The 112,533-nt window shown below is 74.1% G+C and carries 97 protein-coding genes (1 of these 97 running past the window's edge); 43 read left to right on the forward strand and 54 right to left on the reverse strand.

From position 1 onward, the window contains the following. On the reverse strand, window positions 1-202 hold the 5' portion of the coding sequence (locus IMZ35_RS20085; RefSeq protein WP_199442682.1) for a TolB family protein. 782 nt of this gene lie to the left of the window's left edge; only the first 202 of its 984 coding nucleotides appear in the window; it begins with the start codon at window positions 200-202; the stop codon falls past the left edge of the window. A 205-nt stretch (window positions 203-407) separates the two neighbouring features. Between IMZ35_RS20085 and IMZ35_RS20090 the strand changes: the two genes are divergently transcribed. From IMZ35_RS20090 to IMZ35_RS20125, 8 genes are all read left to right on the forward strand, one after another. Beyond that, entirely contained in the window at window positions 408-1,388 is a 981-nt protein-coding gene (locus IMZ35_RS20090; RefSeq protein WP_199442683.1) for a glycosyltransferase family 2 protein, read from the forward strand. Continuing rightward, window positions 1,381-2,259 carry a DUF6492 family protein gene (locus IMZ35_RS20095; protein WP_199442684.1) on the forward strand — a complete coding sequence of 293 codons (879 nt, stop codon included), beginning with the start codon at window positions 1,381-1,383 and terminating at the stop codon, window positions 2,257-2,259. The genes IMZ35_RS20090 and IMZ35_RS20095 overlap by 8 nt, the downstream gene beginning before the upstream one ends. A 2-nt stretch (window positions 2,260-2,261) precedes the next feature. Then, the gene (locus IMZ35_RS20100) at window positions 2,262-3,350 is read left to right on the forward strand and encodes a glycosyltransferase (RefSeq protein WP_307868452.1); all 1,089 of its coding nucleotides are present in this window, start codon (window positions 2,262-2,264) and stop codon (window positions 3,348-3,350) included. Beyond that, window positions 3,347-4,807 (forward strand): lipopolysaccharide biosynthesis protein, encoded by a 1,461-nt coding sequence (locus IMZ35_RS20105; protein WP_199442686.1) that lies wholly within the window; start codon window positions 3,347-3,349, stop codon window positions 4,805-4,807. The genes IMZ35_RS20100 and IMZ35_RS20105 overlap by 4 nt, the downstream gene beginning before the upstream one ends. Beyond that, the gene (locus IMZ35_RS20110; protein WP_199442687.1) at window positions 4,804-6,021 is read left to right on the forward strand and encodes a rhamnosyltransferase WsaF family glycosyltransferase; all 1,218 of its coding nucleotides are present in this window, start codon (window positions 4,804-4,806) and stop codon (window positions 6,019-6,021) included. The genes IMZ35_RS20105 and IMZ35_RS20110 overlap by 4 nt, the downstream gene beginning before the upstream one ends. Window positions 6,022-6,135: 114 nt before the next feature. Then, window positions 6,136-7,032, forward strand: a complete 897-nt coding sequence (locus tag IMZ35_RS20115) for a hypothetical protein (protein ID WP_199442688.1) — start codon at window positions 6,136-6,138, stop codon at window positions 7,030-7,032. A 9-nt stretch (window positions 7,033-7,041) separates the two neighbouring features. Further along, window positions 7,042-8,370 (forward strand): O-antigen ligase family protein, encoded by a 1,329-nt coding sequence (locus IMZ35_RS20120; RefSeq protein ID WP_199442689.1) that lies wholly within the window; start codon window positions 7,042-7,044, stop codon window positions 8,368-8,370. Window positions 8,371-8,379: 9 nt separating this feature from the next. After that, window positions 8,380-9,717 carry a hypothetical protein gene (locus tag IMZ35_RS20125; RefSeq protein WP_199442690.1) on the forward strand — a complete coding sequence of 446 codons (1,338 nt, stop codon included), beginning with the start codon at window positions 8,380-8,382 and terminating at the stop codon, window positions 9,715-9,717. Window positions 9,718-9,753: 36 nt separating this feature from the next. Here IMZ35_RS20125 and IMZ35_RS20130 read toward each other — a convergent pair whose 3' ends face one another. From IMZ35_RS20130 to IMZ35_RS20180, 11 genes are all read right to left on the reverse strand, one after another. Next, window positions 9,754-10,314 (reverse strand): acyltransferase, encoded by a 561-nt coding sequence (locus tag IMZ35_RS20130; protein ID WP_199442691.1) that lies wholly within the window; start codon window positions 10,312-10,314, stop codon window positions 9,754-9,756. Beyond that, window positions 10,311-11,411, reverse strand: coding sequence for a DegT/DnrJ/EryC1/StrS family aminotransferase (locus IMZ35_RS20135; protein ID WP_199442692.1), 1,101 nt, complete (start codon window positions 11,409-11,411; stop codon window positions 10,311-10,313). The genes IMZ35_RS20130 and IMZ35_RS20135 overlap by 4 nt, the downstream gene beginning before the upstream one ends. Beyond that, window positions 11,408-12,070 (reverse strand): NeuD/PglB/VioB family sugar acetyltransferase, encoded by a 663-nt coding sequence (locus IMZ35_RS20140; protein ID WP_199442693.1) that lies wholly within the window; start codon window positions 12,068-12,070, stop codon window positions 11,408-11,410. The genes IMZ35_RS20135 and IMZ35_RS20140 overlap by 4 nt, the downstream gene beginning before the upstream one ends. Before the next feature lie 14 nt (window positions 12,071-12,084). Then, window positions 12,085-16,947, reverse strand: a complete 4,863-nt coding sequence (locus IMZ35_RS20145) for a DUF4082 domain-containing protein (protein WP_199442694.1) — start codon at window positions 16,945-16,947, stop codon at window positions 12,085-12,087. Window positions 16,948-17,301: 354 nt separating this feature from the next. Next, entirely contained in the window at window positions 17,302-18,432 is a 1,131-nt protein-coding gene (locus IMZ35_RS20150; protein WP_199442901.1) for a DegT/DnrJ/EryC1/StrS family aminotransferase, read from the reverse strand. An 8-nt stretch (window positions 18,433-18,440) separates the two neighbouring features. Continuing rightward, window positions 18,441-19,439: an SDR family NAD(P)-dependent oxidoreductase gene (locus IMZ35_RS20155; RefSeq protein ID WP_199442695.1), complete on the reverse strand. Its 999-nt coding sequence runs from the start codon at window positions 19,437-19,439 to the stop codon at window positions 18,441-18,443. Window positions 19,440-19,468: 29 nt separating this feature from the next. Continuing rightward, complete coding sequence (locus IMZ35_RS20160; protein WP_199442696.1) at window positions 19,469-20,545, reverse strand: Gfo/Idh/MocA family protein; 1,077 nt, start codon at window positions 20,543-20,545, stop codon at window positions 19,469-19,471. Between the two features lie 11 nt (window positions 20,546-20,556). Then, the gene (locus IMZ35_RS20165) at window positions 20,557-22,062 is read right to left on the reverse strand and encodes a sugar transferase (RefSeq protein ID WP_199442697.1); all 1,506 of its coding nucleotides are present in this window, start codon (window positions 22,060-22,062) and stop codon (window positions 20,557-20,559) included. 640 nt (window positions 22,063-22,702) lie between these two features. Further along, on the reverse strand, window positions 22,703-23,506 hold the full coding sequence (locus IMZ35_RS20170; protein WP_199442698.1) for an MBL fold metallo-hydrolase: 804 nt from the start codon (window positions 23,504-23,506) through the stop codon (window positions 22,703-22,705). Between the two features lie 59 nt (window positions 23,507-23,565). Continuing rightward, entirely contained in the window at window positions 23,566-25,461 is a 1,896-nt protein-coding gene (locus IMZ35_RS20175; protein WP_199442699.1) for an ABC transporter ATP-binding protein, read from the reverse strand. A gap of 57 nt (window positions 25,462-25,518) precedes the next feature. Further along, window positions 25,519-25,749: an RNA-binding S4 domain-containing protein gene (locus IMZ35_RS20180; RefSeq protein ID WP_199442700.1), complete on the reverse strand. Its 231-nt coding sequence runs from the start codon at window positions 25,747-25,749 to the stop codon at window positions 25,519-25,521. Between the two features lie 83 nt (window positions 25,750-25,832). Here IMZ35_RS20180 and IMZ35_RS20185 point away from each other — a divergent pair, with 83 nt between their 5' ends. Next, complete coding sequence (locus IMZ35_RS20185) at window positions 25,833-26,027, forward strand: hypothetical protein (RefSeq protein ID WP_199442701.1); 195 nt, start codon at window positions 25,833-25,835, stop codon at window positions 26,025-26,027. Between the two features lie 107 nt (window positions 26,028-26,134). Here the strand turns inward: IMZ35_RS20185 and IMZ35_RS20190 are convergent, their stop codons facing one another. The 4 genes from IMZ35_RS20190 to IMZ35_RS20205 form a co-directional block, all read right to left on the reverse strand. Continuing rightward, window positions 26,135-26,344 (reverse strand): hypothetical protein, encoded by a 210-nt coding sequence (locus IMZ35_RS20190; protein WP_199442702.1) that lies wholly within the window; start codon window positions 26,342-26,344, stop codon window positions 26,135-26,137. 253 nt (window positions 26,345-26,597) lie between these two features. Then, entirely contained in the window at window positions 26,598-27,254 is a 657-nt protein-coding gene (locus IMZ35_RS20195; protein WP_199442703.1) for an SLATT domain-containing protein, read from the reverse strand. After that, window positions 27,251-28,486 carry a hypothetical protein gene (locus IMZ35_RS20200; RefSeq protein WP_199442704.1) on the reverse strand — a complete coding sequence of 412 codons (1,236 nt, stop codon included), beginning with the start codon at window positions 28,484-28,486 and terminating at the stop codon, window positions 27,251-27,253. The genes IMZ35_RS20195 and IMZ35_RS20200 overlap by 4 nt, the downstream gene beginning before the upstream one ends. Window positions 28,487-28,531: 45 nt before the next feature. Further along, a complete protein-coding gene (locus IMZ35_RS20205; protein WP_229372784.1) occupies window positions 28,532-28,786 on the reverse strand; it encodes an Rv3202a family protein in 255 nt (84 codons plus the stop codon). A gap of 205 nt (window positions 28,787-28,991) precedes the next feature. Between IMZ35_RS20205 and IMZ35_RS20210 the strand changes: the two genes are divergently transcribed. Next, entirely contained in the window at window positions 28,992-30,443 is a 1,452-nt protein-coding gene (locus tag IMZ35_RS20210) for an SDR family NAD(P)-dependent oxidoreductase (RefSeq protein ID WP_199442705.1), read from the forward strand. Between the two features lie 38 nt (window positions 30,444-30,481). Further along, complete coding sequence (locus IMZ35_RS20215) at window positions 30,482-33,964, forward strand: TM0106 family RecB-like putative nuclease (RefSeq protein WP_199442706.1); 3,483 nt, start codon at window positions 30,482-30,484, stop codon at window positions 33,962-33,964. Between the two features lie 65 nt (window positions 33,965-34,029). Here the strand turns inward: IMZ35_RS20215 and IMZ35_RS20220 are convergent, their stop codons facing one another. Next, window positions 34,030-34,884, reverse strand: a complete 855-nt coding sequence (locus IMZ35_RS20220) for an SCO6745 family protein (RefSeq protein ID WP_199442707.1) — start codon at window positions 34,882-34,884, stop codon at window positions 34,030-34,032. A 249-nt stretch (window positions 34,885-35,133) separates the two neighbouring features. Here IMZ35_RS20220 and IMZ35_RS20225 point away from each other — a divergent pair, with 249 nt between their 5' ends. Further along, window positions 35,134-35,862 (forward strand): LPXTG cell wall anchor domain-containing protein, encoded by a 729-nt coding sequence (locus IMZ35_RS20225; RefSeq protein WP_199442708.1) that lies wholly within the window; start codon window positions 35,134-35,136, stop codon window positions 35,860-35,862. 74 nt (window positions 35,863-35,936) lie between these two features. On the opposite strand, the gene IMZ35_RS20230 is transcribed toward IMZ35_RS20225, so the two are convergent. Next, a complete protein-coding gene (locus tag IMZ35_RS20230; RefSeq protein WP_199442709.1) occupies window positions 35,937-36,482 on the reverse strand; it encodes an HSP18 transcriptional regulator in 546 nt (181 codons plus the stop codon). Between the two features lie 103 nt (window positions 36,483-36,585). Here IMZ35_RS20230 and IMZ35_RS20235 point away from each other — a divergent pair, with 103 nt between their 5' ends. The 3 genes from IMZ35_RS20235 (at window position 36,586) to IMZ35_RS20245 (ending at window position 38,526) form a co-directional block, all read left to right on the forward strand. After that, window positions 36,586-37,029, forward strand: a complete 444-nt coding sequence (locus IMZ35_RS20235) for an Hsp20/alpha crystallin family protein (RefSeq protein WP_199442903.1) — start codon at window positions 36,586-36,588, stop codon at window positions 37,027-37,029. A 141-nt stretch (window positions 37,030-37,170) separates the two neighbouring features. Continuing rightward, entirely contained in the window at window positions 37,171-37,821 is a 651-nt protein-coding gene (locus IMZ35_RS20240; RefSeq protein ID WP_199442710.1) for a superoxide dismutase family protein, read from the forward strand. Between the two features lie 99 nt (window positions 37,822-37,920). Beyond that, entirely contained in the window at window positions 37,921-38,526 is a 606-nt protein-coding gene (locus IMZ35_RS20245) for a hypothetical protein (protein ID WP_199442711.1), read from the forward strand. A 2-nt stretch (window positions 38,527-38,528) separates the two neighbouring features. On the opposite strand, the gene mmuM is transcribed toward IMZ35_RS20245, so the two are convergent. Further along, window positions 38,529-39,443 (reverse strand): homocysteine S-methyltransferase, encoded by a 915-nt coding sequence (gene mmuM, locus IMZ35_RS20250; protein WP_307868459.1) that lies wholly within the window; start codon window positions 39,441-39,443, stop codon window positions 38,529-38,531. Between the two features lie 5 nt (window positions 39,444-39,448). Next, complete coding sequence (locus tag IMZ35_RS20255; RefSeq protein ID WP_307868461.1) at window positions 39,449-40,255, reverse strand: SDR family NAD(P)-dependent oxidoreductase; 807 nt, start codon at window positions 40,253-40,255, stop codon at window positions 39,449-39,451. Window positions 40,256-40,747: 492 nt separating this feature from the next. Between IMZ35_RS20255 and gltB the strand changes: the two genes are divergently transcribed. Then, window positions 40,748-45,292 (forward strand): glutamate synthase large subunit, encoded by a 4,545-nt coding sequence (gene gltB / locus IMZ35_RS20260; RefSeq protein WP_199442712.1) that lies wholly within the window; start codon window positions 40,748-40,750, stop codon window positions 45,290-45,292. Further along, window positions 45,285-46,736, forward strand: a complete 1,452-nt coding sequence (locus tag IMZ35_RS20265; RefSeq protein WP_199442713.1) for a glutamate synthase subunit beta — start codon at window positions 45,285-45,287, stop codon at window positions 46,734-46,736. The genes gltB and IMZ35_RS20265 overlap by 8 nt, the downstream gene beginning before the upstream one ends. 45 nt (window positions 46,737-46,781) lie before the next feature. Here IMZ35_RS20265 and IMZ35_RS20270 read toward each other — a convergent pair whose 3' ends face one another. Then, window positions 46,782-48,119: a hypothetical protein gene (locus IMZ35_RS20270; protein WP_199442714.1), complete on the reverse strand. Its 1,338-nt coding sequence runs from the start codon at window positions 48,117-48,119 to the stop codon at window positions 46,782-46,784. Window positions 48,120-48,138: 19 nt separating this feature from the next. Continuing rightward, window positions 48,139-49,386, reverse strand: a complete 1,248-nt coding sequence (locus IMZ35_RS20275; protein WP_199442715.1) for an MFS transporter — start codon at window positions 49,384-49,386, stop codon at window positions 48,139-48,141. Between the two features lie 196 nt (window positions 49,387-49,582). On the opposite strand from IMZ35_RS20275, the gene IMZ35_RS20280 reads away from it, so the two are divergent. Continuing rightward, window positions 49,583-51,112 carry a substrate-binding and VWA domain-containing protein gene (locus IMZ35_RS20280; RefSeq protein ID WP_199442716.1) on the forward strand — a complete coding sequence of 510 codons (1,530 nt, stop codon included), beginning with the start codon at window positions 49,583-49,585 and terminating at the stop codon, window positions 51,110-51,112. A 69-nt stretch (window positions 51,113-51,181) separates the two neighbouring features. On the opposite strand, the gene IMZ35_RS20285 is transcribed toward IMZ35_RS20280, so the two are convergent. Then, the gene (locus IMZ35_RS20285; RefSeq protein WP_199442717.1) at window positions 51,182-51,916 is read right to left on the reverse strand and encodes a class I SAM-dependent methyltransferase; all 735 of its coding nucleotides are present in this window, start codon (window positions 51,914-51,916) and stop codon (window positions 51,182-51,184) included. Window positions 51,917-51,996: 80 nt separating this feature from the next. Between IMZ35_RS20285 and IMZ35_RS20290 the strand changes: the two genes are divergently transcribed. Beyond that, window positions 51,997-56,082: an alpha-(1->3)-arabinofuranosyltransferase gene (locus IMZ35_RS20290; protein ID WP_199442718.1), complete on the forward strand. Its 4,086-nt coding sequence runs from the start codon at window positions 51,997-51,999 to the stop codon at window positions 56,080-56,082. Here IMZ35_RS20290 and IMZ35_RS20295 read toward each other — a convergent pair. Beyond that, the gene (locus IMZ35_RS20295; protein ID WP_307868464.1) at window positions 56,007-57,278 is read right to left on the reverse strand and encodes a lipopolysaccharide biosynthesis protein; all 1,272 of its coding nucleotides are present in this window, start codon (window positions 57,276-57,278) and stop codon (window positions 56,007-56,009) included. The genes IMZ35_RS20290 and IMZ35_RS20295 overlap by 76 nt on opposite strands. Before the next feature lie 59 nt (window positions 57,279-57,337). Between IMZ35_RS20295 and IMZ35_RS20300 the strand changes: the two genes are divergently transcribed. Genes IMZ35_RS20300 through IMZ35_RS20310 form a run of 3 tightly spaced genes read left to right on the forward strand, consistent with a single transcriptional unit; the run spans window position 57,338 to window position 60,282 of the window. Then, entirely contained in the window at window positions 57,338-59,041 is a 1,704-nt protein-coding gene (locus IMZ35_RS20300; RefSeq protein ID WP_199442719.1) for an MmpA family trehalose lipid delivery protein, read from the forward strand. 4 nt (window positions 59,042-59,045) lie between these two features. Then, window positions 59,046-59,201: a hypothetical protein gene (locus IMZ35_RS20305; protein WP_199442720.1), complete on the forward strand. Its 156-nt coding sequence runs from the start codon at window positions 59,046-59,048 to the stop codon at window positions 59,199-59,201. A 4-nt stretch (window positions 59,202-59,205) separates the two neighbouring features. Beyond that, window positions 59,206-60,282 (forward strand): hypothetical protein, encoded by a 1,077-nt coding sequence (locus IMZ35_RS20310; RefSeq protein ID WP_199442721.1) that lies wholly within the window; start codon window positions 59,206-59,208, stop codon window positions 60,280-60,282. On the opposite strand, the gene IMZ35_RS20315 is transcribed toward IMZ35_RS20310, so the two are convergent. After that, on the reverse strand, window positions 60,211-61,389 hold the full coding sequence (locus tag IMZ35_RS20315) for a glycosyltransferase family 4 protein (RefSeq protein WP_199442722.1): 1,179 nt from the start codon (window positions 61,387-61,389) through the stop codon (window positions 60,211-60,213). The genes IMZ35_RS20310 and IMZ35_RS20315 overlap by 72 nt on opposite strands. Before the next feature lie 137 nt (window positions 61,390-61,526). Here IMZ35_RS20315 and IMZ35_RS20320 point away from each other — a divergent pair, with 137 nt between their 5' ends. After that, a complete protein-coding gene (locus IMZ35_RS20320; RefSeq protein ID WP_199442723.1) occupies window positions 61,527-62,234 on the forward strand; it encodes a class I SAM-dependent methyltransferase in 708 nt (235 codons plus the stop codon). A gap of 4 nt (window positions 62,235-62,238) precedes the next feature. Here the strand turns inward: IMZ35_RS20320 and pgfA are convergent, their stop codons facing one another. Then, the gene (pgfA, locus tag IMZ35_RS20325; protein ID WP_199442724.1) at window positions 62,239-63,240 is read right to left on the reverse strand and encodes a cell envelope lipid trafficking protein PgfA; all 1,002 of its coding nucleotides are present in this window, start codon (window positions 63,238-63,240) and stop codon (window positions 62,239-62,241) included. Window positions 63,241-63,509: 269 nt separating this feature from the next. Between pgfA and IMZ35_RS20330 the strand changes: the two genes are divergently transcribed. The 3 genes from IMZ35_RS20330 (at window position 63,510) to IMZ35_RS20340 (ending at window position 66,163) form a co-directional block, all read left to right on the forward strand. Then, complete coding sequence (locus tag IMZ35_RS20330) at window positions 63,510-64,568, forward strand: amidase family protein (RefSeq protein ID WP_199442725.1); 1,059 nt, start codon at window positions 63,510-63,512, stop codon at window positions 64,566-64,568. 52 nt (window positions 64,569-64,620) lie between these two features. Beyond that, complete coding sequence (locus IMZ35_RS20335; protein ID WP_199442726.1) at window positions 64,621-65,310, forward strand: hypothetical protein; 690 nt, start codon at window positions 64,621-64,623, stop codon at window positions 65,308-65,310. 163 nt (window positions 65,311-65,473) lie between these two features. Next, on the forward strand, window positions 65,474-66,163 hold the full coding sequence (locus IMZ35_RS20340) for a DUF4232 domain-containing protein (protein WP_199442727.1): 690 nt from the start codon (window positions 65,474-65,476) through the stop codon (window positions 66,161-66,163). A gap of 55 nt (window positions 66,164-66,218) precedes the next feature. On the opposite strand, the gene IMZ35_RS20345 is transcribed toward IMZ35_RS20340, so the two are convergent. From IMZ35_RS20345 to IMZ35_RS20355, 3 genes are all read right to left on the reverse strand, one after another. Next, entirely contained in the window at window positions 66,219-68,783 is a 2,565-nt protein-coding gene (locus IMZ35_RS20345; RefSeq protein WP_199442728.1) for a glycoside hydrolase family 9 protein, read from the reverse strand. A 196-nt stretch (window positions 68,784-68,979) separates the two neighbouring features. Further along, a complete protein-coding gene (locus tag IMZ35_RS20350; protein ID WP_307868466.1) occupies window positions 68,980-70,305 on the reverse strand; it encodes a M14 family zinc carboxypeptidase in 1,326 nt (441 codons plus the stop codon). Between the two features lie 454 nt (window positions 70,306-70,759). Further along, on the reverse strand, window positions 70,760-73,522 hold the full coding sequence (locus IMZ35_RS20355; RefSeq protein ID WP_199442729.1) for a helix-turn-helix transcriptional regulator: 2,763 nt from the start codon (window positions 73,520-73,522) through the stop codon (window positions 70,760-70,762). Between the two features lie 202 nt (window positions 73,523-73,724). Between IMZ35_RS20355 and IMZ35_RS20360 the strand changes: the two genes are divergently transcribed. From IMZ35_RS20360 to ppk2, 3 genes are all read left to right on the forward strand, one after another. After that, the gene (locus IMZ35_RS20360; RefSeq protein ID WP_199442730.1) at window positions 73,725-74,396 is read left to right on the forward strand and encodes an esterase/lipase family protein; all 672 of its coding nucleotides are present in this window, start codon (window positions 73,725-73,727) and stop codon (window positions 74,394-74,396) included. A gap of 126 nt (window positions 74,397-74,522) precedes the next feature. Further along, window positions 74,523-74,909, forward strand: a complete 387-nt coding sequence (locus IMZ35_RS20365) for a hypothetical protein (protein WP_199442731.1) — start codon at window positions 74,523-74,525, stop codon at window positions 74,907-74,909. A gap of 88 nt (window positions 74,910-74,997) precedes the next feature. Beyond that, window positions 74,998-75,966 carry a polyphosphate kinase 2 gene (gene ppk2, locus IMZ35_RS20370; RefSeq protein WP_307868468.1) on the forward strand — a complete coding sequence of 323 codons (969 nt, stop codon included), beginning with the start codon at window positions 74,998-75,000 and terminating at the stop codon, window positions 75,964-75,966. Window positions 75,967-75,982: 16 nt separating this feature from the next. Here the strand turns inward: ppk2 and IMZ35_RS20375 are convergent, their stop codons facing one another. Continuing rightward, window positions 75,983-76,435 carry a MarR family winged helix-turn-helix transcriptional regulator gene (locus tag IMZ35_RS20375; RefSeq protein ID WP_307868470.1) on the reverse strand — a complete coding sequence of 151 codons (453 nt, stop codon included), beginning with the start codon at window positions 76,433-76,435 and terminating at the stop codon, window positions 75,983-75,985. Window positions 76,436-76,604: 169 nt separating this feature from the next. On the opposite strand from IMZ35_RS20375, the gene IMZ35_RS20380 reads away from it, so the two are divergent. After that, window positions 76,605-78,683, forward strand: coding sequence for an MMPL family transporter (locus IMZ35_RS20380; RefSeq protein ID WP_307868473.1), 2,079 nt, complete (start codon window positions 76,605-76,607; stop codon window positions 78,681-78,683). Here the strand turns inward: IMZ35_RS20380 and IMZ35_RS20385 are convergent. The 9 genes from IMZ35_RS20385 to IMZ35_RS20425 form a co-directional block, all read right to left on the reverse strand. Then, a complete protein-coding gene (locus IMZ35_RS20385; protein WP_199442733.1) occupies window positions 78,631-79,581 on the reverse strand; it encodes a GlxA family transcriptional regulator in 951 nt (316 codons plus the stop codon). The two genes, IMZ35_RS20380 and IMZ35_RS20385, sit on opposite strands and share 53 nt — an antisense overlap. Window positions 79,582-79,784: 203 nt before the next feature. After that, the gene (gene pcaC / locus IMZ35_RS20390) at window positions 79,785-80,156 is read right to left on the reverse strand and encodes a 4-carboxymuconolactone decarboxylase (protein WP_307868474.1); all 372 of its coding nucleotides are present in this window, start codon (window positions 80,154-80,156) and stop codon (window positions 79,785-79,787) included. Then, on the reverse strand, window positions 80,153-80,926 hold the full coding sequence (pcaD, locus tag IMZ35_RS20395) for a 3-oxoadipate enol-lactonase (RefSeq protein ID WP_199442734.1): 774 nt from the start codon (window positions 80,924-80,926) through the stop codon (window positions 80,153-80,155). Before pcaD ends, pcaC begins: the two co-directional genes overlap by 4 nt. Then, a complete protein-coding gene (pcaB, locus tag IMZ35_RS20400; protein WP_199442735.1) occupies window positions 80,923-82,272 on the reverse strand; it encodes a 3-carboxy-cis,cis-muconate cycloisomerase in 1,350 nt (449 codons plus the stop codon). Before pcaB ends, pcaD begins: the two co-directional genes overlap by 4 nt. Beyond that, window positions 82,265-82,807 carry a protocatechuate 3,4-dioxygenase subunit alpha gene (pcaG, locus tag IMZ35_RS20405; protein WP_199442736.1) on the reverse strand — a complete coding sequence of 181 codons (543 nt, stop codon included), beginning with the start codon at window positions 82,805-82,807 and terminating at the stop codon, window positions 82,265-82,267. The genes pcaB and pcaG overlap by 8 nt, the downstream gene beginning before the upstream one ends. Continuing rightward, window positions 82,804-83,556: a protocatechuate 3,4-dioxygenase subunit beta gene (pcaH, locus tag IMZ35_RS20410; protein ID WP_199442737.1), complete on the reverse strand. Its 753-nt coding sequence runs from the start codon at window positions 83,554-83,556 to the stop codon at window positions 82,804-82,806. Before pcaH ends, pcaG begins: the two co-directional genes overlap by 4 nt. A 56-nt stretch (window positions 83,557-83,612) precedes the next feature. Further along, window positions 83,613-84,791 (reverse strand): thiolase family protein, encoded by a 1,179-nt coding sequence (locus IMZ35_RS20415; protein ID WP_199442738.1) that lies wholly within the window; start codon window positions 84,789-84,791, stop codon window positions 83,613-83,615. Further along, entirely contained in the window at window positions 84,788-85,540 is a 753-nt protein-coding gene (locus IMZ35_RS20420) for a CoA-transferase subunit beta (RefSeq protein WP_199442739.1), read from the reverse strand. The genes IMZ35_RS20415 and IMZ35_RS20420 overlap by 4 nt, the downstream gene beginning before the upstream one ends. Further along, window positions 85,537-86,340, reverse strand: a complete 804-nt coding sequence (locus IMZ35_RS20425; protein WP_199442740.1) for a CoA transferase subunit A — start codon at window positions 86,338-86,340, stop codon at window positions 85,537-85,539. The genes IMZ35_RS20420 and IMZ35_RS20425 overlap by 4 nt, the downstream gene beginning before the upstream one ends. A 112-nt stretch (window positions 86,341-86,452) precedes the next feature. On the opposite strand from IMZ35_RS20425, the gene IMZ35_RS20430 reads away from it, so the two are divergent. Beyond that, the gene (locus tag IMZ35_RS20430; protein WP_438816888.1) at window positions 86,453-87,226 is read left to right on the forward strand and encodes an IclR family transcriptional regulator; all 774 of its coding nucleotides are present in this window, start codon (window positions 86,453-86,455) and stop codon (window positions 87,224-87,226) included. A 132-nt stretch (window positions 87,227-87,358) separates the two neighbouring features. Next, window positions 87,359-87,847, forward strand: coding sequence for a hypothetical protein (locus IMZ35_RS20435; RefSeq protein ID WP_199442742.1), 489 nt, complete (start codon window positions 87,359-87,361; stop codon window positions 87,845-87,847). A 144-nt stretch (window positions 87,848-87,991) separates the two neighbouring features. On the opposite strand, the gene IMZ35_RS31810 is transcribed toward IMZ35_RS20435, so the two are convergent. From IMZ35_RS31810 to IMZ35_RS20460, 5 genes are all read right to left on the reverse strand, one after another. Then, window positions 87,992-88,981: a zinc-dependent alcohol dehydrogenase family protein gene (locus tag IMZ35_RS31810; protein WP_199442743.1), complete on the reverse strand. Its 990-nt coding sequence runs from the start codon at window positions 88,979-88,981 to the stop codon at window positions 87,992-87,994. Then, window positions 88,978-89,799, reverse strand: coding sequence for a carbohydrate ABC transporter permease (locus IMZ35_RS20445; protein WP_307868477.1), 822 nt, complete (start codon window positions 89,797-89,799; stop codon window positions 88,978-88,980). The genes IMZ35_RS31810 and IMZ35_RS20445 overlap by 4 nt, the downstream gene beginning before the upstream one ends. Continuing rightward, window positions 89,796-90,761, reverse strand: coding sequence for a carbohydrate ABC transporter permease (locus IMZ35_RS20450; protein ID WP_199442744.1), 966 nt, complete (start codon window positions 90,759-90,761; stop codon window positions 89,796-89,798). Before IMZ35_RS20450 ends, IMZ35_RS20445 begins: the two co-directional genes overlap by 4 nt. Before the next feature lie 46 nt (window positions 90,762-90,807). Then, entirely contained in the window at window positions 90,808-92,163 is a 1,356-nt protein-coding gene (locus IMZ35_RS20455) for an ABC transporter substrate-binding protein (protein ID WP_229372786.1), read from the reverse strand. A gap of 117 nt (window positions 92,164-92,280) precedes the next feature. Beyond that, window positions 92,281-93,042, reverse strand: coding sequence for a DeoR/GlpR family DNA-binding transcription regulator (locus IMZ35_RS20460; RefSeq protein WP_199442746.1), 762 nt, complete (start codon window positions 93,040-93,042; stop codon window positions 92,281-92,283). A gap of 348 nt (window positions 93,043-93,390) precedes the next feature. Between IMZ35_RS20460 and IMZ35_RS20465 the strand changes: the two genes are divergently transcribed. After that, the gene (locus IMZ35_RS20465) at window positions 93,391-94,137 is read left to right on the forward strand and encodes a class I SAM-dependent methyltransferase (RefSeq protein WP_199442747.1); all 747 of its coding nucleotides are present in this window, start codon (window positions 93,391-93,393) and stop codon (window positions 94,135-94,137) included. Between the two features lie 307 nt (window positions 94,138-94,444). Here IMZ35_RS20465 and IMZ35_RS20470 read toward each other — a convergent pair whose 3' ends face one another. Both IMZ35_RS20470 and IMZ35_RS20475 read right to left on the reverse strand, forming a co-directional pair. Then, entirely contained in the window at window positions 94,445-95,446 is a 1,002-nt protein-coding gene (locus IMZ35_RS20470) for a DUF5914 domain-containing protein (RefSeq protein ID WP_199442748.1), read from the reverse strand. Window positions 95,447-95,470: 24 nt separating this feature from the next. Further along, a complete protein-coding gene (locus IMZ35_RS20475) occupies window positions 95,471-96,418 on the reverse strand; it encodes a phytoene/squalene synthase family protein (RefSeq protein WP_199442749.1) in 948 nt (315 codons plus the stop codon). A 146-nt stretch (window positions 96,419-96,564) separates the two neighbouring features. On the opposite strand from IMZ35_RS20475, the gene IMZ35_RS20480 reads away from it, so the two are divergent. Beyond that, window positions 96,565-97,683 (forward strand): polyprenyl synthetase family protein, encoded by a 1,119-nt coding sequence (locus IMZ35_RS20480; RefSeq protein WP_199442750.1) that lies wholly within the window; start codon window positions 96,565-96,567, stop codon window positions 97,681-97,683. Between the two features lie 40 nt (window positions 97,684-97,723). Continuing rightward, complete coding sequence (gene crtI, locus IMZ35_RS20485) at window positions 97,724-99,199, forward strand: phytoene desaturase family protein (RefSeq protein ID WP_199442751.1); 1,476 nt, start codon at window positions 97,724-97,726, stop codon at window positions 99,197-99,199. A gap of 17 nt (window positions 99,200-99,216) precedes the next feature. Here crtI and IMZ35_RS20490 read toward each other — a convergent pair whose 3' ends face one another. After that, window positions 99,217-99,408: a hypothetical protein gene (locus IMZ35_RS20490; protein ID WP_199442752.1), complete on the reverse strand. Its 192-nt coding sequence runs from the start codon at window positions 99,406-99,408 to the stop codon at window positions 99,217-99,219. A gap of 323 nt (window positions 99,409-99,731) precedes the next feature. On the opposite strand from IMZ35_RS20490, the gene IMZ35_RS20495 reads away from it, so the two are divergent. Further along, the gene (locus IMZ35_RS20495; protein WP_199442753.1) at window positions 99,732-100,703 is read left to right on the forward strand and encodes a Ppx/GppA phosphatase family protein; all 972 of its coding nucleotides are present in this window, start codon (window positions 99,732-99,734) and stop codon (window positions 100,701-100,703) included. A gap of 36 nt (window positions 100,704-100,739) precedes the next feature. On the opposite strand, the gene IMZ35_RS20500 is transcribed toward IMZ35_RS20495, so the two are convergent. Then, window positions 100,740-101,912: a PP2C family protein-serine/threonine phosphatase gene (locus tag IMZ35_RS20500; protein ID WP_199442754.1), complete on the reverse strand. Its 1,173-nt coding sequence runs from the start codon at window positions 101,910-101,912 to the stop codon at window positions 100,740-100,742. 80 nt (window positions 101,913-101,992) lie between these two features. Here IMZ35_RS20500 and IMZ35_RS20505 point away from each other — a divergent pair, with 80 nt between their 5' ends. Together IMZ35_RS20505 and IMZ35_RS20510 are read left to right on the forward strand one after the other, a co-directional pair. Continuing rightward, complete coding sequence (locus IMZ35_RS20505) at window positions 101,993-102,460, forward strand: MarR family winged helix-turn-helix transcriptional regulator (protein WP_199442755.1); 468 nt, start codon at window positions 101,993-101,995, stop codon at window positions 102,458-102,460. A gap of 112 nt (window positions 102,461-102,572) precedes the next feature. Then, on the forward strand, window positions 102,573-102,887 hold the full coding sequence (locus IMZ35_RS20510) for an STAS domain-containing protein (protein ID WP_199442756.1): 315 nt from the start codon (window positions 102,573-102,575) through the stop codon (window positions 102,885-102,887). Window positions 102,888-103,002: 115 nt separating this feature from the next. Here the strand turns inward: IMZ35_RS20510 and IMZ35_RS20515 are convergent, their stop codons facing one another. Continuing rightward, on the reverse strand, window positions 103,003-103,464 hold the full coding sequence (locus IMZ35_RS20515; protein ID WP_199442757.1) for an Lrp/AsnC family transcriptional regulator: 462 nt from the start codon (window positions 103,462-103,464) through the stop codon (window positions 103,003-103,005). A 109-nt stretch (window positions 103,465-103,573) separates the two neighbouring features. Here IMZ35_RS20515 and IMZ35_RS20520 point away from each other — a divergent pair, with 109 nt between their 5' ends. Further along, window positions 103,574-104,635, forward strand: a complete 1,062-nt coding sequence (locus IMZ35_RS20520; protein WP_229372788.1) for a Glu/Leu/Phe/Val dehydrogenase dimerization domain-containing protein — start codon at window positions 103,574-103,576, stop codon at window positions 104,633-104,635. Here the strand turns inward: IMZ35_RS20520 and IMZ35_RS20525 are convergent. From IMZ35_RS20525 to pdhA, 4 genes are all read right to left on the reverse strand, one after another. Continuing rightward, the gene (locus IMZ35_RS20525; protein WP_199442758.1) at window positions 104,625-105,269 is read right to left on the reverse strand and encodes a TVP38/TMEM64 family protein; all 645 of its coding nucleotides are present in this window, start codon (window positions 105,267-105,269) and stop codon (window positions 104,625-104,627) included. The genes IMZ35_RS20520 and IMZ35_RS20525 overlap by 11 nt on opposite strands. A 78-nt stretch (window positions 105,270-105,347) precedes the next feature. After that, the gene (locus tag IMZ35_RS20530) at window positions 105,348-106,565 is read right to left on the reverse strand and encodes a dihydrolipoamide acetyltransferase family protein (protein WP_199442759.1); all 1,218 of its coding nucleotides are present in this window, start codon (window positions 106,563-106,565) and stop codon (window positions 105,348-105,350) included. After that, complete coding sequence (locus IMZ35_RS20535; RefSeq protein WP_199442913.1) at window positions 106,558-107,547, reverse strand: alpha-ketoacid dehydrogenase subunit beta; 990 nt, start codon at window positions 107,545-107,547, stop codon at window positions 106,558-106,560. The genes IMZ35_RS20530 and IMZ35_RS20535 overlap by 8 nt, the downstream gene beginning before the upstream one ends. An 8-nt stretch (window positions 107,548-107,555) precedes the next feature. Beyond that, window positions 107,556-108,659: a pyruvate dehydrogenase (acetyl-transferring) E1 component subunit alpha gene (gene pdhA / locus IMZ35_RS20540; protein WP_307868482.1), complete on the reverse strand. Its 1,104-nt coding sequence runs from the start codon at window positions 108,657-108,659 to the stop codon at window positions 107,556-107,558. Between the two features lie 120 nt (window positions 108,660-108,779). On the opposite strand from pdhA, the gene IMZ35_RS20545 reads away from it, so the two are divergent. Both IMZ35_RS20545 and IMZ35_RS20550 read left to right on the forward strand, forming a co-directional pair. Then, the gene (locus tag IMZ35_RS20545; protein ID WP_199442760.1) at window positions 108,780-109,265 is read left to right on the forward strand and encodes an Lrp/AsnC family transcriptional regulator; all 486 of its coding nucleotides are present in this window, start codon (window positions 108,780-108,782) and stop codon (window positions 109,263-109,265) included. Between the two features lie 76 nt (window positions 109,266-109,341). Further along, the gene (locus tag IMZ35_RS20550) at window positions 109,342-109,554 is read left to right on the forward strand and encodes a DUF3072 domain-containing protein (protein ID WP_307868485.1); all 213 of its coding nucleotides are present in this window, start codon (window positions 109,342-109,344) and stop codon (window positions 109,552-109,554) included. Window positions 109,555-109,621: 67 nt separating this feature from the next. Here the strand turns inward: IMZ35_RS20550 and IMZ35_RS20555 are convergent, their stop codons facing one another. After that, the gene (locus IMZ35_RS20555; RefSeq protein WP_307868487.1) at window positions 109,622-110,032 is read right to left on the reverse strand and encodes a DUF5313 family protein; all 411 of its coding nucleotides are present in this window, start codon (window positions 110,030-110,032) and stop codon (window positions 109,622-109,624) included. Window positions 110,033-110,095: 63 nt separating this feature from the next. Here IMZ35_RS20555 and IMZ35_RS20560 point away from each other — a divergent pair, with 63 nt between their 5' ends. Next, entirely contained in the window at window positions 110,096-110,584 is a 489-nt protein-coding gene (locus tag IMZ35_RS20560; RefSeq protein WP_199442761.1) for a MarR family winged helix-turn-helix transcriptional regulator, read from the forward strand. A gap of 155 nt (window positions 110,585-110,739) precedes the next feature. Continuing rightward, on the forward strand, window positions 110,740-112,425 hold the full coding sequence (locus tag IMZ35_RS20565) for a protein kinase domain-containing protein (RefSeq protein ID WP_199442762.1): 1,686 nt from the start codon (window positions 110,740-110,742) through the stop codon (window positions 112,423-112,425). The last annotated feature ends 108 nt before the right edge of the window (window positions 112,426-112,533 follow it).

Raw genomic sequence — 112,533 nt, forward strand, 5'->3', positions numbered from 1 at the left:
CCAGCGCGGCCTTCTCCACCCTGGACCGGCCGTCGTCCTGCTCGACGAACAGGAGGTCGCCGGTGACCGCCGCGGTCACCGGCGCGGCGGCCGAGCGGGCCGAGACGGCCACCGACGCGACGTAGCCGCCACCCGCCAGCACGACCAGCGCGATCACCACGACGCCCACCACCGTCCGGTGCGCCAGCAACCAGGCCCTCACCCGATCCCTCCCTCCCTCCGACCACGACACCTGACTCATCGTGACCAGCGACGTCGTCGTTATCGGTGCAGAGCGCGCCGCAGCGGACAGTTCCCCCACGTCCGACACGCGCTGTAACGGGTTCTGCGCTGCTGCGATGTCCCTCGTGAACACCGTCCCGCACCGCACGTCGACCCGCACCGCACGTCGAGGAGGTGGACCCCCGGTGACCACTGGATCGCGCGGTGCTGGAGCGCTCGCGGCGTCGACGTGCGAGGACGGCACGACGGACTGCACCGTCGTGATCGTCACCCATCAGAGCGAACGCCACCTGCCCCGGCTGCTGGCCGACCTGCGTGCCGCGTCGGCACGGCTGCGGCTGCGGATCGTGCTGGTGGACAACGCCTCCACCGACGGCACGGCACGCGCCGCCGCGGCGTCCGGCGCGATCACGCTGCTCTCGGAGGACAACCTGGGTTACGCCGGAGGGCTGAACCTCGCGTGGCCGCACGTCGCCCCCGGCGCTCCCGTGCTCGTGCTCAACCCCGACGTGACGCTGACGCCCGACGCCGTCGAGCACCTGCTGACCGCCGCGGCGCGACCGGGGGTCGGCGTCGCCGTGCCGATGCTGCGCGACGAGGACGGCACCACGACCCGGTCGCTGCGCCGCGAGCCGTCGGTCCCCCGCGCGCTGGTCGACGCCCTGCTGGGGCGGCACGCGCGCGGACTGCCCGGCGCGCTGAGCGAGACGGTGTGGCACGAGGCCGCCTACCGGTCACCCGGCACGCCGGACTGGGCGTGCGGCGCCGCGCTGATGATCACGCAGGAGTGCCTGCGCCGCGTGGGTCCGTGGGACGCCGGGCGCTTCTTCCTCTACTCCGAGGAGACCGACTTCTTCCGCGGGGTGCGCGAATCGGGCCTGCGCGTCGCGTACGAACCGCGCGCGGTGGTGACCCACGCCGGCGGCGGATCGGGCTCGTCTCCGGCGCTCGTCGCCCTGATGGCGGTGAACCGCGTGCGCTACGCCAGGAAGCACCGCGGCGGGGTCGCCGCGGCGGCCCACTGGTGCGCGGTCGTGCTGCACGAGGCGCTGCGCTGCCGCGACGCGGGCCACCGCGCCGCGCTGCGCGCCCTGCTGAGCCGTTCGGCCAGGCGCGCGCTCCCCGGCACGCACCGCAGCACGACCGAGGAGGACGCACGTGGATGACCTGGTCGTGCTGACGCCCAGCTACGCCCCGGACGCGGAGCTGTTCGGCGACCTGCACCGCTCGGTGCTGGCCAACACGGCGGACGACGTCGTGCACCACGTCGTCGTCCCGCCGGCGGACCGCGCGCTGTTCGCGGCCCACGAGGGCGAGCGCTGTCGCGTGTGGACGTACCCCGAGCTGCTCCCGCGCCGCTTCCTCGGCGTGCCGCGCGCGGGCGTGTGGGTCAACGCCGGGCGCCCCTGGCCGCCGGTGCGCGGCTGGGTGCTCCAGCAGGCGGTGAAGATCGCCGCGGCGGAGCGGTTCGACGCGCGCGCCGTGCTGCTCGCCGACTCCGACGTCGTGCTGGTGCGTCCCACCACGGCGGACAGCTTCACCTCCGCAGGACGGCTCGGGCTGTTCCGGGCCGACGGCGCGGTGCACGCCGGGATGCCGAGGCACGTGCGCTGGCACGCCGTCGCCAGGAAGCTGCTGGGCGTGCCCGGCGAGGCGCGGCCACCGCTGCACGACTACGTGAGCCCCTTCAACGTGTGGGAGCCCGAGGTCGTGCGCGCGCTGCGTCGCCGCGTCGAGCAGGTGACCGGCCGGGACTGGCTGGACGTGTTCTGCTCCCGGCTCCACGTCTCGGAGTTCGTCCTCTACGGCGTCTTCGTCGACGAGGTGCTCGGCGGGCCGGCGCGGCACTGTCCGTCGGACACCATGTTCTGCCACACCTACTGGGACACCACGCCGCTCGACCACGACACCGCGGTGGAGTTCGCGGGAGCCGTCGCACCGGACGCGCTGGCCGTGATGATCTCCGCGAAGTCCGGGACACCGACCGGGGTCCGGCGCAGCGCCGCGGCCCGCGCGGGCTCACGAGGGGGAGAATGACGGTGCGCACCGAGATCCGCGGCGGACGTGCGGGGGTGGGGACCCGGCGGGGTCTGCCGACCGTCGACGTCGTCGTCCCCTGCTACAACTACGCGCACTTCCTGCGCCGCTGCGTCGCCAGCGTGCTGGAGCAGCCGGGTGTGGACGTCCGGGTGCTGGTCGTCGACGACCGGTCGAGCGACGACACCCCCCTGGTGGTGCGGGAGCTGTCCGCCGACCCGCGCGTGCACGGCCGCAGGCACGAGGTCAACCGGGGGCACATCGCCACCTACAACGAGGGCCTGCTGGAGTGGGCCGAGGCCGACTGCACGGTGCTGCTGTCCGCGGACGACCTCCTCGCGCCCGGCGCGCTGGCCCGCGCCGCGACGGTCCTGCGCGACAACCCGGACGTGGGCCTGGTCTACGGCCGCGGCGTCTACTACACCGACCACGACCGCCTGCCCCGCACGCTGAACGTGCCCCTGGGCACGTCCGTGTGGAGCGGGCGGGAGTGGATCGAGGGGCGCTGCCGCTCCGGCCACAACGTGATCTCCTCGCCGGAGGTCGTCGTGCGCACCTCCGTGCAGCAGCGGGTGGGCGGCTACCGGCCCGACCTGCCGCACGCCGGTGACCTGGAGATGTGGCTGCGGTTCGCCGCCGTCTCCGACGTCGCCCACGTGCGCGGTCGTCCGGCGGCCTACTACCGCGTGCACGAGAACAGCATGCTGCGCACGCGGTTCAACACCGCGCTGGTCGACCTGGAGCAGCGTCGCGACGTGTTCGCCCGCTTCTTCGCCGACCACCCCGGCCTGCCGGACGCGGCCCTGATGCACACCGCGGCCAAGCGCGCGCTCGCGAAGGAGGCGCTGTGGCGCGTCTGCCGCGCCTACGACCGCGACGACCTCGCCGAGCACCCGCACGAGGAGATGACGGAGTTCGCGCTGTCGACCTACAGCGGCGCGCGACGCCTCCCCGAGCACGCCGCGCTGGAGCGCCGCAAGCGCCTCGGAGCCGAGTTCTGCCACCGCACCCAGATCTTCGCCGGGTCGCAGGTCGTGAAGCGCGCCGAGAACTGGCTGTGGTGGCAGAGCTGGAAGCTGCGCGGGGTATGACCGTCGAGGAGACGCCGGCCACCGGCGCGGAACCGGCCTCCACCGGCCGCGTCGGCTCGGCGATCCGGTGGAGCGCGGTCAACAGTCTCCTCGGCCGGGTGTGCCAGGTCGGCGTCAGCGTGGCGCTGGCGCGGCTGATCGCGCCCGAGCAGTTCGGCGTGTTCGCCGTGGCGCTGGTGGTGCTCAACATCGTGCTGAGCGTCAGCGAGATGGGCGTCAGCGTCGCCCTGGTGCGCGAGCGCGGCGACATCAGCGCGATGGCGCCGACCGTGACCACGCTGTCGATCGCCTCGGGGAGCGCGCTGGCGCTGATCTGCGTCGTCGGCGCACCCTGGTTCTCCGGCGCGCTGAACACGCCGGAGGCGGCGGGCGTCATCCAGCTCATGTCCGTGGCGCTGGTGATCGCCGGGGTGTCCGCCGTGCCGGGCGCGCTGCTCCAGCGCGGTTTCCGCCAGGACCACAAGTTCGCCGCCGACACCGCCGGGTTCGTCGTCGGCACGGTCGTCGCGATCGGCGCGGCCGTCGCCGGGTTCGGCGCGTGGAGCCTGGCCTGGTCCCGGATCGCGACGAACCTCGTCTCCGCGGTGGTCGTGTTCGCCTACACCGGGGAGCGCTACCGGCCGGGGTTCGACGCGGCTCGGGCCAGGGCTCTGCTGGGGTTCGGCCTGCCGCTCGCCGGTTCGAGCCTGCTGGTGTTCGGCGTGATGAACGTCGACTACATCGTGGTGGGCAGCGCGCTGGGCACCGTGCAGCTCGGCTTCTACCTGCTCGCGTTCAACCTCTCCAGCTGGCCGGTGGGGGCGTTCTCGGCGCCGGTGCGCAGCGTGTCGCTGGCGGCCTTCTCGCAGGTGCGCGACGACCCCGACCGCTTCCAGCGCAGCTTCACCCGCGCGCTGGGGGTGCTGGCGCTGTTCACCGTCCCGGCCTGCGTGCTGCTCGCGGCGCTGAGCGATCCGCTCGTCCGGGCCGTCTACGGCGAGCGGTGGGCACCGACGGCGCAGGTCCTCGCGCTGCTGGTGCTGCTGGGGGCGTTCCGCGTCGCGCTGGAGCTGGGCTACGACTTCCTGGCGAGCGCGGGACGCGGCCGCGCCGTCCTGGTGATCCACGTGGTCTGGCTGGCCGCGCTGGTGCCGCTGCTGGCGCTGGGCGCGCACCTCGACGGCATCCGGGGCGTGGCGGCGGCGCACGTGGTGGTCGCGCTCGTGGTGATCGTCCCGGCGTACCTGCTCGCCCTGCGCCCCCACGGCCTGCGGGCCGGCGCGCTGGGTGCCGCGGTCGCGCGTCCCGCGCTGGGCGGGGTCGTCATGGTGGTCGTCGCGCTGGCCGTGCGGCGCCTCGTGGACGGAACGGTCGCGCAACTGCTGCTGGGCGGTGTCCTGGCCACCGCGGCCTACGCCGCCGTCGTGTTCCCGCTGCGCCACGAGGCGCTGCGCCTGCTGCGGAGGTCACCGGCGTGAGCCCGTCCCGATCCGTGGGCCGTCGCGTCCACCAGGTCGCGCGGATCGTCCGCGAGCGGGGTGTCCGCGGCCTCGGCGCCCGCGCCCTGTCGGCCGCCGCGCGCCGCCTCGGGGCCGACGGCGACGAACTGCCCGTGCGGGAGCGCGACGTGCTCGCGGCCGACCTGAGCGCACCGCGACCGGTCGTGGTGCCACCGGTCCCCGCCGACGGACGGCTGACCGTCAACTGGGTCACCACTCCCCCGTCGCGCGGGTCGGGCGGGCACACCACGATGCTGCGGCTGGTCGAGCACCTGGAGTCGCTCGGCCACACGTGCCGGCTGTACCTGTACGACACCTACGGCAACCGCGCCGAGGACGTCGCCGGGTCGGTGCGGGCGGCGTTCCCCGGCTTCCGCGGGCCGATCCTGGACGCGACCGACGGCATGGCCGACGCGCACGCGGTGTTCGCCACCGCGTGGATGACGGCCTACCCCGCCCACAACGACCCGTGCGCGGGGAAGCGGTTCTACCTCGTGCAGGACTACGAGCCCTGGTTCTTCCCGCTGGGCGGGACGTCCGCGCTGGCCGGCAACACCTACGACATGGGCTTCCACGGCTTCACCGCGGGCCGGTTCCTCACCGAGAAGCTGCGCGAGGACCACGGCATGTCCTCCGACTGGTTCGACTTCGGCTGCGACACCGAGCGCTACCACCTCACCGGCGGCGCGCGTCGCGACGGCGTCGTGTTCTACGCCAGGCGCAGGGCGCCCCGGCGGGCGTTCGAGCTGGGGCTCATGGCGCTGCGCCTGTTCTCCGAGGCGCACCCGGAGCTGACCGTGCACGTGTACGGCGAGCGGGTGGGCGACCTCGGCCCGCGCTTCGTCGACCACGGCCTGCTGTCGCCGGACGAGCTGAACTCCCTCTACAACCGCTGCTTCGCCGGGCTCGGCCTGTCGATGACGAACGTGTCGCTGGTGCCGCACGAGATGCTCGCGGCCGGGTGCGTGCCGGTGGTCAACGACGCCGAGCACAACCGGATCGTGCTCGACGCCGAGCACGTCCGCTACGCCCGCGCGACACCGCACGACCTGGCACGGGCGCTGAGCGAGGTCGTGACGAACCCCTCCGCCGCCGAGGTGGCGGCCGCCGCGGCGGCGAGCGTGCGGACGAGGTCGTGGGCCGCGGCCGGGCACGAGCTGGAGAAGGTCCTGCGCAGGGAACTGGGCGTGTGATCCGCGCCGTCCGCCGACTGCGCTGAGCGACCGGCGGGGCCCACGTGCGGTAACGACGCCGATCGGGTCGCGATGTCTCCGTTGAGCGCACCACCGTCGAATCGAGGACGTGACATGGACTTCTGGAGCACCGTGCGGATGCTGCAGAAGAGGTGGTACGTCGTCGTGCCCGCGCTGCTGCTGTCCGTCGCGCTCACCCTGTTCACCTACTCCTCGATCCCCACGCGCTACAGCTCGACCGGCTCGATGCTGCTGACGACCCCCTCCACCGGGGGCAGGTTCACCGAGAGCGGCCCGCTGGACGAGGTCGTCCGGGTCAACCCGCTGCTGGCGTTCGACGGCAGCCTGGTGATCGCCGCGCAGATCGTGGCCCAGGTGCTCAACGACCCGGCCACGAAGCGGGAACTGGGCCTCGGCGACGGCTCGCAGGACTCGTACCTCGCCAACAACGGCGAGACGAACAGCCCCTTCGTGTTCATCACCGCGGAGAGCGACACCGCCGAGGGCGCGCTGTCGCTCGTGGCGCGGACGCTGGAGCGGGCGAGCACCGAGCTGAACGACCGCCAGGCGGCGCTGGAGGCCCCCGCCTCGACGTTCATCGAGACCGAGGTGCTGGTCGCGCCGACCGAGCCGGAGGCGCAGATCGGCGGGAAGATCCGCTTCGCCGGGGCGGCGCTCGTGCTGTCGCTGGTCCTGTCGCTGACGGTCACCTTCGGCACGGACAGCGTCCTGGAGACGCTGCGCCGCAGGCGCGAGCGCCCCGCCGGGGCCGGTCGGTCCGCCGAGCCGCGCGACGAACCGGACGGCGAGGCGGCGGAGGTGGGGCACCGGCGTCCCCCGGCCCGGCCCGCTCCCCAGCGGGGGCCCGGCGAGCTCGCCGGGCCGACCACGACACCGGCGCCGGTGCCCGCGCGTCCGGCGGAGGACGGCGGTTCCGCCGGCGGGAGGCGCGACGGCACGCCGCCGCACCCGCCCGCCGACGACCGGTGGCCCTCCGGGTCCCGGCCCTGAGGCGTCGCCGTGCGGGACGAGTCGACGCGCCGCACCGCTGACGGCGCCACGGTGATCTGCTGCTACGTGCTGGTGCTGGTGCTGGTGCCGGCCCGGCTGATCATCTCCAAGATCCCGATGACGCTCGCGCCGATCACCGTGCTGGCCGTGGGCATCGCGGTGCTCTGGGGCTGCGCCCACCTCGTCCGGACGCTCGGCATGTCCAAGGGCCGCACCGCGGTGCGGTCGGCGCTGCTGCTGCTGTTCGCCTCGCAGCTCGTCACCTACGGGATCGCGAGCCGCCGCTACCTGCCGCCGGACGAGCTGAACCTGACCGACAGCGGGATGCTCCGCGTCGTCGGCGTGATCGCCGTGGCGGTGTTCGCGTGCGACGCGATCGGCAGCCGGGAGCGGCTGGACCGGGTGCTGCGGTTCCTCGTGGTGGTGGTGGCGGTGATGGCGGGCACCGGCGTGCTCCAGTTCGCCCTGGGCCTGGACGTCACCCGCTACCTGAACCTGCCGGGCCTCACCGCGCAGACGGGCTACGACGCGATCCAGTCGAGGTCGCTGTTCCGGCGGCCCTCCGGCACGACGAATCACCCGATCGAGTTCGGCTTGATCTGCGCGATCGTGACGCCGCTGGCGGGACACCACGTCTTCCTGGCGCGGGAGACCGGCCGCCGGGCGGGGGGCTGGTGGCTCTGCCTCGCGCTGATCGCCGGAGGCGCCCTGGTGTCGGTGTCGCGGACGGCGGTCCTGGGGCTGGTGGTCGGTGCCGTCGTCCTGATCGTCGCGCTGCCCGGCAGGCGCAAGGTCCACGTGCTCGGCGCGGGGGTCCTCTTCGGCGGGGGCGCGGGGCTGATGGTGCCCGGTCTGCTCGGGACGTTCTACGAGCTGTTCGCGAACTTCGGCGAGGACCCCAGCATCACCTCCCGCACGAAGGACTACGACCAGGCGTGGCGGCAGGTCGCGCTGCACCCGTGGTTCGGTCGCGGGTTCGGCACCTACTTGCCGGGCAAGTACCAGCTCCTGGACAACCAGTACCTGCTCACCCTCATCGAGAACGGCTGGGTGGGCGTGATCGCGATGATCGCGGTGTTCCTCGCCGCGGTGTGGGCGACGGTGCTCGTCCGGGTGCGCGCGAAGGACCTCCAGACGCGCGGTCTCGCCGCGGCGCTGATGGCGGGGGTGGTCGTCGGCGCGTTCGGCGCGTTCACCTTCGACCTCCTCAGCTTCGGCGTGGCGACGGGTCTGGTGTTCGTCGTCGTCGGCGCCTGCGGTGCGCTGGCGAGACATCCCCGGCCGCCGGAACCGGCGACCGGCAGCACCACCGAGAAGACCGCTGTCGCGGTCGGTTGAGGGGACGCTGTGCGCACGCGAACCTGGTTCCCGTCGGCGGCCAGCGCCGTCGTGCTCGTCGCGGCGGTCGTCGTCGCGAGCTCCTCCGGCGGTGAGCCCGAGGCCCGGTCGCGGTCGGTGCCGGACGTCGTCACCGCCCGGACGACGACCGTCGAGGAGCCCGTCCCGGTCCCCTGGGAGGGCGGGCCCGCCTACTACCGCGCCTTCCCCGCGGCGGAGGCGGCCGGCTGGGCCGACCCGGCGTTCTTCCCCAGGGCCGTGTGGTTCGAGTCCGTCGTGGACCGGGCCGGGGTCGACCTGGACCGGGCGGCCGGGCTGAACACCTACGTGGAGCTGACCGCCGACAGCGACCTGGACCTGGTGCGGGCCGCCGGGATGTTCGCCGTCCCCAGCGCCGGGCACGCGGGCGTCGGGCCGGAGACCGTCGGCTGGCTGGTGGCCGACGAGCCGGACATGTGGGCCGGTCCCGGCGCCGGGGAGTGGACCGGCAACTACCCCGGCCAGGGCGAGATCTGCGCGCCGGTGACGGCGAAGTGCGGGTACACCGTGCTGGACCGCGTGCGGGACCGGCTCCCGAAGGACGACGGCAGGCTGCGGTACGCCAACTTCGGCAAGGGCGTGATGTTCTGGGAGAGCGACTCCGAGGCCGGTCCGTTCCTCAACGGCCGCACGGACCTCACCTCCGCCGACGTCTACTGGTACACCGACCCGAACGTGTGCGACTCGCCGTCGGAGGGGCCCCTGATGGGGATCGGCGCGGCCCACTGCCGCCGCGCCGCCAACTACGGCACGACGATGGACCGGATGCGGAAGCTGGACGCCGACGACGGCCACCTCCAGCCGCTGTGGGCGTTCGTCGAGGTCGGCCACCCGTTCACCGAGCACGACGCGCCCACGATCACCGGCGACCAGCTCGCGGGAGCCGTGGTCAACTCGCTGATCCACGAGGCCAGGGGGATCGTCTACTTCAACCACAGCTTCGGCGGGCCGTGCGTCAGCCAGCACGTGCTGCGCGACTCGTGCGGCGCGGCCGTGCGGCCGTCCGTGACCAGGGTGAACGAGCAGATCGCTCACCTGGCCCCGGTGCTGAACACCCAGTCCCACCGGTGGGAGTTCAACGGGGCGCTGGACACGATGCTCAAGGAGCACGACGGCTCGCGCTACGTGTTCGCGATGCTGAAGAGGCGGACCGCGCCCGGCACGCACGTGCTGACCCTGCCGCCGGACACGCGGGGGTCGACGGCGGAGGTGCTGTTCGAGAACCGGACGGTGCCGGTCGTGGACGGCACGATCACCGACGAGCTGGCCGCGGAGAGCAGCTACCACGTCTACAAGATCACGCCGTGACCGCTGGTGCCCGGCGGCGGCCGGGCACCAGCGGCATCACCGCCGGACCAGCCCGGTGCCGGAGCGCTCGTGGCTGGCACCGCAGTCGGCGCACGCCAGGTCGTCGTCGAGCCGGTGCCCGCAGGAGCACACCCAGCCCTTGAGCCGCGCCGGGTTGCCCGCCACGAACGCGTGCGCCGGGACGTCCTTCGTCACCACGGACCCCGCCGCGGCGAACGCGTGCTCCCCGATCTCCACGCCGCACACCACGACCGTGCCGGCGCCGAGGCTCGCGCCCCTGCGGACGACCGTGGCCAGCAGCGCGTCGCCGGTCCGGCGGATCGCCGCGCGCGGGCGCAGGTCGTTGGTGAACAGCACGTTGGGCCCGAGGAACACCTCGTCCTCGCACACCACGCCGTCGAACACGAGCGTGCCGTTCTTCACCGTGACCCGGTCGCCGAGCACCGCGCCGCCCTCGACGAACGCGCCGTCGCAGACGTTGCAGTCGCGGCCGACGCGCGCGCCGGGCAGCACGTGGGCGAACGCCCACACCCGCGTGCCCTCGCCCACGTCGTCGCTCTCGCACAGCCCGGCCGGGTGGACGTGCACGCCGGTCATCGCACCGCCCCGCGCAGCGCGGCCACGACGCGCTCCTGCTGGCTCGCGGTGATCTCCGGGAACAGCGGCAGCGACAGCAGCTCGCCCGCGGCGCGCTCGGCGACCGGGAACGCGCCGGGGCCGTGCCCGAGCGAGGAGAACGCCCCGGTGAGGTGCACGGGCGTCGGGTAGTGGACTCCCGCGCCGATCCCGGCGGCGTGCAGCTCCGCCAGGACGCGGTCGCGCTCCGCGACGCGCACGACGTAGAGGTGCCACACCGGCAGGTTGCCCGGCAGCACCGAGGGCCGCCGCACCCGCGGCAGGTCCGCCAGCAGCTCGGCGTAGCGGTCAGCGGCGGCCCGGCGGGCCTCGTTCCAGCCCTCCAGGCGGCGCAGCTTCGCCGAGAGCACGACGGCCTGGAGCGTGTCCAGGCGGCTGTTGAAGCCCAGGACGGTGTGCTCGTACTTGCGCGGGGAGCCGTGCTCGCGCAGCAGCCGGACCCGCTCGGCCAGTTCGGCGTCACCGGTGAGGACCGCGCCGCCGTCGCCGTAGGCCCCGAGGTTCTTGCCGGGGTAGAAGCTCGTGGCGGCGACGTCGCCCAGTCCACCGGCCGGCACGCCGTGCCGCCGGGCGCCCTGCGCCTGCGCCGCGTCCTCCAGGACCGGCACGCCGTCGGCCACCTCGCGGATCTGCTCCACGGGCGCGGTCTGGCCGTAGAGGTGCACGGGCACGACCGCTCTGGTGCGCGGGCCGATCGCGTCGGCGAGCTTCTCCAGGTCGACCAGCGCCGTGTCGTCGGCGCAGTCGACGAGCACCGGCGTGGCACCGGCGCGCGCCACGGCCTCGGCGGTGGCGATGAAGGTGTTGGCGGGCAGCACGCACTCGTCGCCGTGGCCCACCCCCAGCGCGCGCAGCGCCAGCTCCAGCGCGTCGGTGCCGTTGGCGACCGCGACGCAGTGGTCGACCTCCTGGTAAGCGGCGAACTCGGCCTCGAACTCGCCGACCTGGCGGCCACCGACGAAGGCGGTGGTCTTGAGGACCTCGGCCCAGCCCCCGGCGACCTCGTCGGCGACCTGGTCGTGCTGGGCACGCAGGTCCACCAGCGGAATGTCGATCACGACGCGTTCCCCTCCCGATGTCCGATCCTCCGCGCCGGGACTCCGGCCCAGACCTCCTCCGGTGGGACGTCGGTCAGGACGACCGATCCCATCCCCACCACCGCGCCCGCGCCGATCGCGACCTGCTCCCGCACGGCGCTGCCCTGCCCGAGGTAGGCGCCGCTGCCCACCACGACGCCGCCGCCCAGCGACGCGCGGCCGGCGAGGGTCACCCCGTCGCCCACCTCGTCGTCGTGGGTGACCAGCACGTGCGGCATGGCCACCACGTGGTCTCCCAGGCGCAGCGGCGTCGTCACGACCACCCCCGCGAGCAGGACCGTTCCCGCTCCGGGTTCGGCGCCCGCGGCGATCGAGGCCGCCGGGTGGACCACGGTGGCGAAGCGCTCCCGCGGCAGTGCCAGGCGGCGCACCACGGCCAGCCGCCCCAGCGGCCTCGTCGCGTTGGCCACGCAGACGACGACGGCGGCGTCCGGGTGGTCGGCGAGGACGTCGGCACCGCCCAGCACGGGCAGGCCGTCGAGCAGCGCGCCGTGCCGGGCCGGGTCGTCGTCGAGCGCGCCGATCGGGCGCCACCGCTCGGGGAGGAGGCGGACCGCCGCGAGCACCTCGCGGGCGAGTCCGCCCCCTCCCACCAGCAGCAGCGGTCGTGGTGCCGCCACTTCGCCCTCTCCCCTCAGGACGACGTGAAGATCACGTCGACCCAGTAGTTGCTCCCGGCGTAGCTGTTCTCCGGGAAGCCCGCGCCGACGCGGTACACGCCGTTGCGGGTGGTCTCGCCGGTCGCGGGCGCGGTCAGCGGCTGGCTGGTGACGGAGTGGCCCTCGAAGTAGCCGCCGTCGAGCGCGTGGCCGCCGGTGGTGGTCGAGTACGACGCGACGTACGTCGTGCCCGCCGAGACCGGCACGGGCGCGGCGAACACCAGCGTCTGCCAGCCCGACGCGGTCTCGGCGGTGAAGGTCCCGGTGGCCAGCAGTTCACCGGTCGCCGTCCACAGCGATCCCGTGTGCGTGCCGGTGTTCGCGGCCCCCTTGTAGAACTTCACGCCCGTGATCGTCCCGGCGGCGGACGGTGTCAGCCGGACGCCCAGCTCGTGGGCGCCGGTGTCGGCGGACGAGGTGACCGCGGGCACGGTCGCCTCGCTGAACAGCGAGCACGGGCAGGTCTGCGCCGTGGTCGTGGTGAACGACCAGGTGTCGGCCGCCGTCATCGGGTTGCCGTGCGCGTCGGACGTCCGCACGCTCGCCGTGTACCGCGTGCCGCCCGCCAGGGGTGCCGCCGGCGTCCAGGTCAGCGTCTTCTGGTCCACCGACGGCGCGGTGGTGCCGACCAGCCGCGCGCCGCGCGGGTCGCTCACGGTGAACTGCGCCGTGGTCGGGTCCACCGGCTCGTCGAACGAGGCGGTGACGACGCCGTTCACCGCCACCTGCGTCGCGCCGGGCAGCGGGGTGCGGCCGTTGACGATCGGCGCGTCACCGTCCTCGCTCGGCGTGAAGACCACGTCGACCCAGTAGTTGCCGCCCTCGTGGGTGGCGGTCGGGAACCCGGCCCCCGTGCGGTACACGCCGTTGGGCGAGCCGTCGCCGGTGGCCGGAGCCGACAGCGGCGGGCTGTGCGCGGCGGTGCGCCGGAAGTAGCCGCTGTCGACCGCGTAGTGCCCCGTCGTCGTGGTGTAGGACGCCGTGTAGGTGGTGCCGGGCGAGACGGTCACCGGCTGGGCGAACACCAGCGTCTGCCAGCCGCTCGCGGTCTCGCCGGTGAACGTGCCGGTGGCCAGGCGCTGCCCCGAGGCCGACCACAGCGACCCGGTGTGCGTGCCGGTGTTCTCCGCTCCCCGGTAGAACTTCACACCGGTGATCCGGCCGCTGCGCGCCGGGGTGAACCGCACGCCCAGCTCGTGAGCGCCCGCGTCGTCGGCCGAGGTGATCGCCGGGACCGTCGCGGGGCTGAACAGCGAGCACGGGCACGACGGCGTCGCGGCCGTGGTGAACGACCAGGTGACCGGGGCCGCCATCGCGTTGCCGTTGGCGTCGGCGATCTGGACGTTCGCGCCGTAGCGGGTGCTCGGGGCCAGCTTCCCGCCCGGCGTCCAGGTGATCGTCCGCTGGTCGCCGGACAGGGAGACCGTTCCGGTGAGCTTCGCGCCACCGGGGTCGGTGAGCAGGATCTGGGCGCTCGCCGGGTCGACGGGCTCGCTGAACGTCGCGGTGACCGCGGTCGTCACCGGCACGCCGGTCGCGCCGGTGGCCGGGGTGCGGCCGGTCGACGTCGGCGGGGTGGTGTCGCCGTTGAGGCCGTTGCGGTAGATCGCGTCGACCCAGTAGTTGCTGCCGTTGTAACCGCTGGTGGGGAAGCCGCCACCGCTGCCGTAGCGGAACAGGCCGTTGACGCCGTCCGCTCCGGACGCCAGCGCGCGCATCGCGCCGGCCCGCACCTCCTCGCCGGTGAACTGGCCGCCCGTGACGGAGTAGCGGCCCGCCGGGGCGAAGTAGGACACGACGTAGGTGGTGTTCGGCTGCACCACCACCGGGGAGGCGAAGGTCAGCTTCTGCCAGCCGGTCGTCGTCTCACCGGTGAAGGTGCCGGTCGCGAGGAGCAGACCGGTGGACGACCACAGCGACCCGGTGTGCGTCCCGGTGTTGCCCGGCCCCTTGTAGAAGCGCACGCCGAGCACCTCGCCCCGGCCGTCGAAGCGGACCTTCGTGCCCAGCTCGATCGCGGCGGGGTCGTCGGTGGCGGCCGTCGCGGGCCGGGCGAAGTCGTCCCACACCGTGCAGGGGCAGGCGGAGGCGCGCGGGAGGCCCGTGGTGAAGTCGAACGTCGTGGGGGCGACCGGTTCGTTCCCCGCCGCGTCGGCGACGCGCACGACCGCGGTGTAGCCCGTGCCCGCCACGAGCGCGGCCGACGGGGTGAACACGACCTGCTTCCCGTCCTGCGACACCGTCGTGGTGCCGGTGATCGCGCCGGTCGGCCCGGTGACGGTGAACCGCACCGACGAGGGCGCGACGGCCTCGTCGAAGGACGCGGTGACGGCCGGGGACAGCTCGACGGTTCCCGCGCCGTCCAGCGGCGTGGTGCCCGTCAGCTCCGGTGCCCTGGTGTCGGGTCCGGGGTCGAGGGCCCACACCACGTCCACCCAGTAGTTGCTGCCCTGGAAGCTCTGCGTCGGGAAGCCCGTGCCGCTGCGGTACACGCCGTTGGCCGCGCCGGTCGCGGTGCGCGGCGCGGTCAGCGGCTCCAGGTGGCGGTCCTGGCGGGCGAAGTACTCCACGTCCACCGCGTAGTGGCCGTTCGGGGCGAAGTACGACACGACGTAGGAGGTGTTCGCGGCCACGGCGACCGGGCTGGGGAACGTCAGCGTCTGCCAGCCGCTCGCGGTCTCGCCGGAGAACGTGCCGGTGGCGAGCCGCTCACCGGTCGCGCTCCACAGCGAGCCGGTGTGCCTGCCGGTGTTGGCCGCGCTCTTGTAGAACCGCACGCCGCGCACGTGGCCAGCGGTCGCGCTGGTGAACCTGGTGCCCAGCTCCAGCGCGCTCGCGTCACCGCTGTCGGTCACCTGCGGCGTCGCGGTGCCGGTCCAGATCCCGCACGGGCAGGTCCGCGCCCGCACCGGGGGCGCCGCGCTCACCGGAGCGGACAGGTTCGCCGAGTCGTCCACGGCCCGCACCCGCAGCCCGGCCGCGCCGGAGGAGGACGGCGCGTGGGTGTGGCTCCAGGTGCCGCTGCCCGCGGTCCAGCTCGCCGGGTGCCACCGCGCGCCGCCGTCGGTGGACACCTCGACACCGGCGACCCGGCCACCGCCGTTGTCGCTCACCGTGCCGCTGAACGTGTACGGGACGCCGACCACGGCGCCCGCGGGCAGGCCGGTGATCGCCGCGGTAGGAGCGGCGGTGTCGGTGCTGGCCGCGGCCCGCTTCAGATCGGCCTGCAACGTCGCGGGCTGCACGCCCATGTCGGCGAGGAAGTTGACCGTGGCCTGCTTCATGGCCCGGTCGGAGGTGGGCACCTCGGTCTGGAAGGCGTGCTCGTCGTCCACGCCCCACGCCCACTGCACCGTTCCGGCGCCGAAGACCAGCGCGCCGCTGGGAGCCTTGTAGTAGGTGATGGCGTGGGTCTTGGTGCCGGAACCGTACTCGTCGCCGTGGTTCTTCAGGACGTAGTAGCCGTCCATCGTCACCGTGGTGCGGGAGAGCTGCGCGACGCCGGGCGGCTGGAAGCCGTTGTCCTCCACGGAGTTCCACTCGTAGCCGAGGGTGCCGGGCTTGAACGTGTACGTCGCCGTGTCCCCCATCGAGGCGAGCGGGGTGTCGCGCCACAGCCGCATCCTCCCGTGCGCGGCCGGGACCCGCAGCGAGTCGTCCCGGCGGCCGTTGACGGTGAAGATGTTGCCCAGCAACGAGTTCTCCGGCTCGTTGCCCGCGTTCTTGGCACTGCGCGGGTCGCGCCACGTGCCCGTCCAGGTGACCGGGTCGGGGTCGGTCTGACTGCCCTTGGTCTCCTTGTAGCAGACGAGCGTGCGCCAGTCGGTCGCCGAGACGTCCTTGCTCTTCTCCCACCTGGTCTTCCAGAAGATCTCGTTGCCGGTGAGGAAGGCGAGGTGCACACCGGCGTCGCGGGCGGCCTCGACGTTGTCGCGCTGCTCCTGCGACCAGTACTCGTCGTGCCCCACCGCCATGAAGACGTCGTGGTTCTTGATGAGGTGCCCGCGGCGCGCGCTGTCCACGTCGGTGGTGTAGCTCATGTCGTAGCCGTTGGCCTCCATGAACCGCAGCATGGGGACCTCGGCGTTGAAGATGAAGTTGTCCTCGCCGTCGCCGCCGGTGTGGGGCCGGTTGTAGCTGACCTTGTACGCCTGGCCGCCCTGGCCCGGCCCGTCGCCGAAGTAGAGGCTGTTGCCGCCGTAGCGGTTGTAGGCCACCCACGTGGAGTCGGAGGTCTGGAAGAGGACCTTCGAGGTGCTGGTGTCGTCGCGGACCACCCAGACGATCTCGCTCTCGACCGGCTCGGCGTCCGCCGGCAGGTCGGTGCGGCGGATGCGGCCGTAGTAGATGCCGGAGACGGCGTCGGAGGGCACGGTCCAGCTCGCCGACACGGCCCAGTTGCCGCAGTCGATCAGGGCGCTGCCCGCCTCGCGCAGGCAGGCGGGCTGGTTCTGCGGGGTGCCGCGGGTGACCGTGTCGAGGTAGCGCGCGCCCGCGCCGCCGTAGTGGCCCAGTCGGAAGACGTCGATCTCGTAGGACGTCGCCGCGGTGTTGACCTTGAAGTCGACGCGGCCACCCGGCGTGGTGCTGATGTCCGCGGTGTAGCCGAGGATCGCCTCGTCCCGGTAGGTGACCATCCAGTCGGTGGTGCCCTGCTTGGTGTTCTCGCAGGCCGTTCGGTTCACGACCGGAGCGTCGCAGGGTCCCGCCGCCGACGCCGGCGGCGCGGTCAGCGATGCCAGCACGACCGTCGTGGAGGCGACGAGCGCCGGCACGAGCAGTGCGCGCACGAACGACAGCGCGACGGCGGGCAGTGCTCGCGTGTGCTGAGCCGGCATGGCGGTCCACCTCTCGAACTCCTCGACGGTCGCGCCCCCGGCCGACCTCCCCCCGCACCGGGTGGACCGGTGCCCTGGCGAGCACCGGTCCACTCGCGCCCGGACTCGGGGAGGGACCGGGCGTTGCTCACGGCGCGTCACCGACCGGCACTTCGCGATCGGTGCAACCCCGCTGCTCCGACCGTCGATCCCCACCGCTCTTTCGTTACCGGACAAGAAGAACCGTGACCGTTCCCGTCCGGCGCGGTTCGCCGGCACGTGGCTCTCCGGCGACTGCGGGTGACCGGAGCGCGGCACGCCGGGACCGGCGATCGGACTGCGTCCGATCGCCGGTCCCGGTCCTCCGGCGCGGCCCTACCGGAGGGCGGCCCCGGCACCGAGAGCGGCGGTCAGCGCGTCCACCACGGTGTCCTGCTCGGCGGTGGTCAGGTCGTGGTGCAGCGGCAGGATCAGGGTGCGCCGGGTGAAGTCCTCGGTCACCGGCAGCGCGGTGTGCGGGTGACCGGCGTAGGCGGGTTCCAGGTGGGAGGCCATGATCCCCCGCCTGGCCGAGACACCGCGCCGGGCGAGTTCCGCGAGCACGTCGTTGCGCTCCACCTGCGCGTCGTCGGGCAGGCGCACCCAGAACGACTGGTAGTTGGTCGTCCCGTGCGCCGGATCGCGCACGGTGCGCAGCCCCGGAACCCCGGCCAGCAACTCCTGGTACCGGGCCGCCAGTTCCCGCCTGCGGCGCACGATCCCGTCGAGCCTGGACAGCTGCACGACTCCGATCGCGGCCTGCACGTCCGTCATCCGGTAGTTGAACGCGGTCTCCAGGTACTCCTCGACCACCGCGGCGCCACCGCGGTGCCGGTCGGCGGCGCTGACGCTCATCCCGTGCTCGCGCAGGCGCTTCGCGCGCGCCGCCCAGTCGGCGCGGTCGGTGGTGAGCATCCCGCCCTCGCCCGTGGTGAGCAGCTTGCGCGGGTGGAACGACCACGCGGCCAGCAGCGCGCCCGCCCCCACCGGTGCGCCGAGGTACGTCGACCCCGCCGCGCACGCCGCGTCCTCCACGACGGGAACGGCGAGCGGGTCGCACAGCGCGCGCAGACCGGCGACGTCGGCGGGGACACCGGCCTGGTGCACGACGAGCACGGCGCGGGTCCGGTCGGTGAGCACGGCCGCCACGGTGTCCGCGGTGAGGTTGCCGGTCTCCGGGTCGACGTCGGCGAACACCGGCGTGGCGCCGGTGTGGTGCACGGCGTTCGCGGTGGCGATGAACGACAGCGACGGCACGACGACCTCGTCACCGGGACCGACGCCGAGCAGGTGCGCCGCGAGGTGCAGCGCCGTCGTGCAGGACGAGGCCGCCACGCCGTGCGCGGCTCCGACGCGACGGGCGAAGACCTCCTCGAAGCGCGCCACGCGCGGTCCCTGCGCCACCCACCCCGAGCGCACGGCCGCGGCGGCCGCCTCCGCCTCCTCCTCGCCCAGCAGGGGCTTCATCACGGGGATCACCCGGCTGCTCCGGCGGGAGCGGCCGACTCGGCACGCCACCAGTCCACGAGCCCGCGCAGGCCGTCGGACAGCCCGATCTCCGGCCTCCAGCCGAGGTCGCGCGCCGCGGCGCCGATGTCGGCCAGCCGACGGGTGACGCCGTTGACCGCGCGCTCGGGGCCGTGCTCCACGCCCAGGTCGGAGCCCATCGCGTCCAGCAGCGCCCGCGCGAGTTCCTCCAGGCCGGTCTCCGAGGCGCTGGCGATGTTGTAGACGCTGTCGGTGACGTCGGCCCGCGCCGCGAGCAGGTTCGCGCGGGCGATGTCGTGCACGTGCACGAAGTCCATGGTCTGCGCGCCGTCGCCGAAGACGAGCGGCGGCTCGCCCGCGCCGATCCGCTCCATCCAGCGGATGAGGACCTCGGTGTAGAGGCCGTGCACGTCCATCCGCGGGCCGTAGACGTTGAAGTAGCGCAGCGCCACGTAGTCCAGGCCGCGCATGGCGTGGAAGCTGCGCAGCATCCCCTCGTTGAACGCCTTCGCGGCGCCGTAGAAGGTGTCGTTGTTGTACGGGTGGTGGCGCTCGGTCGTGGGGAACTCCTCGGCCAGGCCGTAGACGGAGGCCGACGACGAGGCGATCACCTTGCGCACGCCCGCGTCGGCCGCCGCCTCGATCACGGTGAAGGTGCCGTCCACGAGGGACTCCAGCGCGAGCCGGGGTTCCTCGGCGCACTGGGTGATGCGGATGGCGGCGAGGTGGAACACCAGGTCGATGCCGCCGGTCAGCTCGTGCACCAGCGCGCGGTCGCCGATGTCGCCCTCGACGACGGTCAGCCTGCCGTCGGCGCGCGCCTGCGCGTCGGTCAGGTTCTCCCTGCGACCGCGGACGAAGTTGTCGAGCACGACCACCTCGGCCGCGCCCGCGTCGACCAGGCGGTCGACCACGGCCGAACCGATGGTGCCCGCGCCTCCGGTGACCAGCGCCCGCTGTCCGGTGATCGGTTGTGCCGTCGTCATCGTGGAACGTCCTCCGTCGCTGTCGCTGTTCATCCGACCGCGTCCAGGGCGCGGTCGCCCGGCACGGTCACGAACTCGCCGCCACCGGCCAGGCTGGCGGAGGCGGCCTCCAGGATCGCCAGCACGCGCAGCCCGGCGCGGCCGTCGGTCAGCGGCGCGCGCTTCTCGGTGATGGAGCCGGCGAACTCGGCCATCACCGCCCGCAGCGCCTCGCGCTCCGGCAGCGCCGGGGCGACCATGTCGCCGACGCGGTAGGACACGATGGTCTGCTCGCGGACCTCCGCGCCCAGGCCGGTCCCCTCGGTGCGGTCCACGCCCCGGTCGTAGACCGACAGGCGCTGCGCGGGGTTCAGGTCGTCCCACACGACCGTGCGCAGCGAGCCGCCCACGACCATCGTGCGGATCTTGGTGGGCGACAGCCAGTTCACGTGCACGTGCGAGATCGCGCCGTTGGACAGCCGCACGGTCAGGTGCGCCACGCACGCGCGGCCCGCGCCGATCGGGTCCGAGCCGTGCGCGGCGACCGCGACGGGGAACACGTCGTCGGGCAGGATCGCCTCGAAGATCGACAGGTCGTGGGGCGCGAGGTCCCACAGCACGTCGACGTCGGGCTGCACGAGACCGAGGTTGATGCGCACCGAGTCCAGGTACTGCACGGTGCCGATCTCGCCGCCGCGCACCAGTTCGCGCAGGTGCCGCACGGCGGGCGTGTAGCAGAAGGTGTGGTCGAGCATGAGGGTCAGCCCGCGGCTCTCCGCGGCCTCGACCAGGCGCAGGCCCTCGGCGCGGGTCGCGGCGAGGGGCTTCTCCACCAGGACGTGCTTGCCCGCCTCCAGCGCCGCCATCGCGACGGGCAGGTGGGTGGCCGCGGGGGTGGCGACGGCCACGGCCGCCACCGCGGGATCGGCCAGCACCTCGTCCAGCGAGTCCGACACCCGGACCGTGGAGTAGTCGCCGAGCACCCGGCGGGCGCGGTCGGCGTCCAGGTCGCAGAGGTAGCGCAGCTTCAGGCCGGGGGTGGCCTGGGCGTTGCGCACCAGGTTCGGTCCCCAGTAGCCCGCGCCGATCACGGCGACGCCGATCGGCTCCTGTCGTGCAGAACTCATCGAGTCACCCATCAGTACGCCCCCCGGCCGCCGAAGACGGCGCGGAAGGTCTTCCAGAGGATCACGGCGTCGAGGGCCAGCGACCAGTCCTCGACGTAGCGCAGGTCGAGCCGGACCGCTTCCTCCCACGGGAGGTCGCTGCGGCCGCTGACCTGCCACAGGCCGGTGAGGCCGGGCTTGACCAGCAGCCTGCGCCGCACGTCGGGGCCGTACTTCGCGCTCTCCTCCGGCAGCGGCGGGCGCGGGCCGACCAGCGACATGGAACCGCCGAGCACGTTGAGCAGCTGCGGGAGCTCGTCGACGGAGTAGCGGCGCAGCACCGCGCCGACGCGGGTCACCCTGGGGTCCTTGCGCATCTTGAACAGCAGGCCGGCGCCCTCGTCGACGGCGGCGAGCGTCGAGCGCAGCGCGTCGGCGCCGGTGACCATCGTGCGGAACTTGACGATCGTGAACGGCACGCCGTCCTTGCCGACGCGGCGCTGCCTGTAGAACACGGGACCGCGGCTGTCGAGCACGACCGCCGTGCACGCCAGGAGGGTCACCGGTGCGAGCAGCGCGAGCAGCAGCGCGGCGCCGACGCGGTCGACGACGCCCTTGACGACCTTGCGGAATCCGGTGAACGTCGGCTCGCTGACCCGCAGCAGCGGCATCCCGAGGACACCGGTGACGTGCAGCCGCGGCCCGGCGACCTCCATCAGGTTCGGGGCGACGACCATCTCGGTGCCGGTGCCCTCCAGGCTCCAGGCGAGCTGCTGGAGGCGGCGCGGCGTCCAGTAGGCGTCGGGGGTGACCGCGACGATGCGGTAGCCGCCGCGGCGCACCTGGTCTGCGAGGTCGCGGAACTGACCCACGACCGGCACGTCGTCCACGGTGCCCGACGGGCCGCCGCGACCGTCCGAGGTGCACACGGCGTCCACGCGCCAGCCCAGGTGCGGCGCGCGGCGGGTGCGGGTGATGAGGTCGCGCACGCTCTCGTCGTTGCCCGCGGCCAGCACCGGCAGCAGGCAGCGGCCCTCGCCCCGGGCGTGGTGCAGCAGCCTGCGCAGGCCGTAGCGCAGCGGGAAGACGACCAGCGCGATGGCGGGGGTGACGACGAAGACCCACAGGCGGGCTCCGGGGATCGCGAACGCCAGCGACCCCAGTCCCAGCACCACCAGCGAGCCGAACAGGCCGCGTCCCAGTCGGCGGAACTCCTCGGCGCCCTGCCCCAGCACGGTGGGGTTCCACACGCGGCTCATCCCGAACGAGGCGAGCACGACGGCCGCGGTCACGGCGTCGAGCACGACGATCGAGACGGGCACGAGGGCGGCGTGCCTGGCCGCCATGACGAGACTGACGCCGACGACCACGAGGAGCGTGGCCAGGACGTCGCCGAGGACGACCGAGCGCCGGTAGCGGGGCTCCCAGTCCGCGATGGGAGGTCGGGTCTGCGTGCTGCGCCCGGTGGTGCGCGCGGTGGTGCGCGCGGTGGTGCGCGCGCCGGGTCTGCTTCTCAGGTGGTGGGTCTGCTCGCTCATCGTGGTGTTTCCCCCGGTTGTTCCGGTTCGGACGTGCGTCATCGCAGGACGTCCCCGAGGACCCGCGCAGTGCTGAATTGATCCGTGTGCGGCGGTCCGCGATTCGCGCGTCTCGAACCGCTGCTCGCACACCGTCATTCGCTCTGCCTCTGGAAGTCGTTACACGCAGAGTGAGACCGGCGAAGGACGACGGGGCCGCGGCGGAATTCCGGCGACGCGGTGGGTCCGTTCGCAGCAGGCCCCGGTGCGACTCTCGGCCACGGGACCACAAGTGCGAAAGACGTGCTGGTAGAGCTGGGATGGTCTGAACGGCGCAATCGAACACGACCGTCCACACAGGATTCTTCCGCACGGCGGGCGACGGGGTGGCGGTTGAGTCGACCACCGACAGCGCGCCGTTACGGGGCGTCACCTGTTCGTCCTAATCGGCACACGTCGCCGACGGACAACAGAGCCGTTGGGCCCTGTTGTCCGACAGGAATTCCTCATCCGCGCTGAACCGTTCACCGCGTGGAGCAGAACTGCGCGGAACAGAACTGCGCGGAACGGTTCCGATCGCGGTGGCGACGCGAGAGGACGAGAAGAACGCGGAACCGCGCACCGTGCTCCGGAACACGCGCACCGGAACGGGCGCGCGGCGTCAGGGACGCAGCGCGATCGTCTCGCCGCGCGCCACCGGACGCAGGACCGAGGACAGCCCGCGCCGCTGCGCCTCGGCCTGGAAGTCCGACAGCGGCGAGCGCATGACCCCGTAGTCGTCGTGGTGGATCGGGACCGTCGCGGACGGCCGGATCAGCTCGACGAGGGAGGCCCCCTGCTTCCCGTCCATCGTGAGCAGCACCCCGGCGATCCTCGTGCCGCCCAGGTGCGCGACCATCACGTCGATGCCGGGGAAGCGCTCGGCGACCTCGCGGAGCCACGGCCGGTACAGCGTGTCGCCGGTGATGTAGAGGCGCAGGACCGGCTCCCCGTCCCGCTCCAGCTCCAGCACGCTGCCCATCACCCGCGGCAGCAGCCGGTCGACCGGACCGGGGCCGTGCACGCCCGGCACCGCCGTCACGCGCACCCGCTCGCCCGGCCGCTCGAACACGTGCGACTGCCACGTGTCCAGCGCGTCGCACGAGCCGAAGCCCCACGTCGACAGCCGCCGCGCGGCCTGCTTCGTGGTGACCACCGGCAGGTCCCGCGGCAGCGAGCGGCGCGCGACGCGGTCGAAGTGGTCGCCGTGCAGGTGCGAGAGCACCAGCCCGTCCAGGGGTGGCAGGTCACCGGGCTGCATCGCCGGCTCGGTGAGCCGCTTGGAGCTGAGCCCCCAGCCGAGGTAGGCGCGCTGCCCCCGGTGCAGGAAGTTCGGGTCGGTCAGCAGCGTGAAGCCGCCGAGCCGCAGGATGGTCGTCGCCGTGCCCACGAACGTGAGCGTGGACGCGCTGCCGGAGTCCGTCATGGCGGGTCGAGTACCCGCACCGCGCCGGGTCAGTCGTCACCGCCGCGCATCCTCCCCGGTCAGCGGTAGGCCCTGGCCTGGATGTCGAACAGCTCGCGGTACGGGCCTCCTCCGGCCATCAGCTCGTCGTGCGTGCCGTGCTGCGCGACGCGGCCGTCCTCCAGCACCACGATGCGGTCCGCGTCGCGCACGTTGGCCAGCCGGTGGGTGACCAGGACCGTCGTGCGCCGCTCGTCGTCGCCCGCGCGGCTCGCGTGCTGGAGCCCGGCGAACACCCGCGCCTCGGCCTTCGCGTCCAGCGCGGCCGTCGGCTCGTCGGCCACGAGCACCGCGGCGTCCCGGTAGATCCCGCGGGCCACGCCGATGCGCTGCCACTGGCCGCCGGAGATCTCCTGGCCGTCGCGGAACTGCTTGGACAGCACCGAGTGCTCGCCGCGGGGCAGCGTCTCGATCACCTCGTCGGCCCCGGAGTGCGCGACGGCCCGCTCCCACGCCGTCCCGTCGGGATCGTCGAGCTCCAACCGTCCGATCCGGACGTTGTGGCCCGCGGTCATCGGCCACCGCGCGGGTTCCTGCGAGATCACCGACACCCTGCTGTGCACGGTGCGCGGATCGGCGAGGGCGAGGTCGACGCCGTCCCACCGGACGGTGCCCCCGCTCGGCGCGTACAGGCCGGTGATCAGCTTGCCCAGCGTGGTCTTGCCGGAACCGTTCTGCCCGACCAGGGCGACCACCTCACCGCGCCTGATCTTCAGCGTGATGCCGCTCAGCGCGGCGCGCTCGCTGTCGGGGTAGGTGAAGGAGACGTCGTCCAGCTCGATGACGCCGGGGTCGGACGGCGCGCTCACCCCGGTCGGCGCGCGCCCGCGGGCCCGCGCCTCGTGCAGCAGCTGCTCGTAGAACGCGACGTAGAAGGAGTGCTCGTAGAGGGAGTTCACGCCGTGCATCACGGTGGACAGCGAGGTGGACGCCGTGCGCATCGCGACGACGGCGGCGCCGGCCAGCGCGAGCGGCATGACCGACAGGTAGAGCAGGAGACCCAGCACCGCGTAGGAGACGCCCGTGCCGATCCCGGCGAGCGTGCGGCCCAGCAGCCGCACCGCGCTCGACCGGCGCTCCAGGCGCACCGCCTCCGCCGTCACCACGCCCGAGATGCGGCGGTGCTCGGCGATCAGCACGTCCTGGAGCGTCAGCGCCTGCCGCTCCACGGCCACGTCGCGGGCGGTCAGCAGGTTCTCCACGACGAACAGCCGCAGGTTCTGCGTCACCATCCGCAGGAACGACTCGTAGCGCATCTTGGCCGCGCGCATCGCCGCCCAGCCGTTGGCCAGCGCGGCGAGCAGCAGCACCGGCGCGAGCAGCGGGTCGAGCAACCCGGCCGTGACGACGGCCGCCACCACCGAGATCGACGACGACGCGAGGTCGGACACCGACCGGATGCTCATCTCGACGGACTGCACGCCGTGCCTGCCGCCCTGGCGCACCAGCTCGCGGAAGTCGGGGTCCTCGAACGCCACCAGCTCGACCCGTGCGATCTCGACGTTCAGCCGGTCCTGCACGTGCGCCCGCACCCGCGGTCCCAGCGCGCCCTGCACGGCGCCGACCGCCGCGTCCAGCAGCCCGCGCAGCGCGAACGACCCGACGACGAGCGCGATCGACGGCAGCGACGCCACCAGCCGCTGCGGTGTGGGCCCCTGCTCCAGCAGCGAGGTGAACACGCCCGCCGTGGCGTAGAGGCCGAACGCGGTCACGCAGCCGGAGACCAGGTGCAGGACCGCGGAGAGCAGGGTCAGCCGTCGCGAGGTCTCCCAGGAGAGCCGGACGACCACCGCCGCGGCGGCGGGCAGCGCGCCGAGCGTGCGCAGCACGCCCGTCCCGGCGACCCGCGCGTCCACGGCGGCCCACTTCGGCGGCTCCAGGTCGTCCACCCCGATGAGCGCAGAGCTCTCCGCCACCGCCACACCTCCGTCGCGTCACGTGCCCACGTTCAGTGTGCCCGCGAACACGCTCGGTCAGGTGGACAGTTCTCGGGCGATCAGCCGGGCTCGGTCCTTGCCCACCGCCACGACGTCGCCGTCGTGCAGCTGCGCCCCGCGGCGCGTCTCGACGCGGCCGTTGACGGTGACCTCCTCGTCCTCGATCAGCTCCTTGGCGTGGACGCCGTTCTCCGCCAGTCCGGACAGCTTGAGGAACTGGCCGAGCCGGATCATGTCGTCGTCGATCTCGACCTCGGTGATGCGCATCGGACCATCATCGCGGCCCGCTCCGACAGCACGCGCCCGGCGGGGCGACGACGCGCCGGAGGGCGGCGTGGTACGACTGGGGAATGCGCAACCGTGTGTTCGTGGCCGTCGGCGTCGTGCTCGCGCTGCTGGGGGTCCTGTGGACCCTGCAGGGGCTCGGTCTCGTGACCGGCAGCTTCATGACCGGGCAGTCGCTGTGGACGGCCATCGGGCTGCTGTCCGTGGTGGGCGGGGTCACGCTGCTGGTCAGCGGGCTGCGGCGGACGCGGAGGCGCTGAGACCGGTCGCGGCGCACGTGCGGTGGCTCCCGCCGCGAGGAGGGGAGAACCCGTCCGCCGACCGCAGCCCCCGGGGGGGAAGGGGGCGCGGTCGGCGGGAGTCCGGGCTACTGCGAGACGGACTGCCTGCCCTCGCTGGCGTCGAGACCCAGCATTTCGAGGAGGTCGCGGCAGTCCTGGGTGTCGGAGGCGTGCACCGCGACGGTGCGAGCCGCCCTTCCGTTCTGGATCGAGCTGTGGACCTTCTCCAGCGCGCGGGCCTCCGCGAAGCGGCCGGTCGTGAGGTCCGTGGACGATGCAGGGCGTGCCCAGGTCATTGCGGTACCTGCTTCCGCTCGGCCGGTATCACGAGGACCACGGCCGAGCATCGGGGGCGGGGTCGCGAGGAGCAACTCCCCCGCTGAACATCCTCATGATGACAGCCCGAGGGCGGTGAGACCAACCCCCCGGCGTTTCGCCCGCCGACCAACACGTGTCGAACGCGGTGCGCGCCCGGGTCGCCACACCCGGCCGCCAGCAGCCGCACATGAAGGTCCGACCGTCCACCGTGGACGACCGTCGAGCGCGGATTCAGGCCCGTCGCACGGAATCCGCGGGCACGTCCTCGTCCTCGTCCGCCGGATCTGCGGGATCGGCGGGATCGGCGGACTCCGCCGGACCGCTGTCCCGCTCCGGTTCCGGCCAGGCCGGCTCCTCCGGCGCCGCTCCCCCCACCGGCTCGGCCGCGGGGGCCTCCTCCGGGGCGTCCGGGAGCAGCGGCGGCGCGGCCGCGGTCACCACGACGCCGCGGCGCAGGACGGACTCGACGTCGGCGACGAACCCCGGCAGCCGGTCGTCCCCCTCGTCGAGGTCGTCCGGCGTGGGACCGTGCGCCCGGAGCAGGTGCAGCGACGACACGGCCTCGCCGTGCTCGCGACCGAGCCGCTGGAAGCCGAAGACCGCCTCGTAACCGGCCACGGCGCTGGCCAGGGCCGCGCACAGCGTCGCGGCGAAGCCCCACACCGGTCGGCGGGCGGCGTCGGCCACCCCGGCCGCGCCCAGGACGGCGGCTCCGGTGAGCAGCGCGGCCGACAGGGACACCGTCCACACCCGTGCCGCCGAGTGCACGGCGCGGGCGCGCTCGTGCCGGTCCAGCTCGGCGCCCAGGCGGTGGCGCAGGTAGGCGTCGAGGAACTGCGCCTCCCGGTGCCGGGTGCCGCCGCGCGCGTCTCCCGCGGTTCCGCTCACGGTCCGACCACCTCGTGCTGTCGCAGGGCGACCGCGCCCTCCAGGTCCCGCTCCCGGTCCTCGCGGTCGAACTCGGTCGCGGGCGGCGGGGCGGCCAGGTGGGCGAAGTACAGGGAGCGCAGCCGGTCGGCGCGCGTGCGGGCCGCCAGGTGGGCGTCGAGCGACTCCCGCCTGCGGGCCACGACGGTCAGGACGGCGGCGGACGCGCCTGCGGCGGCCACCAGCACACCGGGCCACGCCGCGTCGCGCAGCCAGGTCTGGAGCGCGGCGAACGCGGTGGTGGCGAAGCAGCCGGTCAGGGCGAGCACGACGAGCAGCCGGTAGCGGTTCTGCTCGCGGTCGGCGTTCGCCTCCGACTCGTGCAGGGCGGGCACGACGAGACGGTTCGCCTCGTGGACGGCGTCGGAGAGCAGGGGGTAGTCGACCACGAACCCCGGTTCGAGGACCGGGGCGGGCTCCGCGGCGCGGTGGCGCAGCCGCGGCCACACCGCCAGCGGCGCGACCAGGGGCCGCGACGGCGGCCTCGGGCCGCGTCCGAGCAGGTCGCGCAGCACGAACAGCACGCGGTCGGGGCCCTCGTCCACGTGGACGACCGACACCCGCCCGCTCCGCACGAGCACCGCGAGGTCGTCCCCCGGCGCGATCTCACCGGAGGCGATCTCGTCGGCGAGCTCCCCGGACCCCGCGACCACGACCAGCGGCCGGTCGGCGGCGAGGTGGCGCACCACGGCCACGCGGGCCAGGTCGCCGCCACCGACCAGCAGCGCGGTGGTCGGCTTCTTCCTGCCGCTGACGGCGTCGACCACGCGGAACAGTGCGGAGCTCTCCTCGCCCCACTCCGAGCCGGGCACGAGGACCACGAGGTCGTGGTGCGGCTCCAGGGCCACCTCGGTGGCGGTGGGCGGCGCCTCGCCGGTGGAGACGCGGCTGGACGGCGCGACGCCGACGATGCCGGGCCAGCGGGTGTCGCACGCCTGCGTGGCGATGCCCAGCAGGTGCACGACACCCGCGTCGGCTCCGCTGGTGACCAGCACGGCCCGGTCGGCCCCCGCGCCCTGCACCAGGGCTCGCAGCAGCGGCAGCAGCCGCGCCGCGAGCTCGGTGCCGACCTCGGAGGCGGTGCCGAACACCGCGATCACCGGACGCCCGCGCGGCAGGCCCAGTGAACGGGCCCGGATCTCCGCGTCTGGCTGGGACAGCCGCTGGACCCGCGGGCCACCTGTTCCAGACATGCGGCGCACCCTAACGGGTGGCCCGCAGCAGGAGAAGGGGGTTGATCAGAACTCGTCGTGATCGTCACCCGGCACGCCGCGGCGCTGCTCGGCCACGTCCGCGGGATCGGCCTCCACCGGCAGGTCGCCGGACGGGTCGTCCGGCCCGCCGGTGACCGCGGTCCGCTGCTCGCTCACGTCGGCCGGGTTCGCGTCGAGCGGAAGCTCGCCGAACGACGTGTCCGGCCCGTCGTCGACCACGGGGGTGAGCTGCTCCACCGCGTCGGCCTCTGACGCGTCGAGGCCCTGGGGGTCTGGCACCGAAGTCCTCCTCTGGTCGATGGGTCCCGCCGTCGGGACCTCCGCTCCAGCCTCCTGGGTGCGACCGTGCCACGCATCTCGGCCGGGTGACGGCGGCGGCGCGGGTTCCGGCGGCGCGGAGAAGGACCTGCTCGCCGGGCCGTGCGGTCCCCGTACAGTGCTGGTGGCGACACGAGCAGACGACACACGAACGGCTGATTGCGCAATGACTGCGGTGCACGAGGACGACCAGGCCGACCCCACCGGCGCGGGAATCGACCCGGAGGACCTCGAACTCGCGCTGCGGGTGCTCGCGGAGGTCGACGACCTGCCGGTGGAGCACCCGGACGCGGTGAAGGTCCGCCGGGCGGTGGCCGGCCTGTGGAAGCAGGTCAAGAAGCGCAGGCGCTCGGAGAAGCGCCGGGCGGTCACCGAGAACGACCGCGCGGTGACCGAGTCGACGGCGACCGGCGCGCCCGGCCGCATCGACGACGAGACGGCGGGCGTGCCGCTGGCGGCGAGGGTGAGCGGCGACACCGCGGGCACGCTGCTGCGCGCCAGGTCGTGCTACACGTGCAAGAACCGCTACACCGAGGTGGACGCCTTCTACCACCAGCTCTGCCCGCCGTGCGCCGCGCTCAACCGCGCCCGCCGCGACGCCCGCACCGACCTGACCGGACGACGCGCCCTGCTCACCGGCGGTCGCGCGAAGATCGGCATGTACATCGCGCTGCGGCTGCTGCGCGACGGCGCGCACACCACGATCACCACGCGGTTCCCGAACGACGCCGTCCGCCGCTTCTCCGCGATGCCCGACAGCGCCGACTGGCTGCACCGGCTGCGGGTCGTGGGCATCGACCTGCGCGACCCCTCGCAGGTGATCGCGCTCGCCGACTCGGTCGCCGAGCAGGGGCCGCTGGACGTCCTGATCAACAACGCCGCGCAGACCGTGCGGCGCTCGCAGTCGTCCTACTCACCGCTGGTGGCCGGTGAGCGGACCGCGCTGCCCGAGGGCTCGCCGGTGGAGGTCGTCACCTTCGGCCACACCCACGACGCGCACCCCGCGTCGCTGGTGGGGTCGATGACGCCGCAGGCCGTCACGGCGCTCGCCCTCACCGCCGGGTCGGCGTCGCCGGAGCGGATCGCCGCGGAGCTGGCGATCGACGCCGGTGGCCTCGTGCCGGACCTGCACCCGGTCAACAGCTGGACGCAGCACGTGGGCGAGGTCGACCCGATCGAGCTGCTGGAGGTGCAGCTGTGCAACTCGGTCGCACCGTTCATCCTGGTCAGCAGGCTGCGTCCGGCGATGGCGGCGGCGAGCGCGCGGCGCAAGTACGTCGTGAACGTCTCGGCGATGGAGGGCCAGTTCAGCCGCGCCTACAAGGGGGCCGGGCACCCGCACACGAACATGGCCAAGGCCGCGCTGAACATGCTCACCCGCACCAGCGCGGAGGAGATGCTGACGACCGACGGCATCCTCATGACCGCCGTCGACACCGGCTGGATCACCGACGAGCGACCGCACCCCACGAAGATGCGGCTCGCCGACGAGGGCTTCCACGCACCCCTGGACCTCGTGGACGGCGCCGCGCGGGTGTACGACCCGATCGTGCGGGGCGAGCGGGGCGAGGACCTGTACGGCTGCTTCCTGAAGGACTACGCGCCAGCGGCGTGGTGATCCGTCGAACGGGTGATCACGTGCTCTAGGTTGGCCCGGTGCTCACCACGGACACCGGGCTGGTCCTCTCCCCCACCGACCTGGTGGACCTGCTGGAGTGCGAGCACCGCAGCGCGCTGAACCACGCGGTCGCCGCCCGGCTGCCCGGTGCGCCGGTGGTGACGGCGTCGCACGACCCGCTGATCACCGCGCACGGCGCGGCCCACGAGGCGGCCGTCCTGGAGTCGCTGCGCGCGACGCACGGCGACGGCGTCGTGGAGATCGCGCTGCCCGCCCCGCACCCCGCCGCGCTGGCCACCGCGGCGCGGCAGACCCTGGCCGCCGTGGCCGCGGGCGCACCGGTGATCTACCAGGCGGTGTTCTTCGACGACGGCTTCTACGGCCGCGCCGACTTCCTCGTGCGCACCGGCGAGGTCTACGAGGCGCACGACGCGAAGCTCGCGCGCCGGGCCACGCCGGGCGCGGTGCTCCAGCTCACCGCGTACGCGGCTGCGCTGCTCCGCGCCGGTGTCCCGGCCGGTCCGCAGATGCACCTGCTGCTCGGGGACGGGACGCGGGCGAGCTTCCGGGTCGCGGACTTCCTGCCGCTGGCCGCGCGGCTGCGCGAGCGGCTCGGCGCGACGCTGGCCGCGCCGGCCGTGCTGCCCGCGCGCTCCTGGGGCGACGAGCGGGCCGCCTGCGGCACCTGCCGCTTCTCCGCGCACTGCTCCGGCGGCAGGGAGGCCGCCCGCGACCTGTCGCTGGTGGCGGGGATGCGCTCGGACCAGCGGCGCAAGCTCCTCGCCGCCGGCATCCCCACGATCGACGCGCTCGCCGCGGCGACCGAGCACGACCGACCGGCCGCGGTGTCGGCGACGACGTTCCAGAGCCTCCGCGCGCAGGCCGCGCTCCAGGTCGTGCAGGACCACAGCCGCACCTCCGACGACCCCGTCGGCAAGGTGGCCTTCGAGGTCGTCGGGCCGGACGCGCTGGCCGCGCTGCCCGCGCCGAGCCCCGGCGACGTGTACTTCGACATGGAGGGCGACCCGTTCGCCCTGAACGGCGAGGGCCTGGAGTACCTGTTCGGCGCGGTGACCGTGCGCGGGGACGACGAGGAGTTCACGCCGTTCTGGGCGCACTCGCGGCGCGAGGAGAAGGCCGCGTTCGAGGCGTTCGTCGACTTCGCCGCCGCCCGGCTGACCGAGCACCCGGACGCGCACGTCTACCACTACGCGCCCTACGAGGTGAACGCGCTCAAGCGGCTGGCCGCGCAGCACGGCACCCGCGAGGAGGTCGTGGACCACCTGCTGCGGACGGGCGCGCTGGTCGACCTGTACGCCGTGGTGCGCAAGGCGCTGCTGGTGTCGCAGCGGTCCTACTCGATCAAGTACCTGGAACCGCTCTACATGCCGGAGGCCCGCGCGGGCGAGGTGACCACCGCGGTGTCCAGCATCGAGGCGTACGAGGAGTACCTGGCGCTGGCCGGAACCGGCCGCGGCGCGGCGGTGCTGCGGGAGATCGCCGACTACAACGCCTACGACTGCGTGTCCACGCACCGGTTGCACCGCTTCCTGCTGAGCGTCCGCGACGAGGCCGGCATCGCGCCGCTGGAGACGCCGTCGCCGTCCGAGCTGGACGCGGTCGTCGCGGACGCCGAGGACGAGGCGGCGGCCCAGCGCAGGGCCGAGCGGGCCGCCCGGCTCGCCGCCCTGGTGGAGCCGCTGCTCGACGGGCTGCCCGACGACCCGGCCGACGCCACCGACGACGACCGGGCGCGCGCCCTGCTGGCCGCGGCCGTCGGGTACCACCGCCGGGAGACGAACCCGGCGTGGTGGGACTTCTTCCGGCAGGTGGCCGCGCCGCTGCCGGACCTGGAGACCGACAGCGCGTGCGCGGTCCCGGTGCGGGTGTCCGCGGGCGAGTGGGAGGCGCCGACCAGGAAGAACGGCAACGCCAAGCGCGAGGTGCGAGCGCGCTGCGACCCGGACCGCCCCCACCCGTTCGGCCGCGACGACACCGTGCGGCTGCTGTACCCCGGCACTCCGCTGGGCACCACCCGCAGGGCGGTGGTGAAGGAGGAGAACGCCGAGGAGATCGTGCTGGAGGAGTCGGCGAAGCCGGACGACGCGAGCCCCGGCCTGCCGAGCGCGGTGCTGCCGGGCGAGCCCGTGCGCCCGCAGCCCAAGGACGAGGCGGTCGAGGAGCTCGCGGCGACGGTCGTGGGACACCTGCCGTCGCTGCCCGCGCACCCCGGCGTCGACCTGCTGCGCCGCGTCCCGCCCCGGCTGCGCGGACGCGGGACGCTGCCCTCCGCGGACGAGCACGGCGGCGACCTGGTCGCGACCGTCGTCGCGGCCGTGGACGCCCTGGACGGCTCCGCGCTCGCCGTGCAGGGGCCGCCCGGAGCGGGCAAGACCTACCTGGCCGGTCGGCTGATCACGCACCTGCTGCGGTCCGGCAGGACCGTGGCCGTCACCTCGAACAGCCACAAGGCGGTCGAGAACGTGCTGTCCGCCGCCAAGCAGGCGGGTCGCGAGACGGGCACGCCGGTGCCGTGCGCGAAGCAGGCCAGGGGCGGCCGGGCCGTTCCCGACTGCGAGTGGGACCAGCCGAAGGACAAGAGGGCGCTGCTCGGGTGGCGGGCGGACCAGGGCGGCGGGTACCTCGTCGGCGGCACCGCGTGGACCTTCTCGTCCTCCGCGATGCGCGAGGCCCCGTTCGACGTGCTGATCGTCGACGAGGCCGGGCAGTTCGCCCTGGCCGACGCGCTGGCCGTGTCCACGTGCGCGCGGAACCTGGTGCTGCTGGGCGACCCGCAGCAGTTGCCGCAGGTCGTGCAGGGCACCCACCCGGCCGGGGCCGACGCCTCCGCGCTGGGACACCTCATCGGGGGCGAGGACGTGATCCCGCCGCACCTGGGGTACTTCATGGACCAGACCAGGCGGATGCACCCCGAGGTGTGCGAGCCGGTGTCGCAGCTGTCCTACGCCGGCCTGCTGCGCGCGCACCCGACGGCGGCGCTGCGCGGGGTGGGCGAGGTGCCCGCCGGGCTGCACGTGCTGGAGGTCGAGCACGAGCACAACACGACGGCGTCGGTCGAGGAGGCCGCGGCGGTCGTCGGGGTGGTGGAGTCGCTGATCGGCCGCACGTGGACCGACGGGGGCGGCGCGCGCCCGCTGACGGGGTCGGACGTGCTCGTGGTGGCTCCGTACAACCTCCAGGTGCGGATCGTGCGCCGCGCGCTGGAGCGGGCGGGCCTCGACGAGGTGCGGGTGGGCACGGTGGACCGCTTCCAGGGCCAGGAGGCCCCGGTGGTCGTCGCGACGATGACGTCGTCCGCGGCGGTGGACCTCCCGCGCGGCCTGGACTTCCTCCTGTCGCGCAACCGCCTGAACGTCGCGCTGTCGCGCGCCCAGGCCGTCGCGGTCGTCGTGTGCTCACCGCGCCTGGTGCAGGCCGACGTCCGCGACGTGAACCAGATGCGCCTGGTCTCCGGCATGATCGGCCTGCTGGACGCAGCCCGCCCCTGGCCCACGAGTTGAGCGTCCGGACACCCCGAGTTGAGCGTCCGGACACCACGAGTTGAGCGTTCGGGCCGGGACCGCCGTCAGCGGGGGGCGACGACGCTGGCCGGGAACGCGCCCGCCGCGCCGAGCGCGCGGCCGAGCTTCGAGCCGATCGCGGCCAGTCGCGCGGCGCCCTCCTGACCGAGGTGCTGCCACGGTGCGGTGCCGAGCCGATCGGTCTCCGCCTCCACCTCCGCACGCAGCGCGGCACCGGCCTCGGTGATGTTCCCGTCGACGTCGAGCAGGCCGCGGTCGCGCAAGCTCAGGACGGTCTCCTGCCACTGGTCGTCCGACCAGCCGCGGCTCCTGCGGGCGAAGGAGGCGCGGACGCCGCGACCGGCGGCGACGTGCGTGACGAGCGCCTCCGCCCCGCTGAGCCCGGCGGCGGCCAGCGCGCGCACGTGCCCGTCGCCGCGGAACTCGCGCAGCAGCGTCACGGCGTGCCACAACCTCAGGTGGGGCTCGTCCGGCCACTCGAGACGGGCGTGGCCCTCGTAGAGCGGCCTGCCGTCGGCGGTGCACGCCTCGCTCGCCCGCGCGGCCAGGTCGGCGGCCTCGGCCACGCCCCCGGAGGTGATCACCTCGTCGCCGAGCAGCCGGCGCAGCGCCGCGTCGGCCGCGCTGAACCGCGCGACCACCACTGTGGACGGAGAGGCCAGCGACCACGCCGCGGGCACGTTGTCCGCCACCAGGTCGGGGTTGAAGTTGTAGAACGCCGCCGTCACGGCGTCCGCCCCCACCGGTCCCATCGCCGCGGCACGTCCGGCGAAGTAGCACATCGGACCGGGCCGGAGCCCGGCTCGCACCAGGTGCTCCTGCGCCTCCGGCGCGAAGTAGATCATGGAGTGCAGGGGTTCGACGGCCCGCGAGCCGGAAGCGATCGACGCAGTGTCCATCTCCCCATGGTTACCGGTCGGTAGGAGTCCACGCCAGACCGTTGACGACCCGATCACACGGCGGCGATCGCGAACCGGGATGTCGATGTTGCCGAACGGTGACCCGACGCTCGCGCACGGCCTGCTACGGTGCGTTCGCGCGTCACCCGAAAGGGTGCTCGCCCAGTGGGGCCATGATCTCTGCGCGATCAGTCGGGGACTTCCTGATCACGCGATCGGCCCTCCCATGCAACCAGGGCAGGAGACCCCATGCAGTTCGCACGGCCGCAGGCGTTCGAGTTCGGCCGCAAGGTTCTCGGCGCTTCCGCGGTGATCGCCACCAGCGCAACCGCTCTCGCCCTTCTGGCGGGTCCGGCGAGCGCGCACACGCCCGCGTTCGACGCCAAGTGCGCCGACGGCAAGGTCAAGATCATGATCGATCTGAAGGCCTACACGCCGAAGGGCCAGAACAAGGGCAACTTCGTCGTCGTCACCGAGGGCGGCGCGAAGGTGCACGACAAGGAGTTCGGCAACTCGTACACGCCGGGCTGGATCGACACCGACCTGGACCCCGCCGTGGCGCACACGATCACGTTCGCGGTGGACGCCCACGACGGCAAGCAGGGCACCCAGTACGACTTCGGCCAGGAGAAGAAGACCGAGGCCTGCGTCGAGCAGACGACGCCTCCGGCCTCCTCCTCCTCGACTCCTCCCGTCACCACGACCGAGGTGTCGGCGACGACCTCCTCGTCGTCCGTGGTGCCGCCGGTGGAGACCACGCCCGCCTCCACCACGGAGTCGGCTCCGGTCAGCACCACGTCCGTCAGCACCCCTCCCGCCACCACCACGACGACCAGCGTCGCCGTGGTTCCGGTGAGCGACGAGGACGAGCTGGCCAGCACCGGTGCGTCCATCCTCGTGCCGCTGCTCGCGGGCATCGGCCTGCTGGGCGCCGGCGCGGCCGCGCTGTTCTTCGTGCGTCGCCGCAACACCGCCTGATCTGATCCGCAGCTGAACCGCTGAAGCCGGTCGGTCCTCCTGGACCGACCGGCTTCAGCGCTCTCCGGGGAGGATCAGCGCCGGTCCCGCCGCACCTCGTCCGCCCGGCCCGTCATCTCGGCGATCTCCTCCGCCAGCCCCGGGTCCGTCTCGCGCAGCCGCCCCTGCACGGCGGCCAGCGGCTCCAGCAGCGCCGACGGCTCGTCCGCGCCCAGTGCGGTGTGCAGGTCGTCCAGGTAGCCCTGCTCCACGTCCGACGCGCCGCCCCGCCCGGCGAGACCGCGCAGCGCGGCGGCGTTGTCGCGCGCCCACTCGTTCACCGCCCGCACACCGGCGCGCCGGCTCCGCTCGGCCCGCACGCGCTCCTCGCCCGTCGCGTGCCCCTCCGCGGAGGGGCGGAGCCTCAGGTACCGGCGCTCGGCGGCCTGTCTGCTCGCGACGCCGAGCGCGGGCGCGATGTCCGCCCAGCTCACGCCGTGAGCGCGGGCGGTGGCGATCAGTTCGGGTTCCCAGGCGGCGAGCTCCTCCCGCACCTCCCGCAGCGCGGCGAGGGCCGCCAGCGCCGCGTCGGCCCCCGCACCGGGGTCGGTCGCGATCGTCTTCAGCTCGTCGTACGACATGTTGTCATCCTCACGATGACATAGGTACTTGTCAACGAGTGGATGACAGTGCTACAACTGTGCTGTGCACAGCGCGGCACCAGACGACGAGGAGGACAACGCGATGCTGATGCGCACCGACCCCTTCCGCGAGTTCGACCGTCTCGCCCAGCAGGTCTTCGGTCAGAGCGCGCAGGGCACGTGGTCGCGACCGACCGCGATGCCGATGGACGCCTACCGGGAGGGCGACCGGTTCGTGGTCCAGTTCGACCTGCCCGGCGTGGACCCGGGCGCCATCGACGTCGACGTCGAGCACAACGTGCTGACCGTCAAGGCCGAGCGCAGGCCGAGCCACCCGACCGGCGAGCAGGTCGAGGTGCACGTGTCCGAGCGACCGCTGGGCGTGTTCAGCCGCCAGCTGTTCCTCGGGGACACCCTCGACACCGAGCACGTCGACGCCCAGTACGACTCCGGCGTGCTGACCCTGCGCATCCCGGTGGCCGAGCACGCGAAGCCGCGCAAGATCACCGTCGCGAGCGCGGACTCCCCCCGGCAGATCAACGCTTGAGAACGCTCCCACGACCCCCGTTCCGGAGACGCTCCGGGACGGGGGTCGACTTCGTCCACGACCGTGTCGGCATCGACTCGCGAGGGGGCGGGTAGCCAGGGTGCGGCACCGGCTGGACAGCGACACGATTCGAGGAGTGACATGCGAACGACCGCGGTGGTACTCGTGGGAGCTGCGACCCTGGTGGGCGGGCTGACGGCCTGCGCTCCCGGCGACCGTCCCTCGACGCAGACGACCCCGACCACGACGTCCATCAGCATGGGCCCTGCGGCCAGCTCGTCCGCGTCGGCCGGGTCCGGGTCGACCGGATCGGCGGAGACCCCGATCGCCTTCGCCACCCCCGCTCCGGCGGGCGAGCAGCCGGAGGCCGTCACCTACAGCGGTGATCTGGTGCCGGTCGGCGCGGAGGTCTCCGTGAAGGCCGAACCGGAGAACGGCTCCACGACGGTGACGCTCGACGTCACGGGCCTGCTGCCCGACCACGACTACGGCGCTCACGTGCACACCTCGCCGTGCGGCCCGACCGGGGCCGACGCCGGTCCGCACTACCAGAACGAGGCCGACCCGGTGACGCCGTCGGTCGACCCGGCCTACGCCAACCCGGAGAACGAGATCTGGCTCGACATCACCACCGACGCGGAGGGCGCGGCCACCGCGACGGCCACGGTCGACTGGGAGTTCCGCGACGGCGGGGCGAGTTCCGCCGTGATCCACGCCGAGCACACGGCGACCGAGGCGGGCAGGGCGGGCACGGCGGGCGACCGCCTCGCCTGCGTGACGCACGAGTTCTGATCCGGCCGCGGCCGGGGTGCGGGCCGCGGGACGGGAACTGATCGGGTGGTCCCGCGCGTCTACCCTCAGTCGATCTGTTCGTCGTCCCCGGAGGCCGCGGTGCGTGCTCGGTTCGCTGTCCTGTCGCTCGTCGTGGCCGGGCTGGTGCTGTCGGCGGGGTGCGCCACCAGGGTGAGCGGCGCTCCGCTCGCCGGAGTGCTCGCGACGTCCACGACGAGCACCCCGCCCGAACCGGCCGCCGACGTCGTGACGTGGGCGAACAACTTCTGCGCCGTCGCGAACTACCTGACCAGCGCCGGATCGCTGACGGTGCCGGCGCCCACCGCGACCGACCCGGCCGGGATGCGGCTGGAGATGAGCGCGAACCTGGGGCGCGTGGTCGGCGTGCTCGACGTGGCGCTGCACGACCTGAGCACCCTCGTGCCCGGCCCGGTCGACGGGACGGACGTCGTGGTGCGGGTCGTCTCCGAGCCGCTGGACGAGGCGCGCTCGGCCTTCGCGTCGGCGAAGTCCACGATCGACGCCGCGAACCCGCTGACCACCGAGGCGATCGAGTCGGCCGTCGGGGACCAGACGCGGGCCGTGACGGCCATGCAGGAGGGCGTGTCGGCCTACGGGACGCTGACCATGCCCGAGGAGGTGCGAGCCGCGGTGCCCAGCGCGCCGAACTGCAACACGACCACCCCGCCCAGCACGACGCGCTGACCTCAGACGGAGCCGAGGACGCGGGCCAGAGCGGCGATCTCCCCGGAGCCGACGCGGCAGCAACCGCCGACCAGCCGGGCGCCCGCGCTCACCCACTCCCCCGCGCGGTCCGCGAGGGAGCTGGGCCGTCCGGTCCAGTCGCGGGCGCCCGCGTCCCACTCCTCGCCGCTGTTGGGGTAGACGACGACCGGTTTGCCGGTGGTCCCGGCCGCCAGCGCCACCGCCTCTCCCACGTCGCGCGGGCGGGAGCAGTTGACGCCGACGGCGATCACCTCCGGCACGTCGGCGGCGAGCGCGAACGCCTCGTCCAGCGGCTGACCGGCACGGGTGCGCGGCCCGTCGACGGTGTAGGACAGCCACGCCGGGAGGCCGAGGTCCGCCACGATCCGCAGCACGGCCTCGGCCTCGTCGGCGTCGGGCACGGTCTCCACGGCCAGCAGGTCGGGTCCGCTCTCGGCGATCGCCTCGGCGCGCGGCCGGTGGAACTCCTCCAGCTGGCGGCGGGTCAGCCCGTAGCGGCCGCGGTACTCCGAGCCGTCGGCCAGCACCGCGCCGTACGGGCCGATCGAGCCCGCCACCCGCAGTGGGCGGTCCACACCGGACTCGCGGGCGCGGTCGACTGCGTCGCGGGCCAGCGCCGTGCTGCGGCGCAGCAGCGCGCGCGTGGTGTCGGCGCCGATCCCGCGCGCGGCGAAGCCGCCGAAGGACACCTGGTAGCTGGAGGTGATGACGACGCTCGCCCCGGCCTCCAGGTGCGCCAGGTGCGCCGCCGTGATCGCCGCCGGGTCGTCCAGCAGCAGGCGGGCCGTCCACAGCGGATCGGCCAGGTCGTGCCCGGCGGCGGCGAGCTGGGCGGACAGCCCGCCGTCGAGGACGACGGGTCCGGCGGCCAGCTCCTGCGCGAACGGGACGACCACGTCGATCAGGGCAGGATCGCCGGGATCAGGCCGCCGTCGACGCTCAGCGCCGAGCCCGTCGTGGCCGACGACAGGTCGGAGGCGACGTAGGTGATCAGGTTCGCGATCTCGTGCGGGCGGATGAGCCGGCCGATCAGCGAGGTGGGGCGCTCCTCGGCGATGAAGCGGCGCTCGGCCTCCTCCAGCGAGATGCCGTCGCCGACCCGGTCGCGCAGGAACTCCTCCACGCCGGGGGTCAGCGTCGAGCCGGGCAGCACCGTGTTCACGGTGACGCCGGTGCCGGCCACGGCCTGAGCCATGCCCCTGGACACGGCGAGCTGGGCGGTCTTGGTCATGCCGTAGTGCACCATCTCGCCGGGCGTCATCACGGCGGACTCGCTGCTGACGAAGATCACCCGGCCCCAGCCGCGGTCCACCATCCGGGGTGCGTGGTGGCGGGCGAGCCGGACGCCGGACATGACGTTGACGTCGAAGAACCGCTGCCACTCCGAGTCGGGGATCTCGAAGACCGGCTGCGCGCCGAAGATGCCGGTGTTGTTGACCAGGACGTCGACGTCGGGCGCCGCGGCGATCAGCGCGTCGGCACCCTCCGCGGTGCCGACGTCGGCGACGACGCCCCGGATCGTGTCGGAGCCGGTCTTCTCGCGCAGGTCGTCCACGGCGCGGGCGAGGCGCTCCTCGTCACGCCCGTTGACGATCACCTCGGCGCTCGAACGGGCGAGCGCCTCCGCCGTGGCGAGGCCGATCCCCGCGGTCGATCCGGTCACCAGTGCGACACGCCCGGACAGGTCGATGTTCACCGTGCTGCTCACCCCTGATTAGTTGCACGCGCCGTATGTTGCGAACGCTTCATGATGCGCCGCTCGCCCCCGGCGCGCAACTCGGCGGGCCGCCGGACCGCCGGTCGGAGCAGAGCACGAGACCGAACAGCGGACCCGGTGCGACAACGGGGTGAAAGCGCGGTTCACACGGTCGGCGGATCGGTTCACGGCCGTTCACAACAAGGCTGTCACCTGCGAGGATGTCAACAGAGCGTGGGACTTCCCACGTCTGGACGGTGAACCGGCACACGAACCCGGATTCGCACTACCGTCGCAGAGCACCGGCGATCCCGGTCTCGCACAGCTCGTCCGGTCACCCCGGCGTCCCACCCGCGAGCCCCCTTTCCCGCACACCGCGGCACGCCGCCAGCACGCCGGGTCTCCCACCACCCCCGCTCCCACGCCGACCGCGTCCCGGCGACGACGCCCGCGCGGCCACGCCGGCGTGCCCGAGTGAGCGCCGAGCACGGAGGGCCGCACGACGTGACCCATCCCCACCGCCAGCAGCAGGCCCGCCGGACGGGCCTCTACGACGAGCAGTTCGAGCACGACGCGTGCGGGGTGGCCTTCGTGGCCGACCTCGCCGGGCGTCGAGATCACACCATCGTGGCGCGTGCGCTGACGGCGCTGCGGAACCTGGAGCACCGGGGAGCGCGCGGCGCCGAGCCGGAGACCGGTGACGGCGCAGGCGTGCTCGTCCAGGTGCCGCACGAGCTGTACCGGGAGGTGGCGGGGTTCCCGCTGCCCGGCGCCGGCGGTTACGCCGTCGGCACGGCGTTCCTGCCCGTGGACGCCGCGGCCAGGGCCGGGGCGGAGGCCGTCGTCGAGCGGATCGCCGCCGAGGAGGGCGCGCGCGTGCTGGGCTGGCGCGATCTGCCCGTGGACGCCCGGCACGTCGGCCGCACGGCCGCGACCACGATGCCGGTGTTCCGCCAGCTCTTCCTGGCTCCCGCCGACGCCGCGACCACCGGCGACGCGCTGGAGCGCCTGGCGTTCTGCGTGCGCAAGCGGGCCGAGCGGGCCGCGGACGTGTACTTCCCGAGCCTGTCGGCGCGCACGGTCGTCTACAAGGGGATGCTGACCGAGCAGCAGCTGGAGCGGTTCTTCCCCGACCTGACCGACGAGCGGCTCACCAGCTCCGTCGCCCTGGTGCACTCCCGGTTCTCCACCAACACGTTCCCGTCCTGGCCGCTGGCGCACCCCTACCGCTACGCGGCGCACAACGGCGAGATCAACACGGTGCGCGGCAACCGGAACTGGATGGACGCGCGGGAGTCCGCGCTCGCGTCCGGCCTGCTGCCGGGCGACCTGGAGCGCCTCCTGCCGGTGATCACCCGCGGCGCGAGCGACTCGGCGTCGTTCGACGAGGTGCTCGAACTGCTGCACCTGGGCGGGCGCTCGCTGCCGCACGCCGTGCTGATGATGGTTCCGGAGGCGTGGGAGAACCACACCGAGATGGACCCGGCGCGGCGCGCCTTCTACGAGTTCCACTCCACCCTGATGGAGCCCTGGGACGGTCCCGCGCTGGTGGCGTTCACCGACGGCACGCTCGTCGGCGCGGTGCTCGACCGCAACGGCCTGCGGCCCGCGCGGTACTGGATCACCGAGGACGGCCTGGTGGTGCTCGGCAGCGAGGCGGGCGTGCTGGAGGTCGACCCGGCGACGGTGGTCCGCAAGGGCCGGCTGGAGCCGGGCCGGATGTTCCTGGTGGACACCGCGGCCGGGCGGGTGGTCGACGACGAGGAGATCAAGAGCGCCCTCGCGGCGGAGCACCCCTACGACGAGTGGGTGCGCGCGGGCGTCGTGCGCCTGGAGGACCTGCCGCCGCGCGAGCGCGAGGTGCCGTCGAGCTCCTCGCTGGTGCGCCGCCAGCAGGTGTTCGGCTACACCGGCGAGGAGCTCGACGTCCTGCTGCGACCGATGGCCGTCTCGGGCGCCGAGCCGATCGGATCGATGGGCGACGACACGCCGCCCGCGGTGCTGTCGAACCGGCCGCGGCAGCTCTTCGACTACTTCTCCCAGCTGTTCGCGCAGGTCACGAACCCACCGCTGGACTCCATCCGCGAGGAGCTGGTGACCTCGCTGCGCACCACGATCGGCGCTCAACCGAACCTGCTGGAGGCGACCGCCGAGTCCTGCCGCCGCATCGCCCTGCCGTTCCCCGTGCTGGACGACGACGAGCTGGCGCGGATCGCGCACGTCGACGACGACGGGGACCTGCCGGAGTTCCGGGCGGTGACCGTGCGCGGCACCTACGACGTCGCCGGTGGCGGCGAGGCCCTGGTGCGCCGGCTCGGCGAGATCCGCGCCGAGGTGTCCGCGGCCGTCGCCGACGGCGCGCGGCTGGTGGTGCTCTCCGACCGGGGCGTGGACGCCGACCGGGCGCCGATCCCGTCGCTGCTGCTGACCGGCGCGGTGCACCACCACCTCGTGCGGTGCCGCAACCGCACGAGGGTGGGGCTGGTCGTGCAGGCCGGTGACGCCCGCGAGGTGCACCACGTGGCGCTGCTGCTGGGCTACGGGGCCGCCGCGGTCAACCCGCACCTGGCGGTGGAGACCGTCGAGGACCTGGCCGCGCGGGGCGAGCTCGGCGACCTGGACCCCGCGACCGCGTCCCGCAACCTCGTCCGCGCCCTGGGCCACGGGGTGCGCAAGACCATGTCCAAGATGGGTGTCTCGACGGTCGCCTCCTACTCGGGCGCGCAGATCTTCGAGGCGCTCGGGCTGGGGCACGAGGTGATCGAGGACTGCTTCACCGGCACGAGCTCACCGCTGGGCGGAGCCGGGTTCGACGTGCTCGCCGAGGAGGTGGCGCGACGGCACCGCGCGGCGTTCCCCGCCGACGGCGTGCGCGCGAGCCACCGGGAGCTGGAGATCGGCGGCGAGTACCGGTGGCGGCGCGAGGGCGAGGCGCACCTGTTCGACCCGCAGACGGTGTTCGCGCTCCAGCACTCCACCCGCTCCGGGCGCTACGACGTGTTCAAGGAGTACACCGGCCGGGTCGACGCGCTGTCGGAGCGCCTGATGACGCTGCGCGGGTCGTTCGCGTTCCGCACCGGCGTCCTGCCGCCCGTGCCGGTCGAGGAGGTCGAGCCGGTCTCGGAGATCGTCACGCGGTTCGCCACCGGCGCGATCTCCTACGGCTCCATCTCGCGGGAGGCGCACGAGGTGCTGGCCATCGCGATGAACCGGCTCGGCGCGAGGTCCAACACCGGCGAGGGCGGCGAGGACGCCGACCGGTTCCTCCCCGACGCCGACGGCGACTCGCGCCGCTCGGCGATCAAGCAGGTGGCGTCCGGCCGGTTCGGCGTGACGAGCGAGTACCTGGTGAACGCCGACGACCTCCAGATCAAGATGGCGCAGGGCGCGAAGCCCGGAGAGGGCGGCCAGCTCCCCGGCGCGAAGGTCTACCCGTGGATCGCGCGGACCCGCCACTCCACGCCGGGGGTCGGGCTGATCTCCCCGCCGCCGCACCACGACATCTACTCGATCGAGGACCTCGCGCAGCTCGTGCACGACCTGAAGAACGCCAACCCGCTGGCGCGCGTGCACGTGAAGCTGGTCAGCGAGGTCGGCGTCGGGACGGTCGCGGCCGGGGTGTCCAAGGCGCACGCGGACGTCGTGCTGATCTCCGGCCACGACGGCGGCACCGGCGCGTCCCCACTGTCCTCGATCAAGCACGCGGGCGGCCCGTGGGAGCTGGGGCTCGCCGAGACGCAGCAGACGCTGCTGCGCAACGGGTTGCGCGACCGGATCGTCGTGCAGGCCGACGGCCAGCTCAAGACCGGGCGGGACGTGGTGGTCGCGGCGCTGCTCGGCGCGGAGGAGTTCGGCTTCGCCACCGCGCCGCTGGTCGTGTCGGGCTGCGTGATGATGCGGGTCTGCCACCTCGACACGTGCCCGGTGGGCGTGGCGACGCAGAACCCCGCGCTGCGCGCGCAGTTCGCGGGCCGGGCCGAGCACGTCGTGAACTTCTTCCGGTTCGTCGCGCAGGAGGTCCGCGAGCACCTGGCGGCGCTGGGCCTGCGGTCGGTGCGGGAGGCGGTCGGGCGGGCGGACCTGCTGCTGGACGCCGGCGCGGCCACGAGCCACTGGAAGGCGGCCGGGCTGGACCTGTCGCCGATCTTCCACGTGCCCGACCTGCCGCCGCGCGCGGCCAGGCACCGCACCACCGCGCAGGACCACGGTCTGGAGCGGGCGCTGGACAACACGCTGATCCAGCTCGCCGAGGGCGCGCTCGCCTCGGGCGACCGGGTGCGGCTCGAACTGCCGGTGCGCAACGTCAACCGCACCGTCGGCACCATGCTGGGCTCCGAGGTGACCCGCCGGTGGGGCGGCGACGGCCTGCCCGACGACACGATCGACGTCACCTTCACCGGCACCGCGGGCCAGTCCTTCGGCGCGTTCCTGCCGCGCGGCGTGACGCTGCGCCTGGTGGGCGACGCCAACGACTACCTGGCGAAGGGCCTGTCCGGCGGGCGGATCACCGTGCGGCCCGACCCGGCGGCGCCGTTCGCCGCGGAGCACAACACCGTCGCGGGCAACGTGATCGCCTACGGCGCCACCGGCGGCGAGGTGTTCCTGCGCGGCCGGGTCGGCGAGCGGTTCTGCGTGCGCAACTCGGGCGCGCTGGCCGTCGTGGAGGGCGTGGGCGACCACGGCTGCGAGTACATGACCGGTGGCCGGGTGGTCGTGCTCGGCGGGATCGGCCGCAACTTCGCGGCGGGCATGTCCGGCGGTCTCGCCTACGTGCTGGACCTGCCGGTGCCGCGGGTGAACCGGCAGATGGTGGACCTGGAACCGCTGGCGGAGACCGACCAGGAGTTCCTGCGCGACGTCGTGGCGCGGCACCACGCGGAGACGGGTTCGGCGGTCGCGCACGCGCTGCTCGCCGACTGGGACACCGGCGTGGAGCGGTTCACCAAGGTCGTGCCGCGGGACTACGTGCGGGTGCTGGCGGCGCGGGAGCGCGCCGAGCAGGAGGGCAGGGACGTGGACGAGGCGATCATGGAGGCCGCACGTGGCTGATCCCACGGGTTTTCTGACGACCGAGCGGGAGACGCCGCGGACCAGGCCGGTGCCCCTGCGCCTGTCGGACTGGCGCGAGGTGTACGAGGAGTTCGGCTCCGACCGGGTGCGCCGGCAGGCCGGGCGGTGCATGGACTGCGGCGTCCCGTTCTGCCACCAGGGCTGCCCGCTGGGCAACCTGGTGCCGGAGTGGAACGACCTGGTGCGCCGGGACGACTGGCGCGCGGCGTCCGAGCGGCTGCACGCGACGAACAACTTCCCCGAGTTCACCGGGACGCTGTGCCCGGCGCCGTGCGAGGCGGCGTGCGTCGTCGGCATCACCGGGGAGCCCGTCACGATCAAGCGGGTGGAGCTGGCGATCGTCGACCGCGCCTGGGACGAGGGCTGGGTGCGGCCGCTGCCCTCCGCCACCCGCACCGGGTTCCGGGTCGCCGTGGTGGGGTCGGGCCCCGCCGGGCTGGCGGCGGCCCAGCAGCTCGCCAGGGCCGGGCACGACGTGGTGGTGCTGGAGCGGGCCGACGCGATCGGCGGGCTGCTGCGCTACGGCATCCCCGAGTTCAAGATGGAGAAGTGGCGGCTGGACCGCCGCCTGGAGCAGTTGCACGCCGAGGGCGTCGAGTTCCGCACCGGTGTGCACGTGGGGATCGACGTCAGCGGCGCGGCGCTGCGAGCGGGGTTCGACGCCGTGGTGCTGGCCTGCGGGGCGACCGCGGCGCGGGACCTGCCGATCCCCGGCCGCGAACTGGCCGGGGTGCACCAGGCGATGGAGTACCTGCCACCGGCGAACCGGGTCGCGCGCGGGGACGCCCCCGCGTCGCCGATCCACGCGGGCGGCAAGCACGTCGTGGTGATCGGCGGCGGTGACACCGGCGCGGACTGCCTGGGCACGGCGCACCGGCAGGGCGCGGCGTCGGTGACGCAGCTGGAGATCATGCCCCGCCCGCCGCGGACGCGCTCGCCCGAGCACCCGTGGCCGACCCACCCGGTCCTCTACCGGGTGACCTCGGCGCACGAGGAGGGCGGCGAGCGGCTGTACGCCGTGTCGACGCTGGAGTTCCTCGGCGACGGCGACGGCGCGGTGCGGGCGCTGCGGATCGCGGACGTGCGCGCGGAGGACGGCCGGTTCGTGCCGGTGCGGGGCACCGAGCGGGAGATCCCGGCGCAGCTGGTGACCCTCGCGCTGGGCTTCGTCGGCCCGGAGCGGACGGGGCTGCTGGCGGAGCTGGGCGTGGACCTCGACGCGCGCGGGAACGTGGCGCGCGACCGGTCGTTCGCGACCGGCGTCGACGGGGTGTTCGTGGCGGGAGACGCGGGACGCGGGCAGTCGTTGATCGTGTGGGCGGTCGCCGAGGGCCGCGCCGCCGCCGCGGCGGTGGACGCCCGCCTGACCGGGCGCGGGGTGCTGCCCTCGCCGATCGGTCCGGCGGACCGGCCGCTGCGCTGAGCGGTGCCGCGTGCGGCTCCCCGGGGGGAGCCGCACGCGCGTCCGTCAGGGGCAGGGGGCGAACAGACCGCGCGTGCCGCCGGTCGCGGTGCGGTCGGTGAAGCGGCAGCCGTAGTCCGCGGCGGCCACCGCACGGCGGTCGTCCACCACGTCACCGGCGGCCCTGCGCCCGGTGTCGACCCAGCGCACCAGGTCGTCGAACGCGGTCCGCACCTCCTGGTCGGAGAACTCGCAGTGCTCGACCGCGCGGATCGCGCGCTGCGCCAGCAGGCCGGTGCGCCCGTGCCGCGCCACGTCCTCCCGGTACTCCTGCTCCATCGAGAACGGCACGAACAGGTCGCCCAGGTCGTGCAGCGACAGCACGGGCGCGCTCGGCCGGCCGAGGATCTGCGGGACCTCGGTCAGCGCGGGTGTGAGACGCGCCCGCACGTTCTCCGGTGCGACGCGCTGCACGGTCCGGTTCAGGTCCACCGGCTCGCTCGGCCGGTAGCGGGTCGTGAGGTTCGTGGCGAGCTGACCGGGGTTCCCCGCCAGTTCGTCACCGCTGCCGCTCGCGCCGAGGGCGTAGAGGAAGTCCTTCCAGTGCGCGAAGGCGGCCTCCGCGCCGGGACGCGGTCCGCCGGTGCGCTCGACGGTCACGGCCCGCAGCTGCTTGCCGAGGTCGTTCGTCGTGTCGGGCCCGCCGGGGGTGAGCCCCACCAGGCCGAGCCGCTGCTGGATCCGCGGCACGACCGAGGTGAGGTGGTCCGGCGGCAGCGGGTACGAGCCCAGGTCGGCGAGGTCCTGGGACACCAGCTGGTAGTCCAGGAGGAAGTCGAACAGCTCGTGGTCGCCGAGCACGCCGCACATCGGCAGCGCGCCCGCGTAGTAGCCGGGGTACTGCTCCAGGGAACGGCCGATGACGTGCCCGCCCATCGACACCCCGGCGATGAACACGCGCTCGGGCCGCCGCACGAGCCGGCCGAACTCCTCGGCCAGCTCGCGGGTCGTCGTCACGCCGGCGCGGACGTCGTAGCCGTTGGCGTAGTACGAGGACGCGGCCCACGCGTAGCCGCGCTCCAGCAGGTGCTGGCGCATCCCGTAGCCGGGCGCGTCCACCGTGAGCACGGTGCCGGTGCCCCGGTAGCCGTGCGCCCACATCACCAGCTCGCCGTTCCAGTCGGGCGGGACCTCGACGACGTAGCCGGCGTGGCTCGCCACGCCCTGCTTCACGGTCGTCGGGCGTCCGTCGACCTGCGCGGGCGGCAGCGGCGGGTTCTCGATCGTGTAGCCGGGCAGCGGCTGGTCGTCGGGCGTTGCTCCCGACGCGCTCGCGGTCGCGGGTGCTCCCGCGGCGACGAGGACGGCGACCAGGACGGCGGCGAGCTTGGGCGTGACGGCCATGTGACACCTCCGCCGACCATCACACAGGGGGTGCGCCCCCGCCGCCAGCCCCGATCGGAGCAAGCCCGGTGGTGCGCCGGTCCACGAGCACCGACACCGTCGCGACCACCAGTCCCGCCGCGGCGAGCGCCAGGCCGACCCACGCGGTCGACGTGTAGCCCCAGCCCGCGGCGATGGCCAGGCCGCCGAGCCACGCGCCGGCGGCGTTGGCGACGTTCAGCGCGGAGTGGTTGGACGAGGAGGCCAGCGACGGCGCGTCCGGCGAGGCGTCCATGAGCCGCACCTGGAGCGCCGAGGCGAGCACCTGCGACGTGAAGCCCAGCAGGAAGATCGCCGGGAAGATCGCGAAGCCGGTCGACGCGGTGAGCCCGAACAGGACCAGCACCGCGGCCACGGCGACGAGCGAGCCGAACACCGTGCCCGTGACGGACCGGTCCACGAAGCGCCCGCCGATCAGCGCGCCGACGGTGCCGCCCAGGCCGAAGGCGGCGAGCACCCACGGCACGGCGCTCTGCGGCAGCCCGCCGACCTCGGTGGAGGTGGGCGAGACGTAGGAGTAGACGGCGAACATGCCGCCGAAGCCGACCATGCCCGTGACGAGGGCGAACCACACGCGGGGACGGCGGAAGGCGCGCAGTTCGGCGCCGACGCTCGCGTCCGCGGCGGTGCGCACGTGCGGCACCCAGCGGGCGATGGCCAGCGCGGTCAGCACGCCGATCACCGCGACGGCGACGTAGGCGCTGCGCCAGCCCAGCGCCTGCCCGGCGATCGTCACGGCCGGGACGCCGACCAGGTTCGCGATCGTCAGGCCGATCATGACGAGGGCGACGGCGCGTCCCCTGCGGTGCGGCGGCACGAGGTTCGCGGCGACGACGGCGGCGATGCCGAAGTACGCGCCGTGCGGCAGTGCGGCGACGAAGCGCGCCACGATCAGCGACGTCGCGCCGGGAGCGACGGCGGACAGGCCGTTGCCGAGGGCGAAGGCGATCATCAGCGCGATGAGCAGGCCCTTGCGCGGCAGCTTCGCGGCGAGTCCGGCGATCAGCGGCGCGCCGACGACGACTCCCAGCGCGTAGGCCGTGATGGCGTGACCCGCGCCGGGGATGGAGACGGCGAACGTGTCGGCGATCTGCGGCAGCAGGCCCATCGTGGCGAACTCGGTGGTGCCGATGCCGAACCCGCCGAGGGCGAGGGCCGCCAGGGACGCCGCGACGCGCGGAGCGGGCCGGGCGGGGAGCACGGGCGCTGGCGTGGTGTCGGTGGTCATGACGGACGTCTCCCGGTGCTGGACAACCTCGGGAACGATACCGATGAAATCGATTAACCAGCCTGTAATCCCCCTCACCCCGCCCGAGTTGAGCGTTCGAGCACCGCGAGTTGAGCGTTGGAGCACCGCGAGTTGAGCGTTCGCGACCGCTCATCGGCGGCTTCTGCGCCGCCGCTCCCGCGTCTAGGGTGGAACGGTGCTCGCCCGGCGGTCCCCCGTGGTGCTCCTGAGCATCCTGCTGGTGCTGTCCCTCTGCGCCTGGGCCGGGTTCGAGCGGGCGCTGGCCCACCTGCGCGCTCCCCGCTGCGACGCGCCGGCCGTGGTGCGGGTCGCGGCGGCACCCGCGGTCGCGCAGGCGCTGAGCGAGACGGCCGCGGCCCACGACGGCTCCTGCTACCGGGTCGAGGTCGCGGCGCGCGCGTCGGCGGACGTGCTGACCGGCGCCGACCCGCCCGACGTGTGGGTGCCCGAGTCGACGCGGTGGCTGCGCAGGGCACGCGGCACCGGCGCGTGGCAGGTTCCCGACGCGGGCACCTCGATCGCCTTCTCCCCCGTCGTGCTCGCGGCTCGGACGGACGCCCGCACGTGGCCGGACCTGCTGCGCGGCACGGTGGGGATCGCCGATCCGGCCAACGACCCGGCCGCGCTGTCGGCGGTGCTGGGGGTCCGCGCCCTCGCCGCGTCGGAGCCGGACCCGGCGGCCGCCGCCGTGGCGTCGCTGCGCCGGGTGGCGGCGAGCTCCGAGCCGACGACGGCCGAGCTGTTCACCGCCGGGCTGGACGCGTTCGCCGTGTCGGAGCAGGAACTCGCGCGGCACAACGCGACGCCGGGGGCCACACCGCTCACGCCGGTGTTCGCCGACCCGCCCGTGCCGGGACTGGACTTCCCCTACGCGGTGCTGCCCGGAGCGGACGAGGCGCGGCGCGCGGGCGCGGAGGGGTTCCTGGCGGCGCTGCGCTCCGGCGCGGCCGACGCGACCCTGGCCACGAGCAGGCTGCGTCCACCGGACGGGCGGGGCGAGCCCGCCGCGCGACCGGTCGCGCTGCCGGACCCGGACACCGTGGACGACGCGCTCACCGCGTGGGCCGGTCTGGCGCTGAGCGCGCGGGTGCTGGCCGTGCTGGACGTGTCGGGGTCGATGAACGAGATCGTGCCCGGCACCGGCACCACGCGGATGGCGCTCGCCGTGGAGGCGGCGGAGCGCGGCGTCGGACTGTTCAAGCCCACCACCGAACTGGGGCTGTGGAAGTTCTCCACCGCGCTGGACGGCGAGAAGGACCACCAGGAGGTGCTGCCCGTCGCGCCGGTGCGCGAGCAGCTCTCCAGCGGGGCCGTGCAGCGGTTGCGCGCGATCAGGGCGACGGCGCGCGGGGCGACCGGCCTGTACGACACGACGCTCGCCGCCTACCGGCAGGCCCGCTCGACGTGGGCGGCCGGTCGCATCAACATCGTCGTGATCATGACCGACGGCCGCAACGAGGACAGCCGCTCGATCAGCCAGGCCGCGCTGCTGGAGGAGCTGGGGAAGCTCCAGGACCAGCGCCGCCCGCTGCCCGTCGTCGCGATCGGCATGGGGCCGGACGTGGACGTGCGGGAGTTGGAGCGCATCGCGGGGGCGACCGGCGGCCGGGCGTTCACGACGGCCGATCCCGCCGGTGTCGGCGACATCTTCGCCAGCGCGCTGTCGACGATGCTGTGCCAGCCCCCGGCGTGCCGTCCCGGCTGACCGGTCCCGAACGCTCCACTCGCGGTGCCCGAACGCTCCACTCGTGGTGCTCGAACGCTCAACTCGCGGTCAGTAGGGGTCGTGGGGGCCCCGGTGGGACAGGAGGCGGGTCAGGGGGCGCAGGCGCAGGCGCAGCAGGACCTTCACCGCGACGTTGCGCAGGAACCACGGGGTCTGGGCCAGGACGCGCAGGCGGTCGCGCGGTGTCGGGCGGCGCAGGCGGAAGCGGGCCAGGGAGCCCGTGCGGTCCAGGAAGGTGTAGCGGGAGCCGCAGAGCACCCGCACCGCCACGCCGCCGGTCACGCCGATCGACGAGAACGCGTCGTGCACCAGGACCTCCGCGTCCGGCGGCAGGTGCTCCGACCACCTCAGGTCGTCGGTGAACGTCCAGTAGTCGTGCTTGCCGTCGACGTAGAGCAGGGCGATCGGGCGGTTCCAGGTCGGGCGCAGGACCGTGCTGTACTCGGGGATCAGCTCCACGACCTCCGCCAGCCCGGCGCGGTGGAAGACGTTGTCCTCGAAGCGCTTGCGGGTCAGCGGTCCGCCGAACAGCCTGCCCTCGACGAACGGGTCCACGGCCACGACGCTCGCCCCGGCCAGCCGGGCCGCCTCGCCGAGCACGGCGGTGGAGCGGCCCTGGTGGCTGCCGATCTCCACGATCCGGCCGCCGCGCGGCACCCGCAGCGCCGCGTCCCACAGGGCGAGCGCCTGGTCGCGGGTCAGCCAGCCGGGGATCTGCCCGGCGAGTTCCCACGCGCTGGCGAACTCCGGGGACGGCGATCGGGCGGGACGAGCGTCCGACATGCGCACCTGCCTCGAACCTCCGGTGACCCGCCGGCGACGGACCGCCCACGATAGCGATCTGCGTCACTAGTCTCTACCCGGTGGTAACTTCTGCGGGCATCAGCGGGACGAGCGTGCGGCGGGGTGACCAGCGCGGTTCGACCGGCCGGTGGTGGCGCAGGCCGCACCGATCGCCCACCGCGTGGTCGTCGCTCGCCCTCGTGGTGGTGTCGTTCCTCCAGCGGCCGGGCGCGACCACGTTCGACACCAAGCTCGACCTCGCGGTGAACCCGCTGGGCTTCCTGCGCCGCGCGCTGTCGCTGTGGAACCCCGGTTCGGCCGCGGGCGAGCTGCAGAACCAGGCGTACGGCTACCTGTTCCCGATGGGCCCGTTCTTCGCGGTCGGCCAGCTCGCGGGGGTGCCGCCGTGGATCGTGCAGCGGCTGTGGTGCGCCCTGCTGCTGTGCGCGGCGTTCACCGGCGCCCTGCTGCTGGCCCGCGCGCTCGGCGTCGGCTCGGAGCCCACCCGCCTCGCCGCCGCGCTGGCCTACGCGCTCGCCCCGCGCGTGCTCACCGAGATCGGTCCGCTGTCGGCGGAGATGCTGCCCGCGGTGATGCTGCCGTGGGTCGTGCTGCCGCTGGTGACCGCCGACCGCGTCGGCTCCCCGCGCCGCGCCGCCGGGCTGTCCGCGCTCGCCGTGCTGTGCACCGGCGGGACGAACGGCGCGATGGTGGTGATGGCGCTGGTCCTGCCCTGCCTGTGGCTGCTGACCCGCGTCTGGAACGCGCGGCACCGCGCGCTGGTGCTGTGGTGGTGCGGATCGGTGCTCGCGGTCTGCCTGTGGTGGATCCTGCCGCTGCTGCTGCTCGGCCGCTACAGCCTGCCGTTCCTGGACTACGTCGAGTCCGCCGTGAACACCACCGCGCCGCTGTCGCTGTTCGAGGTGCTGCGCGGCACCGACCAGTGGGTCGCCTACGTCGTGCGGGGCACGCCGTGGTGGCCCGCGGGCTGGCTGCTGATCGACGACCCGCTGCTCATGACGGGCACGGCCGCCGTGGCCGCCGCGGGCCTGGTGGGACTGTGCCGGGCCGAGCTGCCGGAGCGGCGCTTCCTCGTGCTGGGCGCGGTCGTCGGACTGACCCTGCTGACCGTCGGGCACGTCGGATCGCTCGACGGTCCGTTCGCCGAGCCGGTGCGGGCGCTGCTGGACGGCCCGCTCGCCCCGCTGCGCAACGTGCACAAGTTCGAGCCGGTGCTGCGCCTGTGCGTGGTGCTGGGCTTCGCGCACGGGTTGGACCTGCGCGCCCCGCGCGGGCTGCGCGCCGTGCCGCCGGTGTGGCGGCGACGGCTGCGGCTGGGCACGGCGGCCCTGCTGGTGCTGGTGGTCTCCGCACCGGCGTGGCTGCTGACGCTGCGCCCCGGCACGGGCTGGTCGGAGGTGCCGCAGCACTGGCGGCAGGCGATGTCGTGGCTCGGGCAGCAGGACCCGCACGCCCGCACGCTCCTGCTGCCCGCGACCGGCTTCGGCCAGTACACGTGGGGCCGCACGGTCGACGAGCCGGCGCAGGCGCTCGCGGAGGCGCCCTGGGCGGTGCGCAACCAGGTCCCGCTGGGCTCGGAGGGCAACACCAGGCTCATGGACGCCGTGCACGAGGCCCTGGCCGACGGCCGCGGCTCACCGGGGCTGGCCGACCTGCTGGCCCGCTCGGGCCACCGCTTCCTGCTGCTGCGCAACGACGTCGACCGCACCGCCGTCGAGGCGCCGCCGCTGGCCGTGCTGCGCGGTGGGCTCGCCGCGTCTCCCGGCGTCGAGCGGGTGGCGGAGTTCGGGCCGGTGGTGGCGATGGCCGACCAGCGGCTGACGAGCCCGGTCGACCGCGAGGTCACCGGGCACGCGCTGGAGGTCTACGAGGTGCGGCGGCCGGTGCCGCTGGTGACGGCGGTGGCCACCAGCGCCGTCCCGATCGTCAGCGGTGGCCCCGAGTCGCTGCTCCCCCTGCTGTCGCAGGGTCTGCTGCGGCGCGAGCAGCCGAGCGTGCTGGCCGGGGAGCGCGACGACGCCGCGGACGGCGGGTGGCTCGTCACCGACGGGTTGCGCCGCCGCGAGCGCAACGTCGGGCGGGTCGCCGACAACCTGGGCCAGACCATGACCGCGCGGGAGGACAGCCGTCAGGACCGGCCCGCGCTGGACGTCTCGCCGTTCCCCGACGTGCGGCACCAGACGGTGGCGGAGTACCGGGGCGTCCGCGCCGTGCGGGCCTCGACGTCGAGCGGCTACGCCGACGCGGCGGGCGCGATCGACCCGGCCACGGCGCCGTTCGCCGCGGTGGACGGCGACGCGGGGTCGGCCTGGCACTCGTCGAGCTTCACCGGGCCGGTCGGGCAGTGGCTGGAGGTGGAGCTGGACACCCCGCGCGAGCTGACCGGGGTGACCGTGCGGATGGTGGACGACCTGCGGGTGGGCTGGCCGGTCACCCGCGTCCGGATCACCACCGCCACCGGGTCGTCGGACCACGACGTGCCGGCGGGCGGCGGACCGGCGACGTTCCCGATCGCCCCCGGACTCACCGGCACCGTGCGGGTGACCGTGCTGGAGATGTCGGCGGGGCGGCGCGACGGCAACGCCGGGATCGCCGAGCTGAGCCTGCCGGGCACCGCGGCGCAGCGGGCGCTGCGCGTGCCGCACGACGCGCCAGGCACCACGCCGGCGTTCTCCTTCACCCGCGGCGGCCAGTTCCGCCCGGCCTGCCACCGGGCGCAGGACGACGTGCGCTGCGACGCCGCCCTGTCGCGCTTCGGGGAGGAGCACTCCGGGGTCGCCCGGTTGTTCCGCACCGACGCCCCCGCCACGTTCCGGGTGGCCGCGTCGGTCGTGGCGGCGGCGGGCGCGGGAAACCCGGTGCGGCTGCCGGGTCTGGAGGTCAGCGCCTCCTCCGCGCTGGCCGGGGACGTCGCCGCGGGCGCGCTGTCCGCTGTGGACGGTGACCCGGCGACGGCGTGGCTGCCCGACGTGACCGACCTGCGGCCGGTGCTGTCGCTGAGCTGGGCGGGTGAGCGGTCGCTGACGGAGCTGCGGCTGGCCGCGCCGCCGTCCGGTCGCCGCCCGGTGGAGCTGGAGCTGCGCGCGCCGGGCCGGGAGGTCGTGGTGCGCACCGGTTCCGACGGGGTGGCGCGCTTCGAGCCGATCGCCACCGACCGGCTGGACGTGGCGGTCCTGGAGAGCAGCGGCGGCGACGCGGGCGCGCCGGGCGGCATCGGTGAGCTGACCCTGCCCGCGCTGGCCGACCGGGCGACGCCGCTGCCGCCGGAGACCCCGTTCACGGTGCCGTGCGGCTCCGGCCCGGAGATCGAGGTCGACGGCCAGCGGATCACCACGTCCGTCAGCGGCACGCTCGCCGACGTCACCGCGCACCGCGTGCTGCCGGCGACGTCGTGCGACGACGACCTGGCGCAGGCGCTGGAGCTCGGCGAGGGAGACCACTTCCTGAGCACGACCAGGTCGGCGTCGTTCGTGGTGCAGGACGTGTGGCTGCGGCCCGCCTCGTGGGCGGAGCCGCGGATCGTCCAGCGCGAGACGCGGGTGCTGCGCTGGGACGCCACCTCCCGCGAGGTCGCCGTCGCCGGTGGGCCGCGCGCGCTGCTGGTCGTGCCGGAGAACGCCAACGACGGCTGGCGGGCGACCCTGGACGGGACCGAGCTGGCCCGCACCCGCGTCGACGGGTGGCAGCAGGCGTGGGTGCTGCCCGAGGGCGCGGGCGGCGCGGTGCGGCTGGAGTTCGCCCCCGACGCGCAGTACCGGGCCGGGCTGCTCGCCGGTGGCGCGTCGGCGCTGGGCCTGCTGGCCGTGGTGGCGCTGCCGGTGCGGCGGCCGAGCGGTCCCGGGGTGCGTCCCACGACGAGCCGCTGGGTGCAGGTCGCGCTGGTCGTCCTGCTGGGCGTGCTGGGCGGGATGGCCCCGGTGGTGGCCCTGATCGCGACGCTGCTGCTGCGGCAGTTCTTCCCCACCGCGCCGCGGCTGGTCGTGCTGGGTGCGACGGTCGCCGCCTGCGCCGTCGCGGTGACCGGGCGGCTGCTCGGCCACGGCCAGGAGTGGGCGTACGGGCCGTGGGCTCAGGGCGCCCTGCTGATCGCGGTGTCCGCGGTGGTGTCCTCCTGCTTCGGGCCGTTCGCCGGGGAGGAGCGCTGACGGGCGCGGTGCTCCAGCGCGACGCCGGCCAGCACGAGCAGGCCGGTCGCGACGCACGCCGCCGCGACCACGGCGGCGGGCGAGTCGTGCAGCCACCCCGCGACCAGCACGATCTCCAGGCCCACGGCGAGCCACACGGCGGCGGTGGCGCCGCGGTCCGCGCCCGCCAGCGCCGCGAACAGCAGCAGCTGCACGAGCGCGAGGAACGAACCGGTGAGCGCGAAGCACCACACCGGGACGGGGGTCCCGGCGTAGGCCCCGCCACCGATCAGCACGACCGCGGCGGGCCCGAACAGCGCGGCGCCGAGCACCACGGCCGCGTCCAGCGCGGCGCACACCGCGAGCGCGAGCGGCAGGACCCCGCGGCGCGCGGCCGGATCGGCCAGCCGGGGCAGCGCGAGGACGCCGACGGCCTGCGGCAGCCAGTAGGCGATCTTCGTGACGACCGAGCCCACGGCGTGCTGACCGGCCTGCGGACCGGTCAGGTGGTGGCGGGCGAGCACCAGGTCCAGGTTCACCAGCAGCACCAGCGCGAGGACCGCCTGCGCGGCGTGCAGCGCCTCGGCCGCGCTGTGCCGCTGGGGCCGCGCCGGGCGCGGACGGCCGCAGACGAGCCAGCCGACGAGCGCCACGGCCGCGGAGCCGGACGCGGTGCCGGCGAGGGCGGCCTCCGACGAGCCGCCGAGCAGCAGCCCGGCCGCGCCGCCGCCGATCTTGCCCGTGCCCTCCAGGCAGACCAGCGCGGCGAGCGCCCGGAACCGGCGGCGTCCCTGGAGGAGCCCGTGGAACAGGCCGAGCACGGTCAGCGGGGCCAGCGACGCGGCCAGCCACAGCGCGGGCGCGACGCCGTCGAGGTGCAGCAGCGGCACCAGCGCGGGCGCGACGAGCACGCCGAGGGCGGTCCAGCCCACCGCCACCGACAGGCCGAGGCCGAGCAGCGCCGGGGTCTCGCGGCTGCCGGCGCGGGCGATCCGCAGCGCCACGGCCGTCTGGAGGCTCACGGCGGGCACGATGCCGACGACCAGCAGCGCGAGCAGCGCGCTCAACTCGCCGAACACCGCCGGGGTCAGCGCACGGGCCGCCACGGCGGTGAACGCGTAGCTCGCGACGTTGGCCGCGAACAGCCCGGCGGTGACGAGCAGGCCGTCGACGCGGCCGGTCGCGCGGTGGTCCACCACGGCTCCCTCCGGTGTCACCGGGCGGCGGTTCGGCGGTGCGGGCGACTGTACAGACCGGGACGGGCCGGGGGAACGGCGTGAGAGCGCCGCCGTGCGCTCACGGGGCGGCGCTGCCGCTGGTGTGCGCGCTGCTCGCGCTGGCCGTGCTCGCACCGCTGCTGCGACCGGGGTTCGTCCTGGTCCACGACATGGTGTTCACGCCGCGCCAGCCGCTGCTGCCCGCGTCGTTCGGACTCGGCTCGGCGCTGCCCAGGGCGGTGCCGGTGGACGCTGTCGTGGGCCTGGCCTCGCTGGTCGTGCCGGGCGAGGTGGTGCAGCGGCTCGCGCTGGCCGGTGCGGTCTTCGGCGCGGCGCTCGGCGCGGGGCGACTGGTGCCCACGACGTCCACCGGCGTGCGGATCGCGGCGGCGACGGCCTACGCGTGGAACCCGCTGGTGGCGGAACGGCTGTTCCTCGGGCACTGGACGCTGCTGCTGGGGTGCGCGGCGCTGCCGTGGGTCGCCGCGGCGGCGCTGCGCGTGCGGCGGCAGGAGCGCGGGGCGCTCGCGGGCCTGGTGCTGGCGAGCCTGCCCGCGCTGCTGTCGGCTCCCGGTGGCCTGCTCGCGCTCGGTGTGGCCCTGGCGCTCGCCGGACGCCGCGCCGCGCCCGCGCTGCTGGCGCTGGCCGTCGCGCTGAACGCGCCCTGGTGGGTGCCGTCGCTGCTGCGCGCGGACCCCGCGCTGTCGGACCCGGCCGGGGTGGCCGCGTTCGCCGCGCGGGCCGAGAACTGGGGCGGGCCGGTGCTGAGCGTGCTGGGGCTGGGCGGGATCTGGAACGCCGACGTGGTGCCGGTCAGCCGCGCCAACCCGGCGCTGCCGGTGCTGACCGTCGCGCTGGTCGCCGCCGCGCTCGCCGGGCTGCGGGTGCTGGCGCGGCGCTGGGGACGCTCGCCGGTCGCCGGTCTCGCCGCGCTGGGCGCGACGGGCGTGCTGCTGGCCGTGCTCGCGGTGCTGCCCGGTGGCGCGGACCTGCTGCGCTGGGCGAGCGCGCACGTGCCGGGCGCCGGACTGCTGCGGGACGCGCAGAAGTGGGTGGCGTGGTGGGCGCTGCCGTTCGCGCTGGGATTCGCGCTGGCCGTGGAGACGGCGCGGGAGCGGGTGCGCGGGCGGGCGTCGGCCGCCGTCGCCGCCGCGGGCGCGCTGCTGCCGATCGCCCTGCTCCCGGACCTCGCGTGGGGAGGGTTCGGCCGTCTGGAACCGGTGCGTCCCCCGGCTGACTGGACGGCCGTGCACGCCGTGCTGGCACACGATCCGCGGCCCGGCGACGTGGCCGTGCTGCCGCTGTCGGCGTTCCGCCGCTTCGCCTGGAACGACGGGCGCACGCAGCTCGACCCGGCTCCGCGGTTCCTGCCGCGCACCACGATCACCGACGACTCGCTGCGGGTCGGCGGCGTCGTGGTCGGGGGCGAGGACGAGCGCGCGGCGCGGGTGGGCGCGCTGCTGCGGGAGGACGGCGACCTCACGGCGGCGGGCGTCGGCTGGGTGCTGGTCGAGCACGGCACTCCCGGTCCGCTGCCGCGGCGGACGCTCGCCCGGCTGGAGCGGGTGTTCGACGGGCCGTGGCTGACGCTCTACCGGGTGCCCGGAGCAGTGGGGGCTGGGCCGGGTGGTCCAGCGGCAGCACCCGTGGCGCTGTCCTGGGCGGCGGCGTGGGCGGTCATCTGCGCCGCGCTGTTGTGGCGCGGGTTACCCGTCGGTAGATTCGGTCTGCGCCCACGTCCTGGTACTGCGACGAAGGAGTGATCCGGTGGCTGGTCCGGTAGCGGTGCTGATCGTCGTCCTGGCCGGGCTCGGCGTCGCGGGCGGTGTGGGCGCGGCGCTCGTCGGCGTCAACGACCCCGACTCGTCGGTGCAGCTGGAGCAGCGGACGGAGCCCGAGGTCATCGACTACGGCACGCGGTGATCGGATGACGAGCGCGTCGGATCGCGCTCGCACGGTCGTCGGCCTCTACGGCGATCCCGACGCGTCGTGGAGCATCCTGCTCGAAGCGCAGCTGACCTCACCGGTGGACGCGCCCGCCGTGCTGCGCCGGGTGACCGCCGCGACGGCCGAGCACCCGCACCTGGGCGTGCCACCGCCGGTGCTGCGTCCCGGCGCGGCGGCCTGGCCGGACGTGCGCGCCTCGTTCGCCGACCTCCCCCACCGGCCCGGCGATCCGCTGCTGCGCCTCGCCACGACCGGCGACCGGTTGCTGATCGCGGCCCACCACGGCGCCGTCGACGGCCTCGGCCTGCTGGCGCTGCTCGGTCTCGCCCTCGGCGAGCCCGTGCGCAGCGAGGCCGCCGGGGTGCGGGACGCGACACCGGCGCGGTCCTTCGCGCTGTCGGCCGTGCGCCGCCTCGGCGAGGCCCTGTTCGCTCCCCCGGCGCGGATCGCGCCGCGCGACGGCCGCGGCGGTGGCGACGTGCTCGTGTCCCGGCGGCTCCCCCGCCGCGCGCTCGGCACGGCGCGGCTCGCGGTGGCCGCCGCCGCGACGACGCGGGATTGGAACGCCGAGCACGGCGCGCGCAGCCGCCGGGTCGTCGCGGGGATCGGCGCGGCCCGCCGGGGCGGCGCGCACCCGGTGCCGCGCCTGGACAGCACGTTCTTCCGGCTGCCGCTGGACGAGCACGCCGACGAGAGCGGGGTGCGGGCGCTGCTGGCCGCCGCCGCGCCGGAACCGGACTTCCCGCCGTCGTCGAGCCGGGTGGCCCGCGCGGGCATCCGCGCGCTGTCCGGCCGCCTCGGGTCGACGTTCCTGGTGTCGAACCTCGGCGTGGTGCACGCGGGCGGCTCGGTGCGCTCCCTCGCGTTCCACCCCGCGGCGACCGGCCGCTCCGGCGTCGCCTTCGGCGCGGTCACCACCGGCGGCACCACGACCGTGACGCTGCGGGCACGCCGCAGGGACTTCGGCGACGCCGCCGCGGCCGAGCTACTGGACCGGCTCGTGCGCTCGTGCGGCGCCTGCCCCGGCGCCGACGACGCGGCGGCGCGGCGCGGTTAGACCGCCGACGCCGCGGACGAGGCGCTCGAACGCGGCGAGGCTGTCGTCCCAGCTGAACCCGGCGGCGCGCTCCCGCCCGGCCCGGCCCATCGCCAGGCGCAGCTCCCGGTCCCGCAGCAGGGTCTCGACGTGCGCGGTGAAGTCGTCGAGGTCCTCGGCGAGCAGCCCGGTGCGCCCCTCGACGATCGCCTCCGCGACCCCGCCCGCGGCGCGGTAGGCCACGGTCGGCACGCCGTGCGCGGCGGCCTCCGCGATCACGATGCCCCAGCCCTCCTTGACCGACGGGCACAGGTGCACCCAGGCGCGCGCCAGGATCTCGTGCTTGTCCTGCTCCGCCGTCCAGCCGTGCACCGTCACCGCGTCGGCGACCCCGCGCTCCCGCGCGTGGCGCTCCAGCACCTCGCGCCACGGACCGCCGCCGACGATCTCCAGCCGCAACCCCGGCCAGCGCTCGCGCAGCCGCGCCACGACGTCGATCGCGTGCTCCAGCCGCTTGTGCGGCACCAGGCGGCTCACCGCGACCAGCAGCGGCTGCTCTCCCGGCACCGCGGCGACCGGCGGCACCGGGTCGAGCCCGTTGGGCACCACGACCGTGCGGGCGGGGTCCACGCCCAGCGCGGCCAGCTCCCGGCGCGTCACGCCGGACACCGCGACGTAGCGGCAGGTGCGGTAGACCACCGGGGCGAGGCGGGACTCCACCCACCAGCCGATCCTGCCGAGGACGGGCCCGAGGACGCTGCGCCACTGCTCGCGGTGCACGTGGTGCACCAGCACCAGGACCGGGCAGTGCGCGACGAGCCTGCTGAAGAACGGCATCCCGTTCTGCACGTCCACCACGACGTCGGCCCGCGCGCGGGCGATGGCCAGCAGCGCGAGGGGGTGGACGGTGAACCCGGTGCCCATGCGCCGGAAGTGCACCCCGGCCACCCAGTCCCCCGCCGGAGCCCGGTCGTGCGCCGCGCACAGGACGACCACCCGGTAGCCGCGCAGCGCGAGGTCCTCGGCGACGCGTTCGACGTACCGCTCGGAACCGCCGCCCTCCGGATGTCTGGTGTCGCGCCGGTTGACCAGCAGAACAGTGGGCCGGTCGTCACTGCGACGTGCCATCGGGAAATCTCCCTCACGGTAGTCGGCGGTGCTAGGTTACCGACAGGTATCAGTCCTGGATGCTAGCGCAGGAATGGGGAACGGTCATGACCGGAACCGATTCGGACCACCGTACAGACAATGGTCGCGGTGATACAATGGAGCGCTCGGTCCGTCTTTTCCGCGCATTTCTCCGGGAACAGCCCGACCCCGACCACTTCTACTCGACGCTGGCCGAGGACTCGGTGCGCCAACTCGCGCGGTTCACGCCCCTGAAAGGTGCCGTGCTGCTGGACGTGGGCGGCGGTCCTGGCTATTTCGCGCGCGCCTTCCGCGCGGCGGGCGCGCACTACGTCGGCCTCGACCCGGACGTGGGCGAACTGTCGGCGCGGGGCGCTCCGGAGCCGGGGATGATCAGGGCCAGCGGCACGCGCCTGCCGGTGCGCACCGCGTCCGTCGACGTCTGCTACTCCTCCAACGTGCTGGAACACGTCGCCGAGCCCTGGACGATGCTCGCCGAGATGATCCGCGCGACCCGGCCGGGCGGAACCGTGTTCGTCTCCTTCACGCCGTGGTTCTCCCCCTGGGGCGGGCACGAGACGGCCCCGTGGCACTACCTGGGGGGCCACCGGGCACGCCGCCGCCACCTCGCGAGAACGGGGCGCGAGCCGAAGAACGCCTTCGGCACGACCCTGTTCCCGGTCCGCGTCGCCACCGCTCAGAAATGGGCCAGGAATTGCGCGGACGCCGAACTCGTCACGACGTTCCCCCGGTACCACCCGTGGTGGGCGAAGTGGGTCGTCCACGTTCCGGTGATCCGGGAGATCGCGTCGTGGAACCTCGTCCTCGTGCTCCGGAGGAGGTGATCGGTCAGCGCCCGCCGGCGGCGAGGTGATCGGGTGGAGAGTTTTCCCGGTCGCGCTTGCCCGCCCGCGCCGCGGTGATCAGCGCGAAGGTTCCGAACAGTGCCAGTACGACGCCCAGCGGAATCAGCGCGAGCGGACCGGCGGTGTGCAGCAGGAACAGTTTCCCGCGACTGTCCTCCGCCCGCGCGACCGAGTCGACGATCGTCTCCTCGGTGAACGTCAGGGTGCCGTCGAGCACGGTCGTGCCCTCCGTGCCCTCCGGCCCGCGCAGGGTCTGCTTCTGCTGCTCCCGCCCCTTCACGATGATCCCGCTGACCGGCTCGACCCACATCGTGCGGGTGTTCTGGTAGTAGCGGTCGGCCCGCACCGACGGCTCGTCGCTGCCCACCAGGTCGCCCGGCACCTCCTGCTCGCGGATCTTCGTCGTCGGGACGTCCTGCACGAAGCGGTAGACCTCCAGTCCGTTCACCACGTCCTCCGCCTCGAAGCGCGCGGTGGTCGCGGTGCGGAGCGTCGTGTCGAAGTACTCGTAGTCCCGGCGCTCGGTGCCGAAGGGGAACTTGTAGTGCAGCCCCCTCTGCTCCACGTCGCGGTCGGCCTGCGTCGGACCGGCCTCGCTCTCGGTCACGTAGGACTCCGAGCACCGCTCCACCGCGGCGTTGGTGCGCCGGTCCAGGCAGACCCGGTGCTCCAGCGCGGAGATCGTCGTCCCCCGCTGGTCGGTGACGAGCAGGCCCTGGTCCCACACCATCACGTCGCCGTCCTTCACCACGTCGGGGCGGGTCAGGTTGCTCTCCACCTTCCGCGTCGCGGTCAGCTCCACGTTCCGCCGCAGCGTCATGTCCCCGGTGTAGAACACGGTCGCCGTGCCCCGCGCGACGGACTCGACCTTCTGCTCCAGCGGCACCACCGCCAGCGAGGGGTAGACGTAGAAGCGCAGGAGCAGCCCGAGCGCGAGGGCGAAGACGCCGACGCCGATCAGCACGAGCCCGACGACACGTCGCACCGGTCCTCCTCGTTGCGAGACCCAGACGCCGAGTGAGATAGACGTCACAGTGGCACGTAACTTACCCAACAGTAACCTCAGCGCAAGACGGACATCGGAGTGACTCGGGTCATCTTGACCGGTGCTGAACGGGCGGTGCGTCCACCCGGTCCCGCGGACGCGCATCCGTTCAGCCGCACGGGAAGCGTCCGGCTGGCGACCGCCGCACCGCACCGACGACCAGACCTGCTCGACGACGACCGGCGACGGAGCCGGAGGAGACGAGACACGTGGACGACTCGGAACTTCACCGCCTCGGAGCCGCGGCCCGATCGCGCCTGCTGCGCTCCGGCGGCACGAGCGCGGCGCACCTGCTCGACGTGACGCTGCGCGCGATCTCGCGCGAGCCGGAGGTGTTCGGCGACCTCGACGTCCCCGGCGCCCGCGAGGCGGCGGCGGAGGCGGACGGGCTGCTCGCCGCGAGCGACCGGCGTCCGCTGCTCGGCGTGCCCGTCGCGGTCGAGGAGGGCTGCGCCACCGCCGTGCCCGCGCTGCGCGCGGCGGGAGCGGTGGTGCTGGGCCGCACCCGCGCGGCGGACGCGGCACGGGTCGTCACGAGCGGGTGCGCGTCGGCCGTCCTGGCGCGGAACGCGCTCGGCGCGCGGACGCCGGCCGCCGTCTCCGGCGTCGTGGGCTTCCAGCCGCACCTGCCGCGCGGCGGGCCGCGCACCGGGGTGATCGCCGCGCGCAGCGCCGACGTGGCGCTGGTGCTGGACGGTCTGGGCACGGGAGCGCTCGCCGTCCCGGACCGTCCACTGAGGATCGGCGTGTCGCTGCGCGGACTCGCGCTGCACTCGCGCACCGGACCGGTGATGCGGCACGCGGTGGAGGACGTGGCCGCGCTGCTGTCGTTGCGGGGGCACGAGGTCCGCGACTCGGACGGACGACTCGCCGCGGGCGCGCGCGTCCTGCTCGCACCGCACCTGACCGCGTCGCCGCAGGAGCTCGCCTTGCTCGACCGGGTCGTCCCGGCGTCGCTGCGGGGCCTCTGCCGCCGGGTGGCCGCCGCGGAGCGCGACGTGGTCGGCGGGATGTTCGACGGGCTGGACGTGCTGGTGACACCGGGTCACACCGGAACCTCCCGCCGCGGCCCGCACCCGGCGAGCGCGCCGTTCGCTCCACTGTGGAGGGTCAGCGGCTATCCGGCCGTGTCGGTGCCGGCCGGTCGCGGTGGGAACGGGCACGCGCTGCCGGTGCAGCTCACCGCGTCCCCGGCGGCCGAGGCCGTCCTGCTCCCCCTGGCCGCGCTGATCGAGCAGGACGCGGTCCCTCCCCGAGCGCGGGGTTGACCGCGCGCCTCTTGCGGGTACACCCGCGCCGACGAGGTGAGGAGGTCCGGTCGTGGGAGTGCGAGCTGGCGCGCTGGTGGTGTGCGCCCTGGTGGCCGCGGGCTGCACGGGTGACGGGGACGGGCACGTGGTGCGGGCCGATCGCGACGGCGTCGGCGCGGCCGTGCTGGAGCTGGCCGCGGGCGCGGACTCCGTGCGGGTGGAGGCGGCGGACCTCGGCGAGGACCTGTACCGGGTGCGCACCCCGGACGGGTCCGGGGTCGAGCCGTTCCTGCACGACGAGCAGGACGACGACGTGGTGCGACTGGGGCTGCGACCGGTGCGCGACCGCTCCGGGGCGGCCGACGTCACGATCTCCGTCAGCTCGGCCGTGACCTGGACGATCCGGTTGACCGGTGGCGCGAAGAGCAAGACCGTGGACGTGACGGCGACCCGGCTGACCGGTCTGGAGATCGGCGGCGGCAGCGACCGCGTCGAGGCGGCGCTCCCGCGCCCGGCCGGAACGCTGCCCGTGCGGCTCACCGGTGGCGCGAGCACGGTCGCGCTCCACCTGACGGGTGACGCGCCGGTGGAGGTGGAGCTGACCGGCGGAGCCGGTGGGGCCACCGTCGACGGCGTGGCGCGCTCCGGCATCGCGGGCGGAACCGTGCTGAGCCAGCCGGAGTGGGCGGGCGCGAGCGACCGCTACGCGGTGGAGGGCGTGGCGGGTCTCGGTTCCCTCGTGGTGGACAGACGTCCGTGACGCGCCGGTCGCGCAGCCGGAAATACTCCGCAATCTCTCGACGGGGGTGGAGAAGCGGGGCCGTGCTGGGTACACGAACTCCACGAGGACCGGTCGAGGTGGCGTCGGGGACGTGACATCGGTGTCGCTCACCCGACCGGTTCGTGGACCAGGAAGGACCACGATGCGCACACGAGCTCTGCTCAACACCGCACTGGTGACGACCGCGGGCATCGCCCTGCTCGCCGGCTGCGGCACACCGTCGACCGGCGGAGAAGCGCAGGAGGCCAGCACGGTCGGAACGCTCACCTCCAGCTCTCCCACGACCACAGCCGCCCCGGCCAGCACGAGCGCGACCCCGCTCGCCGGCAGCGGGAACACCAGCAGCGAGAACACCGCCAGCGGAAACGCCGACAGCGGGAACACCGGCAGCACGGAGACGTCCGACACGAGCTGCAAGTCCTCCGAGCTGGCCGTCGCGCCGGGCCCGGACGGCGGAGGGGGCGGCATGCAGAAGTCGGACGCGACGCTGCAGTTCACCAACACCGGCTCCCGGACCTGCACGATGCAGGGCTTCCCCGGCGTGTCCTTCGTGACGGGCGACGACGGCCAGCAGGTCGGCCTGCCCGCCGCGCGCGAGGGCGGGGTGACCGAGGCCGTCACCCTCGCCCCCGGCGCGAGCACGACGGACTGGCTGCTCGTCACCAGTCCGGACCCGTACCCGGCCGAGACGTGCAAGCCGGTCGACGTGAAGGGCCTGCGGATCTACCCGCCGGGCGAGACCGCCGCGATGTTCCTGCCGCGCGAGGGCCGCACGTGCAGCGGCGACGTGGGCGGCCCGCTGCTCACCGTGAAGTCGGTGGGCGGCCGGTAGCCCGCACGTGGCCGCGTCCCCCCGCCGCGGTCGCGGCGGGGGGACGCGGTCGTGCTCAGGACGTGCAGGGGTTGCCGTTCAAGCGGAACAGCGTCGGCGCCGGAGCCGCGCCCGACGTCTCCGCGCGGAACCAGAACTCGCTCGTCGCGCCGGGCCTGATGGTCCTGGCCCGCGGTGCGGGCGTGACGGTCACCGTCGCGCCGGACTGGACGCTGGTGGCGTCCCACGAGTCGAGCAGGCGCTGAGCTCCGGCGAACGCGAAGCTCAGCCGCCACCCCGTCACGGCCCTGACCCCGGTGTTCGTCACCGCGACCCTGACGACGAACCCGTCCTTCCACGAGCCGACCTGCTGGTAGGACACCGAGCAGCGACCCGACACCGGCTCCCCGCCGCCCTGGTCGGCGGCGAAGCTCGCCATCCACGCCAGCGCGGAGTTCCAGTTGATCGCGACCTCGTTCGTCGAGTACGAGCCGATGTCGTCGATGAAGCACATCGCGGGCGCGCACCCGGCGAGCTTCGCCGCGGCGATCGGGTCCTGCAGCCCGGAGTTCGGGCCGCCCGCGAGCGATCCTGGCGGCGCGATCGGCAGCGACGGGTCGTTCTGGTTGGCCCAGAACCGGTGGTGCAGGTTGCGGACCGGGGCCTCGCCGTAGCCGGCGACGTAGGACTTGTTCAGCGGGTTGCGGCCCAGCACGTAGTCCACGGTCGCGAGCGCCGCGTCGCGGTACCTCGTGTCACCGCTGATGTCGTAGGCCACCGCGAGCACGACGCCGTTGTTGAGCACGTTGCTGTTGGAGCCCCAGAACGTCTCGCCTCCGGCGGGCGCGAACGGCAGGTCCCAGGCGTCGGCCTCGGCGATCGCCACGTAGCGGTTCGCCGCCGAGCGGACCGACGCGCGGACGGCCTCGCGGTCCGGCAGCGAGCTGGGCACGGTGGCGAGGTCCAGCCGGGCGATGGCCGCCAGCGAGTTCCAGGAGAACCCGGCGTCGCCGAACACGTCGCCGGTGTGGTGCGGCGAGGAGGTCACCGCGTTCAGGAAGGCGTTCTCACCGGTCGTGAGGTACAGCTCGGCCGCGGCCCAGTAGAACTCGTCGCTCACGTTCGTGTCGTCGTACGCGCCGCCGCCCGTGCTGTCGGCGGGGCTCGCATACACGTCGGGGTGGGCCAGCGCCGCCGCGTACGCGGTGCGCGCGGTCTCCAGCAGCCGGTCGGAGAACACGCCGTCGTAGGGGGCGAAGAGTCGTGCGCCCTGGGCCGCGACGGCCGCGAGGTTCAGCGTGGCCGCGGTCGACGGCGGGTGCAGCTCACGGGGCTGCGCGTCCAGCTCGGGACGCTGGGGCAGGCCGGTCCACTGCGCGTCGTGGATCTTGTGGTGCACCATGCCCGCCAGCGGCTGCCCGGCCGGGACCTGCATCCGCGACAGGAACTCCAGCTCCCAGCGCGCCTCGTCCAGCACGTCCGGCACGCCGTTGTTCCGCTCGGGGACGCGCAGCGTGCCGTCGCCCAGCGCGTCCGGGTACGAGACGGGCGCGGTCTTCGTGCGCTCGAACTGGCCGAGGAGCTGAGCCGTGGCGATGCCGCCGTTGACGACGTACTTGCCCTGGTCACCGGCGTCGTACCAGCCGCCGCGCACGTCGAGGCGGTAGTCGCACACGCCGGGCTGGCACGGCACGTCCACGTCGCCCTGGTTGGGCGCGACCTGGAGGTGGCCCGCCGGGCGCGCGTAGTCGGTGCCGACCAGCGACGCCTCGATCGGCGTGCCGCTGCGCTGGTGGTAGAAGAACGCGAGGGAGTCGCTGCGCAGCGCGTCGTACAGGCCGGGCGTGATGTCGAAGGGGTGGCTGGTCTCGCCGTCGGCGGTGAGCGTGTAGCCGGAGCCGTGCGCGGTGAACCCGCTGAAGTCGATCAGCTGGGTGGACTGCCGCGAGGACGGGTCCAGGCCGTGCGGGGAGGCGGTGCCGGTCTCCACGACCGCGCCGGAGGCGTCCTTGAGCTCCCAGCCGAGGGGCGCGGTCGCCCCGGTGACGACCGTGGCGCGCTTCGGCCCGGTCGGCAGGTACCCGACCTGGCTGACCCGCACCCGCGGCCCGGTGTCCGGTTCGTAGGCCGGCGGTTCCGCGCCGCCGCGCAGGGACACGTCGTCGACGCAGAAGGTCCACGGCTCGGCGCCGCCGCCGATCTGGAACGCGACCTGCCCGGCCGAGGTCTCCGCGGTGGAGGTGAACGTGGTGGTGAAGGTGCGCGGCTCGGCCCCGAGCGTCGTGGGCGTGGAGACCTGCGCGGTGTAGGGCGGGTCCGCGAGCTGCACGTTCGCCAGCACGGTGCGCGGCGCGGACGCCGACGCGGTGAACGAGAACTCGTAGCTCTCGCCGTCGACCAGGGTGATGGCGTTCTGGCCGATGATCGCGTCCCAGGCGTTGCTCGTGCCTCCGGCGACCTCGGCGCACAGGCGGCCGTCCACGACGGCGGCGGGCGAGTTCGCGGTCCACCACCAGGGGGCGGTTCCGGCGTCGAAGTTGCCGTTGAGGACCTGTTCCGCGGCGTCGGCGGTGTCGGAGGCCGTTGCCGCACCTCCTCCGGTCAGTCCGGCGAAGGGCAGGACGAGTGCGGTGATCAGCATCGAGCGCAGTGTTCGGCTGACGGGTGTCGGCATTGATCCTTCTCCGCAGGTCGAGTCGGACGGCCATTTCTGGGAGCGCTCCCAGAAAGAGCGTCTGTTACCTGGGCCACACTTGTCAAGCCTTGGTGAACATCTCATTACGCGCAGTGATCACCTCCCGGACCGCTCCGGGCGGAGCGGTCCGGGTCGCGGGGGATCAGCTCCGGTACGGAGCAGCGGCGGCCTTCGCCGCGACGACGAACGCCCCCCTGTTCTTCGGCCAGAAGGTGCTGTCGACGCACGAGTACGCCGGGAAGAACCCGCCGCACGTGCCGCTGGACGCGCCGACCTCGAACGTCACGCTCGCCACGCCCAGCACGCCGTAGGTGTAGTCGTCCTGGGTGCCCGTGGTGTCGTAGCCGACGGTCTCGGCGTTCGTGCCCACCAGGTAGCCGTTGTGCGCGGCCATCTTCGCGCCGAACGCCCGCATCTGCGCGTCGTTCGGGGCCCTCGTCCGCGTCCAGCCCCACGGGATGACGATGGAGTTGCCGTAGCTGTGCAGCGTGATCATCGTGCCGCGCGCGGTGAGCGGTGCCGCCGCCGTGTCCGACGATCCGCGCTGGTCGGGGTAGATGGAGCTGAACAGGCTCTCCAGCGCCAGGGTCTCCGGCTCGGACTTCGCCGCCGTGCCCTGGTAGGTCTCGGCGCACGCGGAGTTCGAGTCACCGCCCCACTTGAAGCTGGAGTTGCGGTTCAGGTCCACGCCGATGCTCGTGCCGGTGCAGCTCCCCCGGCTGGTGTTGGCGTTCTTGCGCTGCAACCGCGGGCTGTTGCCGCCGGCCGCGACGAGGTCGACGCCGTCGGGGTTCGCGATCGGCACGACCCACACCTCGGTGGTGTCGAGGATGCTCGTGGCGTCCGCGTCGGTGCCGTACCCGTCGACCAGGAAGTCGATCCAGCGCCAGGCGAGCTCCCCGGTGGACAGTTCGCGCGCGTGGACCTGGGCCATCATCGTGAAGCGCGGCTTGGTCGAGTTCGGCGTGCGCTGGCAGTCGCCGGCCTGCTTCTTGGTGATGCACACGGCGCGGACGTCGTGACCGCCGGAGAGCCCCTGCGTCTTGCGCCACGAGTCGCCGATGTCGTAGGAGGTCACGAGGTCCGGGTGCGCCGAGGCCACTCGGGACAGGTGCGCCTCGTGCTCCGCGACGGTCCGGTAGCCGCCGTAGAAGCTCGCCGCCGACACGTCGGCCGCGCCGACCGGGAGTTCTTTGTAGACGGTGTCGAACCGGGTGGGCGCGTGACCGAGCCGCGCCAGCTCGCGGGCGACGCTCCGGTCTCCGATCACGAACGCGGCGTCGGCCTCCGGCTCGACGACGTCGAACCCGGCCTCGGTCAGCGCCCGCACGTCGGACGGGGAGGACAGCGGCACGCGCCACACGAGCGGGACGTCGGTGGGCGCGGCCTGCGCCACGCCGGTGAGGGCGGCGGGGAGCACGAGCGCGGCGGCGGTCAGGAGGGTGGTGAGCAGGGATCGTGGTCGCACAGGAGATCCACCTCTCGGAAGGTGCCCGCAGGTGCAGGGTGGTCACACGGGCACGCTCAGTGTGCGCGGCGCGCACCGGGGACGACATCACCCGATGGTCGGGAACGGCGCACCAGCTCTTCACGGTGTGCGCGGCGGATGTGATGGGAGCCCGGAACCCCGGCGGAGCACGCGGTCTCCCCGCGACGAGCGAGGGGCGCCCCCGGAGTCCGGGAGCGCCCCTCGTCGTCGAGTGCGGTGGTGGCGACGACCGTCGGCCCGGTGCCGCCACTACCCCACGGGCGTGGGATTGACCCTGCCCGTCGAGCCGCGACCGGTTGCGGACATGTGTGCGACTTCCCTCCACCAGAGGAGTGTCCGTGCCTGAGCTGAGGGACACAGGTATAGCAGTTCGACCTCGGCCGGGTCGCGCCCGAAGGGGAGTCCTTCGCGCCCGATGCTTGCCCGTTCTGCCTCAGTCCAGGATGCGGGCCAGTTCGACCCTGGAGCGCACGTCGAGCTTGGCGAACACGTTGCGCAGGTGGTGCTCGACCGTGCGCGGGGACAGGAACAGCTGGGCCGCGATCTCCCGGTTGGTGGCTCCGAGCGCGGCCGAGCGGGCGATCTGCGCCTGCTGGGGCGTCAGGTCGCCACCGGTCGAGCGGGGCGGTCCGTCGCCCGGCGCACCCGCCGCGCGCAGTTCCGCGCGGGCCTTCGCCGCCCACCGCGCGGCGTCGTACCGCTCGAAGATCCGGACGGCCTCGGTCAGCAGCACCCGCGCCGCGCCCGGCTTGCGGTCCCGGCGCAGCCGCTGGGCGTGGAACAGCTCGGTCTTGGCCAGCTCCAGCGCGGTGCCGCTCGCGCGGTGCAGCCGGACGGCCTCGGCGAAGTGCTCGTCGGCGACGCCGGGACGCTGGGCGAGCAGGCCGCGGCAGCGGTGCGCGAGAGCGCGCCTGGCCGCGCTGCCGGTGCCGTCGGACCACGCCTCGTAGTGCTCCAGGGCGCGCAGCGCAGCGTCCCGCTCGCCGCACCCCAGCGCGGCCTCCACGAAGTGCGGCACGGCCATCACCCTGACCGCCGCGTGCACCGGTCCGGTGCCCACCGCCATCAGGCGCAGCCGGTTCAGTGCGTCGGCGGGCCGGTCGTCGAGCAGGTCGACCACGGCCAGCGCCCACGACGCCAGCGCACCGAGCTTGCCCAGTCCCCCGCGCGCGACGCCGTCCGCGGCGGCGGACGTCCGGTGCAGCGCCGTGTCCCGGTCGCCCAGCGACGCGGCGAGCACCGCGAGCACGGCGGCGTGGCTCAGCGCGCAGTTGCGCTGCCCCACGGCCCGCGCGGCGCGCATCCCCTCCGCCGAGGCCGCCGCCGCGGCGGCGTGCCGGTCGATCAGCAGGGCGGCGTGCGCCAGGTGCAGCAGCGACCACGGCACGAGCGCCGTGATCCCCTGCCGCGCGGAGCCCACGGCCCGCGTCGCCAGCCCGTGCGCCCGGTCGCCGTCGCCCAGCGCCCACGCGGCGTGGCTCGCCCAGATCAGCGACGTGGTGCCCACCCGGCCGGCCGCGGTCGCGACGACGCGGCGCAGGGGCGCCAGGGCGTCGCCGTGCCGCCCGTCGAGCATGGCGGCCACCCCCTCGACGTGGTCGAGCATCAGCGCGGTCTCCGGCGGATCACCGGCGCGCCGCCAGCGGGCGGCCCGCCGGGCGACGTCGAGGTAGCCGAGGTGGTCGCCCGCGATGTCACCGGCCTCCGCGGCGAACACCAGCGCGGTCGCGCCGAGCGCCCGGTGGGTGGGTTCCAGCCGGTGCGCCGCGTCGAGCAGCAGCCTCCGGGCCTGGGCGGGCGCGCCGTCGCCGAGTTCGATCCCGCCGCCCACGAGGTCCGCCAGGCCGCGCAGGTCCCGCGCCGTGGCCAGGGGCCGGATGCGGCGCAGCAGCGTGCGGGAGCGGCTGGTGCCGCCGTCCCGCCAGCAGTCGGCCGCGGCGGACAGCAGCCGCGCGGCGCGGGCGTGCTGGTCCGAGGTGAGCGCGGCGGAGCGCCAGAAGGAGCGGGAGGAGGTGGCCCAGTCGTTCGACGACCTCGCCGCCGCGGCCTCGGCGGCGAGGTCGTCGGCCAGGTCGTCGTGCGGCCCGGTGGCCGTGGCGGCGCGGTGCCACAGCCGCCGCACCCGCTGCGCCGACCGGTCGAGCGTCCGCGCGAGCCGCGCGTGGGCCTCCGCGCGGTCGGCGAGCGGCGCGTGCGCCTCCAGCGTCGAGCGCACGAGTTCACCGGGCACGGTGACGCGGTCGCCGTCGACGTCGAGCAGCCCGCGGCACCGCGCCTCGTCCAGTGCGGCCAGGTCGGCGCCGGACGCCGCGACCGCCTCGTCGAGCCCGAGGCGGTCGTCGACGACGGCGAGCAGCACGATCGCGCGCGCTCCGGCGGACAGCGCGTCGAAGCGGGCGGTGAGCCGGGCGCGCAGCGCGCTGTGCCGGGGCAGCGCCCCCGGAGCGGGCTCGCGTCCGCACAACTGCGCCGGGGTGAGCGCGCGGGCGAGGTCCACCAGCGCACCGGGACTGCCGCAGGCGAGGTCCACGAGGTCGTCGGCGAGGTCGTCCGGCGGCGGCGGGCTGATCAGATCGGCCAGCAGCAGGCGTGCCGCGGCCTTCCGCAGCGGCGCGAGGTGCAGCCCCGGCAGCCCGGCCAGCGGGTCGGCCGCGCCGCGGACCTCGGCGACGTCGGTCGCGAACAGCAGCACGGCGGGTTCGGCGACGAGCCTGCGGGCGCAGAACACCAGCACCTCCAGGGAGGTGCTGTCGAGCAGGTCCGCGTCGTCGACGCGCAGCAGCAGCGGCCGTTCGCGGGCGCTCACGGTCAGCAGCCGGTGCACGGCGGCGCTCAGCGCGAACGGGTCGGCCGCCGGCCCGGCGCGGTGGCCCGCGGCGACCGCGAGCAGACCGGGATGGCTCCACGAGTGGGTCTCGATCCGGTCGGCCAGCGGTTGCAGCAGGCGGTGCAACCCGGACAGCGGCACGGCCGTCTCGGTCGGCGCACCCGCGGTGGACAGCACGGTGAAGCCCTCGGCCAGCGCGGTCGCCGCGTCGAGCAGCGCCGTCCGGCCGCTGCCGGGCCCGCCGCGCACGACGTGCGCCGAGCCCCGTGCCGCGCGCGCGGCGTCGACCGCCCCGCGCAGCAGGGCCAGCTCCGCACCGCGACCGCGCAGCGCGGCGCCCACCGGCACCCCGTGAACCCCGGTGACCATGCGGTCAGTCTCGTCGGCGGGCCGTCGCGGCGGAAAGCCCCGTGCGGCGCAAGCGGTTCACAGTTGTCGAAACCCGTCGACCGGACCGTCGAACCGGGTGTCGAACAGCGGAGGAGCCGGGGGCCGCGCACCGGTGGATCGACCGATGCCGCGCGCCGCGCGGCTCACGAGACTGCGAACTCCCACCCCACGAGGAGGATCGATGCGTCGGCTCATCAGCACCCTGCTGACCCTGCTGACCGCCACAGCGGTCGTCACCGTCGGCGCGGGCACCGCGAACGCGGAAGCCCGCACGCCGGTCGTGTTCGTGCACGGCTACAACAGCAGCGGATCGACGTGGAACTCGGCGAAGGCGGTGTTCCGCACGGCCGGGTACACCGACGCGGAGCTGTTCGCGTTCACCTACAGCTACAACCAGTCCAACGCGACGTCCGCCGCGAACCTCGCGACGTACGTGACGCAGGTCCGCAACCAGACCGGTGCGGCGAAGGTCGACGTCGTCAACCACTCGATGGGCGGGCTCGTCAGCCGCTGGTACGTCAAGCAGCTCGGCGGCACGGCGTACGTGAACCACTGGGCCTCGCTCGCCGGCGCGAACCACGGCACGACCATCGCCTCGCTGTGCTCGGCCTATCCGTCGTGCCAGCAGATGACGCCGGGCTCGTCGTTCCTGAGCACGCTCAACTCCGGTGACGAGACGCCGGGGACGGTGAAGTACCGCACCTGGTACTCCTCGTGCGACGGCGTGATCAACCCCTACACCAGCACGGCGCTCACCGGCGCCACGAACACCCTGACCTCGTGCACCTCGCACGGAGCCTTCCTCACCAGCAGCACGATCCTCAACCAGGTGGTGTCCTTCCTGGGCAGCTGAGACGCCACCCCTCCGGTGGCCGGATCGCCCCCTGCACGATCCGGCCACCACGGGATGTTTGGAAACGCGGGCCAGTGGGCAGTGATCGGGCACATCGTGATCATCGCTGTCAGAGAGGCCCGACCCATGCGCACGACCACCCGTTCGGCGGACCAGTGGCTGTCCCTGTCCCACGCCCAGCTCGTCGAGCAGGTGCGGCGCTGCACCAGGGAGCGGAACCCCGGCACCTGGGACCGGGTGCGCGAGCACCCCGTCCTCGCCGCGCGCGTGCGGGGCGTCCTGTCGGCGCTGCGCGCGGAGACGTCCGTGACGCGCGACGCCGCCATGTGGGCGCTGTGGATCTCGCAGGCGCAGCAGCGGCTCAACGCCCCGGCTCCCGCGCCGGTCGTCACCGCTCCGACGCTGCCCAAGCAGGTGATCCGCGAGCCCGAGATCACGCTGTCGGTCCCCGCGCCCGCCGCCAGGCCCGTGCGGCCGGTTCCCGTCGTGCAGTTCAGCTCCCCGGACGCGTGACGCGAGTGCTGCTCCCACCAGGTCTGATCCGTCCGGTTCGTCACTCGGACGAGGTATGAGCCGTCCCCCTACCGGGTAATCGCCGGAGGTGACGGTTGAACCGGCGAACATCGACGATCTGATCGCGGACTTCCGCGTCGACCACAGCGACGAGGACGACCCGGTGCTGCTGCGCCGCGACGGCACCCCGGTGGACACCTGGCGGGAGAACTACCCCTACGACGAGCGGATGCAGCGCGAGGAGTACGACCGCGAGAAGCGGCTGCTGCAGATCGAGCTGCTGAAGTTCCAGTACTGGGTCAAGGAGACCGGGCAGCGCCTGGTCGTGCTGTTCGAGGGACGCGACGCGGCCGGCAAGGGCGGCACGATCAAGCGGTTCACCGAGCACCTCAACCCGCGCGGCTCGCACGTCGTGGCGCTGGAGAAGCCCTCGGAGCGCGAGAGCACGCAGTGGTACTTCCAGCGCTACGTGGCGCACCTGCCCTCCGCCGGGGAGATCGTCCTGTTCGACCGCTCCTGGTACAACCGGGCCGGTGTGGAGCGCGTCATGGGCTTCTGCACCGACGAGGAGTACCGGCGCTTCCTGCGTCAGGCCCCCCGCTTCGAGGACATGCTCGTCGAGGACGGCGTGCACCTGGTGAAGTTCTGGTTCTCGGTGTCGCAGAGCGAGCAGCGCACCCGGTTCGCGATCCGGCAGGTGGACCCGGTGCGGCAGTGGAAGCTCAGCCCGATGGACCTGGAGTCCCTGGACAAGTGGGACGACTACACCGCGGCGAAGGTGGCGATGTTCCGGGAGACCGACACCGAGCGCGCGCCGTGGACGGTCGTCAAGAGCAACGACAAGAAGCGGGCCCGGCTGGAGGCCATGCGCAGCCTGCTGATCCGCTTCGACTACACGGGCCGGGACGACGCCGTGGTGGGCCGCCCCGACCCCGCGATCGTCGGCGCGGCGGCCACGCTGCTGGAGGCCGGCGAGGACGCCACGGACCTCTCGCCGACCCCCCTGATCCCCCACCGGTCGGACTGGACCGAGCCCGGCCTGCACCCGCGGAGGTGAAGCCCGGTGCGGCCGGTCAGGAGCCCCGCAGCGCCGTCACCATCTGCACGAGCTGGCGGCGCAGCCCCTCGTAGTCGTCCACGGTGCCCAGGACGGCGGGGTCGTCCCGCTCGGCCTCCAGCGCCGTGGCGTGGGCACGCCGCCCGGCGTCGGTGACGGTCACCGTGACCCGGCGCCGGTCCCGCTCGTCCACGGCCCGCTCGACGTACCCGGCCTGGCGCAGCCGGTCGACCGTGCGGCTGATGGTCTGGTCGGTGACCTGGCAGCGCTGGGCGAGCTGCCGCTGCGACAGCTCGCCGGAGCACAGGACGTGCAGCGCGATGAGCCCGGCGTGCGTCAGGTCCAGCCCCGCCAGGTACCTCTCCCACGAGCGCTCCACCAGGCGCGCGGCCACGGACAGCAGTCGGCCGGTGGGCCAGGTCGCCACCTCTCCGACCACGTCGTCCCCGTTCGAGGTGACCTCCGTCACGCTCGCATCCTCCCGTCGTGCGAAACCCTCAGCGGACTGAACAATAATGTTCAGCGGACTGAACGATTGTTCGTCCCGTCCACCGCTCCAACGACATCAGAGGACGACAGTGACGCCTCCGCCGACCACCAGGGCACCGTCCACGCGCAGAGCGCGAATCCTGCGCCGGGTGCTGCCGGCACTGCTCGTCGTGGCCTGGCTCGGCATCGGCGGAGTCGGTGGCGCCTACCAGGGCAAGCTGAGCGACGTCGAGACCAACGACAACGCCGCGTTCCTCCCCGCCAGCGCCGAGGCCACCGAGGTCGCCCGGCTGCGCGAGACGTTCGCCGAGCAGCAGCTCCTGCCCGCGATCGTCGTGTTCGAGCGCGACGGCGGTCTCACCGACGCCGACCGGGCGTTCGCCGTCGCCCGGAGCGAGGCGGCGAAGGACCTCGCCGAGCAGGTGTCGCCGCCGATCCCGTCGGAGGACGGCCGCGCGCTCCAGCTCGTCGTGGCGCTCGACGGCGCGGACGAGGAGGGCTCCGTCGAGGCCGTGAGCACGCTGCGCGAGTCCGCGCGGCAGGACCGCCCCGACGGCCTGACCGTCCACGTGACCGGCCCGGCCGCGCTGGTCGCCGACCTCGGCGAGGCGTTCAGCGGGATCGACGGGCTGCTGCTGGTCGTCACCGCCGTCGCGGTCGCGCTGATCCTGCTCGTCGTCTACCGCAGTCCCCTCCTGCCGCTGGTGGTGCTCGTGTCGGCGGCGTTGGCGCTGTGCCTGGCCGTGCTGCTGGTCCACCAGCTCGCGGCGGCCGACGTCATCGCGCTCAACGGCCAGAGCAGGGGCATCCTGTTCATCCTCGTGTTCGGCGCGGCCACGGACTACGCGCTGCTGCTGGTCTCCCGCTACCGCGAGGAGCTGTACCGGGAACGCTCCTCCTGGACGGCCGTGCGGCGGGCCCTGCGCGCCACGGTCGCCCCGATCACCGCCTCGGCGGGCACCGTGATCGCCGGCCTGCTGTGCCTGCTGTTCAGCGACCTCAACTCCAACCGCGGCCTCGGCCCGGTCGCCGCGATCGGCATCGCGGCCTCGCTGCTGGCGTGCCTGACGTTCCTGCCCGCCGCCCTGGTCCTGCTGGGCCGCGCCGCGTTCTGGCCCTTCCGCCCGAAGGTCGGCGACGACCGGCGCACCCGCGAGCACGGCGTGTGGCACCGCGTGGCCGACGCGGTGCGGACCAGGCCGCGCCGCACCTGGGTGATCACGACCGTCGCGCTGCTGGTCGCGGTGGCGTTCCTGCCGCAGTTCCGGGCCTCCGGCACCGCGCAGACCGACACCTTCCTCGGCGACGTCGACTCGGTCGCCGGTCAGGAGGTGCTGGGCGAGCACTTCCCCGGCGGCTCCGGCTCCCCCGCGGTGATCATCGCCGCGGCGGGCTCCGCGGCGGGGGTGGCCGACGCGGCCCGCGCCGTGGACGGCGTGGCCGACGTCCGCTTCACCGGCTCCCCCGAGCAGCCGCAGGTCGTGGACGGGCGGGTCGAGCTGAGCGCGACGCTCACCGACGCCGCCGACAGCCCGGCCGCCGTGGACACCGTGCGCGCCCTGCGGGACGCCGTGAGGGCCGTGCCGGGATCGGACGCGAAGGTCGGCGGCCCCACGGCGACGCAGCTCGACACGCGGACCACGGCGACGCGCGACCTGGGCGTGATCATCCCGATCGTGCTGGCCGTGATCTTCCTGATCCTGGCGCTGCTGCTGCGGGCGCTGGTCGCGCCGCTGGTGCTGATCGGCACCGTGGTGCTGTCGTTCGCGGCGACGCTGGGCCTGTCCGCGCTGGTGTTCAACCACGTCCTCGGCTTCCCCGGCGCCGATCCGAGCGTGCCGCTGTTCGCGTTCGTGTTCCTGGTGGCGCTCGGCGTGGACTACAACATCTTCCTGGTGACGCGCGTCCGCGAGGAGGCGCTGGCCCACGGCACGGCCGAGGGGACGTCCCGCGCGCTCACCGTGACCGGCGGGGTGATCACCTCGGCGGGCGTGGTGCTGGCGGCGACGTTCTCCGCCCTCGCCGTGCTGCCGATCCTGTTCCTCGCCCAGATCGCGTTCCTGGTGGCGTTCGGCGTCCTGCTCGACACGCTCGTGGTGCGGTCGCTGCTGGTGCCCGCGCTGATCACCGACATCGGCCGGCGCACCTGGCTGCCGAGCGCGCTGGGCAGGCGGCCTACCGCGCCGCCGCCGCGCGGTGACGAGACGGGGACAGCCCGTACCGGCTGACGAACGAGCGGCGCAGGGCCGCCGTCGAGCGGAACCCGCACCGGGCCGCCACCTGCGCCACCGGCAGCGTCGTGGACGTCAGCAGGTGGGCGGCGGCCCTGGTGCGGGCGTCGCGCACGAACCGGTCGGGCGTCGTCCCGACGTGCCGGGTGAACAGCCGGACGAGTCGCCGCTCGCCGATCCCGGCCCGCGCCGCGAGCACCGCCGCGCTCAGGTCGCCGTCCAGCGTCGTGACGACGTGGTCCACGACGTGCCCGACGACGGGGTGCTCCAGCGGTGCGGAGACACCCTCCGGGACCGGCCCGCCCGGCGGCCGGGGCGAGGTGACCAGCGTGCGGGCCACCCAGCGCGCGAGGTCGGCGCCGTGGTCCTCCTCGACCAGGCAGAGCGTCAGGTCCAGCGCCCCGGCGATCCCGGAGGCGGTGGCCACCGCTCCGTCGCGCACGTGCACCGGACGCGGGTCGACGTCGACCGCCGGGTGCGCGGCGGCCAGCCGCTCGACGTCGTGCCAGTGCGTCGTCACGCGCTTGCCGTCGAGCAGCCCGGCGGCGGCGAGCACGCCCGCGCCCGTGCACACCGACGCGACGCGGCGGCTCTCGCGGGCGATCCGCCGCACGTGCCCGGTGAACCGCCCGTCGGCCGCGGAGTCGCCGTCACCGAGGCCACCGGCGACGACGAGGGTGTCCAGCGGCCCGGCGACCCGCTCCAGCGATCCCCGGCCGCGCAGCGAGAGCCCGGAGTCGGCGACGACGTCGTCGCCGCCGGGGCTCACCACGCGCGTCCGGTACGGCGGGAGGGCCCCGATCCGGTTGGCGACGTCGAGGGTGGACGTCACGCACGCGACGTCCAGCAGTTCGCTCGTCCGGCAGGCGACCACGACCACGAGGCGTTCGTCCACGGACCCCACGGTAGGGCCGGTGGACGTGATCGACGGGTTCACGGGCACGTGTCCGGCGAACACCACCCGCTCCGGTGCACGGGCCGCCGCCGGCACGGCGGGTTCCCCACCACCCCGCGGCGCGGCGGTCCGGCCGCCTGCTCGCGTTCGCCGACCGTCGTGGGCACCGCTCCGGGGTCGTCCACGAGGCGGCCGGCGGCGGGCTACGCCTCGCCCAGCTCCGCGAGCACGGTCTGGGCGATCCTGAAGGCGCTGTTCGACGCGGGCACGCCCGCGTAGGCCCCGGTGTGCAGCAGCACCTCGCCGATCTCCTCGGCCGACAGCCCGTTGCGCACGGCCGCCCGCACGTGCATCGCCAGCTCGTCGTGCGCGCCCAGCGCGGTCAGCACGGCGAGGGTGACGCACGACCTCGTCCTGCGGTCCAGTCCCGGCCTGGTCCAGATCGAACCCCACACCGACGAGGTGATGTAGTCCTGGAACGGCTCGGTGAACGGGGTCGTCGCGGCGACCGCTCGGTCCACGTGGTCGTCGCCGAGCACCTCGCGGCGCACCGTCATGCCCTCGTCGTGGCTCACGCGACGCTCCTCAGGTGGTCGACGATCAGCCGACTCGTCCTCTCGGGCTGCTCCGCGGTCACCAGGTGCGCGCCGGGGTCCAGGACCTCCAGGCGCGCGCCGGGGACCGCGGCGGCGATGCGCTCCAGGTGCGGCGGCGGCGTGGCGGGGTCCTGGGCGCCGGCGACGAGCAGGGTCGGCGCGGTGATCCCCGGCAGCCCCGGCTCCAGGTCCGCGTCCCCGATCGCCGCGCAGCACGACGCGTAGCCCTCGGCGGAGGTGCCGGCGACCATCGCGATCAGCTCGGCGGGCACCTCGGGGTGGGCCAGGGCGAAGCCGGGGGTGAGCCAGCGCCCCACCACGGCCGCCGCGACGGCTCCCGTGCCCCGCGCGCGCACCAGGGCGGCGCGCTCGGCCCAGCTCTCCGGCGGCCCGAGCCGGGCGGAGGTGCACAGCAGCACGAGTCCGCGCAGCCGTTCGGGCGCGTGCTGCGCGAGCCACGTCCCCACCATGCCGCCCAGGGACAGGCCGACCCAGTGGACGCGCCGCGCGCCGACGCGGTCGAGCAGGGCGAGGACGTCGCCGCCGAGGTCGGCCAGCGAGTACGGGCCGGGCGGCACGGGCGAGTGGCCGTGCCCGCGGTGGTCGTGGCGCACGACGCGGAACCCGGCGGTCACCAGCGGCCCCACCTGCGCGTCCCACGTGCGCAGGTCGCTGCCGAGCGAGCCGCTGAGCACCACGACGTCCCCGTCCGGCGGTCCCTCGACGAGGTGGTGCGGGACGACGGTCATCGGGAGGTCCTTCCTCGGTGCGCGGCGACGGCGCGGGCGGTGAACTCAGCGGCGCTGCCGACGTACCCGGCCGGGTCCAGCAGGGCGGCGACGGCGGAGCGGTCGAGGTGCGCGCCGACGAGCGGGTCGGCGGCCAGCAGGTCCGCCAGCTCGCCCCGCCCCTCGGCGACCCGGCGGCAGCACGCGGTCACGGCGTCGTGCGCGGCGAGGCGTCCCGCCGCGGGTGCGAGGGCGGTGGTGACGCGTTCGGCGAGCAGCAGGCCGCCGGTGAGACCGACGTTCGCGCGCATCGCGTCCTCGTCGACGCGCAGCCGCTCCAGCGAGGCGCGCAGCCAGTGCGCGGCCGATCCGGTGGCGCGCAGCAGGGACCGCAGCGGCACCCACTCGGCGTGCCAGGAACCGGCGGCCCGCTGGTGCTCCTGCGCCATCGCGGCGAACAGCGTGGCGACGAGTCCGGGCGCCTGCTGCGCGGACGCCACCGCGGCCACCGCGGCGACGGGGTTGCGCTTGTGCGGCATCGTCGACGATCCGCCGGTGCCCTCCGGGCCCTCCTCGCGGACCTCGGCGACCTCGGTCTGCGCGAGCAGCACGACGTCCCGCGCGACGGTGGCGACGGCACCGCACGCCCCGCCGAGCGCGGCGGCCAGCTCCGCGACCCTGGTCCGCTCGGTGTGCCACGGCGCGGCCTCGCGCAGCCCGAGCAGCGCGGCCAGCGAGGTGAGCACGGCGGGACCGCGCTCCCCCAGCGACGCCAGGGTGCCCACCGCCCCGCCGAACTGCACGGCCAGCCGGTCCGCGCGCACCCGGACGAGCCGGTCGGAGGCCGCGTCCACACCGGACAGCCAGCTCGCCGCGACGACGCCGAACGTCGTGGGCAGGGCGTGCTGGAGCAGCGTCCGGCCCACCTGGACGGTGCCGGCGTGCCGCTCCGCCAGGTCGGCCAGCAGGTCGCCGCACACCCGCAGGTCGATCAGCAGCACCTCCAGCGCGCGGTGGGCGACGAGCATCGCCGCGGTGTCCACGACGTCCTGGCTGGTCGCGCCGAGGTGCACGATCCGTCCGGCCGCCCCCGCCCGATCGGTCAGCTCCCGCACCAGCGGCCCGGCGGGGTTGCCGGTGCCCGCCGCCGCCCGGCCGAGCGCGGCGGCGTCGTAGGACGACGGGTCGGCCGCCGCGTCCGCGACGGCGGCGGCGTCGGCGGGGTCGACGAGTCCGTGCTCCGCCTCCGCCGCCGCGAGCGCGGCCTCGAAGTCGAGCATGGCCCGCACCCAGGCGGTGTCGTCGGTCAGGTCGCGCACTCCCCCGGCGGCGAGCACGCCGTCGAACAGGCCGGTGGCGTCAGACATCGAAGAAGACCGTCTCTCCTTCTCCCTGCAAGCGCACGTCGAACTCGTAGGTCTCCTCGTCGGCACGCCTCGCGACCAGCGTGTGCCTGCGCTCCGGCGGGACGACCGCGAGGACCGGGTCCGCCTCGTTGGCCTCGGCGTTCTCCGGGAAGTAGATCCGGGTGGCCAGGCGCTGCACGATGCCGCGCCCGAGGACGGACACGGCGACGTGCGGCGCCTGCCCCGGGGTGGCCCCCGGCAGCAGCGTGAGGACGCGGTAGCGCCCCTCCGAGTCGGTGGGGCAGCGCGCGAACGCCCGGAAGCCCTCCGGCGGGGGCACCGCGCCGCGCGGGTCGTCGGGGTGGTCGAACCGGCCGTCGGGGTCGGCCTGCCAGGTCTCGACCAGCGCGTCCGGCACGGGAGCGCCCTCGCCGTCGCGGACGACACCGGTCAGCCACACCGCGCCGGGCGTGCCAGCGGCCACCGCGAACGGGCCGTCCTCCCAGGGCAGGCCGATCGCGAGGTAGGGGCCGACGGTCTGCGAGGGGGTGCTCATCCGCCGTCCTCGTCGTGGGGTTCCTCGAACGGCGTGGCCTCCCGGCCGCGCAGCACGACGTCGAACTCGTAGGCGAGCGCCCACTCCGGGACGGTGCGGTCGTGGTCGTAGCGCGCCACCACGCGCTGACGCGCCTTCTCGTCCGGGATCGAGTTGACGATCGGGTCCTGGAGGAGCAGCGGGTCGCCGGGGAAGTACATCTGCGTCACGAGGCGCTGGGCGAACGCGGTGCCGAACAGCGAGAAGTGGATGTGCGCGGGCCGCCAGGCGTTGTCGTGGTTGCGCCACGGGTAGGCGCCGGGCCGGATCGTGGTGAACTCGTAGCGGCCCCGCGCGTCGGTCAGCGTGCGGCCGACACCGTCGAAGTTCGGGTCCAGCGGTGAGGGCCAGCGGTCGTTCGCGTGCCTGTACCGGCCGCCCGCGTTGGCCTGCCACACCTCCACCAGCGAGTCGCGCACCGGCGCGCCGTCGCCGTCGAGGACGCGGCCGTGCACGACGATCCGCTGCCCGAGCGGCTCACCGGCGTGCTGACGGGTGAGGTCGTCGTCGTGCTCGCCGAGCCGGCCGGGCCCCAGCAGCGGGCCGGTGATCTCGGTGAGCCGGTTCGGCACGAGCACCAGCGGTTCCCCCGGGTGCCGCAGGGCGGTCGACCGGTAGCCCGGCGAGTCCAGCGGCGCGTGGGTGCCCTCCGGGTCCCTGCGGTAGCCCCGCAGGGAGGGACCGGAGCCCCGTGCGGTCGGAGCGACCATCTGCTGTCTCCCTCTCGGGTGGGTCTGCGGTGGGACGAGCCGGGGGGTGGGAACGATCAGGCTTCGAGGACGACGGCCAGGCCCTGACCGACGCCGATGCAGATCGCGGCGAGGCCGAAGCCGCCGCCGCGGCGGCGCAGCTCGTGGGCGAGCTGGCCGACGATCCGGCCGCCGGACGCGCCGAGCGGGTGACCGATGGCGATGGCGCCGCCGTTGACGTTGACGATCGCCGGGTCCAGCTCGGGCCAGTCGGCCAGGCAGGCCAGGGACTGGGCGGCGAACGCCTCGTTCAGCTCGACGGCCACCAGGTCGGACCAGCCGATCCCGGCGCGGCGCAGCGCGATCTCCGCCGCCTCGACCGGACCGACGCCGAACACGTCGGGGTCAACGCCAGCGGCTCCGCGACCGGCGACGCGGGCCAGCGGCGTCGCGCCGGTCCGCTCGGCGGCGGCGGCGTCGCCGAGCAGCACGGCCGACGCGCCGTCGTTGAGCGGCGAGGCGTTGCCCGCGGTGACCGTGCCGTTCTCCCGGAACACCGTCTTGAGCTTCGCGAGCTTCTCGATCGTGGAGTCGGCGCGCACGCCCTCGTCGCGGGTCAGCTCGGCGCCCGGCACCGGGACGACGTGCGAGTCGAAGAACCCGGCCTCCTGGGCCGCCGCGGCGTTGCGGTGGCTGAGCAGGGCGAACTCGTCCTGCTGCGCGCGGTCGATGCCGTAGCGCTCCGCCAGCAGCTCGGTGCTCTCGCCCAGCGACACGGTCCAGCGCCGCGGCATCGCGGGGTTGACCAGCCGCCAGCCCAGCGTGGTGGAGTGCAGCGTCTCCGAGGCGTTCGGGAACGCCTTCGACGGCTTCTGGAGCACCCACGGCGCACGGCTCATCGACTCGACGCCACCGGCGACGACGAGTTCCGCGTCGCCGAGCGCGATCATCCGCGACGCCTGCACCACGGCGTCGAGGCCGGAGCCGCAGAGGCGGTTGACCGTCGTGCCGGGCACGGAGGTGGACCAGCCGGCGAGCAGGGTGGCCATGCGGGCGACGTTGCGGTTGTCCTCACCGGCCTGGTTGGCGTCGCCGAGGATCACCTCGTCGACGGTCGCCGGGTCGAACCCGGTCCGCTCGGCGAGGGCGCGCAGCACGTGCGCGGCCAGGTCGTCGGGCCGGACGCCGGACAGGGCTCCGCCGTAGCGGCCGAACGGCGTGCGGACCGCGTCGAGGACGAAGACGTCGGTGGTCACCGGGCTTCCTCCAGTGCGCGCAGGACGGTCAGCTCCTGCTGGGTGGGTTCGGGCGTGCGGTCCAGGTCGGGCGAGACCCTCAGCTCCCAGCCGGTCGCGGCGCGCACGTCGTCGACCTCGACTCCGGGGTGCAGCTCGGTCAGGGTCAGCTCGCCGGTCTCCGGGTCTGGCCGCAGGACGCCGAGGTCGGTGATGACGAGCGTGGGGCCGGCGCCGGGCAGGCCCAGCGCCTCGCGCTCCCCCCGGCCGCGACCGTGCCCGAACGAGGTGACGAAGTCGACCCGGTCCACGAACGCGCGCGTGCTCTGCCGCACGACCACGAACACCTCGCGGCAGGAGGCGGCGATCTCCGGCGCGCCGCCCGCGCCGGGCAGCCGCACCTCCGGGTGGTGGTAGTCGCCGCCGATCACGGTGGTGTTGATGTTGCCGAACCGGTCGAGCTGCGCGGCGCCGAGGAAGCCGACGTCGACGCGGCCGGGCTGGAGCCAGTAGTTGAACACCTCGGGCACGCCGACCACGGCGTCGGCCGTCTCGGCGAGGACCCCGTCGCCGATGGACAGCGGCAGCCGGTCGGGCTTCGCGCCGAGGGTGCCGGACTCGTAGATCAGCACGAGGTCGGGCGCGTGGGTGCGGCGGGCGAGGTTGGCGGCGGTGGAGGGCAGGCCGATGCCCACGAAGCACGAGGTGCCGTCGCGCAGCGCGCGGGAGGCCGCGACGGTCATCGTCTCGTCGGCGGTGCAGGTGCTCATCCGAAGACGCTCTCCTTCAGCCACGCGTCGAACGCGCCGCGATCGCGGCTGATCGCGTCCCACGACCTGTAGTACTCGTTGTCCCGCTCGTAGTAGCCGTGCGCGTAGGACGGGTGGGCGCCGCGCGGCACCTCGGCGACGGCGGTGACGGCCCAGGTGGGCAGCACGACCGCGCCGGGCCGCGGGTCCAGCTCGTCGACGACCTCCTCGACGGTGACGATGCTGCGCTTCGCGGCGAGCACCGCCTCCTTCTGCACGCCGGTGATGCCCCACAGCTGCACGTTGCCGGCCCGGTCCGCGCGCTGCGCGTGCACGATCGTCACGTCCGGGTTGAGCGCGGGCACGGCGGTGAGCTGCTCGCCGGTGAACGGGCAGGTGATGGGCTTGATCGTCTCGGTGACGCGCGCCAGGTCGGTGCCGGTGTAGCCGCGCAGCACCGCGAAGGGCAGGCCGGAGGCCCCGGCGACGTAGCGGTTGGCCATGCCCGCGTGGCTGTGCTCCTCGATCTCCAGCGGCACGGGCCAGCCGTGCTGCACGGCGTCGCGGAAGCGGTGCAGCGAGCCGACGCCGGGGTTGCCGCCCCAGGAGAAGATCAGCTTCCGCGCGCAGCCCGCGCCGACGAGCTGGTCGTAGACGATGTCCGGGGTCATCCGCACGAGGGTCAGGTCCCGCCTGCCGCTGCGGATGATCTCGTGTCCCGCGGCGACGGGGATGAGGTGCGTGAACCCCTCCAGGGCCACCTGGTCCCCGTCGCGCACCAGGTCGGCGACGGCGTCCGCCAGCGTGGTGAGCGTTGCCATGTGCGGTCCTCCGGCGAATCGGTGTCGACGAGACTCTGCGGCAGCGGGGTTCCTCCTCTCCAGGGGGGTTTCCACTGGGTGGAAGCCGTGCCGGGATGTCATCCTGACCGGTGTGCAACGACGACCGCCGGAGGCGGAGTCGGTGGCGAACAGGATCTTCCGCCTGCTCGACGCCTTCTCCCAAGCGCGTCCAGCGCTGACGCTCTCCGAACTCAGCCGGGCCTCCGGCCTGCCCCTGAGCACGACGCACCGCATGGTGGCCGACCTGACCCGCTGGGGCGCGCTGCAACGCCGCGACGACGGCGCGTACCACGTGGGACTGCGGCTGTGGGAGCTCGGCTCGCTGACGCCGGGCAGCCTGCGGCTGCGGGAGAACGCCATGCCGTTCATGGAGGACCTCTGCACGGCGACGCAGCAGAACGTGCAGCTCGCGGTGCTCGACGGCCGGGAGGCGCTGTCGATCGAACGGCTGGCCGCGCGCGGCGCGGTGACGATGGCGACCCGCACCGGCAGCCGCTTGCCGCTGCACGCCTCCGGAGTGGGCCTGGTGCTGCTGGCGCACGCCGACCCCGAGTTCCAGGAGCGGGTGCTGGCCTCTCCGCTGCACCGCTACACGGAGCGCACGAACACCTCGCCCGTGCGGCTGCGGGAGCTGCTGGCCGACACCCGCCGCGACGGGTACGTGATCAGCGTGCAGCAGATCGAGCTGATCAGCCGGTCCATCGCCGCGCCGGTGCGCGACGCCGACGGGTCGGTGATCGCGGCGCTGTCCGTCGTGGTCCCGGTGGAGGGCGTCGACGTCCGGACGCTGGTCCCGGCGGTGCGCGCCACGGCGCTGGGCATCTCGCGCTCGCTGGGTGCGCCGATCGCCGGGCGGGGCGGGTGAACGGACGCGAGCCACAGGGCAGGAGCAGGACAGCGGGTGGGCCGTTCGGGTGTTCGCGACGCGGCCTCCTCGTGTCGCCGACGACGAGCCCCTAGGTTCGGCAGGTCCACCGAGACGTGAAGGGACGTGGCCGTGACACAGTCACCGGACGACCTCCCCGTCGTCGTGCCAGCGGCGGCGGAGGCGCCGAACCCCGAGGCGCTGGCGCTCGCGGCGGTCGGAGCCGTGGCACGCCGGGACAGCGCCAGCGCCGTGGCGCTGGCCCAGCGGTTGCTCGGCAGCGAGCGGGAGACCCTCGCCGCGGTCGAGACGCTCGCCGGGATCGTGCTGTTCGGCATCCCGCGCCGCACGCTCGCCCCCGGCACCCGCATCGCCCCGGTCTTCGAGGTCCCGCCCGACCAGGACGCGAGCGAGTGGCAGCGGGCCGTCGACTCGGCCACCACCCTGCTCACGAGCATCGCCGCCGACAACGCCGTGCTGACCGGCATGACCGTGCGAGCCATGTCGAACCACGCCCTCGACGTCCTGGTGGTCCTGGTCAAGGCCGCGGCGGCGCGCATAGAGACCTTTGTGGGCCTGGACGGCGACACGGTCGACGCCTACTACGCGAGCCAACGCTGACACCCACGAGTTGAGCGTTCGCGCACGACGAGTTGAGCGTTCAGGCACCACGAGTTGAGCGTTCGCGCACGACGGCCCGGACGCCGCGAGGCCCGGCACCCCCGAACGGGGGACACCGGGCCTCGCGACACGATCGCGATCAGGTCAGCAGAGCACCTGGATCTTGCGCCCCTGCCCGGCCTTGAACCGCTCCAGCGCCGGCACGTAGTCGGCGAGCGGGAGACGGTCGCTGATGAAGACGTCCGGGTCGAGCACGCCGTTCGCGAACAGGTCCGCGGCACGCTCGAAGGAGTGCAGCACCGCCATCGAGCCGGTGATGGTGATCTCCTGGTTGTAGATCTTGTACGGCTCGATCACGGCCCGCGCCGAGTAGTCGGTCACGCCGAACTGGAGGAACGTGCCGCCCTTCGCGACCCGGTTGAGGCCGTCCTGGATGGCGCGCTCGTTGCCGGTGGCGTCGATGACGACGTCCCAGCCGCCGGGGCGGTCCAGCTCGTCGGCGTTCGCCGCCGTCGCCGTCACGCCGAGCTGCTTGGCCGTGGCCAGCCGGTCCGGGTTCAGGTCGACGACCTCGATGCTGGACGCGCCGGTGAGCTTGCCCAGCTGGAGCATCATCAGGCCCATCGTGCCCGAGCCGTAGATCAGCACGCGGCTGGCCATCTGCGAACGCAGCACGTCGTAGCCCCGCACCGCGCAGGACAGCGGCTCGATGAGCGCGGCGTCCTCGGTGCGCACGTGGTCCGGCAGCTTGACGCAGTTCGCCACCGGAGCCACCGCGAACTCCGCCGCGCCACCGGGCTTGCTCACGCCGATGGCGTTCCAGCGCTCGCAGAGGTTGTTGCGGCCCATCCGGCACATGCGGCACTCGTTGCAGTACAGCGACGGGTCCACCGCGACCCGGTCGCCCACGGCCAGCTCCGTCACGTCCGAGCCGACCTCGACGATCACGCCGGCGAACTCGTGACCGGGCACGATCGGCAGCGTCGGGGCGAACTCCCCCTGGAGGATGTGCAGGTCCGTGCCGCACAGACCACAGGCAGCGACGTCGACGACGACCTCTCGCGGGCCTGGCGTCGGGTCGGGGACGTCGGTCACCTCGACCTGGCCGATGCCGGTGATGACGGCGGCTTTCACTTCACAGCTCCCAGCGAGAGGCCCTGGACCAGCTTGTCCTGGGCGGCGAAACCGGCGACGAGCACCGGGAAGGACACGATCGTCGCCGCGGCGCACACCTTGGCCAGGAACAGGCCCTGGCTGGTGACGAAACCGGTGAGGAACACCGGCGCCGTGCCCGCGACCACTCCGGTGAGCACCCTGGCGAACAGCAGCTCGTTCCAGCTGAAGATGAAGCAGATCAGCGCCGTGGCGGCGATGCCGGGCATCGCCACGGGCGCGACGACCCTGCGCAGGATCGTGATCAGCCCCGCGCCGTCGATCGCCGCGGCCTCCAGGATCTCCTTGGGGACCTCGGCGAGGAACGAGCGCATCAGCCACACGGCGATGGGCAGGTTCATCGACGTGTAGAGCAGCGTCAGGAACGAGATGTTGTCGAGCATCCCGGCGTACTGCGCCACCAGGTAGATCGGCAGGATGCCCGCGACGACGGGCAGCATCTTGGTGGAGAGGAAGAAGAACAGGACGTCGGTCCACTTCTCCACCGGCTTGATCGACAGCGCGTACGCGGCCGGGATCGCCAGCAGCAGCACGATCAGCGTCGAACCGATGCTGGCGCTGAAGGAGTTGATCAGCGGCGGCCACGGGCTGATCCCGCCGGTGCCGCCGAAGAACTCGGCGTAGCCGTCGAGGGTGATCGGCGCGAGCAGCGACGGCGGGTTGGTCGCCGCGTCGGGCTCGCTGTGCAGCGAGGTGAGCAGCATCCACGCCACGGGGGCGAAGAACACGACGGCGGCGATCCAGGCGATGGCGCCCCAGGGCTTCCACGCGCGCTTCACGAGCGGACCTCGTCTCGGAACAGGGAGGACACCACGCGCAGCGCGAACGTGGCGATGATCATCGAACCGATCACGACCACCACACCCGCGGCCGACGCCTGGCCGTACTCGTGCGCCTGGAAGAAGGTCTGGTAGATCGTGTACGGCAGGTTCGCCGTGCCGAGCCCGCCCGACGTGATCGTGAAGACCGCGTCGAAGTTCTGCACGATGTAGATGGACCCGAGCAGGCCGCCCAGCTCCAGGTACTGCCGCAGGTGCGGGAAGGTCAGGTAGCGGAAGACCTGCCACGGCGACGCGCCGTCGATGTGCGCGGCCTCGACCGCGTCCATCGGCCTGCTCTGGAGCCCCGCCAGCAGGATCAGCATCATGAACGGCGTCCACTGCCACACCAGGGAGGCGACGACGGCGCTCAGCGGCATCTCGCTGATCCACTCCGGCTGCGGCGGGTTCTGGCTGCCGAACAGGCCCCAGATCCAGGTGAGCACACCGTTGAACAGCCCGTAGGACGGGTTGTAGAGGGCGTGCTTCCAGAGCAGGGCCGCCGCCACGGGGACGACGAGGAACGGCGCGATGAGCATCGTCCGCACGACGCCCCGGCCGCGGAACTTCGTGTCCAGCAGCAGTGCCAGCCCCAGCCCGAGGACCAGGCTGATCAGGACCACGGCCGCGGTCAGCACGACGGTCGTGACCACCGAGGAGCGCAGTCCGGCGTCGGTGAACACGGTGAGGTAGTTGTCGACGCCGGCGAACCCGCGGTTGGTCGGGTCGAGCGAGTTCCAGCGCATGAACGAGATCACCAGCGTCGCCACGAACGGCAGCTGGGTGACCACGATCAGGAAGATCAGCGCGGGAAGCAGCGGGGCTCGCCGGGCCCAGCGGCTCGCGCCGCCGGGCCCTCTCGGCGGGGTCGGCCGCTCTCGTCGCACCTGCTTCACTGGCGGTGGCGCGGTGTCGAGAGTCATCGTCGAACTCTCCCTGTCGGTGTTGACGTGCCGATGGGCGTGCGGATCACTTCCGGTACTTCTCGGCGACCTTCTCGGCCTCCTGCTGGCCTGCGGCCAGTGCCTCCTCGACGGTCTTGCCGCCCGCGATGGCCTCGCTGATCTGCTGCGACACCTTCGTACCCAGGTCGGTGAACTCGGGGATGCCGACGAACTGGATGCCGGGGGCGGGACGCGGCTGCACGCCGGGGTCGTCGGGGTTGGCGCCCTTGATGGCGGTCTCCGCCTGCTTCGCGAACGTGCCGCCGGACGCCAGGTACTCCGGACGCTGGTAGGTCGAGGAGCGCTTGCCGTCGGGCACCTTCGACCAGCCGAGCTGCGAGCCGACGAGCTGCTCGTAGTCCTTGCCGGACGCCCAGGAGATGAACTTCCACGCGGAGTCGGCCTTCTTGCTGGCCTTCTGGACGCCGAACGCCCAGGTGTAGAGCCACTGCGAGGACTCGGTCTTCACGACCGGCGCCTGCGCGAAGCCGAGCTTGCCCTTGACCGGCGAGTCGTCGGCCTCCAGCAGACCGGCCGCGGACGTGGCGTCGTACCACATGGCGACCTTGCCCTGCGTCATGTTGTTCAGGCACTCGGCGAACCCGGCCTGCGCCGCGCCGGCCTCGCCGTGGTTGCGCACCAGGTCGACGTAGAACTTCGTGGCCTCGGTGAACTCGGCACCGTTGACCTGCGCCTGCCAGTCCTGCGTGAACCAGGTACCGCCGAAGGTGTTGACCACGGTGGTCAGCGGCGCCATGACCTGACCCCAGCCCGGCTGGCCGCGCAGGCAGATGCCCTTCATGCCCGGCTCGGCGCCGTCGGTCTGCGCCGCCAGCTCCGCGACCTGCTGCCAGGTCGGCTTCTCCGGCATCGTCAGGCCCTTGGCCTCGAAGACGTCCTTGCGGTACATCAGCATCGACGCCTCGCCGTAGAACGGCTCGGCGTAGACCTTGCCGTCCTCCGCGGTGAGCGCGGTGCGGATCGGCTCCAGGACGTCCTGCTGGTCGAACGCGGCGTCACCGGCGATGTAGTCGTCCAGCGGCGTCAGCCAGCCGTTCTTCGCGAAGAACGGGGTCTCGTAGTTGCTGATCGTCGCCACGTCGTACTGACCGGCCTGGCTGGAGAAGTCCTGGCTGATCTTGTCGCGGACGTCGTTCTCGGGCAGCACGGTGAAGTTGACCGTGATACCGGTCGACTTGGTGAAGTTGTCCGCGGTGAGCTTCTGGAGGTCCTGCATCTGCGGGTTGTTCACCATGAGGACGTTGATCGACTGGCTGTCGCCTGCCGCACCGCCCCCGCCGGCACCGCTGCAGGCCGCCGTGGCCGCCAGCACCGCGATCGCACCGGCCGCGACGGCGGCCTTGCGACGGTTAGACGTCATCGTCTTCCCTTTCCACATCACGTTCGGCCTGGAAGTGGCCGCGTCCGACCGCGCCCGCCACCCCTGGTGGGGTCGCGGGAGCACAACTCGAAAAATCTCAGAACAACCGCTGAGGTCTCAGGTGCGGATCACCCTGGGACCGAGCACCGCGTAGCGGTGGGCCTCCCCCGGTGAGAGCGAGGAGTCCGTGATGATCGTCTCGAAGTCCGAGACGACCGCGAACCTGCTGAAGCTCGCCACGCCGAACTTCGTGTGGACACCGACGAAGATCCTCCGTCGCGCCACCTTCACCGCCTGCGCCTTGACCGCCCCGACCACCGGGTCGGGCGTGGTGAGGCCGTGCTCGCGGGAGATCCCGTTCGCACCGATGTAGGCCAGGTCGATGACCATCTCGCCGAGCATCCGGATCGCCCAGTGGTCCACGGTCGCGAGGGTGCGGCCGCGGACCCTGCCGCCGAGCAGGAGCACCGTGATCGACGGCGACTCCGACAGCGCGGCGGCGGTGGGCAGGGAGGCGGTGATGATCGTGAGCGGACGGTCCAGCGGCAGGGCCTCGGCCACGAGCTGCGGCGTGAACCCCTCGTCGACGAACACGGTCTCCGCGTCGTCGAGGCGTTCGGCCGCCGCGGCCGCTATCCGCCGCTTCTCCGGAACGCTGGACACCGAGCGGAACGCGAGACCGGTTTCGAAACCGGCGCTCTCGACGGGGAACGCCCCGCCGTGCGTGCGCCGGACCAGACCGTGCTCGTGCAGCAGCCGCAGGTCGCGCCGGACGGTCTCCGGAGCCACCGAGAACTCGGCCGCGATGTCCATGACGTCGACCCGGCCCTCGGTGCGCGCCCTGGCGAGGATGCGCCGCTTCCGCTCCTCAGCCTGCATTCCCACCTCCACCTCGCTGTGGACGTCCGCACCACCGGTGCTTCCGCTTGCTCGGACTCACCTTGCCCGTTCGGGCAGGCATAAGGTTTAACACCACCGAACGGGTGTGGCCAGTGCCACAGCGCCTCCGCAGATGCCCGGTTCTCACCCGTTTCTCAGCCTCTTTCGGGCTCGCGAACAGGCAAGACGTGCCCGAATCGGGCGTTCACATGCCCGATTCACGGGTGAACGACGCCCGGAGCGACCGGACGGTGACCGACTCGGAAACCGGTTCGCGGGGCGGTCCGGCGCACGGCGGTGCCCGGCACCGCCGTGCGCCGCGCCCGCCCGCCCCCTAGGTTCTGCACCGTGCGCGACTCCACCGCTCCGCTCCCGGTCACCGAGGTGCCCGGAGCGTTCGACTCGGCTGCCACCTCCTACGACGTGCTCGTCGGCGCCAATCCGGACTACCACCGGGCACTGCGGCGCTCCGCCGCCAGGCTGGGGCTGCCGGAGGGCGGACGCGGAGCGCGCGTCCTCGACCTCGGCTGCGGGACCGGCGCGTCCACCGCCGCCCTGCTCGCGGTCGCCCCGCACGCGGAGGTCGTCGCCGTCGACGCCTCGGCCGGGATGCTCGCACGGGCGAGGGCCAAGACGTGGCCGGACGCGGTGTCGTTCGTGCACTCGCGGGCGGAGGACGTGGCGGGGGCCGGTGTGCGCGGGCCGTTCGACGCCGTCTTCGCGGCCTACCTGGTCCGGAACCTGCCCGAGCCCGATCCGGTGCTCGCACGGGTGCGCGACCTGCTGCGGCCGGGCGCCCCGCTGGTGGTGCACGAGTACTCGGTGCGCGACTCGGCGCTGAGCACGGCGATCTGGAACGCGGTCAACTGGTCGGTGATCATCCCGCTGGGAACGCTGGCCACCCGCGACCCGTCGCTCTACACCTACCTGTGGCGCAGCGTGCTGCGCTTCGACGGCGCGACCGCGTTCGAGCGGCGGCTGCGCCGGGCGGGGTTCGACGGCGTCGCCCGCTACGAGATCTCGGGCTGGCAGCGCGGCATCGTGCACACCTTCCGGGCGACGCGGCCGACCGGCCCGGCCCGCGACGAGCGGTGACCGGCGGGCCGAGCGCGTCCCGGCGCGAGCGTGCTGAACCACCCCGAGCAGGAGGCCCGCGCGTGAGCGGTGCGCGCCGACGGGACCGCGGTCGAGCCGCGCGGCTGCTCGCCGCCCGGCCGGCACCGCCACCGGCCGACCGCGCGGACACCGGAGCACTTCCCGGTGCCGGCGGGCGACCTCGTGCGGGTGGACCCTCCGGTCGCGCCGGTGGAGCGAACCGTCACGACGGACTCCGCCGCCACGAGCCGCCCGCTGTCTCGCCGGGACGTGTCCGGGCCGCGTCCCGGCGCGACCCGGCTCCCGCTCAGTCGACCCAGCGGCCGGTGGTGCGCAGCGAGTAGCGCCGCTCGGCGTAGGCGAGGTCGTCGCGCCACAGCCGCTTCGCGGCGAGCTTCATCAGCGGCCGGAGCACCGCCGCCGCCGGGAGCGCCGCGGCGAAGCCCTTCCGGTCGGAGTGCGCCACGACCGCCTCGATCACGGCGGTGCGCTCCGCGCCGTCCGGTCCCCGGCCCAGTGGGGTCGCGTGCGTCTCGACGACGCTGCCCCGCCCCTCACCCTCCACGACGTGCATGACGATCGTGCGCGGTTCGGGACAGGTGAACGCGGCCACCACCGGCACGCCGAGCCGTCCGGCGAGGGTGAAGGTGACCGCCACGGTGAACCGGTCGTCGGCGGTGCTGTCGAGGTCGGCGGCGGGCGCGTCCAGCACCCGCAGGTTCGCGAAGGAGTACGGGTGGAACCACGCGCCGTGCCAGGGGTCGAGCCGGTTGGCCACCACGTCCTCCGGCTCGCACCGGCCGATCACGGTCGCCACGGCGTCGACGGACGCGGCGGGCGGGCGCACCGGCACCACCGGCGCGTCGAGCGGTTCCTCCCCGCCGACCTCGTCCAGCCTGACCCAGGCGAGCACGCCGTCGTCGTGCGCCGGGTACGGGCTCCACGCGCCGAACCTCCGCTTCCCCAGGGCGAGACCGTGCCAGCGGCACACGAGCTGCCCGGCGTGCACGGCCGCGTCGCACAGCGGTGCGCCGAGGTGGGGGCACGAGCCGGGCCCGGCGAGCAGTTCACCGTCCGCGCCCCGCCACAGCACGACCTCCCGCCCGGCGATCGTGCGGCCGAACGGCGCGGCCGCCACGACCTCGCGGCTCGCGGCGACGACGTACCAGTTGCCCGACGGCCTGGCCTGCGCCCGCTTGAGCGCCGCGGCGATCAGCGCGGGCTTCGCCTCGGGCCAGGTGGGCTTCTGCTCCGGCCACGGCGTCCGGTCGAACAACCGCAGTGGAATCCTCGGGCGTGCTGGGGACATCAGCGGCTCTCCTGGGTGTGGGGTTCAGCGGGTCGGCACGGGGACGGAGCGGCTGACCGCCGCGCGCGCCAGCGCGGGCAGCGCGACGACCAGGCGGCGGTGCCGCGGGACGACGACGCGGTGGCGCAGCACGTCGTAGCCGGCGGCCTCGATCTCGTCCAGGATGCCGCCGTAGAGCCGCAGGGCCGTGCCCACGCAGGGCCGGGAGCGCGGCGCGAGCATGGGTACGCCGACGGCGGCCCGCCGGTAGACGCCCCTGGTGCGCGCGACGAGGTGGGCGAGCGCGCGGCGCACGCGCGGGTCGGTGCGTCCGGTGGCCCGGACGTGCTCCAGCAGCTCCCGGTCCACGCCGAACGCGGCGAGTTCGTCGGCGGGCAGGTAGACCCGGCCGCGGTCGAGGTCCTCGCCGACGTCGCGCAGGAAGTTGGTGAGCTGGAAGGCGATGCCCAGCGCCGCGGCGGCGGGCGCCGCCTCCTCCCTCGGCACGACGGTGCCCAGCACGGGCAGCACCTGGAGCCCGATCACGGCGGCCGAGCCGTGCACGTACTCCGCGAGGTCGGCGTAGGTCGGGTAGTCCGTGACGGTGAGGTCCATCGTCATGGAGCGCATGAAGTCGTGGAAGTGCGCGTGGTCGATGTCGTAGCGGTCGGCGGTGTCGATCAGCGCGGTGATCACCGGGTGGTCGCTGCGCCCCCGCTCCAGCCCCTCCCGCATCGTCCGATCCAGTGTGGACAGTTCATCGGCGCGCTGCCGCCCGGTCCGCCCGTCGTGGACCTCGTCCACGACGTCGTCCGCCCAGCGGGCGAATCCGTACAGCGCGTGCACGGCCGGGCGCTGCTGCGGGGCGAGCATCCGCGTCGCCAGGTAGTAGGTGCGGCCGTGCTCCGCGTTGAGCGCGCGGCACCGCCGGTAGGCCGTTCGCAACACGGGGTCGACGATGCCCGCGGCATCCAGCTCACGATCCGACTGCACTTCGAGTGCCCCTCCTCGCGCGTGGTGCCACCACGCTAGGACCGCGCGTGGTGATCCGCTCGACGAGTCCAGCCGTCGTGCGGACCGGGTCCTGCGCTGGTTAGCTCATCACAGTTCTCCTTCACCCCGCACTCGAGGAGGCGACGATGTCGCTCGCCCACAACGCCGTCCCGACGCCGCGGACCCCGTCCGACGACGAGCGCGTGCGCGAGGTGGTCAGGGCGGGGCTGGAGGACTTCCTCGCCGAGCGCGAGCGGACCGACGTCCCCGCGGGTCTCGACGCGGGTCTCGTGGCGGAGCTGTCCGCGCTCGCCCTGGCGGACGGCAAGCGAATCCGGCCCACGTTCGCCTGGTGGGGCTGGCGCGCGGCGGGCGGCGCGGACCTGGACTCCGCACCGGCGCCGGTGCTGCGGGCACTGGTCGCGCTCGAACTGCTCCAGTGCTGCGCGCTGGTCCACGACGACGTGATGGACCGCTCGGCGACCCGGCGCGGCCGGCCCACGACGCACACGACGTACGCCGACCGGCACCGCACCCGCTGGTGGTGCGGCGACGCCGAGCGCTTCGGCGACTCGGTGGCGATCGTCGTCGGCGACCTCGCGCTGTCCTGGGCGGACGACGCCCTGGTCACCTCGGGGCTCGGCGCCGCGGGACTGACCGCGCTGTGGGAGCCGTGGCGCGCGATGCGCACGGAGATGATGGCCGGTCAGTACCGGGACCTGCTGGCGTCGGCTCGGCGCGAGGAGTCCGTGCCGGAGACCATGACGGTGGCCCGCCTGAAGACCGCCGCCTACACGGTGGAGCGACCGCTGCACCTGGGAGCCGCGCTGGCGGGCGCGACGCCGGAACTGGTGGACGCGCTGCGCGCCTTCGGGCGCGACATCGGTGTGGCGTTCCAGCTCCGCGACGACCTGCTCGGCGTGTTCGGCGACGAGCACGTCACGGGCAAGCCGGTGGGCGACGACCTGCGCGAGGGCAAGCGCACCCCCCTCGTCGCCATCGCGTTCGAGCTGGCGGCCGAGGCGGGGCGCGAGGACTCGGCCGCGCTGCTGCGCTCGGCGCTGGACGGCGCGGAGATCACCCCGGCCCTGGTCGAGGAGGTCCGCGCGACGCTGCGCGACCTCGGCGCGGTGCAGGCGGTCGAGGAGCGCATCACCGAGCTGACCGGGCGGGCGCTGAGCGCGCTGCGCGACGTGGACATGTCCGGCGACGCCCGCTCGCACCTGCTCCGCCTGGCCACCAAGGCCACCACCCGCCGACGCTGATCCCCCGCTCGTCGATCTTCAGGTTCCGAGGAGAGTTCTCATGGTTCGCGCGGTCACCGGTCGCACCGATCACGTGGTCGTCGTCGGGGCGGGCCTCGCGGGCCTGTCCGCCGCGCTGCACCTGCGCGGCGCGGGCCGCGAGGTGACCGTCGTCGAACGCGCCGCGCACCCCGGCGGGCTCGCGGGACGGGAGGACGTGGACGGGTTCCGCGTCGACACCGGCCCGACCGTGCTGACCATGCCGGAGCTCCTGGACGACGCGCTGGCCGCGGTGGGCGAGCGGGTGACCGACCGGCTGGAGCTGCTCCCGCTGCACCCCGCGTACCGGGCGCGCTTCGCCGACGGCTCCGAGCTGGACGTGCACACCGGCGCGGCGGAGATGGAGCGCGCCGTCGCCGCGTTCGCCGGGGACGCGGAGGCCGAGGGCTACCGGAAGCTGCGCGCGTGGCTGACCCGGATGTACGAGGTGGAGCGCGACCGCTTCATCGGCGGCAACTTCGACTCGCCGCTGGACCTGGTGGGACCCGACCTGGCCCGCCTCGCCGCGCTGGGCGGGTTCGGCCGGCTGTCCTCCGCGGTCGGGCGGTTCCTCTCCGACGAGCGGTTGCGGCGGGTGTTCTCGTTCCAGTCGCTCTACGCGGGCGTGGCGCCGCGACACGCGCTGGGCGCGTACGCCGTGATCGCCTACATGGACACCGTGGCCGGGGTGTTCTTCCCCCGCGGCGGGATGCGCCGGGTGCCGCAGGCGCTGGCCGACGCGGCGGCGGCGGCCGGGGTGAAGTTCCACCTCGACACGCCGGTGACGGCGCTGGAGCGCAGCGGCGACCGGGTGACGGCGGTGCGGACGCCAGCGGAGCGCATCGCGTGCGACGCGCTGGTGCTGGCCACCGGGCCCGCCGAGAGCGCGCGTCTGCTGGAGCGCCCGTCGCGGCGTCCGCTGCGGCTGCGCTGGTCCCCGTCCGCCGTGGTCGTGCACCTGGCCGCCTCGGAGCTGTCCCCCGGCGCCGCCCACCACACGATCTCCTTCGGCGGAGCGTGGGACGGCACGTTCGACGAGATCATCCGCGAGGGCGTGCTCATGCGCGACCCGTCGCTGCTGCTCACCACCCCGTCGCTCACCGATCCGGACCTGGCGCCGCCGGGAGAGCACCTCCAGTACCTGCTGGCGCCGTGCCCGAACCTGGAGACGGCGCCGCTGCGCTGGGACCTGATCGGCGAGCGCTACGCCGAGGAGGTCGTGGACCGGGTGGTGCGGCGCGGCCTGGTGCCGTCGAGCACGTCGGTGCGGCGGCTGTCGCTGATGACGCCCGCGGACTGGGCGCGGACGGGGCAGGCGGCGGGAACGCCCTTCTCGGCGGCCCACACGTTCGCCCAGACGGGGCCGTTCCGGCCGCGCAACCTGGTGTCGCGCGGGGGCAACGTGGTGCTCGCGGGCAGCGGCACGACGCCGGGCGTGGGGATTCCGCCGGTGCTGATCTCGGGTCGTCTGGCCGCCGCACGGGTGACCGGCGGCTGATCACCGCCCGGACGCGCTCACCTGATCCGGCGGAGGTAGCCGAGCAGCGCCAGCATGACGACGAGGCAGGTGAGCCCGACGGCGGTGCGTGCCGGGTGCGGCCCGGCCGAGAAGCTCACGAGCTGGACCACCGCGGTCAGCACCAGCAGCGCGGACGCCGCGGTGCGCCACCTGGTCCCGACCCGCTCCGGTTCTTCCACCACGTCCATCGAACCACCTCCGCCACGGGTCTCCCCGCGCGGATGCCCCTGACGGGGCAGTCGAAACAGCCCGTCCGAGGCGATGTTTCCCCCGTGTGGGGGAAGTTCCTGCCGCGACGAGCGGCACGGCACGTCACCCGCTCGCCCGTTCAGTCCTCTGTGGAGTGTGCGGGCGGACGTTCTCCCTGGTGATCAACACGGGCGGAGCAGCGAGAATCACACAAAAGAGCCACATCGGAACGCACTGGAGTGGCGCTCTCGCCACTAGGTTTGACGGTTGTCGTTCCGGATCAACACCGGAGCCCTGCCGACGAGGGGACTGGTGCACGCGCATGGCGGAGAGACCGAGCAGGGTCGGGGTGCTCGACGTGGGCTGCTTCAGCGCGCACCTGGTGGTCGTCGACCGGGCCGAGGGATCACTTCTGCGCCCCTCCGTGTCCCACAAGGTGCGGTTGCGGATGGACCGCCTGCTCGACCGCACGGGCGCCGTGACGCCCGAGGGCGTGGACCACGTGACCGCCGCCGTCGCCGAGGCGCGTCGCGTCGCCGAGCGCGAGGGCGTCTCCGCCATCACCCCGTTCGCGACCTCGGTCATCCGCGACGCCCCCAACGCCCGCGAGATCGTCGAGCAGGTGGCCCGCCGCACGGGCGTGGAGCTGCGCTTCCTGTCCGGCGGGCAGGAGGCGGCCATGTCCTACCTGGCCGCCCGCCGCTGGTTCGGCTGGGCCGCCGGGCCGCTCGTCGTGCTCGACGTCGGGGGCGGCACGACCGAGATCGCCGCCGGTGACGGCGAGTCGGCCTCGATCACGACGTCGCTGCCCCTGGGCGCGCGCACCCTGACCAGGGCGTGGCTCGACGAGGGCGTCCCCTCGCCGGAGCGCCTGAACGCCGTCCGCTCTCACCTCACCGAGCAGCTCGACCACGCGCTGCGCACCGAGCACCTGCGGAGCGAGCAGCAGCTCACGGTCGGGTGTTCCAAGGTGTTCCAGCAGCTGGCCCGGCTGGCCGGAGCTCGGCCGCAGCGCGACGGCATCCACGTCTCCCGCCAGTTGCACCTCGCCGACCTGCGCCGGTGGATTCCGCGCCTGGCGTCGGTGTCGGCGGCGCAGCGCGCCGCGCTGCCCGGCATCTCGCGGCACCGCGCGCACCAGTCCCTCGCGGGCGCGCTGGTGGCGGAGGCGCTGATCGAGGCGACCGCGCAGGACGTCGTGACGATCTGCCCGTGGTCCACCAAGGAGGGGCTGCTGCTCACGCTGCTGGAGCAGTCGTCCCCCGAAGACGCGGGAGTCGGGGCGGCCGCCTGACGGCGTCCCGGCTCCCGCACAGGCACCCGGTGGACCTCAGCTCCCCGGATTGGTCCAGTCCAGGCACACCACGACGGCGTCGTCGAGCAGGTCGGTGCCCTCGTGCCACTCCAGCAGCTCGTTGATGATCGCCCGCGCCGCCTCGGACGCGGGCAGGTTCCGCGAGGAGCGGATCACGCCGTCGAGGTTGGTGCCGTACTCGCCGCGCGCGTCCGTGCGAGCCGCGTGCACGCCGTCGCTGACGATGACCAGCCGGTCGCCGTCGCGCACCGCGAAGTCCTGCTCGCGGTACTCGGTCTCGTCGAACATGCCCAGCGGGAGCTGCGCGTCGAACGGGATCAGCTCGATCTCGTCGTCCCGCATCCGGAGCACCCGCGGCGAGCCCGCGTCCACGACGGCCACCCGCCCGGTCGCGAGTTCGAAGCGCAGCATCAGGGTGGACACGTACTCCGTGCCACCGAACTGCGCGTAGAGCGCCTGGTCGGCGAGCACCGCCTGGTCGGCGAGCCCGAGCCCGGCGCGGCGCGCGTTGCGCAGCGCGCTGATGGCGAGGTTGGTGAGCAGCGCCGCCCGGATGCCGCGTCCCATGCCGTTGGAGACGGTGACGGTCAGGTGGGTGGAGTCGGCGCTCCAGTCGAAGTTGTCGCCGCCGATCGTGTAAGCGGGTTCGAGCTGACCGCCGAGGGAGTACTCGGCGCGCGAGCAGCCGCGGCCGGGCAGCAGCTGCCACTGCATCTCGGCGGCGAGGCTCAGCCGCTCGCGGCGGCGGGCCTGGAGGTACAGGTCGGTGTCGCGCTCGGCGACGACGAGTTCGTGCCCGAGACTGGTGGCGAGGTCGGCGAGCAGGGTGCGCGTGGGCTCGTCGGGGGCGGCGGGCAGTTCGACCACGAGCACGCCGAGCCGGTCTCCGCGCACGGCGACGGGCAGGTTCACCACGACACCGCTGCGGTCGGGCGAGGGCTCCAGCACGACCTGCTGGGACGTGAAGGCGCGGCCCGCCGCCGTGGTGCGGATGGGGAGGGGGTCGGCCGTGTGGGGCAGCTCGATGACGGGTTGCAGCACCGACAGCCGGTAGTCCGCGAGCAGCAGGTCGGCGGTGACGACGTCGAAGTCGGCGCGCAGCGTCGCGCGCAGCACGTTCAGCAGCGAGTGCGGCGCGCTGGAGCGCATCGCCCTCTCGGCACGGGCGAGTGATTCCACCGCGGTCATCACGGCCTCCGATCCGATCCGGACGGCGCGCTGGTGCACCGCGACTGTCGTTCGTGCAGGGGAAGTGTCACAGTATGCGCATGACTGGTGGACGGCGGCCGATGGCAGACCTGTCCCACGAGGTAGAGCAGGCCGCGCGGACGCTCGCGGGCATCTGGAACCACGCTCACGAGGCGCTGGGAACGCGGGTCTCCCCGTCGCAGCTGCACGCGCTGAACATCGTCGAGCGCCACGAGCAGATCAACCTCAACGGGCTGGCCGCCGAGCTGGGTGCGATCCCGTCGTCCGCGAGCCGGTTGTGCGACCGGTTGCAGGCCGCCGGGCTGCTGGCCAGGCAGGTGAACGCGAAGAACCGGCGCGAGGTCGTCCTGGTCCTGACCAGGGACGGACGTGAGCTGCTGGCCGAGGTGACCCGCAACCGGCGCACCGCGCTGGCGACGATCCTGAGCGGGGTGAGCCCGGCGGGACGCCGAGCGCTGCTGACCGGGCTGGCCGAGTTCAACGACGCCGCCGCGAGCGCCGACGCCGACGCCGAACAGCTGGCCTGACCTTCCCGCACCGATTTCCACGACGACAGGCTATATTTGTCGGGGGACAAACGTGAAGCCGGTCGGCTTCGGGCCGACCCACGGATGCGGGGCTGTCGTGAACGCCGGTGTGATGCGGAACGACCAGGTGCGCTGCACCATGACCGGGGCGACACCGCGCGTCGCGCTGACGGGTGATGTGGACCTCGCGTTGACCTCGCAGCTCGACGCGGCTCACGACACCGTGTGCGCCGGGCCGCCGAGCGACGTCGTGATCGACCTGTCCGGCGTGACCCTGCTCTCCTGCATCGGCGTGGGGTTCGTGTGCCGCCTGGAGGCGCAGGTCGCGCGCACCGGTCACCGGGTGCTGCTGACCACGCCGAGCAAGCACGCGCGGCGCGTGCTCACGCTCACCCGCTTCCCCTGGCGGGCCGTCGACGCGCCGTGAAGGAGGTTCGCCCCCGGTGGGCGAACGCCCGGCGGTGCTGCCGCACCGCCGCGGGGCCCGACATCCTCCTCGCGCCGGCGGGTCGGGCGTTCGGGCGGGCGGCCCGCGTGCTCGGTCAGTCGGCCGGAGCCGGGTCGATCGAGAGCTGCCGCACGTGCTCGTAGACGATCGAGGTGCGGAACCCGACCACCTCCCTGCGCTTGCTGAAGCGGTCCACCAGCATCGCGTGCATGTCGCTGATCGTGGGCACGGCGACGTGCACCAGGAAGTCGTCGCTGCCGCCGAGCACGAAGACGGCGATCACCTCCGGCTGCTGGAGGGCGAAGGTCTGGAAGCCCCGGATGACGTCGCGGCTCAGCGGGCGGACGGTGAACGCGATCAGCGCCTGGACGCTCCGGCCGATCTTGGCCAGGTCGACCTGGCCGTGGAAGCCGGTCAGGACGCCGCGCTCCCGCAGTGCCCTGGTGCGCACGAGGCAGCTCGACGGCGCCAGGCCGAGGCGGGCGGCCAGTTCCCGGTTGGTGAGCCGAGCGTCCGCCTGCAGTTCGCGCAGGATCGCCGAATCAAGTTCGTCCACGCCGGTCCACTCCTTCCCCTTGCCGAACATCGTTCGGCAGGGATACCGCCACGGATTCAGAACGTCGAGACTCCGCCGCGAGTCCCGAACTTCTGAACGGAGCACCACTATGGCACCGAACGCCCACCACGTGTCGGCCCACCCCGAGGCGGTGCGGGTCCAGCGCGGCGCCCGCACCGGGCAGATGATCGTCGTCAGCATCGACTCGACCCGGCTCGGTCCCGCGCTGGGCGGCTGCCGGATCAGGTCCTACCCGACCTGGCAGGACGGCCTGGCCGACGCGCTGCGGCTGTCGGCGGCGATGACCGAGAAGGCGGCGCTGGCCGGGCTCGCGCACGGCGGCGGCAAGACCGTCGTGGCGCTCGACGCCGGGAGCGCGGCGGAGTTCACCGGCCCGCGGCGCGGTGAGCTGCTCGCCGACGTCGCCGACCTGGTCGAGAGCTTCGACGGCGGCTACCTGACCGGGCCGGACGTCGGGTCCGCACCCCAGGACATGATCGAGATCGGTCGCGGCACCTCGCGGGCGCTGTGCCGGCCGGAGTCGGCCGGTGGCAGCGGCGACTCGTCCGGACCGACCGCGACCGGGGTGATCGCCTCGATCGACGCCGTGCGGGAGCACGTCCTGGGCGGTCGGCCGCTGGAGTCGCTGAGCTTCTCCCTGCTCGGGCTCGGGCACGTCGGCGCGCTGGTCGGCGAGCACCTGGCCGCGGCGGGCGCGCGACTCGTGGTCACCGACGTCGACACCTCCCGGCGCGCGCTGGCCGAGCGGTGGGGCGCGACGTGGAACGAGCCGGACGAGGCGTTGACCGCCGACGTCGACGTGGTCGTGCCCTGCGCGGTCGGCGGGTTCCTCACCCCGGAGACCGTGCCCGCCCTGCGGTGCCGCGCGATCGTCGGCGCGGCGAACAACCAGCTCGACGCGGACTCGACCGCCGACCTGCTGCACGCCCGCGGGATCTGCTGGGCGCCGGACACCGTGGTCAGCGCCGGTGGCATCGTCTCCGCCGTCTCCCGCGAGGTGCACGGCGCCTCTCCCGACGAGGCGGACCTCCTGGTGCGCGACATCGGGCGACGGCTCGGGGAGGTCCTGGCCGCCGCCGCGAGCCGGGACGTGCCCCCGCTGCACGAGGCTCGCCGCCGGGTGCGGGAGCTGCTCGACGTCAGCGCGTGACGGAGTCCCCGGCCGGTCGGGAGAGGCGGCGGGCGGCCAGGACGCCCGCCACGGCCAGCAGCAGGGTCGCCGCCGTGACCAGGAGGAACTGCGGCGACGTCGTGTCGGTGGCCTCCGCGCCGACCACGACGTGCAGGGCCGTGGCGGGCAGGACGCCGACCGCCGTGCCCAGGACGAAGTCGCGGGCGCGCAGCGACGTGACGCCGGAACCGAGGTTCACCAGTCCGAACGGCACGAGGGGGATCAGCCGGAACACGATCACCGACACGAGCCCGCGCCGCGCGTACGCCCGTTCCAGGCGGCCGAGGCGACCTCCGGCGAGCAGCGGCGCGAGGGCGTCGCGGCCCAGCAGCCGGGCGAGCCAGAACGACAGCACCGCGCCGAGCACGATCCCGGCCCACGCCGCCGGCACTCCGGCGGCCGGGCCGTAGAGCAGCCCGGCGAGCACGCTCAGCAGCGGTTTCGGCACGAGCACGAGGCACGCGAGCGCGCACACGGGCACGAACAGGACCGGCCCGACGGGCGCGATCCACTCCTGGACGCGCCCGGCGTCGGGCAGCCCGCCGAGCACCGCGGCGACTCCTGCCCCGGCCACCAGCAGCACCAGCACCCCGACCCGGACCCACGCGTACACGCAGGTCAGCGTACGTGAACGCTCAACTCGCGGTGTCCGAACGCTCCACTCGCCGTGCCTGAACGCTCAACTCGCGGGTCAGAGGTGGGCCAGGGCTCTGATCGGGGACTCCACCTGGTCGGCGACGAAGCGGAGGAAGCCGCCGGCCGTGCCGCCGTCGCAGACCCGGTGGTCGAAGGCCAGGGTCAGCTGGCAGACCTTGCGCACCGCCAGCTGGCCGTCCACCGCCCAGGGGCGGTCGACGATCCGGCCCACGCCGAGGATGGCCGCCTCGGGGTGGTTGATGATCGCGGCGGACCCGTCGACGCCGAAGACGCCGTAGTTGTTCAGGGTGAACGTGCCCCCGGTCAGGTCGGCCGGGGTCAGCGTCCCGTCGCGGGCCGCCGCCGTCCGCTCCCGCAGCGCCGCGGCCAGGTCGGCCGTGGTGCGGGTGTGGGCGTCGCGGACCACCGGCACCACGAGGCCGCGGTCGGTCTGCGCGGCGAAGCCGAGGTGGACGGCGTCGAGCACCACGATCTCGTCGCCCTCCACGCGGGAGTTCAGCTCGGGGAAGCGGCGCAGCCCCAGGACGGCGAACCGGGCCAGCAGCGACAGCAGCGACACGTCGGGCAGCGCGGCGCGGGCGGCGAGCAGGTCGGTGGCGTCCACGTCGACCCAGACCGTCGCCTCGGGGATCTCCCGGCGCGAGCGGGACAGCTTCGCGGCGACGGCTCCGCGCACCCCGGTGAGCGGAATCCGCCGGGAGCCGGTGACGGCCGGGGCGGCGATCGCGGCCTCGACGTCGTGTCGGCGCACGATCCCGCCGGGACCGGAGCCGGTGATCGTCGCCAGGTCGACGCCGTGGTCGCGGGCGAGCCTGCGCACGATCGGCGAGATCACCCCCGGAGACGGGGACGGCGACGGGACGGCGGCCGGAGCCGCGGCGGGACGCCGGCGCGACCGGCGGCGCGCGGGAGCCGCCGACGTGCCGTAGCCGATGAGGACGTTGCCGCTGCCCTCCCCGGCCGCTGCGGCGTCGGGCACAGCGGTGTCGGGCACGACCACCCCCGGCTCGCGGAACCCGCTGCCGCCGACGGTGATCAGCGGCGACCCCACGGCCAGCGCCTGCCCCTCGCGGCCGTGCAGCGCGCTCACCACCCCGGCGAACGGCGAGGGCACCTGCACGGTCGCCTTCGCCGTCTCCACCTCCACCACGGGCTGGTCGACGACGATCGTGTCGCCCACGCCGACGAGCCAGGTCACGATCTCCGCCTCGGTGAGCCCCTCGCCGAGGTCGGGCAGCAGGAAGTCAGGCACCGACACCACTCCTCACGACCTCGTCGTCCCACTGCAGACGGGCGACGGCGTCCAGGACGCGGTCCACCGACGGCAGGTGGTGCTCCTCCAGCATCGGCGGCGGGTAGGGCACGTCGAAGCCCGTGACGCGCAGGATCGGCGCGTGCAGGTGGTGGAAGCAGCGCTCGGTGAGACGGGCTGCCACCTCGGCGCCGTAGCCGCCGAACCCGCTGGCCTCGTGCACCACCACGGCGCGGCCGGTGCGGCGCACCGACTCGGTGACGGTGGCGTCGTCGAACGGGGTGAGGCTGCGCAGGTCGACCACCTCGACGTCCCAGCCCTCCTCGGCGGCGGCCTCGGCGGTCTCCAGGGCGGTCGACACCATCGAGCCGTAGGCGATGAGCGTGACGTCGCGGCCGGGCCGGCGGACCAGCGCGCGGTCCATCCCGAGCGACGAGCGCCCCAGCGGCACGTCGCCGCGCGTCCAGTAGTGCCGCTTGGGCTCCAGGAAGATCACCGGGTCCGGGCACTCGACGGCGTCGCGCAGCAGCGCGTAGGCGTCGTCCGGCGTGCCGGGCGTGACGACCCGCAGACCGGGGGTGTGGGTGTAGTACGCCTCGGAGGAGTCGCAGTGGTGCTCCACTCCCCCGATGCCGCCGCCGTAGGGGATGCGGACGACGACGGGCAGCTCGACCGCGCCGCGCGTGCGGTTGCGCATCTTCGCGAGGTGGCTGGTGATCTGCTCGAACGCCGGGTAGGCGAACGCGTCGAACTGCATCTCCACGACCGGGCGCATCCCGTTCAGGGCCATGCCGATGGCGGTGCCGACGATGCCGGACTCGGCCAGCGGCGTGTCGAACACCCGGCGCTCGCCGAAGCGCGCGGCGAGGCCGTCCGTGACGCGGAAGACGCCGCCGAGCGGGCCGACGTCCTCGCCGAAGACGAGCACGCGCTCGTCGGCGTCCAGCGCGTCCGCCAGCGCGCGGTTCAGGGCGGCGGCCATGGTGGTGCTCACGCGGCACCCCCGGCGATCTCGGCGGCGAGCAGGGTGGCCTGCTCGCGCAGCGCGGCGGTCGGCCGCGCGTGCACGTGGGCGAACAGCTCGGCGGGGTCGGTCTCGACCTCGGCGTTCATCCGCTCGCGCACGGAGGCGGCGAACGCCTCGGCCTCCTCCGTCACCGCGGCGCGGCGGCGCTCGTCGAGCAGGCCGCGGGCGGCGAGGTACGTCTCCAGCCGGTCGAGCGGGTCGCGGGCGAGCCAGGCCGCCACCTCGTCGGACTCGCGGTAGCGGGTGGCGTCGTCGGCGTTGGTGTGCGCCTCGACGCGGTAGGTCAGGGCCTCGACCAGGGTCGGGCCGCCGCCGGAGGCCGCCACGTCCACCGCGTCGGTGAGGGCGGCGTGCACGGCGGCCGGGTCGTTGCCGTCGATCAGCAGCGACGGGACGCCGTAGCCGATGCCCTTGTGCGCCAGCGAGGGAGCGGCGTTCTGCTTGCTGACCGGCACGCTGATCGCGTAGCCGTTGTTCTGCACCAGGAACACCACCGGAGCGCGCCACACGCCCGCGAAGTTCAGCGCCTCGTGGGCGTCGCCCTCGCTGGTCGCGCCGTCGCCCAGGAGCACGAGCGCGACGGTGTCCTCGTCCTTGAGCCGCGCGGCGTGGGCGAGGCCGACGGCGTGCAGCGCGTTGGTCGCCAGCGGCGTGCACTGCGGGGCCACGCGGTGCCGGTGCGGGTCGTAGCCGCAGTGCCAGCCGCCCTGGAGCAGGGTGAGGGTCTCCACCGGGTCCACGCCCCTGGCCACCAGGGCGACGCAGTCGCGGTAGCTGGGGAACAGCCAGTCCTGCTCGCGCAGGGCGAGAGCGGCGCCCACCTCGCACGCCTCCTGTCCGCGCGAGGACGGGTAGACCGCGAGGCGTCCCTGCCGGGTGAGGGCGGTGGCCTGGGTGTCGAAGCGCCGGCCGATCACGATCCGCCGGTGCAGCTCCAGCAGCACCTCGTCCGGCGGCATCTCCAGGACGGGGTCGGGCACGGGGACGCCCGTGGAGTCGATCAGGGCGAGCGGGGATTCCGAGGGGAGCAGCGAACGCTGACGCTCGGGCAGAACGGTGCGTGCCACGTGTCCTCCAGCCGGTGTCCTTGGTGGGGAACGTCATCGTTCAACGGCGGAGGGCCGATGTTCTAGATCGCGGGACCTTTCCCGGACGAATGGCCGCCCGGCGCGGGTACGCTGCGCCACATGGCCAGCGACGCCCCCTCGGGACCGGTGGGCGCTGGACGGCTGGACGGCACCGACCGGCGCATCGTCGAGGCGCTGCGGGCCGACGGCCGGTTGTCGATGCGGGCGCTGGCCGGTCGGCTGCACATCTCCCGCGCCAGCGCGTACTCGCGGGTGGAGCGGCTGCACCGCGACGGCGTCATCACCGGCTACGCCGCGCTGGTGGACCCGGAGCGCTACGGCTTCGGCATCTCCGCCTACGTGTTCCTCACGATCGGCCAGCACTCGTGGAAGACCGTGCGCGAGCGCGTGCTGGCGATCCCCGAGGTGTGGCACGCGGCGCTGGTGTCGGGTGAGCACGACCTGGTGCTCCTGGTGCGCGCGCACGACGCCGCCGCGCTGCGCGACCTGGTGCTGAACACGTTCCAGACGATCCCGGACGTGACGTCCAGCCACACCACGCTGATCCTGGACGAACCGGTCCGCCACGCGCCGGGAGCCGACTGACCGGGGTTCGCCGGGGCCGTGTTTGCCGGGAACGGGCACGGGTACCCGAACGCCTGTTCGAGTGAAGGGAGACGTCGTGACCACTCCGAACGAGCAGCCGGTGACGCCGAGTCCGGAGAAGGACCCGAGCGACTGGACGACCGGCGACGAGCCGATGACGGGTCCGCAGGAGTCCTACCTGCACACCCTCGCGCAGGAGGCGGGCACCGAGGTTCCCGAGGGGCTGACCAAGGCGTCGGCGTCCCAGCTGATCGACGAGTTGCAGCAGCGCACCGGCCGCGGAGCCTGAGCACGGGCGGTGGGCGGGACGGCGCGACCGCGCCGGCCCGTCCGCACCGCCCGCAGCGGTTCCGTCGTCACGGGGTCCGGCGGTGGACGGCGTCGTAGCGGGCGGCGGCGTCCCCCGCGGCCTCCGCCCGCCTGGCCCTGCGCGTCCGCTCGGCCTCGCCGCGCGGGTAGCCGTACCGGCTGATGCGGTTCTCCGTGCTCTCCACCGCGTAGGACAGCGAGTAGTAGACGCCGACGACGAACCCGAGCGCGGACGAGGCCAGCGCCAGGGGCCACGGCGCTCCCAGTCCGAGGGCGAGGCCCAGCGCGATCACCACGACCAGCGGGGTCACCTGGACCAGCGACCGCAGCAGGAAGCGGGCGAACCAGGTGCGCGTGGTCAGGTCGTGGTGGACCCAGTCCCGGTGGCGCACCGGGAGCCGACCGCCGAAGGCGTACCACACCCACCGGACCGGACCGGGTCTCCGCAGTTCGCTCACCAGACGCTCCCCGGTATCGTGCACACAAATGCTTGGTGCACCAATCGTACATCGGGAGCTGCCGTGCCGTCCGAGCCCGCCGACCCCCTCGCGCTGGAGCGACAGGTCTGCTTCGCGCTGTCCGTCGCGTCGCGGGGCGTCGTGGCGGTGTACCGGCCGATCCTGGCACCGCTGGGCCTGACCCACCCCCAGTACCTGGTGATGCTGGCCCTGTGGCAGCGGGCGCCGATGTCGGTCAAGGAGCTGAGCGCCACCCTGGCCCTCGACCCCGGCACGCTGTCGCCCCTGCTGAAGCGGCTGGAGGCCGCCGGGTACGTGTCGCGGCAGCGCGACCGCTCCGACGAACGCGCGCTCGCCGTGACGCTCACCGGCACCGGCGCCGCGCTGCGGCGGCGGGCGCTGGAGGTCCCGGCGAAGGTCGTCGCCGCGCTCGGCGTGGAACCGGAGGAGCTGCAACGCCTGAACGAGGCGCTCGGCACGATCACCGCGGCGGCGCGGCGGGTCCGACCGCCGGACGGTCCCGGCCTCGCCGTGGGACGACCGGAGCAGTGACCACTGGGCCGAATGCCGAGTCGTCCGCGCGACACGGGTCGCGCCGCGAGGCGTCCGGCTCCGATGGCCTACTGCCGTCGGTGCCTCCCACCGGGCAGCAGTAGCATCACCGACGAACCGGTGTGCAATCCGGGTTGTCGTCCTGGGAGCAGCAGTTGACCGAGGAGAACCGGCAGATCGCCGGTCGCTACCGATTGACCGCACGACTCGGCGGCGGAGCGATGGGCGTGGTGTGGCGCGCTCAGGACGAACGCCTCCACCGCGTCGTCGCCGTCAAGGAGCTGTTGCTGCACAACAAGTTCGACGAGTCCGAATCGGACAAGGCGAAGCGGCGTGCCATGCGCGAGGCGCGCATCGCGGCCCGGTTGCAGCACCCCAACGCGATCACCGTCTACGACGCGGTCACCGACGACGGCCAGCCGTGGCTGATCATGGAGTACCTGCCGTCGCGCAGCCTCGCCCAGGTGCTCACCGACATGGGGACGCTGCCGCCGCACGAGGTCGCGGAGATCGGCAGCCAGGTCGCGTCGGCGCTCACCGCGGCGCACAAGGTCGGCATCGTGCACCGCGACGTCAAGCCGGGCAACATCCTGCTGAGCGACAACGGCGCGGTGAAGATCACCGACTTCGGCATCTCCCGCGCCACGGGCGACGTGACCGCGACCGCGACGGGCACCGCCGTCGGCACGCCCGCCTACTTCTCCCCCGAGGTGGCGCGCGGTGAGGACGCCGAGCAGTCCTCCGACGTGTTCTCCCTCGGCGCGACGCTCTACACCGCGGTCGAGGGCACTCCCCCGTTCGGCGTGGCGGACAACACCATCGCACTGCTGCACCGCGTCGCGGAGGGCAGGGTGCGTCCGCCGCAGAAGGCGGGCCTGCTCACCGACCTGCTGCTGACGATGCTCCGGGACGCCCCGACGGACCGGCCCACGATGGCGGAGGCCGCCGAGGCGCTGGCGTCGGTGGCGCGGCAGGCGCGCGAGGCCGAGGAGCCGACGTCCTTCGTCGCCCAGCCGGTGCAGCAGCCCGTCGAGAAGAAGGCCGAGAAGCCCACGGCGGTCGACGTGGCGCCGGTGGCCGCGACGCGCGTCGCCGAGCCGGTGGCGGAGCCCGAACCCGCGTCGAAACCCGAGCCGTCCGCGACTCCCGCCGCTGCACCGGTCGCCGCACCGGTCGCGGAGACGAAGCCGGAGCCCGCGGCGGCCCCGCCGGCCGCCGCGTCGACCCCGCCCCGGCCCGCGCGGACCGCCGAGGAGGACGAGCGCCGCAAGAGACTGATCTTCGTGGGGCTCGGTGTCGTCGTGGTGCTGATCGTGATCGCCGGTGTCGTCGCGCTGACGACCGCGGGGAACAGCGACGGCAACGCGGGCACCCCGCCGACGAGCAGCACGACGACGCAGCAGGAGCAGGGACAGCAGCCGGTGACGTCGGAGCAGCCGACGACGACGGAGCAGCCGACGACCGTGCCGACCACCACCGAGCCGGTCACCACGTCCGAGCCCCCGCCGACGACCACGGAGCAGCCCGCCGCGCAGCCGCGGACGCCGGAGCAGTTCATCACGGACTACTTCGCCGGGCTCATCGCCGACAAGCCGGGGACCTACGACAAGCTGAGCCCGTCGTTCAAGGCGGCCCTCGCGCCGTCCTACGCCAACTACGAGGCGTTCTGGAACACCTACTCGGCCGTGCAGGCGACGAACGTGACCAGCCAGGGCGAGAACCGGGTGTCGGCCACGATCGTCTACACGCTCCAGGACGGCACCACGCAGACGGAGTCGCAGGTCTACTCGCTCGTGCCCAACGGCGACGGCTGGCTCATCAACACGCAGAACCCGTTCTGAGGTGGGGGTGGGGGGGGGGGCGCGGCCGCCCCCCCCCCCCCCCCCCGGACCGGGGTGGGGACGCCCACCCGCGGGGGCCGGGGGCGGCCCCGGGGTGCCCCGGCCACC

This window comes from Umezawaea beigongshangensis, assembly GCF_016464305.1.
In the GTDB taxonomy this organism is placed as follows: Bacteria; Actinomycetota; Actinomycetes; order Mycobacteriales; family Pseudonocardiaceae; genus Umezawaea_A; species Umezawaea_A beigongshangensis.

What these genes read in the sequence shown, in the direction of transcription:
- IMZ35_RS20230 (WP_199442709.1), bottom strand. Translation starts at nt 36,482, where the DNA reads ATGTCGTACGACGAGCTGAAGACGATCGCGACCGACCCCGGTGCGGGG.
- IMZ35_RS20480 (WP_199442750.1), top strand. Translation starts at nt 96,565, where the DNA reads ATGTCGCTCGCCCACAACGCCGTCCCGACGCCGCGGACCCCGTCCGAC.
- IMZ35_RS20145 (WP_199442694.1), bottom strand. Translation starts at nt 16,947, where the DNA reads ATGCCGGCTCAGCACACGCGAGCACTGCCCGCCGTCGCGCTGTCGTTC.
- IMZ35_RS20180 (WP_199442700.1), bottom strand. Translation starts at nt 25,749, where the DNA reads ATGCGCATCACCGAGGTCGAGATCGACGACGACATGATCCGGCTCGGC.
- IMZ35_RS20130 (WP_199442691.1), bottom strand. Translation starts at nt 10,314, where the DNA reads ATGACCGGCGTGCACGTCCACCCGGCCGGGCTGTGCGAGAGCGACGAC.
- pcaB (WP_199442735.1), bottom strand. Translation starts at nt 82,272, where the DNA reads ATGTCTGACGCCACCGGCCTGTTCGACGGCGTGCTCGCCGCCGGGGGA.
- pcaD (WP_199442734.1), bottom strand. Translation starts at nt 80,926, where the DNA reads ATGACCGTCGTCCCGCACCACCTCGTCGAGGGACCGCCGGACGGGGAC.
- IMZ35_RS20510 (WP_199442756.1), top strand. Translation starts at nt 102,573, where the DNA reads ATGCGGAACGACCAGGTGCGCTGCACCATGACCGGGGCGACACCGCGC.
- IMZ35_RS20240 (WP_199442710.1), top strand. Translation starts at nt 37,171, where the DNA reads ATGCGAACGACCGCGGTGGTACTCGTGGGAGCTGCGACCCTGGTGGGC.
- IMZ35_RS20450 (WP_199442744.1), bottom strand. Translation starts at nt 90,761, where the DNA reads ATGACTCTCGACACCGCGCCACCGCCAGTGAAGCAGGTGCGACGAGAG.
- IMZ35_RS20160 (WP_199442696.1), bottom strand. Translation starts at nt 20,545, where the DNA reads ATGAGTTCTGCACGACAGGAGCCGATCGGCGTCGCCGTGATCGGCGCG.
- pcaG (WP_199442736.1), bottom strand. Translation starts at nt 82,807, where the DNA reads ATGAGCACCCCCTCGCAGACCGTCGGCCCCTACCTCGCGATCGGCCTG.
- IMZ35_RS20460 (WP_199442746.1), bottom strand. Translation starts at nt 93,042, where the DNA reads ATGCAGGCTGAGGAGCGGAAGCGGCGCATCCTCGCCAGGGCGCGCACC.
- IMZ35_RS20490 (WP_199442752.1), bottom strand. Translation starts at nt 99,408, where the DNA reads ATGGACGTGGTGGAAGAACCGGAGCGGGTCGGGACCAGGTGGCGCACC.
- IMZ35_RS20545 (WP_199442760.1), top strand. Translation starts at nt 108,780, where the DNA reads ATGGCCAGCGACGCCCCCTCGGGACCGGTGGGCGCTGGACGGCTGGAC.
- IMZ35_RS20340 (WP_199442727.1), top strand. Translation starts at nt 65,474, where the DNA reads ATGCGCACACGAGCTCTGCTCAACACCGCACTGGTGACGACCGCGGGC.
- pcaH (WP_199442737.1), bottom strand. Translation starts at nt 83,556, where the DNA reads ATGGTCGCTCCGACCGCACGGGGCTCCGGTCCCTCCCTGCGGGGCTAC.
- IMZ35_RS20165 (WP_199442697.1), bottom strand. Translation starts at nt 22,062, where the DNA reads ATGAGCGAGCAGACCCACCACCTGAGAAGCAGACCCGGCGCGCGCACC.
- IMZ35_RS20495 (WP_199442753.1), top strand. Translation starts at nt 99,732, where the DNA reads ATGGCGGAGAGACCGAGCAGGGTCGGGGTGCTCGACGTGGGCTGCTTC.
- IMZ35_RS20520 (WP_229372788.1), top strand. Translation starts at nt 103,574, where the DNA reads ATGGCACCGAACGCCCACCACGTGTCGGCCCACCCCGAGGCGGTGCGG.
- IMZ35_RS20150 (WP_199442901.1), bottom strand. Translation starts at nt 18,432, where the DNA reads ATGAAGCCCCTGCTGGGCGAGGAGGAGGCGGAGGCGGCCGCCGCGGCC.
- crtI (WP_199442751.1), top strand. Translation starts at nt 97,724, where the DNA reads ATGGTTCGCGCGGTCACCGGTCGCACCGATCACGTGGTCGTCGTCGGG.
- IMZ35_RS20225 (WP_199442708.1), top strand. Translation starts at nt 35,134, where the DNA reads ATGCAGTTCGCACGGCCGCAGGCGTTCGAGTTCGGCCGCAAGGTTCTC.
- IMZ35_RS20310 (WP_199442721.1), top strand. Translation starts at nt 59,206, where the DNA reads ATGACGAGCGCGTCGGATCGCGCTCGCACGGTCGTCGGCCTCTACGGC.
- IMZ35_RS20315 (WP_199442722.1), bottom strand. Translation starts at nt 61,389, where the DNA reads ATGGCACGTCGCAGTGACGACCGGCCCACTGTTCTGCTGGTCAACCGG.
- IMZ35_RS20200 (WP_199442704.1), bottom strand. Translation starts at nt 28,486, where the DNA reads ATGTCTGGAACAGGTGGCCCGCGGGTCCAGCGGCTGTCCCAGCCAGAC.
- IMZ35_RS20115 (WP_199442688.1), top strand. Translation starts at nt 6,136, where the DNA reads ATGGACTTCTGGAGCACCGTGCGGATGCTGCAGAAGAGGTGGTACGTC.
- IMZ35_RS20105 (WP_199442686.1), top strand. Translation starts at nt 3,347, where the DNA reads ATGACCGTCGAGGAGACGCCGGCCACCGGCGCGGAACCGGCCTCCACC.
- IMZ35_RS20170 (WP_199442698.1), bottom strand. Translation starts at nt 23,506, where the DNA reads ATGACGGACTCCGGCAGCGCGTCCACGCTCACGTTCGTGGGCACGGCG.
- IMZ35_RS20320 (WP_199442723.1), top strand. Translation starts at nt 61,527, where the DNA reads ATGGAGCGCTCGGTCCGTCTTTTCCGCGCATTTCTCCGGGAACAGCCC.
- IMZ35_RS20190 (WP_199442702.1), bottom strand. Translation starts at nt 26,344, where the DNA reads ATGACCTGGGCACGCCCTGCATCGTCCACGGACCTCACGACCGGCCGC.
- IMZ35_RS20155 (WP_199442695.1), bottom strand. Translation starts at nt 19,439, where the DNA reads ATGACGACGGCACAACCGATCACCGGACAGCGGGCGCTGGTCACCGGA.
- IMZ35_RS20185 (WP_199442701.1), top strand. Translation starts at nt 25,833, where the DNA reads ATGCGCAACCGTGTGTTCGTGGCCGTCGGCGTCGTGCTCGCGCTGCTG.
- IMZ35_RS20275 (WP_199442715.1), bottom strand. Translation starts at nt 49,386, where the DNA reads ATGACCACCGACACCACGCCAGCGCCCGTGCTCCCCGCCCGGCCCGCT.
- IMZ35_RS20360 (WP_199442730.1), top strand. Translation starts at nt 73,725, where the DNA reads ATGCGTCGGCTCATCAGCACCCTGCTGACCCTGCTGACCGCCACAGCG.
- IMZ35_RS20505 (WP_199442755.1), top strand. Translation starts at nt 101,993, where the DNA reads ATGACTGGTGGACGGCGGCCGATGGCAGACCTGTCCCACGAGGTAGAG.
- IMZ35_RS20235 (WP_199442903.1), top strand. Translation starts at nt 36,586, where the DNA reads ATGCTGATGCGCACCGACCCCTTCCGCGAGTTCGACCGTCTCGCCCAG.
- IMZ35_RS20285 (WP_199442717.1), bottom strand. Translation starts at nt 51,916, where the DNA reads ATGTCGGACGCTCGTCCCGCCCGATCGCCGTCCCCGGAGTTCGCCAGC.
- IMZ35_RS20270 (WP_199442714.1), bottom strand. Translation starts at nt 48,119, where the DNA reads ATGGCCGTCACGCCCAAGCTCGCCGCCGTCCTGGTCGCCGTCCTCGTC.
- IMZ35_RS20535 (WP_199442913.1), bottom strand. Translation starts at nt 107,547, where the DNA reads ATGGCCGCCGCCCTGAACCGCGCGCTGGCGGACGCGCTGGACGCCGAC.
- IMZ35_RS20470 (WP_199442748.1), bottom strand. Translation starts at nt 95,446, where the DNA reads ATGTCCCCAGCACGCCCGAGGATTCCACTGCGGTTGTTCGACCGGACG.
- IMZ35_RS20210 (WP_199442705.1), top strand. Translation starts at nt 28,992, where the DNA reads ATGACTGCGGTGCACGAGGACGACCAGGCCGACCCCACCGGCGCGGGA.
- IMZ35_RS20500 (WP_199442754.1), bottom strand. Translation starts at nt 101,912, where the DNA reads ATGACCGCGGTGGAATCACTCGCCCGTGCCGAGAGGGCGATGCGCTCC.
- IMZ35_RS20425 (WP_199442740.1), bottom strand. Translation starts at nt 86,340, where the DNA reads ATGGCAACGCTCACCACGCTGGCGGACGCCGTCGCCGACCTGGTGCGC.
- IMZ35_RS20455 (WP_229372786.1), bottom strand. Translation starts at nt 92,163, where the DNA reads ATGACGTCTAACCGTCGCAAGGCCGCCGTCGCGGCCGGTGCGATCGCG.
- IMZ35_RS20345 (WP_199442728.1), bottom strand. Translation starts at nt 68,783, where the DNA reads ATGCTGATCACCGCACTCGTCCTGCCCTTCGCCGGACTGACCGGAGGA.
- IMZ35_RS20365 (WP_199442731.1), top strand. Translation starts at nt 74,523, where the DNA reads ATGCGCACGACCACCCGTTCGGCGGACCAGTGGCTGTCCCTGTCCCAC.
- IMZ35_RS20420 (WP_199442739.1), bottom strand. Translation starts at nt 85,540, where the DNA reads ATGAGCACCTGCACCGCCGACGAGACGATGACCGTCGCGGCCTCCCGC.
- IMZ35_RS20220 (WP_199442707.1), bottom strand. Translation starts at nt 34,884, where the DNA reads ATGGACACTGCGTCGATCGCTTCCGGCTCGCGGGCCGTCGAACCCCTG.
- IMZ35_RS20355 (WP_199442729.1), bottom strand. Translation starts at nt 73,522, where the DNA reads ATGGTCACCGGGGTTCACGGGGTGCCGGTGGGCGCCGCGCTGCGCGGT.